This is a genomic window from Hymenobacter properus (assembly GCF_015694735.1).
Lineage (GTDB): Bacteria > Bacteroidota > Bacteroidia > Cytophagales > Hymenobacteraceae > Hymenobacter > Hymenobacter properus.
Genome location: NZ_JADQDP010000004.1, coordinates 344,409 through 459,751 on the forward strand (window position 1 = coordinate 344,409; position 115,343 = coordinate 459,751).

Here is a 115,343-nt window from a genome sequence, read left to right on the forward strand (position 1 = left end):
CAGCGTGTGCCAGGGCCCCTGCCACAGCACTCGCGAGAAACTCCAGGTGGCGGGCGCGCCTTCGGGGTCGGCCTCGGTGAGGCAGCGGCCGTGGTGGCGCAGGTGCGTCACCTGCAAGCCGTGCCCGCTCTTGAGGATGAGCAGGCCGGCCAGGGTGAGCACTCGCTCGTTGGCGGGCTTGGCCAAGCCCAGGGAGTTGTGCATGGCGTCGTGCATCATCACAAAGGCGGCCAGGCACACCACGGCGGCCAACGGCACGGCCAGCCACCACCAACCAGCCAGCGCCAACCCAATGTAGAGCGCCAGCAATACCCAAGGCCGGGCCAGCTCAACGCGCCGCTGGGTCGGAGTTAGTTCGAGTTTCATGGGAAGGGGGAATGAGAGGTAATATGCGCAGCGAGAATACGTCTGTCATCCTGAGCGCAGCGAAGGACCTTCTCACGTTCATGCCGTTTGCCACTAGTGCTGGTCGTTTGGGCGTGAGAAGGTCCTTCGCTGCGCTCAGGATGACATCTTATATCATTCCCGCGCCTCGTACCGCAGCGGCAGCGCGTACGCCGGAATCTGTTCCGGCGCTACCTCGCGCCAGCTGGATTGAAACGAACCATTGTAGCCAAACAGCTTGCCGATAAGCGGATTGCGCACCACTACTTCGATGCGGTAACAGGCGGCCGCCTCGTCGTACCATTCCTCCACATCGGCCAGCGCAGCAAACACATTTGGCAGCCGAAACGCTACCCACCCTTCCCGAAAACGCTGGGCGCCGGCGCGCAGCCGCAGCCCGCCGCGCGCCGTCACGGCCATGGCAATGTCGACGGCTACGTGCTGGTGCGTGCCCAGGTAATCGACAATGGTTTGGCGGGCGGCGCTGCGCACCATCGTCGCATCGAAGCAGCGGGTATGTTCCGGAAAGTGGAAGCGCCGAATCCAAGTCACCGTTTCGCGGCCCAGTGGGTCGAGGTAGGCGTAGTTTTCGATGCGAAAGGGCACGTTTTGCCCGGTTTCGGGAAAGGTAATTTGGCGCCCCAGCCCCGCCCGCAAAAATGGCCGCGTGAAAAAAGGCCCGTGCCATACGCACTCCATCACGCCCTCGCCCACAAAGGCCCGGTGGTCGTGGCTGCTAAACGCCAGCCGCTCCTGAATGCGCGGGTGGAGCTTCGCAAAATCAGCCCCGAGCTGCTGTTGATAAATGGAAGGCATGACTGGGAAGAATAATCAGGCAACGGCCGCAGGTGCTTCCTGCAGCATTTTATCGGCCGTGCGGGCGCCCTCGGGCGGGCGGCGCAGGCAGCGCGTGGCACTGGGCACCAATTCTACCGGAATAGCCAGAGCCACAGCGGCCAGTGCCATCAACGCCAGGTTCAGCGTGAGCGGGTTGAAGGGCGCCACAAACACCGCCGGTTGGCTAAAAAGCGCCCCAGCGCCCAGCACCAGCAACCCCAACATGTTGAGCCAGTAAACCGGCCGCAGTTTGTCCATCGGCAGCAGCCAGAATAGCAATCCAAATAGAATTTCACCCACGCCCACGGCCGCCGCTACTCCGTGTGCGGTTCCGGCCGAAAAACCCGCGCCTTGCAAGATGCGCAGCTCGCCAGTATCCGGGAAGAGCAGCTTGGGCACCACACCTTGGTATATCCACACGAAGCCCAGCGTGAAGCGGACCAGCGCCATTATCAGCCCCAGCGCCCGCGACACGGCCGGGCGCTGCCCCTGTTCCAGCCACAGCCGCAGGCTGTCGAAGCTCCAGGCCGTGGCCCAGCCGATGAGCGGCCGAAACGCCAGCCGGTCGAGCCACTCGCCTGCCACGCCAAAGCGCGTTTGGTAGTCGTAGCGCGTGAAAAACCGCAGGCCGTCGTCAGTGGGCACGTACTTCCAGAAGCCTGCCCCTTCCCGAATCAACGACACCTTTTCATCGGACCAAAACTTGAGCACCGACGTACGCTCTCCGTTTTTCTCTCGAGTGCCCAGGCTTTCGCCGCAGCCAGCCACCCCTAGCCCAAACCCGATGCGCGTGGCGTAGAGAAACTGCTGCGGCACGGCTTCGGAGGCGCGGGGCAGGTACTCAATCTCGGTGAAGCGCAAATCCCACTGCTGGTGTAGCTCGGGCCGCTGAGTGTGCGCCCACAGCTGCTCCATGCTGCTGCGGATGCGGGTTTCTACGTAAATCGAGGGCCTCTTCATTGGTCTTATGAAGGTACATACCAGCCAGTGGATTAGCACCGAAAAACCAAGAAAACCAGCTACCCGAGGCGTTTTTTTATGCTGTAGATTTCCGCTTATTCATCCGGCGAAAACGAAAGGCAAACAATTCCGCATCTGTCGGCTTTTGTAGCCTCAAATGCCTCGCTGAACTGCCGCCAAACCAACTCCTACTGCCCCATGGCATACCGGATGCCGCCCAGCAAATGCCGCACAAACAAAGGCTCGCGGAAGCTGTCGTCGGTGTGGCCGCCGGCGGTATAGAAAGCCCGCCCCCCGTCGTAGCTGTGGTACCAGGCAATGGGGTGCGTAGCCCCGTTGGTGCCGCCGGTGTAGGTGGTTTCATCCAGCGTAGCCAACACGTGCAGGCCGGGCACCATATTGCGGAAGTTGTACCACTCATCGGTGCGCACCCAATTATCAGGCAGGAAATTGGAGGCAATGTGGGTTTTGTCGGTCACGCGCACGGTGGCTTGCTGCACAGCCGGGTGCCCGTCGAAATACGCTCCCACCAGGCCGTTGTACCACGGCCAGCTGTATTCCGTATCGGTGGCCGCGTGAATGCCCACAAAGCCCCGGCCCAGCCGGATATACTGCTCAAAAGCCGTTTGCTGGGTAGCATCCAGCACATCCTGCGTGGTGCTCAGAAAAACCACAGCCTGGTATTTCCGCAGCGTATCAAGCCGGAATTTGTTGGCATTGGTGGTCGTATCCACCCGAAACTTATTCTCCCTGCCCAGCTGCCGAATAGCTTCAATGCCCGTGCCTATGGAGGCATGGCGAAAGCCATTCGTCTTTGAGAAAACCAGCACGGCCGGCGGCGCGGCCACCTCTGGCGTGGGCGCCGGCTTCTCCCGGCAGCCGAGCAGAAACCCTGCAAATAGCACGAGAACCCAGGTGGCATTCATAGCACAAGAGGCTTAAAAGTTTCGTCGCGCAACACATAGCTCCTCCACCAACCGGCATACGCACCGCACCTAGCTACGGTCAACTTACGCTTGCCAGGCCCGACCCAACTCAATCCAGCGCCTGCGCCAAATCGGCCAGCAGCTCCTCCACCGGCTCAATGCCGACACTCAGCCGCACCAGCCCCACGGTAATGCCCAGCTCCGCGCGCTGCGCATCCGTCAGGGCCCGGTGTGAAGTGTAGAGCGGGTGCGAGCACGACGAATCCACGCCCGCCAGCGACGGCGCAAACGGAAACCGCTGGCTCCGCTGCATAAACCGGTTTACTACCGCGGCATCATCGGCCAGCCGAATCGACATCATGCCACTAAACAGACCGTGGCCCTGCACCACCGCCAGCGCGTGCTGCGGGTGGGTGGGCAGCCCCGGGTAGTACACCGCTTCCACAGCCGGGTGCACCTCCAGAAACTCGGCAATCTGCTGGGCGTTGTGGCTGTGCGCGGCCACGCGCAGGCGCAGGGTTTTGAGGCCGCGCACACTCAGCCAGCTTTCCATGGGGCTCAGCGTGAGCCCAAATACGGTACCGATTTGGCGCAGGCGAGCGGCGTCTTCGGCCGTGCCGGCCACCACAGCGCCGGCCGTCACGTCGGAGTGACCGGCCAGGTACTTGGTCACGCTGTGCAGCACCATATCAGCCCCAAGCGCCAGCGGCCGGGTGAGAACGGGGGTCGCAAATGTGTTATCGACCACCAATTTGATGCCGTGGCGGTGGCATTCGGCCGCCGCCGCCCGCAGGTCGACCACACGCAGCAGCGGGTTGCTCATGGTTTCGCAGAGCAGCAGCTTGGTAGTGGGCCGTACGTAAGCTGCTAGGTCGTACAGGTCTTCAAACGGCACGTAGCTCACGCTGATGCCCAGCCGCGAGAGTTCCAGGTTCAGCAGCGCCGCCGAGCCGCCGTAGATGTCGGCCGCGCACAGCACGTGGTCGCCGGCCTGGCAGTACGTCAGCAGCGCTGCAAAAATGGCCGCCATGCCCGAGCCCGTGGCCACGGCGCCCGCGCCGCCTTCCCAGTGGCTCACGGCCTCGGCCAGCTCGTCGGAGTTGGGGTTGCCGTTGCGCGAGTACAGGTAGCGGCTACCGGGCTCGTCGAAGTACCGCTGCACGGCATCAAGGTCTTCAAACTTGAAAACGGAGGTTTGGTAGATGGGCGTGATTTTGGGCTGAATGTTGGGCTGGTTCATGAGGGTGGGAAAGCTGGGAATAGAATGCAAAGGTCGCGCCGGCTACGCTTTGCTGCTATCGGCCTGCGCGGCCTTGTGCGCCCGGTTTTCGCGCCGGAACACCTCCATCAGCACCAGGAAGTAAGACACCAGCAGCGGCCCCACCACCAGTCCGATAAGCCCAAAAATTTCCACGCCCAGCACCAGGCCCACCAGCGTAACGAGCGGGTGAATGTCGCCCATGCGCTTGGCCAGCATGATGCGCAATAGGTTATCGATGTTGATTATCAGAATGAAGCCCACCAGCAGAATGCCGATGGCCTGCCCGTTGTGCCCCTGTGAAAACTGGTACAGCGCCGCCGGCCCCCACACCAAAGGCGTGCCCAGCACCGGCAAAAACGCCATAAAAAACGCCACCACGCCCCAGAACAACGCATCGGGCACGCCAAAAATCCATAGCGTGAGCCCCGTCAGAATGCTTTGCACCAAGGCCACCAGCACCTGCCCCAGCACGTTAGCGTTCACGTTGTTTTTCAGCGATTCGCCCAGCTCCTGCAAGGTTTCGTTGCGGAACGGCAGGTAGCGGTGCAGCCCCAGCAGGAAGTAGGTTTCCTGCATAAACATGTAGTACATCGTGAACAGCATCAAGCCCACGATGACCAGAAAATTGAGCGCGCTGCTGGCCAGCGTAGGCAGCCAGCCGCTCACTTTGGCGCCGCCTTGCAGCAGCAGCTGCCGCACGTTCAGCTGCTCGGCTATTTTAAAGCCCACGGCCCGCTCCACTTTGTGCACCACCTCCAGAATTTGCTCGGGGTTCTGGGCGAAGGCAATCAGCCGGTCGAGCAGCAGCGAGCTGAGGGCATAAAACGGAATCACCAGCACCACCACCGTCACCAGCAAAATCCCTATCGTCACGAGCCGGCGGTTCCAGCGGCGGGCGTGCACTAGCGCCACCCACCACGGGCGAAATACCACAAACAGAATGCCCGCCGCCAGAAACGACGTCAGATACTGCGCCAGCCCAAACAGCATCAGCCCCGCCAGCGCCAGCAGAGAAGCCACAAGCAGCACGTAGCGTTGCCGGGGCGTGTAAATGTTCTCGACGGCAATGAAAGGGTCGTTTATCGGTTTTTTCATCAGAAAGTGGTTAAGCGCGACAGCAGTATCTGCCTATACGGCTAATCTGCCGTTCGGCCCGTAATCGGGCACAAAAAAAGCCACTCCTGTCAAACAGGAGCGGCTTTTATAGCAGTTGGCTTGCTAAATGCGGCCGGCGCTTACGCCAAAGCGCCTTCGGCCAGCACGATGACGTTGTTGCGCAGCACTTCCACCACGCCGCCTTCGATGCGGATAACCTCACGGCCACCCGCGCCACCGGTCAGCGTTACGTCGCCAGCCCGGAGGGCCGCAATGAGCGGCGCGTGGTTGTTCAGCACTTCAAACGAGCCATCGGCACCCGGAAACTGGGCCGACGACACTTCGCCTTCGAAAACCTTGCGGTCGGGGGTGATGATTTCTAAATGCATTTTTTAGTTGTCAGTTGTTCGTTGTCAGTTGTTAGGCTTCAGCGGCTGGCTGTCAGCCGTTAGAACAAACTAACAACTGACAACCAGCAACTGACAACTAAAACTACTTGGCTTCAGCCATCAGACGCTCACCTTTGGCAGCAGCATCTTCGATGGTGCCCACCAGGTTGAAGGCAGCCTCGGGCAGGTGGTCGTACTTGCCGTCGATGATTTCGTTGAAGCCCTTGATGGTGTCTTTGATGTCAACGAGCACGCCTTGCAGGCCGGTGAACTGCTCGGCCACGAAGAAGGGCTGCGACAGGAAGCGCTGCACGCGACGGGCGCGGTTTACTACCTGCTTGTCCTCTTCGGAGAGTTCGTCCATGCCAAGGATGGCGATGATGTCTTGCAGTTCCTTGTAGCGCTGGAGCAGCTCTTTCACGCGCTGAGCGGTGTTGTAGTGCTCAGCACCCAGCACGTCGGCCGACAGGATGCGCGAGGTCGAGTCCAGCGGGTCCACGGCCGGGTAGATGCCCAGCTCGGCGATTTTGCGGCTCAGTACCGTCGTAGCGTCCAAGTGAGCGAAGGTGTTGGCCGGAGCCGGGTCAGTCAAGTCATCGGCCGGCACATACACGGCCTGCACCGAGGTGATAGAGCCGCGCTTGGTCGAGGTGATGCGCTCCTGCATGGCACCCATTTCGGTGGCCAGCGTGGGCTGGTAACCTACGGCCGAAGGCATACGGCCCAGCAGAGCCGATACTTCCGAACCCGCCTGCGTGAAGCGGAAAATGTTGTCGATGAAGAACAGGATGTCGCGGCCGGCGCCGGTGCCATCGCCGTCGCGGAAGCTCTCGGCGATGGTCAGACCCGACAGGGCCACGCGGGCGCGGGCTCCGGGGGGCTCGTTCATCTGGCCGAACACGAGGGTGGCCTGCGACTTCTCCATCTCGGCGAGGTCCACTTTCGAGAGGTCCCAGCCGCCTTCTTCCATCGAGTGCTTGAAGGCTTCGCCGTAGCGGATGATGTTGGCTTCGATGAATTCGCGCAGCAAGTCGTTGCCCTCGCGGGTACGCTCGCCTACACCGGCAAACACCGACAGACCTTCGTAAGCCTTAGCTACGTTGTTGATAAGCTCCTGAATCAGTACGGTTTTGCCTACACCGGCACCACCGAACAAACCAATTTTACCACCTTTTACATAAGGAGCGAGCAAGTCGATTACCTTGATGCCGGTGAAGAATACTTCCGACGAGGTAGCCAAGTCCTCGAACGCCGGGGCGTTGCGGTGGATGGGCAGGCCGCCGTCGCTCTTGGGCTGCTGAATGCCGTCGATGGCCTGGCCAATCACGTTGAAAAGGCGGCCTTTCACGCCGTCGCCAGTGGGCATCGAGATGGGAGCACCCATGTCGCGCACTTCAGCACCGCGGGTCAGGCCCTCGGTCGAGTCCATGGCGATGGTCCGCACCCGGTCCTCGCCCAAGTGCTGCTGGCATTCCAGAATTACCACTTGGCCGTTGTCTTTCGTGACTTCGAGGGCGTCGAGGATGTTGGGCAGCTTCGTGTTCTCGCCCGCGAAGCTCACGTCAACGACGGGGCCGATGACCTGAGTGATTTTGCCGGTATTGGCCATTTGGTTGTATTTATGATGAAGTTATGCAGTTTTTCAGGCCGCAAAATTACGGCAGGAGCGCCGCTTTTCCAACCCTAACGTTTGCAGCAGCCGGCGCCAGCCAAGAATTTATTTTGGCTTGTTAGCCTATGAAAATCAGGCAAAAACCGCTACGAGGCAATTTCCCAGCCCCTCGGCTGGCCTTTTTCTTGCAAAAATTTTTCAGCGAAACCTTGCGCTGAATTATTCCCTTCCTACCTTTGCACTCCCAAACGGCACGTAGCCCGCTGGGAAATTGTCCGATGGTGTAACCGGCAACACGCTTGATTTTGATTCAAGAAAGTCCAGGTTCGAGCCCTGGTCGGACAACGACACCGCTCGCATAGCAAACGAAAGGCGCTGGCTTCTCCACTTCCCGGAGAGGTCAGCGCCTTTCGCTTTTTCGCTCTGCCCTGTTTTTGGCCCCGCTTCGGCCCGGCCGCCCCGCTCTCTCCCACTGCTTCACCCCGTTACCATCCCCTTCGTCATGGATTCACAGGTTAAAATTTTCGCTGGGAGCGCCTCCCGCGAGTTGGCTGAGAAAATTGCCCACGCCTACGGCACCGAACTCGGTGACCTTACTCTGCAGCGCTTCGCTGACTCCGAGTTGGGCCCAAGCTTCAACGAGAGCGTGCGGGGCTGCGCCGTATTCCTGGTGCAAAGCACCTTTCCGCCCGCTGAAAACCTCATGGAGCTTATGCTGATGGTAGACGCCTGCAAGCGTGCCTCGGCTTACAAGGTCAACATCGTGATGCCCTACATGGGCTACGCCCGCCAAGACCGCAAAGACAAGCCGCGCGTGAGCATCGGGGCCAAGGTGGTGGCCAACATCATTCAGAGCGTGGGCACCGACCGCGTGATGGCCTGCGACCTGCACGCCGGCCAGATTCAGGGCTTCTTCGACATCCCGGTCGACCACCTCGACGGTTCCACTGTGACGGCTCCCTACATCAAGTCGTTGGACCTGAAAAACCTGATTTTTGCCTCGCCCGACGTGGGCGGTGTGGTGCGCACCCGCGCCTTCGCCAAGAAATTCGGCGCCGAAATCGTGGTCTGCGACAAGATGCGTCTGCGGGCCAACGAAATTGCCTCCATGCAAGTCATCGGTGATGTGAAGGGCATGGATGTGGTGTTTGTAGACGACATGGTGGACACAGCCGGCACCATCTGCAAAGCTGCCGACCTGGTGATGGAGCGCGGCGCCAACTCGGTGCGCGCCGTCATCACGCACCCGCTGCTCAGTGGCCCGGCCCACGAGCGAATTCGCAACTCTGCCCTCACCGAGCTGATTACAACCGACACCATCCCGCTGCGCGAGGAAAACGAGAAAATCCGCGTGATTTCGCTGGCCCCGCTGTTCGCGGCCGCCATTCGCAACGTGGTGACGCACGAGAGCATCAGCTCGCTGTTTGTGTAAGCGTCATTCGCATAGTCGTCTGTTATTGCGAGGCGGAGCCGAAGCAATCCGTCCTGTCAGCACCAGACACCTCCTGCTCCCAGAAAGCCCCGGCACCACTACGGTACCGGGGCTTTTCATTTATCAGACTGAAGTTGGGCATCACCCCTAGCCTCTGTCCGCGGGAGAGGTGCTGAGAGTGAGGCCCAACTTCAGGCTTTGTCACAACTCAGAGTTAGTCGCATTGAGAGAACGGATTGCCGCGTTTCGCTTCGCTGCACTCGCGATGACAGACGACTTTGGCACAATTTTGTAGAACGACCTTCCTAACTGGAACCTTTTTCTGCAAACGTGATGCACAAGCTTTACACTTCCGCTCTACTCCTTATAGCCGCGCTACTATTCAGCGCCTGCGCTTCTTCGGTTCACATCAAGGCGCTGGCGCCGGCGGCAGTGCCCATGCCGGCCAACCTGCAAAGCGTGGCCACGGCCAACCGCATTATTCCAGAGTCGCGCCGCGACAAGTTTTTTGACGTGCTCGAAGGTGCCTTCACCGGCGAGGGCCTGGGCGTGGACCGCGCCGGTGCCGACGAGTGCGTGAATGTGGTAGGCAGGCCCTAGCTAACAACAGCTACCGCTTCAAGGTGACGCAGGCGCAGTTGCAACTGCTGGGCCGTAGCCGCGAGTTTTTTCTGCCGCCGCTGGCCCCGCGCTACGTGCAGGACCTATGCCGCCGCACCCAAGTGGACGGCCTCGTGGTGCTCGAAGCTTTCGATTCCGACATGGCGCTGAGCCACACCAATGGCTTCCGCACTTATAAGGACAAGGAAGGCAAGGAGCACAAGGTGCCCACCGTGCAGGTTGAAATGATAATGAAAATTGTGAGCGGCTTTCGCACCTATGGCGCAGCGCAGGGCTTCGTGCTCGACCAGGCCCGGCAGGAAGACCAATTAGTGTTCCGGGGCGAGGGCGATAACTACCAGCAAGCCCTGCGCCAGCTGCCGCCGCCCCAGGAGTGCATTCGGCGGGTGGCCCAGCGGGCCGGCGACGGCTATGCCCGCCGCATTGCTCCTTCTTACATCGACCTGCACCGCGACTATTTCACCTCGGCCAAGAAGGACGCCCGCATGAAGGAAGCCGCCCAGCGCGCCGAGGCCGGCGACTGGGCCGGCGCGGCCACGCTCTGGCAGCAGTCGGCCCGACACCTCGACCCCAAAATTGCCGGCCGGGCCTTCTACAACCTGGCCGTGGCCAGCGAAGTGCGCGGCGACCTGCCCGGTGCCATCGACTGGGCCAAGAAGTCGGCCTTTACCTGCAACAACGGGCAGGCCCGCTCCTACCTGCGCGTGCTCAACGACCGGATGCAGGCGCAACAGTTGGTGCAAGAGCAACTCAAGAGCGTGCCTGTGGCCAACTAGCCTACCGTTTTTCTTGGTAACAGCTTGGCTTTTCGGCCGATTTCGCCCTACCTTTGCGGCCCGTTTGCCCCCGACGTTGGGAGCAGGCGGGCCATTTTTTTATTTTCTCAAAAACACTTTTTTATGAAAAGCCTCGAGATTGTAGGGTTTAAAAGAGCGAATCTCGGTAAGACTGAGGCCAAAGCTTTGCGTTTGGACGCTCAGGTACCGTGCGTGTTGTATGGCGGCAAAGATGTGGTGCACTTCTCGGTGCCCGCCATCCTGTTCCGCGAATTGTTGTACACGCCGGAGGCTCACATCGTGGACCTGAACGTGGAAGGTACGCACTACCGCGCCATCGTGCAGGACGCCCAGTTCCACCCCGTGAACGAAATGCTGCTGCACGTCGACTTCCTGGAGCTGCAGGAAGGCAAGGAAGTGAAAATGGAAATCCCCGTGAAGTTCGTGGGCGTTTCGCCCGGTGTGCTGGCCGGTGGCAAGCTGGTGAGCAAGCTGCGCAAGCTGAAAGTGCGCGCCGCCGCCGAAAACCTCCCCGACTACGTGGAAGTAAACATCAGCGGCCTGGAGCTCGGCAAATCCATCAAGGTGGGTGCAGTTGAAACCAACAACTACACCATCCTGACCAACGCGGCGGCTCCCATTGCCACCATCACCATCCCGCGTGCGCTGAAAGGCGAAATGGCCGCTAACCGCTAATTTGTCTGAACCGCAGATTTAACGGATTAAACGGATTGCACAGATTCTTTTAGTCCTCAAATTTGGCGATTCAATCAGAAAGCCGCTCCAACCGTGGGGCGGCTTTTTATTTGTACCAAGTGAATGGTGCATCTCACCATTGCTAATAATTACAGATTCCAAAAACCGGCATTCGAATCTGTGCAATCCGTTTAATCCGTTAAATCTGCGGTCTAGATGAAGTTTCTCGTTCTTTGCCTCGGCAACATTGGCCCCGAATACGCCGACACGCGCCACAACATCGGCTTTATGGTGGCCGATTATCTGGCTGCAAAATTCGACGCGCCGCGCTTTGAAATAGGCCGCCACGCCTTCACCACCGAGTTCAAGCACAAAGGCCATACCTACGTGCTGGTGAAGCCAACCACTTACATGAATTTGAGCGGCAAAGCCGCCGCACACTGGCTGGCTACGCTGAAAATTCCAGTTGAAAACATGGTGGTGGTAACCGACGACTTAGCCCTCCCCTTTGGGAAGCTGCGGCTGAAAGGCCAGGGTTCGGCGGGCGGGCACAATGGCCTAAAAGACATTCAGGCTACGCTGGGCACCGATGTATATGCCCGGCTGCGCTTCGGCGTGGATGCCAATTTCCCAAAAGGACGGCAGGTAGATTACGTGCTGAATCCTTTTTCAGCGGATGAGCAAATTGAATTGCCGACCCGAATTGAAAAAGCAGGTGACGCTGTGCTGGCATTTGGCTCAATGGGCTTGGAACGAGCAATGAACGTGGTGAACGTGAAGTAGCTGCCTGTCATTGCGAGGGGGCAGCCCGTGGCAAACGAAGTTCAGCGAAGCTAATCCTTCCTGTTGTCAGCAACTAGCCTACCAATGTGACAAAGTCAATCAAAAAGCCCCGGCGCCATTGCGGTACCGGGGCTTTCTGGTAAAAAGGCGTGTCTGGCGCTGACAGGATGGATTGCTTCGTCGCCGCTTGATTCGCGGAATGCTCGCAATGACAAGTAACGGCTACGACACGCCGATATTACGCCACGCCGCTGCCGTTGCGCACGGGTGTGCTGGGCTGCATGAGCGCCAGCATGCCATCGGCGTTTTCGGCCATGAGCAGCATGCCCTGGCTTTGAATGCCTTTGATTTCGCGCGGCGCCAAGTTTAGCAGCACTTGCACCTGCTGACCGATAAGGGCCTCGGGAATAAAATATTCCGCAATGCCGCTCACGATGGTGCGCTGCTCCAAGCCGACATCAACGGTGAGTTTGAGCAGCTTTTTGGTTTTGGCTACTTTTTCGGCTGCTACAATGGTGCCAATGCGCAAATCCATCTGGCCAAAATCATCGAAGGAAACATCGGTTTTGGCTGGCGTGACCGGTGTATTGGCCAGTTGATTTTCCTTTTTGGTATCGAGCAGCTTCTGCACTTGCGTCTCAACCACGGCATCCTCAATTTTAGCAAAAAGCAACGCTGCTTCGCGCAGTTGGTGACCAGCCGGCAGCGCATCGCGACGGCCGGCACTCGCCCAATTACCCAATTCTACGTTGAGCATATTGGCTAATTTTTGCGCCGATTCGGGCAGAAAGGGCTCCAGCAAAGGAGCCAACGCGGCCGCAATTTGCAGGGCCACGTGCAGCACCGTGCCGGTGCGTGCTGCATCGGTTTTGATGAGGTGCCAGGGCTGCGTTTCGGCCAGATATTTATTTCCCAAACGCGCCAGATTCAATACTTCGGCCAAAGCGTCGCGGAATCGGTAATTCTCAATTAACTCCCCAATTTTTGCGGGGAATTCGGCCAGTTGCGCGAAGGCATCCTCGTCAATAGGCGTTAGTTCGCCCAATTCCGGCACTTTTCCTTCGAAGAATTTGTGCGTGAGCACGGCGGCACGATTCACGAAATTGCCAAGCGTGGCTACTAATTCGTTGTTATTCCGCGCTTGAAAATCCTTCCAGGTGAAGTCGTTGTCCTTGGTTTCGGGCGCGTTGGCGCACAGCACGTAGCGCAGCACATCGGCTTGGCCGGGGAAGTCGGCAAGGTATTCATGCAGCCACACCGCCCAGTTGCGCGAGGTGCTGATTTTGTCGCCTTCCAGGTTCAGAAATTCGTTGGCGGGCACGTTATCCGGCAGCACATAATCACCATGCGCCTTCAGCATTACCGGGAAAATAATGCAGTGGAAAACAATGTTGTCTTTGCCGATGAAATGCACCAGTTTGGACTCCTTGTCCTTCCAGTAGGTTTCCCACTCGTCGGGGAAGGCCTCTTTGGTGGCCGAGATGTAGCCGATAGGCGCATCAAACCACACATACAGCACTTTACCTTCGGCTCCGGGCACCGGCACGGGCACGCCCCAGTCCAAGTCGCGCGTCACGGCGCGGGGGTGCAGGCCCTGGTCAATCCAAGACTTGCACTGGCCGTACACGTTGGTTTTCCAGTCGTTTTTGTGCCCTTCAATTATCCATTCGCGCAGCCAGGGCTCGTACTGGTCGAGGGGTAAAAACCAGTGCTTGGTATCGCGCAAAATGGGCTGCGCGCCGCTGAGCATGCTGCGCGGGTTAATTAATTCGGTGGGGCTGAGCGAGGTACCGCAACGCTCGCACTGGTCGCCGTAGGCATTTTCGTTGCCGCAGTTGGGGCAAGTACCCACGATGTAGCGGTCAGCCAGGAATTGCTGGGCCTTTTCATCGAAATACTGTTGGGTGGTTTGCTCAATGAATTTGCCGTCGTTGTTGAGTTTGGTGAAAAAACCGCTCGAAACTTCGGCGTGCGTGGCCGACGACGTGCGCGAATACACGTCGAACGACACGTTGAATTCTTTGAACGAATCACGAATCAAGGCGTGGTATTTATCCACCACTTGCTGCGGCGTCACGCCTTCTTTCTGGGCGCGAATGGTGATGGGAACGCCGTGCTCGTCGGAACCACAAATGAATTTCACGTCGCGGCCCGCTGACCGCAGATAACGCACGTAGATGTCGGCCGGCAAATAAACCCCGGCCAGGTGGCCAATATGCACCGGTCCGTTGGCATAAGGCAAAGCAGCGGTGACGGTATAACGCTTAGGAAGTGAAGCCATACAAAACAAAAAAGAAAACGGCTGACAAAACGCTATTTTTCAAAAAACGAATTAGCCGGCTGCAAGCAATAAGCAATTAGAAGAAAAATAGGCCGAATTAATTCAACCTAAAAACTGACGAAAACGTTTGACACTTAATTCATTTTATATTTGACCGTCGTCAAATAAGATGGGTTTGCAAATAAGCCTTCCGCTCTACCTATTTCACCTTCATTCAACCAATTTTTTTCACATGAAAAAACCTGCTTCTCCGCCCCAAGCGGAAAAATCCGCCAAGCGCACGCCGGAAGAAAAAGCGGCCCGTAAATCGGCAAAAAAAGCCGGGCGCGCTTCCGCCGAACTCAGCGATGACCGGGCCAGCAAAAAAGCCAGCCAGAAAAAAACGCTGAAATCGGCCGCCAAGCAATTGCAGAAAGAGTTGAACAACCGCATGAACGAAGTGGTGGCTCGCATCCGCAAAGAAACGAAAGCCAAGCTGAAGGAAGTGGTTAAGGAGGCCACGCGCCGCCTCGACAGCGACACCGAGCGCATGTTTGAAGAGGCGCTGCACACCATTGTGCGCCACTACGACTCCGTGCCCGGCCCCGCTGTTGGCACCAGTCGCTCTTCCGCCAACGGCTCTGATACCTCGGGCCGTGGCCGCAAAAAAAGCCAGACACTGAACAAAGACGGCACGCCGCGCAAGCCGCGCTCGGCCCGTTCCGATGCCGATGCCGACGATAGCGCTGCCGAAACCACGGCACCTGCTGCAGCCACTAGCCGCGGCCGTAAGCCTGCTACCGCTGCGGCTCCCGCCCGCCGCGGCCCCAAGCCCGGCACGCCCGCTACCGGCGCCAAGCGTGGCCCCAAGCCCCGCACCCAAGCTGCCCCCGAGCCCGAAGCGACCGGTCTGCTCAACTCAGCCGATAGCCCCAGCACCGGCGAGGTAAGCGAATAGAGGATTGCCCTCACCCACAAGAAAAAAGCCCGCCTCAGCAATTGAAGCGGGCTTTTTTCTTGTAAAATTTATTTACGGTCGGCGTATGGTAGTGTCCACGGGGGCGTCGTAGTTGAGGCGCTGCATGCGCGTTTCGGGCGTGGTAGTGTTGGGGTCGTTGGTGTTCACGTTTTCGATGCGCTTTTGCCGGTTGATGTCGGCGGCTTGCTCGCCTAGGCGCACGCGGTTGGGCGTGGCGTCGGGCAGTTCGCGGCCGCCCACGGCACCCGTGCCGTTGCTGTTGTAAATGGCCCGGCGGTCGGCGTCGGAATTAACGGTGGTGGGCACGGCCGTTTCGGCCGATTGCTCGGTGGCAGTGCAGGCGGTAAGCGCCAGCCACAGGCCTAAGGCCAGCCCCGGGCGGCCCGTTGTTTTCAGAATACATGTCATGGCTGCGCTTGCAAAAGACAGCCGGAACGGGCTGCCTGCTTCAAACGCGACAGGGCCGCCGGTGGTTGGCTGAATTTAAGCCAATGCCGCACGCGGGTGGCTGAGCTTCACGCCGTCCCAGAGGGCCATGCGCGCCTCCAGGCAGCGGATGGCCACTTGCTGGGCCTCCAGCCAGCGCTCGGGCACGTCGGCGCACAGCTCGCGCACCATTTGCTGGGCCAGGGGCGCGTGCACGTCTTCGTCGAGCTCGATGTGGCGGTTGAGGTAATACGTGAAAGTATCGAGCTGGCCGGGAAAGCGGGTGTGCAGGTCGCTCACCAGCTGCCGGAACATATCCGGTATCAGGTCTTCGCGGCCAAAAGTGAAGGCGGCGGCCATCACGTGCGGCTTGCCCGTGCCGATGACGTCGAAAGTAGTCAGCACAAATTCGCGCACCGAGGCGGGCGCATTGGCTATTTCCAGCGCGCGCTCCACGGAGCGGCCGTCGGCCACGGCGGCCACCAGCCGGCGAATGGGCCCGGTGTCGGCCCCGCATTCCTCCATAGCGCGCACGTAGAGCTCAAAATGGCTGATGGGCTGGCCCAGTGGGTCCAGGTCGGCTTCTTCTTCCAGCACAATTTCGTTGATGAGGCGCCGCAGCGCCGGACGGGCGCTGGGCACCCAGGGCATTCGCACACAAGTCAACTCCTGCTGCAGGGCTTTCAGTAGAGACATGAAGTCCCAGACCGCATAAACGTGGTGCTCCATGAACCGCCTCAGGTCGGCCAAGCTTTCCAGGCTGTCGTACAAACTATTATTCAAGAGCAGTTGGCGCGTAGATGCTAGCTGCTGTTGCAAGAATTCGATGGGGTCGGAGGCTGCTTCCATAGTCAAAAGAAGAGGCGTTTATAACTATTTCAATAATATTATTGCGCCAGCCTGCCGCCAATGGGTGCACGCAGTAATTGTATAACAACGAAATAGCCCCTGCGAATGGTTTTCGCAGGGGCTCATTTTTGTGAATTTTCCCAGAATAATACAGAGCACTCTACTTTTTCTTCTCAAACACCAGCGCGTTGCCGTCCATGCAGTAGCGTTGGCCGGTGGGCTTGGGGCCGTCATCGAACACGTGGCCGAGGTGGCCACCGCATTTGGCGCACACTATTTCGTCGCGGCTCATGCCGAAGGTGTTGTCGGCAGCCACTTTCACGCTATTGTCGGTGGCCGGGGCGTAGAAGCTGGGCCAGCCGGTGCCCGATTCAAACTTGGTGTCGGAGGTGAAGAGCAGGTTGTGGTCGGCGGCGCAGTAGTAGGTGCCGGCGGCGTGGTTGTCGTGGTATTTGCCGGTGAAGGCACGCTCGGTGCCTTTTTCGCGCAGGATGTAGTACTGGTCGGGCGTGAGCAGCTTTTTCCATTCGGCTTCGGTATGACGCACCGGAAATTCGTCGGGCTTGCCGGTCACGGGCTTGGGCTGGAAGTAGGTTTTGCCAGCTGCGGTGCGGGCCGGCGGCGCGGTGTTGGCGGCCACGTCGCGCTTCTGCGAGCAGGCCACGTTGAGCGTGAAGGCGGAAATAAACAGGAACAGCAGGGAGAAACGCATGGATTGGGGACGGGCTTAAGTGAGGAGTGGCCTACATACGACGTACGCCGTGCTTCGGTCGGTGGGGTAGACGAAAACCCGGCGGGAACCTTACACCCCGCCTAAGCCATTTAGGGCGACGTGCTTGGCTTCAGCGCAGCGCCGTCGGGGCCTTACCCGGGCCGGCTTCGTGTTAATAGTTGAGTACCACAAGGCTTTGCGCTAATTTATCCGTACCTTTGCACCCGCAAAACCAACCCTTATGGCCCAGAATATCCGGAACATTGCCATCATCGCTCACGTTGACCACGGCAAGACCACCCTGGTGGATAAGATTATCCACGCATCCAAAATTTTCGACGCCCACCAGCAGTTCGACGACCTCATCCTCGACAACAACGACCTGGAGCGCGAGCGTGGCATTACCATCGTTTCGAAAAACGTATCGGTACGCTACAAAGACGTTAAAATCAACATCATCGACACCCCTGGTCACGCCGACTTCGGCGGTGAGGTAGAGCGCGTGTTGAAGCTGGCCGACGGCGTGCTGCTGCTCGTGGATGCCTTCGAAGGCGCCATGCCGCAGACCCGCTTCGTGCTGGGCAAAGCCATCGACCTGGGCTTGAAGCCCATTGTGGTGGTAAACAAAGTAGACAAGGAAAACTGCCGCCCCGATGAGGTGCACGAGCAGGTATTCGACCTCATGTTCAACCTCGGCGCCACCGAGGACCAGCTGGATTTCGTGACCCTGTACGGCTCGAGCAAGCAAGGTTGGATGAGCACCGACTGGAAAGTAAAAACCGACGACATCACGCCCCTGCTGGATGCCGTGCTGGAGTCGATTCCGCCGGCACCGAGCCTGGAAGGCACCCCGCAGATGCAGATTACCTCGCTCGACTACTCGTCGTTCGTGGGCCGCATCGCCATCGGCCGCGTGCACCGCGGCACCCTGCGCGAAGGCGCTAACATGAGCCTGATGAAGGCCGACGGCAGCATCAAGAAGGTGAAAATCCGCGAGCTGCACGTATTTGAAGGCTTGGGCAAAAACAAGGTGACTGAAGTGAGCAGCGGCGAAATCTGCGCCGTGTCGGGCATCGAAGGCTTCGACATTGGCGACACGCTGGCCGACTTCGAGAACCCCGAAGCTCTGGAGCGCATCAGCATCGACGAGCCGACGATGAACATGCTGTTCACCATCAACAACTCGCCGTTCTTCGGCAAGGAAGGCAAGTTTGTGACTTCGCGCCACCTGCGCGACCGTCTGTTCAAGGAGACCGAGAAAAACCTGGCGCTGCGCGTGCAGCCGACCGACAAGGAGGACTCCTTCCTGGTGTTCGGCCGCGGCATTCTCCACTTGTCTGTACTCATCGAGACCATGCGTCGTGAAGGCTACGAGCTGCAAGTGGGTCAGCCCCAGGTTATTTTCAAGGAAGATGACAACGGCAAGCGCCTCGAGCCCATGGAATTGCTCGTGGTAGACGTGCCCGAGGAAACTGCTGGTAAGGTGATTGAGCTGGTGAGCATGCGCAAAGGCGAGATGACCATCATGGAGCCCAAGGGCGACCTGCAGCACCTCGAATTCCGTATTCCGAGCCGCGGTCTGATTGGCCTGCGTAACAACGTGTTGACGGCTACTGGTGGCGAAGCCATCATGAACCACCGCTTCATCGACTTTGAAGAGCACAAGGGCGTGATTCCGGGCCGCATCGCTGGTTCGCTGATTTCGCTGGAAACCGGCCCCGGCACCGCCTACACCATCGACAAGATGCAGGACCGTGGCTCGTTCTTCGTGGACCCGGGCGAGGAAGTGTACGCTGGCCAGGTAATTGGTGAGCACACCCGCCCCAACGACCTGACCATCAACATTCAGAAAGGTAAGAAGCTGACGAACATGCGCGCTTCGGGCTCCGACGACAACGTGAAAATTGTGCCCAAGCGCCAGTTCTCACTCGAAGAAGCCATGGAGTACATCCAGAAGGATGAGTACTTGGAAGTGACGCCGAAATCGGTGCGCATGCGCAAAATTCTGCTCGACGAGAACGAGCGTCTGCGCTACGCTAAGCAAGCCGACTAATTCTGGCTGGTTTGTAAAAGAAGGCACGGCTACTCAGTAGCCGTGCCTTCTTGCTTTATATATTGCCGTATACTCGACGTGTAGTTCCAGTCCCATGCATCAGCGACTTCTACTATTTTGCTTGATAACAGTGGCTCTGGCAATGCCTCAGGGTGTTCGTGCGCAATACATTCTGCCTGGGCAAAGAGCTGGTGCCACCTATGTAGACCTCATCCCGGATAAAACGGTGGCTGCCCAGCGGCCGGGCACAACAGAGGCGAAAGACTCCTTGGATTTAGACGCAGACGGCCGTTACGACTTGCGAATCAATGCGGTGGTGAGTACCGTAAATTTTCCCAGTTTCTCGGAGTCCCGGGTAATGCCACTCCACGACAATGTGAGCATTTACTCCTCTTCGCAAGCACCTGCTATTCTGCGCTTTGCTGGCAATGACACCATTCAGCAACGCATCCCGCAACCCAACCCACCATTGCCGCCCAATGCGTGGGGAAGTCGTAGCACCATCTATGCTTACGGGCCTTCTTGGTTGACCAGGGCAGGCAATAATCCGGCGGGCATTCAGAGCTTTGGCTACTGGCTCGATGGCCAAGATGGCTACTTGGGCATCCGGTTGCGGAGTAGCACAACCGGTAGCTGGCGCTACGGATGGGTACGAATTCAAGCCATAACCAATTCAACCAATTCGACCACGATTGTAGTGAAGGACTATGCCTTGGCCAACCTTGCCCTGGCCCAACGGACGGCCTCGGCCGCAGGCTGGCAGGTGGCGCCGATACCGGCCACTGCATGGGTTACCGTTAAGCCCCCAACTCCTACCAGTGGGCAGATTACGGTGGTCGATGCCCTCGGCAAGGTGCATCTTTCGGGTTCTTTCTCGCCCACTAATGCCCGATTCGATATATCTGGTTTGGCGGCCGGCGTCTACTTTATGCAGATAAAAACAACTCGCGAGGCCTTCTTGGAGCGCATGGTCAAGGAATAGGCTTAGCCTGCATAAGGAAACAGCCAAGGAGTGAAAGCTCAAAAGGTGCGACTTTTGTTGCACCTTTTTCATTATTACGACGTGAGTTTTCCCGATGAATACCGATAAAATCCAGCCCTTCGTGCAGCTTTTCACCCTAAATGATGCCGAAGCTACCCAGCGCGTGAGCGAACGACTGGCGCTGGTGCTGCGCGATGCGGCTGCTTACCGGGAGCAATTCGCTGATGAGCTTGACGAGCGTGGTATCACAGCGGCCATGAAGTTGCCGGAGCAGGAACTGCGCGACATTGCGCTCGTGGATGCGCTGTCGCTGGAAGATTTGGCCTGGGAAAACGACTGGAAGGAAGATGCCGCCGAAATGGCGGACGGCCTCAATGAGATACTGACGCGGCAGCAGCGCGGCTACGCGTTGCCAACCAGCGCCCTACCCGGCGGGCGCAACCGCAACGCCGAAGCCCTGGATGCCTTGCAAGATGCCTTGGAGGCAAAAGGGCTGGCGCTCGTGTTGTACACGTTGGACAGTGACTCCTACCCGCTGGGGGTAGTAGACGATGCGCAGGCCGAGGAAGCCCGCCAGCTGGCCCAGGAGCTAGGATTTAAACTAACGGTTTACTAACCCCTCCCCTACCGGCGCTGGCGCACGGCTTCGAAGGCCAGCACGGCGCCGGCCACGCTCACGTTGAGTGAGTCGATGCGGCCCATCATGGGGATGATGATGGTTTCGTCGCAGGCAGCCTGGGCGGCGGGCGTCAGGCCGTCGGCTTCGGTGCCGAGGACGAGGGCGGTGGGTTGGCGGAAATCGCACTCCAGGTAGGAATGCGCTTTTGGCGTGAGGGCGGCGGCGTAGCTGCGAATGCTTTTCTCGCGCAGGAAAGCCATGACATCGGCCATGGGGGCGGCCACCACCGGCACCGAGAACACACAGCCGATGCTGGAACGGATGGTGTTGGGGTTGAAGAGGTCGGTGCGAGGGTCGCCGATGAGGACGGCGTCGACGGGGGCGGCGTCGGCGGTGCGGAGGATGGCGCCAAGGTTGCCGGGCTTCTCCACGGCTTCGAGCACGAGGACCAGCGGGTTGGCGGGCAGGCGCAGGCTGGCCAGGGTGCGGGCGGGGGTTTTGAGCACGGCCAGCAAGCCATCGGAGCCTTCACGGTAGGCTACTTTCTCGAACACCGGGCGCGTCACTTCGAACCACTCGGGCGCGTCTTTCTTGCCGGAGAAGAGGCTTTGCAGCTCGGCCAGACCGGTTTCGCCGGCCAGCTCGGGGCAGGTGTAGATGGTGGCCACGGCCACGCCTGCTTCCACGGCGATGCTGAGCTCGCGCAGGCCCTCCACGAGCGTGTGGCCCAAGGCGCGGCGCTCGGCCGACTTCTGCTGCAGCTTGAGCAACTGCTTGATGCGGGGGTTCTGGGGGCTGCTGAGGCGGTCGGAGGGGGCAAACGGCATGGGCGCAAAGATACCCTGTGGCGGGCGCGGGCCAACCTTGGCGCCAACACAGGCGTAGGGCGGCCGAGTACCTTCGCTGCCAATGAAATCGAAAATAGACCCTAAAATCGTCGTCGGCCTGGCCCTGGCCGTGGGCGTGCTGCTGCTCACGGCGGCCGCCTCGTTCTGGAGCATCCGGGGCCTGAAAGTGCAAACCGAGCGCGTGGAGCACACCTACCAGGTGCTACAGGAAGCCGAAGCCATCACGGCCGTGCTCAAAGATGCACAGGCCGGCACCCGCGGCTACCTCCTCACCGGCGACACGCTGTATTTGCGGCCTTACAGCATGGCCACCGACCAGCTGCCCGAGTCGCTGGCCCGCATGCACGCCCTGACGGTAGACAACCCCGCCCAGCGCGCCCGCCTCGACTCGCTGCAGGCCCTGGTGGAGCAGGAATTTCGCATTCTGCGGCCGCTCACCGAAATTCGGACATCTATGAGCCAGTCGGCCATGCAGACGCTGCTCGACACCGACCGCCAGACCCTGAAACAGGTGCGGATGCTGTATGCCCGCATTAAGCGCAACGAGCTGAACTTGCTGGCCCAGCGCACCGAGCTGCAAGACATTTTCGAGAAAGCCACGCCCATTGTGGTGCTGGTGTCGGCGGTGCTGGCGGTCCTGATTGTGGTGTGGCTGGTAATGAAAATTGTGAGCGAGCTGGCCGACAACCGCCGCCTGCAAGGCGAGCTAGCGAGCGTGAACGCGGAGGTGAGCCGGCGCATTGCCCAGATTCGTACCTTGGCCGAGCAGGTGGTGCAGGGCGACTACACCGTGAAAATCACCGACTCGGCCGAGGACAACCTCGGCGGCCTGGCGGCTTCGCTCAACCGCATGACCCAGACCCTGGACGAAAGCTTCAGCGCCCTCGAAAAGCGCAACCAGGAGCTCGACCAGTTCGCCTACGTGGCCTCGCACGACCTGAAGGCGCCGCTGCGGGGCGTGACCACCATTGTGAAGTGGATTGAGGACGAACTGTCGGCCGAGATTTCGCCCCAGCTGCGCACCTACCTCGACCAGATGAAAGGCCGCCTCAGCCGCCTCGAAGACCTGATAAACGGCCTGCTGGCCTACGCCCGGGTGGGCCGCACGGCCCAGCCCCCCACGCCGGTAGACGTGGCTCAGCTGCTGGGTGAAGTGGCCGAACTGGTAGTGCCGCCCGACTTTACGCTGCGCATCGGCCCCGACATGCCCACTTTCGTTACCGACCGACTGGGCTTGCAGCAGGTGTTCACCAACCTGCTCTCCAACGCCGTGAAGTACCACCACCGTGGCGCCGGCCACCTGGAAGTGACCTGCCGCGACATTGGCCGCTGCTACGAGTTCCGGGTGCAGGACGACGGGCCGGGCATCGCGCCGGAGTACCACCAGAAAATTTTCCTGCTCTTTCAAACCCTGCGCGACCGGCACACGGCCGAAAGCACGGGCATTGGCCTGAGCATTGTGCAGAAAATCATTGATGAGCACAAGGGCTCGATTCGGGTAGAATCGGCGCCGGGCCAGGGCGCCGGATTTATCTTTACGTGGCCGAAGTAAACCCCGGCGCACGGGAACCAGTCTGCCCTGTTTTACACTTATTCAGAGACGGCTTTTATGCATTGGGCCGGTTTTATTGCTTGTCATTATGCGTTCTGTTTTACTCGTCGAAGACGACCTTTTTGATACCATGACAGCGGAGAAATCCTTCGCCAAATTCAACGTACCGCACCAGCTCCACACCGCCTTCAATGGCGAAGAAGCCCTCGACCTGCTGCTGGGCCGCAACGGCGCCGAGCCCCTGCGCCCGCTGCCCGAAGTCATTCTGCTCGACCTGAACATGCCCCGCATGAACGGCGTCGAATTTCTGACCGAGCTGCGCGCCAACCCCGAGTTCCAGCACATTCCGGTATTCATCACCACCACGTCGAGCATGGACGTGGACCGGCTGAACACTGAGAAGCTGGGCATCAGCGGCTACATCCTCAAGCCCCTGGACTTCGAAACCGGCACCGACCTCTCCGACAGCCTCAGCCTGCTGGAGAAGCTGCTGAACTAGGGCAGCGGCGGCGCGGCAGCATTCACTCGGCCTTCACCGGGGCAAGTTGAATTTGGCTTCGATTCCCGTGGTTTCGTTTTTTGTCAAGCTGCGGAATTGAAGACTGTTGGGGACGGGTTCGGGATATTGGCCGGCCCGTGCTACCTTGTTCGGACTCCGTGCCGTTTCTACTGCCATTGTTATGAGAATTCCCGTTGCTATTCCGGCGTTGGTTGTGGTGCTGCTTGGCGGGCAGGCGGCCCGCGCGCAAGACGATGGACCGCGCCAGCTGGGCGCGCCGCCCACCGTGCCCACCGCCCCCAAGCCTCGCCCCGTGCCGGCCCCGCGCCAGCTCGACGCCGTGCCCGTGGCCCCGCCCGACACTGCGCGCCGAGCCGCGGCCGCACCGGCTCCGCAGCCCGCCCCCGCGCCGGTGTATGCGCCTACGCCGGCCGGCCAGCTGCCGGGCAGCAACAACCGCCCTCAGCGCTTCCAGGTAGGCCTGAAAAACGGCATGGTGTACAGCGCCAACGACGTGGAAACCAAAAACCCGCTGTTTGGCCGTTCCTACCTGCTGCTCGACGGGCAGCGCAAGTTTGAGCTAGCCGAAGTGGGCTTCTACGAGGACGAAACGGGCCACTACGTGCGAACCAACCTGCCGGGCTCGTCGCGCGAAACCACTCTGCGCCGCGAGAAAACCGGCCGCATCAGCCTCTATTCCATCACCACCACGCAGTACGCTTCGGGGCCGGGCGGCTTCGGCTACCCGGGCTATGGCTATGGGGGCTACGGCTACGGCGGCTTTGGAGGCTACCCCTACGGGGGCTACCGCACCGTCAAAACCGAGTATTTCTCGAAGGATAACGGCCCCATCCAGAACCTGACGGCGCGCAACCTGATGCTGGCTACCACCGACAACGCCGGTGCCCAGCAGCTGCTGAACGACGCCCAACGCTACCAACAAGCCAGCGTGGTGAGCTACGTGGTGGGCGGCGGCTTGCTGCTAGCGGGCCTCTACCAAAGCATACGGCCTACGGATGCCGGCCGCAGCGTCTCGCCGCTGGTGTACGCGGCCCTGCCGGTGCTCATCGTGCCCATTGTGCTGCAAAGCAAGCAAGCCAACAACCAGCGCCAGGCCATTTCCCTGTATAACGCCGGGCAGTGAGGGCATAGGCACGGCTCTGGCATTACGAGCATAGCGGTGGCAACCCCTACCCCGCCCGGCCGCGTAGGGCAAGGATGAAACTGCCCGCTCCTGCTACCGATGCTTCGGCCACCGATTTTGCTGCCCGCCAGGCCAAGGCCCTGCTGGTACACCAGCGGCTGTGCGCCGAGTATGGCGCGCCCTTCCGCTTTTTCAGCACCAAAGACCCGCTGAGCGAGCTGGTAAGCGCCCTGCTCTCGCACCGCACCAAAAACGCCGACTCGCACCGCGCCTACCAGGAGCTGACGGCTACCTTTCTGGACTGGGCGGCCGTGCGCGACGCGCCCACCGAGGCGGTGCAGCACGCCATCCGGGCTTGCACCTGGCCCGAGCAGAAGGCGCCCCGCATTCAGGCAGTGCTGCGCGAAATCAGCCAGCGCTGCGGGTCGGACGCGCCGTGCTCGCTTGATTTTCTGGCTGACATGCCCGTGCCCGAAGCGCGCGCCTGGCTGGAAAGCATCAGCGGCGTGGGGCCCAAGACCAGCGCGGCCACCCTGCTGTTTAGCAACCTGCGCATCCCGGCCATGCCCGTCGACAGCCACCACCACCGCGTGGCCCAGCGCCTGGGTCTCATTGGGCCGAAAGTGGGCGAGGCTGCGGCACACAAGCTGCTGGAGGCGCTGCTGCCACCGGGCTGGGATGCCCAGCAGGTGTACGACCACCACGAGGCACTCATGTTCCATGGGCAGAAGTGCTGCTACTTCAGCGGGCCCGCCTGTGGCCGTTGCGTGGTGCTGGACCAGTGCCCGTTTGGGCAGGCGAGGCTGGACGGAGTGACGGATTAGTGGATTAGTAAAAAGAACGTCATGCCGAGCGCAGCCGAGGCATCTCGCGTGCATTAGTAATTCAATCGAAAGAATTGCGTTGCGCACGCGAGATGCCTCAGCTGCGCTCGGCATGACGTTCTTTTGGTATTCAAACTAATTGCCACCTATGATTCTCCACCTGCGCGCCAAGCCCAATGCCCGCCACAACCAGCTGCTGCGCGCGGCCGATGGCAGCCTGACCGTACGGCTGAAAGCCCCGCCGCAGGAAGGCCAGGCCAACGCCGTGCTGTTGGCATTTTTGGCCGAGACTTTTGGCGTTTCCAAGAGCAGCGTAACGCTGCTGAGTGGCCACACCGCGCCATTTAAGAAGGTGGAAATTGAAGGGGTGAGTGAGGCGGAAGGCGGGCAGGTACTGGCGCATCTGCCTTTGCAGAAATGAAACCAGGGCAACCGGGCCGCCGCTGGGTGCTAACTTCCCGCTCGGATTTCCCAGCCCTCCCCCACCGCCATGTCTGCCGACCTCCAACCGCTGCTCGACGCCCTGCAATTTTCGCCCGATAACCTGCCCCTGCGCCAGCACCTGGCCCGCCAGCTCAACGCTGCCGGCCGCCACCAGGAGGCCGAAACCCTATGCCGCGAAGGCCTGCGCCAGCACCCCACCGACGATGCCCTGCGCCTGAGCCTGGCCGATGCTTACTTCGCCAGCAACAAGCACTCGGCAGCCTTTGTGGTGGTAGAAGAGTTGCTGGACCAGCACCCCGACAACGCCGCCGCTCACTTGCTGCACGCCCGTCTGCTGCTGGCCGCCGGCCAGGCGGCCGAGGCCCGCGAGGCTTACGCCCACGCCCTGGAAATCAACCCCGGCCTGGCCGACCGCGACCTGGGCCAGGCCCTGGAAGCCGCCGCGCCGGCCAAGCGCGTGCCCACGCCCGCCGGCGGGGGCTACCGTCCCGCCCCCGCGCCCGACGAAGACGAGCCCAGCGCCCAAGCCAAGCTCCTGGGCTTGGAACGCCCGAAAATCAACTTTTCCGACGTGGGCGGCATGGAGGCGGTGAAGGATGAAATCCGGCTGAAAATCATTCACCCGCTGCAATTTCCGGACCTTTATAAAGCCTATGGCAAGGCCAGCGGCGGCGGGCTGCTGCTCTATGGCCCGCCCGGCTGCGGCAAAACCCACCTGGCCCGCGCCACGGCCGGCGAGGTGCAGGCCAGCTTCATCAGCGTAGGCATTGCCGAAATACTGGATATGTGGCTGGGCAACTCCGAAAAAAACCTGCACCAACTGTTCGAGTTGGCCCGCAGTCAGGCACCGTGCGTGCTGTTTTTTGATGAGGTTGACGCTCTGGCCGCCAACCGCCACGACCTGCGCCAGAGCGCCGGGCGCACCGTCATCAACCAGTTTCTGGAGGAATTGGACGGGGCCACGCGCTCCAACGAGGGCGTGCTCATCATGGCCGCCACCAATGCGCCGTGGCACCTCGACCCCGCCTTCCGCCGCCCCGGCCGCTTCGACCGCATCACGCTGGTGACGCCACCCGACGAGCCGGCCCGTGCCGCCATCCTCGAGATTTTGCTGCGCGGCAAACCGCTGGCTCCCGGCGTGAGCACGGCCGCCGTGGCTGCCCGCACCGCCGGCCTCAGCGGCGCCGACCTAATGGCGCTGGTGGACGGGGCCGTGGACGTGTGCCTGCGCGCCTCCATGCGCAGCGGCCGCCCCCTGCCCATCGAGCAAAGCCACCTGCTGGATGCTGCCAAGCTGGTGAAACCCAGTACCAAGGAATGGTTTGCCACGGCCCGTAACTACGCGCTGTATTCAAACGAGGGCGGGCTCTACGACGACATTCTGGTGTACTTGGGGGTGAAGAAACCGGGCGGGGCGTGATGTTGCCTGACGCGCTGGCCCCCGAAACGAGGCGCATAGAGCTGCTGCTGAACTTACAACACTATGCCGAAGCTGAGCAGCTGATTCGGATAGCATTGGCGCAGCAGCCCACCCATGCCGTGATGTTGGGCTGGCTGGGCGTGTGCCTGCTCAACCAGCATCGCCCGGCCGAAGCCATTCCTATTCTGCAGCGCGCCATTGGCCACGCCCCACTCAACCCGCAGCTGCATGGGTGGCTGGCCGAATCATACTCAGCTGCCAAAGACTTCTTTGCAGCAGAGGCCGCCAGCCGCGAAGCGTTGCGGCTAGCGCCCGAGCAGGCTGACTTTCACGGCTTGGCAGGCATGGTTTTGCTGCGCAAGCACCGGCCGAAACAAGCTTTACGCGCCGCGCGCACGGGCCTTTGCCTCGACCCGGCGCACAAGCAATGCCTCACCGTTCAGGCCCGGGCTTTGGCAGACCTTGGCCAGACAAACGTCAGCGCGCCCCTGTTTGCCCCCGTGTTGGTCGATGACCCGCTGGATGCCTTCGCTCACGCAAATCAGGGATTTAACTATCTTGATGCCGGCAATTTTCGCGCGGCGCAGCTACACTTGCACACGGCCCTGCAACAACAGCCCGACAATGCGCAAATCCGGGCCGGCCTGGTGGAGGCACTGAAGAACTCCTTCTGGTACTACCGTCTTCTCTGGCAAGGAGGGCGTTGGGTAACCCGACTGGTGCGGCGCACAGGCTTTTTCGCCCTTGAGGCTGACACCCGTAAAATCATCGCCTATGTCCTGCAAATTCCCTTGCTATTTTTCGTCTGGGGGTGGGCCTTTGCGCACGGCTTCTTCAGCAACATTGGCTACCTCAGCATTGGCTTTCGGCTCCTACTGCTTACGCCGCTGGGTGTAATTATCATTCTGACACTGGCGGGGGCGCTGCTACAGAGCATCACCCTCACGCTGTTGCGCTGCAACCCGCAGGCGCGGCCCTATTTGTCCAGCAAGGAAATCCTGGCCAGCAACTGTTTTCTTGCCGGCCTGGGAGTGTTAGCAGTCAGCGCAAGCGCGCGTTTTGCAGGGCTTCTATTCTAACGACAACTAATCCTGCACTTGCCACTTCAAGCCATTACAGTTCTTGTCTGCTAATATCATACAAGTAATTATTACTTCGTGGTATAGCCTTTGGGTGCGGTCATTCAACATAACCGAGGGGCCCCGGCATCAGCCTCGTACCTTTTAGCTTTTCTTTTCCCGCCGCTCCGCAGTGCAACCTCCCATTTCGCCAAGCCTTCCTTCGCTGGCCCGCATCTGGCAATTGCTGGAACTGCGCAGGCCAGCGCTGGCCGAAGCCGCGGCGAAGCAGCGCCTGGCCGCCGACCCCGCCGACTGGCAAACCCTGCTGGCCCTTACCGAGGCCCTGCGCCAACAACAGCGCCTGGAAGAAGCCCACGGCGCGGCTTTGGCCGCCATTCAAGCCGAGGCCAATGCCCACCAGGCGCACTTTGCGCTGGCGCAGGTGCTCGGCAGCCAGGGCCAGCTGCGTCAGGCCGAGGCCACGGTGCGGCAGGCCCTGCAACTCAACCCGCGTGTGGCCCGCTACCACGGTTTCCGGGCCCAGCTTTTCTATTTGCTGCACAACTACCGCGCGGCCATTGGCAGTGCCGAAGAAGGCCTGAAACTGGCCCCCGCGCACGCCGACTGCCTGCTATGGCGCGCCATGGCCCAGGAAAGCCTCGACCAGCCCACGGCCGCCAATGAAGACTTCCAGCGCCTGCTGCGCGTGGCACCCGAAAGCGAGCTGGTGCACGCCCACTTAGGCCGGGTACTGCTGCGCCGCTACCAGCCCGCCGGGGCCGACCGCCACCTCACCAAGGCCCTGCGCCAAAACCCCAACCGAGAGGCCGAGCTGGTGCCCCTGCTCCGCCTGGCCCGCCGCCGGCAGCGGTGGCCCGAATGGTTTTTGCGCAGCGAGCGCCAGCACGCCGAACGCCGCGCCCTGGGCCTCGACCCCGGCCTGGGCTCACTCCTGCGCCGGGTGTGGGCCACGGGCGCCGTGGCCCGGGCGTGGTGGCACACCCGGCACGACCCGTTGTTTGCCCTGACGCCCGCCCAGCGCTGGCGCCGCTGGCAGTTCCTGTGGGTTTCGCTTATTATCGTGGTGCCCGTTCTAATATTTGTTGGCGATTATTTCAAGTTCTTCGATGCCAGCAAGCCGCTGACCATCCCGCAAATGCTGGTACTGCTGGCGGCGGGCGGCTTCTTTCAACTTGTTATTCACTTGCTGGGCAAAAAGGCGAATTCCACATTGTGAATTCAGCGCCCGCACTACTTCCCCCCGTGACTCCTTCCGCTTCCGACTACCTCCCCCGCGTGCAGCTGCTGCTGAGCCAGCAGCGCCACGCCCTGGCCGCCCAGGAGCTGCGCCGCCAGCTCACGCACGACCCGCACGATTTCATGGCACACGCCCTGCTGGCCGTGTGCCTGCTGGAGCAGGAGCAGCTGGCCGAGGCCAAGGCCGAAGCCGAGCTAGCCATACACCTCGCGCCCGAATACGACTTCGCGTTCTACGCGCTGGCCCTGATTGAGCACCGGCAGCATCGGCCCAAGGAAGCCCTGGCCGCCATCAACGAAGCCCTGGCCCTCGACCCCAACGACGCCGACTACTACCACCTGCTGGGCCAGCTGCGCCTGCAAGGCGGGCAGTGGCAGGCCGCCTTGCAAGCCGCCCAAAACGGCCTCAGCCTCGATGCCGAGCACGCGGGCCTGCACGGCCTGCAGGCCCGCGCCCTGGCCCGCCAGGGTCGGTCCGACGAGGCCGACTTGGCGGCCCGCTCGGCCCTGAGCTACGATGCCAGCAGCAGCCACACCCAGGCCCAGGCCGGCTGGGTAGCCCTCGAAACCAACCGCCACGCCGAAGCCCTCGGGCACTTCCGCGAGGCCCTGCGCCTCGACCCGACTTCCGATTTTGCCCGCGAGGGCCTAGTGGAAGCCCTGAAGGCCCACTATTGGGTGTACCGCGTGTTTATGCGCTTCGTGTACTGGTCGGGCACGCTGGGCGAGGGCGTGCGTCGGGGCATGTTCCTGGGGGCGTGGGTAGTGGTGCGCTTCGTGCCGGTGCTGCTGCCGGTATACCTCGTCTTTGTGTTTCTCAGCTGGTTTTCGGATGTGATTTTTGAGAGCTTGCTGCGGTTCAATGCCTACGGTCGCATTGCCCTCAACGAGCGACAAACGCAGCAATCCAACCAATTTCTGGCGCTGCTTGGAGTGGCACTGCTGGGCCTGCTGGGCCGGCTGGCGTGGCCCGAGCTGCCGGGCTTTGGCACCCTGAGCCTGGTGGCGCTGGGGCTCACGTTTCCGCTGGTGGGCACCTGGCGACTGCGTCCGGGCTCTCCCGCCTGGCAACGCTCGCGCTGGGCCGGCTTCGGTCTGGCCGCCCTCGGCCTGCTCAGCGTGGCCCTGACCGCGCTGGGCCTCACGAGCGGAACCCTGGTTTTCAGCGCCTTTATCATTGGCGCCGTGGTCTACAACTGGGTTTTCGCCCTGCGGTAAATAAATATTTCGGCAGTGCAGAAGGCGGTCACATCGAGGGCAGGCATGGCTTCTTGCGTGCCGAAATAATCCTGACGAGTGGATTCACTACTGCATGCGAGATGCCTCGGCTGCGCTCGGCATGACGTTTTGCTTCACTGGTCAGCTTGCTGCTTAACTCTACTTTTTCCGCTTCCAGCGGTAGTATTTCCGATACCAGGGCGAGGTTTTCTTGAACAGGCTGCTGGTTGATTCGTTGGGGAACATGTTCACCCGAAACACCTGCATGCGGTCGTCTTCAATCGTGAGGCCGCCGGTATCGGTGGCCACGCCCAGGGCAAAACCGGCGGCCCGCACGGCCGCTTTCACGTCCTCGTTTAGGTCGCCGAAGGGGTAGGCGAAGCTGACAATTTCGGTTTGCAGCACAGCTTCCAGGGCGGCCTTGCTTTGGCTGATTTCGGCAGCGGCTTTGGGCGGCGGCAGAGCGCTCAGGCGCGGGTGACTCATGGTGTGGGCGCCAATTTCCCAGCCAGCTTCTACGAAAGCGCGCTTCTGCTCCAGGCTCATAATGTCGGAGCGCGGTTCGGTGGGGTCGGCGGCCACGTCCCATTGGTTGTAGCGCACGTCGAAATCGCCGAGCAGGTAGAGCACGCCGCGGTAGCCGTACTGCTGCATGAGGGGCAGCAGGTTGGTGTAGTTGTCGGTGTAGCCGTCGTCGAAAGTCAGGATGATGGGGCGGGCCGGAAAATCACGCAGAGGCCGCTCGCCCCGGGCAAACTGCAGGTAGTCGGCGAAGGTGAGGGACGTCAGCTTGCGCTGTTTGAAGTAAGCCAGGTGCTTTTCAAAATTCTCCTTCGTGACGTAAATCTGGTGCTTGGTGGCCAGCGGCGCGTCGGGGATTTTGTGGTACATCAGCACCGGAATGTAACCGATGCCGGCCTTTTGCATACGGGCGCCTTGATACACTTCTAGCACGCGGGCGGCCACGCGGGCCAGGTCATAGTGGGCCCGCACCTGTTGTTGCACCGGTTCTGAGACGCGCAAAGGTGTTTGCAGAACAGCCCGCGCATCGGCTAGTAAGGCAGCAAAATCTACTGCCGTGCTTGCCTGCCGCGCCGAAATATCGCCGAAATTGGATGCCGCCGCCGTGGCAAATGTCGCTTCCGTCACCAGCCCGGCGTAGTTGGCCTCGCCCAGCGCCAGTACCGGCCGGCCCGCGCCCAGCGCCTCAATGGCCACGCGCCCGGCCCCGATTACGAGGGTGGTGCGGGCCATCCAGCCCGCCACGTCGTCGGTGAAACCCACGACCTCGACCCGCGCGCCAAATTCGGCTTGCAGCTGCGCCAACGCCGCTTTGCCCGCCGCCGGCAAGTGTTCCAGCTCGCCGCCGATGAGGGCCACCCGCAGCGTCGGAAACTCGCGCAGCAGCGCCGGAAATACCTGCTGTAGCAAGGCGGCGGCCCGCTCGCCCTTGCCCCCGTTGAAGCGCCCGATGAAGGAAACACGCAGGGCAGCCTCATCAACTGGCTGCGGCGGGCCGAAGGCGACGCCATTGGGAATGGCCACGATTTTGGCGGGCGCCATCTTCACCTCCACCGCGAGGTGTTCGCGCAGGTTTTCGCAAATGGCAATGACTTTGTCGCCGTAGATATCGAACAGCGACGTGGACGTGTGCAGGTGCTGGCGGCCGTGCACGGTGCTCACCAGCGGCACACTCAATCCGCGCAAAGCGAAATAGCTTACCCAACTGGCAGCGCGCGAATGGCAGTGCACCACGTCGATATTTTCTCTGCGAACAACCTGCCGGATGATGCGCGCATTGCGCAGCCGCTGGCCGTAGCGGCGGTTGCTGATGCCAGCCCACACCAGCGTAGCCCCGGTGGGCAGCGCGTCGGCATCGGCCACTATCCACACCTGATGGCCCTGGGCGCGGTGCGCTTCGGCCAGCTGCACGGCGTAGGCCACCGAACCCGCAAAAAACTCAGCCGATAGAACGTGAAGGATGCGCATGCAGCAAAGGTATTGCTGGGCGCGGGGCTGGGGGTAGCAGGGCATTAAGGGCTTCTCTCATCCTGAGCGTGGCGGAGGACCTTATCAACGCTGGAACGAATGGTTCTGGCGTGAGAAGGTCCTTCGCTGCGCTCAGGATGACAGAGGCTCCCATAGCTTCCCTCCCACCCTTTCAACTTATCCCCAAGCCCGGCCGGCCACGTTTTCCAGGTACTTCTGGCCGCTGCCGGTGTTGAGCAGCAGGATGTTTTCGTGGGGCTGGATTTCGCCATTGGCCAGCAGCTGGCGGGTGGCGGCCCACACGGCCCCGCCTTCGGGGGCCACAAACAAGCCCTCGTGCTGGCCCAGGGCGCGCATGCCGGCCAGCATATCCTCCTCGCTCACGCTCACTACGGTGCCGCCCGATTCGTGGAGCACGCGCAGCATCAGGCTTTCGCCCAGCGGGTGGGGCACGGCCAGGCCATTGGCCAGCGTGGCGCGGCCCTGGTAGGCGTGGCAGTTGGGCTGGCGGCCCTCGTAAGTTTCGAGCAGTGGGCAGCAGTTTTCGGCCTGCACGGCCACCATGCGGGGCAGGCGTACTTCGGGCGCCAGCCAGCCAAGCTGCTTCATTTCCTGAAACGCCTTCCAGATGCCGATGAGGCCGGTGCCGCCGCCGGCGGGGTAGAGCAGCACGTCGGGCAACGTCCAGTTGAGCTGTTCGGCAATTTCGTAGCCCATGGTTTTCTTGCCTTCGAGGCGATAGGGCTCCTTCAGGGTTGAAATATCCAGCAGGGCGCCGTCGGCGTTGCGCTGGCGCACGCGGGCGCCACAGTCGCTGATGAGGCCGTCGACCAGCTCTACCTCAGCCCCGTACCAATAGCACTCTTCTTTAAAGGCGGCGGGCGTGTGGCGGGGCATCACCACCACTGCTTTTAACCCGGCACGGGCGCAGTAGGCGGCCATGGCCACGCCTGCGTTGCCGGCCGTGGGGATGATGCAGCCTGCCACGCCCAGTTCTTTGGCCTTCGACACGGCCATGCTCAGGCCGCGGGCCTTGAAGGAACCGGTGGGGTTTTGGCCCTCGTCTTTAAGCAGCAAATTGGCGAGGCCTTGGTGCGCGGCCAGGCGCGGCAGGCGCAGCAGCGGCGTGAAGCCTTCGCCGAGGGTGACTTTGTTTTCTTCGTGCAGCAGGGGCAGCAGGGCACCGTAGCGCCACATGGAGGCATCGGCTCGGTCGATGACGGCGCGGCTCAGCGGTTCGTGCAGGTCGTAGTCGGCCACCAGGGGCACCTGGCAGCAGGCCGAAACGCGCTGCAAGTAGAAGGCCGAATATTCGGAGCCGCAGGCCGAGCAGTGCAGCGTGGCGAGGCGGGAAAGGGAATCGGAGGCGACTATTTTCATGAGGCGAAGTACGGAATGGCTCCGCCCGGGGTATGCCTTGCAGGGATGGGCATTTGGAATAGCCTATGCCTTCCCGGAATAGTAGCGCCGCGTGAACTGCAGGAAATCTTTGTAGGGCACGTTGTTCTCGGTGCCCTTGCGCTGAATGAAATTGAACTCGCGCTTGAGCGGGAAATTTCGAATTTTCACTTCCGAAAATTCGCCCGAAGCCAACTCTTTGAGCACCGCCTGCCGGGGCAGGAAGGCCAGGCAGGTATCGACGCGCACGAAGTTTTTGAGGGCCTCGGTGCCGCCCAGGCGCACGCGTACCGGCAGCGCGGCCAGCTTGATGCGGTGCCGGGCCAGGGCCTCCTCCAGCACGGCCAGCGTGCCCGAGCCGGCTTCGCGCAGGGCCAGTGGCGTGGTGAGCAGGTCGGGCACGTCGAGCGTGCGGCTGGCCAAGGGATTGGCGGCAGCGCACACGGCCACCACGTCGTCGGTGAGCAGGGGCGTGTAGGTCACGTGGCTCACTTTGTGAATGCCTTCGATGATGCCTAGCTCGATTTCGTGGTCGAGCAAGGCGCGCAGGATGTTGTCGGAGTTGCGGTTTTTGAGGCTGAGCTGGTGGTTGGGGTGTTTTTGCAGGTAGGCCGACACCACAGGCGGCAGCACATAGAGCGAGATGGTAGTGCTGGCCCCGATGAGCAGGTGCTGGCTAGGGGCAAAATCGGGGCTGAGCGCGCTCATCTCCTGGTGCAGCTCCTGCTGCAGCTGCTTGGCTTGCAAGAGCTTTTCGTAGAGCTTGCGGCCGGCGGGCGTGAGCTGAATGCTGCTGCCTAGGCGCTCAAACAAGCCGGTTTTGTAGTGCTCCTCCAGGGCTTTTACCTGCTTGCTCACGGCCGACTGGCTGGTGAACAGTGCTTGGCTAGCCTTGGTGAAGCTTAACCGCTGGGCTACTTCCAGAAAGACTTCGTGCGGGTGCGAAAGCAAGGCAGTAATTAAGTTTTGGGGTGAAAAAGTCCGTCATCCTGAGCGCTGCGAAGGACCTTATTACGTCCGCGCAAATAACTCAAGCGTAATAAGGTCCTTCGCTGCGCTCAGGATGACGGAAAATAAAAACGTAATTAATTGTCCCCAACCCAGTTCAACCCTCATTCCCACCTTACAGTCCTAGAATTGCGCCGTACACACCATCCACTACCTGGGCCATGCGGGCGAAATCCAGTGTGTCGATGGTGTCGGTTTTTTGGTGGTAATGCGGGTTGCGCAGGAAGGAGGTGTCATTTATCATCACGGCGTCGTAGCCGTGGCGCCAGTAGTTGCGGTGGTCGGAAAGGCCGGCCAGGCCCATGCTTTCGGGCAGGTTGATGTGCTGCACGTCGAGGGTGCCGGCGTGGGGCTGCATGAGGGCCTGCACCTGCCGGGTGAAAGCCTCCTGGCCGGTTTTGCCCACCACCACGATGAAGTTGCCGGTGTTGGGGTAGCGCTGGGCCAGGGCTTCATTGGGGAAGCTTTGCGAGTGGGGCGCGTCGCTGAAATAGCCAATCATTTCGTAGCAGAGCATGGCGCGCACGGGCACCTGGGCCGCGTGCAGGCTTTTGGCATGCACGGCGCTGCCCATGTAGTCGGTGGCGAAATAGGGCGGCTCTTCGTTGGGGTAGGCCACGAAATCGAGGCGGTGACGCAGCGGGGGCTGACTTTGGTGCAGCAGGCGGGCCGTTTCGAGCAGGCCGGCCACGGCGCTGGCGTTGTCGTCGGCGCCGGGCTGGTCGCCGCACACGTCGTAGTGCGCCCCGATGACGATGCGCGCCGCTTCGGGCGGGCCGAAGGAGGCGATGATGTTGCGGTAGCGCCGCCCGTCGGCCGTGAATTCCTGCTCGGCCACGGTGCCATTTAGCTGCTCAAAACCTGCCTTAATGTAATCGGCGGCTTTATTGAGAGACTGTAGGTTGTGGCAGTTGCGGGCGGGCTGCAGGGCGGTCAAGAACTGCACATCGGCCCGCAGGCGGGTTTGGTCGGCTGGCATGACGAAAGGCGAAAGTAGACGGTGGGCTATACGGCCCTGAGGGGCTGCGGTGGCTTGGCTGAGCTTATAAAAAATCGCCCTTTTGCGCCCTAAGCTTGCGCGCTGCTCAGCTTCTGGCCGGCCCAGCCAGCCGCCGCTGAAACGCGGCCAGAAACAACCCCGCATGGTAGCCGTCGCCCAGGCCGTGGTGCAGGTGCACCGACACGGGCATTTGCCGCGTCTCGCCCTCCTGAAAAACCTGGCCGAAGGAGATTTTAGGGCAGCTGTCGGGGTGCGAGTAGCTGCGAGCGTGCGAGAGGCTGGTGAAGCGCACCCACGGCAGGGCCGAGCAATGCACTACGTCCGGGCGGCCAGTGGTGTCGTTCAGGCGCAGGCCGGTGCTGGCTTGCACAGCCGCAATTTCGGCCTCCGCAGCAGCCACGAAGCCCGGCAGCGAATCGTTTTGCTCAATGAAGGAGAAGGCAAACGTGTGGTCGGGCCGGCCGAGGGTGGCGGAGGCGTGAATGCGGTCGTACAGGTACACCTGGCCGTTTTCGATGCGGTAGCGGAAGGCCTCAACTTCGTTGGCGGCCTCAAGGGCGTGGTAGAGGTAGTACAGGAAAAACGACACGCCCAGCCGCTTGGCTTCTGATTGGGCGGCGGTGCAGTCCACGTTGGCCGTGAGCCCGAAGAAGGGCTCTTCAAAGGCGGAGAAGAAGGCGAAATGCTCGCGGCGCGGCCAGGTTTCGAGGTCGATGAGGTGCTTCATGGCAGGCAAAGGTCGGTAGCTTTGTAGGGTTGTTGAACGGTTTCATCCGGTCATGCCAAGCGCAGCCGAGGCATCTCGCTCGCTTCGTTCACGCGGTGTTAATTACTTCGGCATGCGAGATGCCTCGGCTGCGCTCGGCATGACGTTCTACTTATTGCCTCACCCGCCCCATGCCTATCCAAACATTCATCGCCTTCGACGCCGACGACACGCTCTGGCCCTGCCAGCCGCACTACGACCACGTAGAGGCCCAGCTGCTGCCCATCCTGGCTCGCTATGCCGACGCGCCCACCGGCAACGCCCGGCTCTACGACGTGCAGCGAGCCAACATGCAGCTGTTCGGCTACGGGGCCAAGTCGTTCATGCTCTCAATGATAGAAACGGCCATTCAGCTTTCGAACGGCGAAGTGAGAGGCCATGAAATCCAGCAGATTCTGGACCTGGGCAAGGACCTGCTGCGCTTTGCCATCGAGCCGCTGCCCGACGTGGTGGAAGTACTGACGGAGCTGAAGGAGCGCGGCCATCAACTCATTCTGCTCACCAAGGGCGACTTGTTCGACCAGGAAAGCAAAATTGCCCGCTCCGGCCTGGGCGATTTCTTCGCCTACGTCGAAATCGTGAGCGAGAAAGACGAGCCTACCTACCGCCGCCTGTTTGCCCGCCTCGGCGCCACGCCGGAGAACTTCGTGATGATTGGCAACTCCCTGAAATCAGACATTCTGCCGGTGGCCAAGCTGGGCTTCCCGGCCATCCACGTGCCCTACCACGCCAACTGGATACATGAGCACGTGCCGGCCGAGCTGCTAGCGGGCGTGGAGTTTCGGGCGGTGGAGCGGCTGCGGGAGGTGCTGGAGCTGGTGGGGTAGTTACTATTTGGTTTGCCCCATGTATGACTTCACTAACCTACGCTACCTCCAACACGGCAACCACCGACAGCAACGGGCCTATTCCATCTTAGCGGCGTTGGATTTGTGGAAGGTACTGGCCGATTTCAAGCCGGTGCTGGCCGGCACCATCCCACTGAACATCGACATTATCGGGAGCGACTTGGACGTGCTGTGCGAAGTTCAAGTAACCGAAACGCAACGCTTCATTGAGCTACTGCAGAAGCATTACGGCCGCCGCAACGGCTTCTGTCTGACGCAGCCCATTGTCAACGGACAGTCTTCTATCATCTGCAATTTCCGCTACTGGAATCGGGAAATCGAGCTATTTGGGCAGCCTGTGCCCACCGCGCGACAGAACGGCTTTCGTCACCTGCTGGTGGAAGCGGCTGTGCTGGCGGCCGGCGGCGAGCGGTGGCGCCGAGCCGTGCGGCGTTTGAAGAAACAAGGGATGAAAACGGAGCCGGCGTTTGCCAAGCTGCTTCGGCTGCCAGGCGACGCTTATGCGGCGCTGTTAGAACTGGAGCAGCTAACATCTGCCGAAATAGCTGCTTACGTATCGCGCTGCCCACTGCCGGCACGGTAAGCCGCGAAAAATATAAAATACTACCTACCGACTTGAAATCGGGCGCTGACTTCGGCTCCGTATCAACCAGCCCAGCAGCAAGCCGGCGCCAAGCCCACCCAACGGCACGGCCAGATTCAGGTGCTCGCTGGCCACGCCGACCAGCACGCTAACCACCCCAAAAGTGGCAGCCAGCGTAGCAAACACTTCCAGCCGAACCGCCGCGCCGCCGGCCCGCGCCGGTATGGCGAGCGCCAACCCCAGGCCGAACAGCCCCATCACGGTGCCGTCGGCCCCTACGGCTGGGCTGCCAGGCTGGAACAAGGCACTGGCCAGGCCACCGGCCAGCGCTGCCGTGCTGTAGGTAGCCAGCAAACAACGTCGGCCCACCAAGGGCTCCAGCGTGCGCCCGGCGAAGACCAAGGCCCAAGCCGCATTAAGCCAAGGCAACACGCCCGCAGTCAGCAGCGGGCTGACCAGCAGGCGCCACCACTGCCCGGCGCGCAACGCCGGACCGGTGGAGGCGCCCCACCGCAGCAGGTCGGCAGGTTCGACCTCAAACGGGCCCAGGCCACCCACCGTCAGCACCAGAAAACAGGCGCCGTGCAGGCCCAGCAACAGGGGCGTGACGAAAAAGCCCGACCGGGGCCGCAGCCAGGCCAGCCCTTTGTTTACGTATTCGTCGTCGGGCGCAGATTGGCCGGTTTCGTGGTAGTGCTGCACGCGCCGCTCGTTCAGCTTCGGCAGCAGCAGAAACCCCAGAAACAACCCGCCGCCCCACAACAAGTCCAGACGCAAGACTTCCAGAGATTTATCGAGCCGCTGCTCATAGGGCTGGTAGCGCGCTTCGAGCAGAACGGGCCGTGCAGGCGGCACGACTGCTCACTGGCTGCGATGCACGGCTGTCAGCAGGCCGGTCGAGGGCGCGGCCGCCACCAGATAGGTGAAGTTTTCGGGCCCTGATATGCGGGTGAGGGCGCCAATTTCTTCCTTAAAGTGGGCGAATTTTGCGTCGGTATCGTCGCGGGAGTTGCTGGTGGTGCTGAAAGTGCTGCTTACCCAGGCCAGCACGGGGCCGCGGGCCGTATCGGCGGCGCTTCGGAACACAGGCGTGGCAGCGTAGATGGTGAGCCGCGAGCCGCCTTTGATGGTGCTGTATTCGTCTGCGAACGTGGTTTGGGGGCGGGCCAGGTAGGCGTGGCGCAGCACGTAGGCCGTGTTGGCGGGATAGCGCGGCACCTCGGATGCGTCGCGCAGCACCACCTGCTGCAACAGGCCTTCCTGCAGCGCCGAAGCGGCAGCCCCGGCTGCGATACCAATAGTAATGGTGCCGATGTAATAGAACAATGACCGCCAGCCGCCCCGGGGCCCACTTTTCAGCAGGTGAAGCCGTGGCCGCAGGCCCACCAGGGTAGCTACGCCGCCCAGCACGGCCAGCAGCAGAAATTGCCGTTCGCCACTTATTTCCAACTGCACGCCCAGCGTGGCCCCCAACGCCCACACCAGCGCCGCCCACAGCAGTGCGTAGCAGCCCGCCACCAGCAGCACCAAGCGCACAAATGGCCAGAATATCAGGCGCAGCTTAAGCAGTAATTTTTCCATTAAAGGCCTGAAATTACCGTTCTGTTTCCGCGTTGCAATAGAAACCAAGCTGCTCGCTACCTTCCGCCCGGCTTTCCCCACACCCCCTCTCCCATGCTGGCCCGTTACCGCTTTTTGCCCCTGCTGCTTGTGCTGCTGGCGGCTGCCTCGTGCTCAAAAAAAACAGCCCAGGAGCAAGCCGCCGAAACGGCCCAGACCGACGGCGACGAAATCGACCCGTATTCCAACCTCGTGTTCACCTTCGATGAGAAGGTGGTGGACGAGGACAAGCAGAACCGCTGGGACACCACGCGCTACGTCACGTTCTCACCCAACATTCGCGGCAAGTTCAAGTGGACCGGCGACCGGGAGCTGACCTTCTCGCCGCTGGAGCCCTTCCGGCCCAGCACGGTTTTCTCGGCCTCGCTGCGGCCCGAAGCCCTGCCCAGCGACAAGCAGAAGCTGGCTCTGAACCGCCCCAAATTCCACACGCCCTACCTGCGCATGGCCGCGCCGCAGGTGTTCTACGGCAGCTCGAAGCGGGCGGCGGGCACGGCGGAATTGCGCGCCAACCTAGTTTTTAACTACCCGGTGCGGCCTGCCGATGTGAAGGCGCGGCTGAAGGTGACGCAGGGCGGCAAGCCGGTGGCGGTGGAAGTCAACTCGGCCGAGCCGGATGATTTAGTGGCTGTCACGTTCATGCAGGACGTGCAGCCGGGCACGCCCGTGCAGATTGACATCGCGCCCGGTCTGCGCCCGGCGGCCGGCACCAAACCCACCGATAAAACCCTATCGGCCCAGGCCGAGATTCCCGACCAAAGCACGCTGGAAGTGCGCGAGCTGACGGGCTCGCTGCTGAACGGGCAGCCGGTGGTAACGGTGCTGCTCAACCAGCCCGTGCGGGTGGCCGACGTGCAGCCCTACCTCACGGTGAAGCCGGCGGTGGCCTTTTCGGTGGAGGCGCTGGAAAGCGGGCTGGCCCTGCGCGGCGGCTTCGAGGTGGGCAAAACCTACCAGATTTCGCTGGCGGCCGGCACGCGGGGCGTGCTAGGCGGCAGTTTGGGCGAAGCATTCAGCCAGGCCGTGTCGTTTGGGGATGAGCGGCCGAGCCTCACCTTCACCAGCTCCGATAAGGCTATGTACCTCGACGCGCTGGGCGCCCGCAACCTGGGCTTGCGCATCAACCAGGTGGCCAAGGTGAAGGTGACCATTGCCAAGGTGTACGCCAACAACATTCAGCAATTGCTGCGCGGCGAGAAGCAGTACGGCTACCCCGAATACGACGAGGACGAGCCTCGCGAATCGAACACCGACGAGAACGGCGACTACATCGACCGCAGCTTTCAATATTATGACACCGAAAACATCGGCAACGTGCTGTCGGAGCGCACCATCTCGGTGGACGGGCTGCCCAAGGCCGACGGTATGCGCCTGCTCAACCTCGACCTGAAGGCGCTGGAGTTCCAGGGGCCGATGAAGGGGCTGTACGTGGTGCGCGTGCAGGACACCGAGCGCCAGTGGTTGCAAGTGAGCAAGCTGGTGGCCGTCACGGACATCGGCCTGATTGTGAAGCAGGGCGCCACGGGCGGCACGGTGGTTTTCGCCAACTCCATTCGCTCGGCCGAGCCGATGGCGGGCGTGACGGTGAACCTCGTGAGCTCGAATAATCAGGTGATTGGCAGTACGACGACCGACAAATCGGGCGTGGCGCAGTTCGACTCGGCGGCCAGCATGAAGCGGTTTACGCTGGGCATGGCCACGGCCACGAAGGAAGCCGACTTTTCCTTCCTGGATTTGACCAAAAGCCGAGTAGAAACCTCGCGCTACGAGGTGGGCGGGCTGACCTCGAACGCAGCGCACTACCAGGCGTTTCTGTACGGCGACCGCAACCTGTACCGGCCCGGTGACACGGTGCGGACCAACGCCGTCATCCGCACCGAGGACTGGAAGACGCCGCCCACCGGCCTGCCCGTGAAAATCCGCCTGCTGCTGCCCAGCGGCAAAGAGTACAGCAGCCTGCGCCAGAAGCTGAGCGCAGCGGGCAGCTTCGAGAGCAGTTTCATTCTGCCACCTACTGTGATGACCGGCCTCTACACGCTGGAGGTGCTGACCGGCAACGACGTGCTGCTGACCTCGCGCCCCGTGAGCGTGGAAGAATTCATCCCCGACCGCCTGAAGGTGACCGTGACGGCTGCCCCCGCCATGCTCCGGCCCGGGCAGGACGTGACGGCCACCATCGCGGCCGTAAACCTGTTTGGCCCACCGGCGGCCGACCGCAAGTTTGAGGTCGAATTCTCACTGAAGCAGAAGACCTTCGCGCCCAAGAACTACCCCAACTACAGCTTCACCATCAACAGCGGCGAGAAACGCCGCACCTACGAAGACGGCGAGGAAAGCAGCGAAAGCGCCCTCACCGCGCGCTTCGAGAAAACCGTGCGCGAGGGCGCCACCGACGCTGCCGGCCGCGGCACCGCCACCTACACCGTGCCCGACTACCGCGACCTGGGCACGCTCGAAGGCGTGGCCTTCGCCACGGTGTTCGACGAAACCGGCCGGCCCGTGAACCGCCTCGCCACCTTCGATGTGCAGACGCAGGCCGCCATGTTCGGCATCGGCAACCTGCCCGACCTCATCAGCACCCGGCAGGCCCTCACGGTGAAGCTGCTGGCCCTCACGCCGACCGGCCGCCCCACCACGGCGCCGGCCGAAATCAAGGTGGTGCGCAAGCTCTGGGAAACGGTGCTGGAGCGCCAGGGCGGCCGCTACGTGTACCAGTCGCAGCGCCGCGAGCAAACCATTCTGAGCCAAACCCGCCCGGTGGGGGCCGAAACCAGCTTCTCGTTCACGCCCGTGTACTCGGGCGAATACGAGGTGCGGGTGAGCCGGCCGGGCGCCGCCACCTACGTCACGCAGCAATTTTACGCCTACGGCTACGGCGACACGCAGGCCAACTCCTTCGAGGTGAACAACGAGGGCGCCGTCACCATTGAGGCCGACAAGCCCAAGTACAACCCCGGCGAAACCGCCCGCCTGCTGCTGAAAGCGCCCTTCGCCGGCCGCATCCTCGTCACGGTGGAGCGGGCCAACGTGCTCGACCACTTCTACGTGAGCACCGACGGCAAGGCGGCCGAGGTGAAGGTGCCCATCAAGGGCGAGCACGTGCCCAACGTGTACGTGACGGCCACGGCCGTGCGCGCCCTCGACGGCCGCGACCACCTGCCCCTCACCGTGGCCCGCGGCTTCCTGCCCCTCACGGTGGAAAAGGCCGATTCGCGCCTGCCGCTGGCCCTGGCCGCGCCGGCCGCCAGCCGCTCCCAAACCTGGCAAACCGTGGAAATCAGCACCGCCCCGCGCGCCCAGGTCACGCTGGCCGTGGTGGACGAGGGCATTTTGCAGCGCAACAACTACCAGACGCCCGACCCGCACGCCTACTTCTACCAGAAGCGCGCCCTCGAAGTGGCGGCCTTCGACGTGTACCCGTTCATCTTGCCGGAGCTGGGCACGAGCAGCAGCGGCGGCGACGCCGCCGACCTGCGCCGCCGCACCAACCCCGTGCCCAACCGCCGCGTGAAGCTGGTGTCGAAATGGAGCGGGGTGCTCACCGCCGACGGCGACGGCAAGGTGCGCTACCGGGTGCGCGTGCCGCAGTTCAGCGGGGCGCTACGCATCATGGCCGTGGCCTACAAGGACGATGCCTTCAGCTCGGCCGAAGCCACGATGAAGGTGGCCGACCCGGTGGTGATTTCGACGGCGCTGCCGCGGTTCATGAGCCCGGGCGACACGATTGACGTGCCGGTGACGCTGACGAATACGACGAAGGACTTATTTAGTGGAAGCGTCAGAATCTCTACTTCTATTCGTCCCTCGAAAGACCCTTTGATTAGGATTCAAACAGAAGCAGATATTGACCCTAAAAACAGCGTTGGCAATTATGAGAACGAGCTAAACGCGCGTCGGGTGACTATTGCGCCAAATACGGAACAGCGAATAGTTTTCAGAGTAGCGGCGGGTCATATCGGCGAAGCACGGTTATCCACGGAAGTCAATGGCTCTTTCAAATCCCGCAATGCTGCTCCGCCTAGCAAGTTTATTGAAACCGTTGAAATGCCCGTGCGCCCCGCCGCCTCGCTCGAAAAGCGCACCGGCAGCGGCGTGCTGGCCGGCGGCACCACGCTTCCGCTCAACCTGAAAACCGATTTCCTACCCGCCTCGCTCACCAGCCGGCTGGTGGTGAGCCGTTCGCCGCTCACCGAGTTCAGCAAGGACCTGCGCTACCTGCTGCAATACCCCTACGGCTGCCTGGAGCAAACCGTGTCGGCCGCCTTCCCGCAGCTCTACTACGCCGATTTGGCCGCCACCCTGCAGCAGAAAACCGGGGCCGCCGCCAAGGCCCAGCGCTACAACCCCAACTTCCACGTGCAGGAAGCCATCCGCAAGCTGGAGAGCATGCAGCTCTACAACGGCAGCCTGAGCTACTGGCCGGGCGGCGACTACGACAACTGGTGGGCCACCGCCTACGCCGCCCACTTCCTGCAGGAAGCCCAGCAGGCCGGCTTCGCGGTGAATAAATCTGTGCTCGACAAGGTGCTGAAATACCTGGCCTTCCGCCTCAAAAAGCGCGAAACCGAGCCCTACCAGTACTTCGACGCCAGCAACATCGCCCGCCAGCGCACCATCGCCAGCCGCGAAATCGCATACTCGCTCTACGTGCTGGCCCTGGCCGGCCGCCAAGACCCCGTGGCCCTGAACTACTACCGCGCCAACCGCCCCCTGCTCACCGAAGACTCCAAGGTGCTGCTGGCCTGCACCCAAAGCCTGCTCGGCAACCAACGCGCCTACCGCGAGCTGCTGCCCACCCGCTTCGGCAGCGAGCGGCCCACCCGCCGCGCCCTCGACGGCTCGTTCTACTCGCCCATCCGCGACGAGGGGCTGATTCTCAACGCCCTCGTCAGCACCGACCCCAACCACCCGCAGGTGCCAGCCCTGGCCCGCCAGCTCAGCCGCCAGCTAAAGGAGGCGTATTGGCTCAACACCCAGGAGCGCGCATTCGCCCTGCTGGCCCTGGGCAAAATCGCCCGCCAGAACGCCCGCAGCACCGCCACCGCCAGCCTCTTCCTCGACGGCAAGCCGGCCGGCACCTTCACCGGCAAAGACCTGACCCTGCGCAACGTGGCCAACCGCAACCTGAGCATCCGCAGCGCCGGCAAGGGCAGCCTCTACTACTTCTGGGAAACCGAGGGCATCTCGGCCAGCGGCCAGGTACGCGAGGAAGATTCCTACCTGAAAGTGCGCCGCCAGTTCCTCACCCGCGACGGCGCCCCGCTGGGCACGCCCACTTTCCGCCAGAACGACCTGGTGGTAGTCAAGCTAACCCTAGAAGCCGGCGAAGCCGCCGGGGTCATCAAGAACGTGGCCGTGACCGACCTGTTGCCAGCTGGGTTGGAGATTGAAAACCCGCGCATCGGCCCCCTGCGCGAGCTGAGCTGGGCCAAGGACGCCAGCATGCCGGATTATCTGGACGTGCGCGACGACCGGATTAACCTCTTCGCCACCGCTACGGGCACGCCACAGCACTTCTACTACCTCTGCCGCGCCGTGTCAAAAGGCACGTTCAAGCTGGGGCCGGTGAATGCTGATGCCATGTACAATGCCGAGTATCACAGCTACAATGGGGCTGGGGTGGTGCGGGTGCGGTAGGTCTAATTCCTGATTTTTGATGCTATTTCTTCCTCACCTACTGCTGCTTGCGGCGCTGTTTCAAACCGGTCCAGCTCAAGCTCAACCAAGCGCAAGAACTGTGTTGGCTTCGCAATTTGCCAAGCTGGCTGTGCCTGCCGTCGGCCGGGTAGGCGTGGCAGCTACTTTGGTCGAAACCGGCGAAACCGTGTCCTTAGCTGGCGCCGAGCGTTTTCCAATGCAAAGCGTGTTTAAGCTGCCCATTGCGCTGGCTGTCATTCACGAAGTGGAGCAAGGGCGTTTTCGGTGGTCTCAGCCGGTGCGCCTGATGCCGGCTGACATGCGCGGCGGCCACAGCCCGCTGCACGACCAGCACCCCCAGGGAATAGAATTGACGCTGCAAGAACTCATCCGTTACATGGTGACCGAGAGCGATAACTCGGCCTGCGACAAGCTACTGAGCCTCTTGGGTGGCCCCGCAGCCGTGACGCGCTACCTGCGCACCCTCGGCCTGACGCAAGTGGTAGTGGCCACCACCGAAGGCGGCATGGCCCAGGATGAGCTAGCTCAATACCGGAACTGGGCTACTCCCGTCGGCATGAATCAGTTATTGGTGGTGCTGCATAAAGGCCGCACCCTGCAGCCCGCCAACCGCGCCTTGCTGCTGGGCTACCTCACCAGCACCCCGCGCGGGCAGAAACGGCTGAAAGGCCGGTTGCCCGCTGGCACGGTGGTGGCCCACAAAACCGGCGCCTCGGGCACGCACGATGGCCTCACCCGCGCTACCAACGACGTTGGGCTTATCACGCTGCCCAACGGCCGCCACTTGGCCATGTCCGTTTTCATAGCCGATTCCAAAGCATCGGAAGCAGTGCGCGAAGACGTCATTGCGCAAGCCGCACAGGTCGCCTACCGGTACTGGAGCAACTCAACAAAACCCTAAGACACCCATGCGGAGGCGTACCTTACACCGGCTGTTTGCTTTGCCTCTTTTCGTACTAGCGGCCGCTACAGCCCAGGCCCACCCCGGCTGGGGCATCGTGCTCGACCGGCAGGGCAATGTGTACTACACCGATTTAGAGAACGTGTGGCGCCTCGATGCCGCCGGCCACAAAACCATTGCCGTGGCCCACGTGCACACCCACGAGCTGGCCTTCGACCAGGCTGGCAACCTGTATGGCGAAGACAGCCGCTACGAAAACGGCAAGTGGAGGCACCGCCTCTGGAAGCGCAGCCCAGCCGGCCGCATCAGCGACGTGAGGCCCTGGACAGATGGCTTCCGCGAGGACTATGGCATTCCGCGCGACGCCAATGGCGCTACTTATTTTTTGCACCATGTGGAGGGCCAAAACAACCAGGTGTACCAGCGCACACCCGGCGGGCAGTTGCGCCGTTTGGCTCCCGACTACGCATTTCCCTATATCGTAAACCAATTGGCGGTAGCCCCCGACAACAGCGTCTACGTCGCCTCTGGCGGGCAGCTGCTGCGCATAGCGTCGCAGGGCAGGGTGCGCGTGGTGGCCCGCAACCTGGCACCCAGCAATGGCCGGCATGCGCTGATGGGCATATGGCCCGATGCGCGCGGCAACGTATACGTAGCTGACCTGGAAGGCCACCGCTACCTGCGCGTGGCTGCCGATGGCAAGGTGAGCACGCTCTTCCGCTCGCCTGAGCCCTGGCAGCCCACCGGCATTACCCAAGCCCCAGACGGCTCGTTCTGGGTGCTGGAATATACCGGCACCCAAGCTCGCGCCCGGCACCTCACAGCCACCCTGACAAAATAGCCCGATGAAGCACCGCAGCTTTTCAGCTTCACCACAAAAAAGGCCTGCCCCAAACGGAGCAGGCCTTTTTGTTGCAGGCAGTTGCGCCAGTGCTTACTGCACCACGAGGCGCTTGGTCGATACCGTCTCGCCGGTTTTCACTTTGAAGAGGTAAGTGCCGCGGGCCAGCTTGCCGGCGTCGAATTTCACCTGGTGCAGGCCAGCGGCCTCGTTACCCACCACCAGGGTCTGCACTTTGGCGCCCAGGGTGTTGAACACCTCCACGCTCACGGGGCCTTCCTGGGTTAGCGAGTAGCTGATGGTGGTGCTGCCCGAGAATGGGTTCGGGAAGGCCGACACCTCTTGCAGCGCCAGTTCCGGGGCTGTGGAGGTAGCCACACCGCTGTTGCGGGCCGCGGCGGGCTGCGTTTGGGCGTTAAACTGCGGGAAGGTGCGCGTCACGATGACGGCAAACTCGCCGCGGCTCACGTTCTGGTTCGGCTTGAAGGTGGCGTGCACCGTGGGCTGCAGGTCGTAGGGGCCCTGCGTGATGGAGTAGTAGGCGTTGATGAGGTTCAGTTCAACGGCAATGCTCACGTAGCCTTCCAGGCCGGCCGGAATCTGGGCGGCGTCATCCAGCGGCACCGCCGTGCCGTTCACGTTCACCGTCACGGGCTTGCCGTTGCGGGCCTGGGCCTGCTGCTGGAAGCCGAGACCCTGCACCAGTGAGTAAGCCAGCGAGGCGCGGCTCACGTTGGCGTTGGGCGAGAAGGTACCGGCCGCGGTGGGCAGCATCACGCCATTGAACTGGTAGAACCGGTCGCGCAGGCCGGCGCCGCGGGCGGCCACCGACTCGGTGAGTAGGATGTCATTCACCGAAGACACGTCGGTGAAGGTGCGCGAACCATCGGTGGGCAGGTACTGGCGGATGCCCTGGCCCATGAGCAGGTAGTTGGCCAGCTGCAGGCGTGTGAGGGGCTGGCTGGGCTTGAATCCGTTGGGAAGGCCATCGACGAGGCGGTTGGTCACGGCCATTTTGATGGCGGCCTCGGCGGGGTCGCCGGCGATGTCGTTCAGGTTGGTGGTGCCGGCCGGCGTTTGCTGCGTGATTTTGCCGCTGATGGTTTCGGGCAGGGCCACGCCTTGCAGGCCTTCCACTTTCAGCGTCCAAGTGCCGGGGATGGGCGAGGCCACGGCAATGCTGCGGTCAGGCGTCAGGGCAAACTCCACCGGAATGCCCGAGCGGTACTGCACGCCATTGGGGTCGAGCACAATCAGGTTGGTCAGGTTGCCGGTCTGGCCCATCACGCCGGGCGAGTTGAACTTGGCTTCGAGGCTGTTCACGCCGGGCGCCACCTGGAACGTAATCTGGTTGGTGGCCGTGGTGGCGGGGTTGAAGTTTATGGTGAAGGGCGTTTCGGTGGCCTGCGAGTTCACGCTGCTGTTGAAGGTACGCTGCGAGTTCACGGTGCTGCCGAAGGCCGACCCGCGGAAGGCGGCGTCGACGGCGGCGTAGGCGTTTACGTAGCCGGCGCCCACTTCCCACGACTCATGGCCGGGCATGTTGGAAGCCGTTTTCGTCAGCAGGTCTTTCACCTGAGCCGGCGACAGCGAAGGCTTGGCTTCGAGCAGCAGAGCCACGATGCCCGCCACGTGCGGCGTGGCCATCGACGTGCCGCTCATCACCGTGTAGAAAGGCAGCTCGCCGGGTTGCAGCACGGCCGCGTCGGTTTGGGCGCCCAGGGTCGATACCGGTCCAACGGCGCGGGTCGACACCACGTCTACGCCGGGGGCCGTAATCACGGGTTCGTTCTTGTAAGTCCAGGTTTGGCCGTCCACCACGAAGGTGCCCTGCTGGCCTTTCACGCCGCGCGAGGAGAAGTCGGCCAGCAGGCCGAACCGGTCGCCGGCGGCCACCGAAATCGTCCAGGGAGCCACGGCGTAGGGGTTGTGCGTGTCGGCACCGGGGCCGGAGTTGCCGGCGGCAAACACCACCACCATGCCCCGGTCGTAGGCGCGCTTCGAGGCCACGTTCAGCGGGTCGTTGGGGTCGAAAGCGCCGCTGGAGCCAAACGAGTTGCTGATAACGCGGATGTTGTATTGGAACTGGTGCGTGAGGGCGTAGTCGAAGCCACCCAGCGCGTCGAGCACCAGCAGGGCGCCGCCCGAGCCGTAGCCCAGCAGCGAGGCGCCCGGGGCCACGCCCTCGTACTTGCCGCCTGAGTGGGCGCCGTTGCCGCCGATGATGCCAGCGCAGTGCGTGCCGTGGCCCGAGTTGTTGTCGGTGTTCGGCACGCCTTCCACATAGGTCACGGGCAGCAACGAGCTCAGCGAGTTGAGGTTGGTGGAGCCCAGGGTGTTTTGCACCAGGTGCGAGCCGAATTGAATGTCGGTGTTGGTGCCGTCAACGCCGCTGTCGTTCACCAGCACCCCCACGCCGCGGCCCGATACCGGCGTGCCGCCGTTGCGGGCCGTGACTTGGGCGTCGGTGCGCAGGCGGCGCACCCCGGTCAGGTTGGTGTCGTCGTAGTTGTAATAGTCCAGCCGCTTGTTGACGTAGATGGAGCGCACCTGCGGGTTGCGGGCCAGGGCGTCTACCTGCGCCTGGGTGGCCAGCACCCCGGCAATGGGCAGGGCCTGCAGGGTAACGCCGTTGAGGATGCCCAGCTGCCGCAGCAGGCCGGTTTGCAACAAGCTGGGGGCGCCGCTGCCGTTGAAAGTTACGATAACCTGGGCGGTGGGGCTGGTGGCAAAAGCCGTCCGCAGAGCGGGGTCTACCGTGGCTTGTCCGAACGAGGCGCCCGAAGCGAGGCCCACCACCAGGAGGGTAGCAAAAAATTTGTTTTTCATGTAGATGTTTAGAATAATAGATGGAAATGGGGTGAGAGGCACGGCGGGCCACAAAATCCGGCGGCTGCAATTCGCCGACCAGTGACAAGCGTTAACTCCAAAGGCCTTTGGTAATCAACGCCGCTTTTACGCCGTGCCCAACCTACGTCCATCAACTTTCATCGGATTCACATGAAAAAATTAATTTTCTATTAAAAAAGCCTTTTTACTTAATTATCATTCGCTTTCAACAGTATAAAATATGATAACCATAGTAAAAAAGGCCAAGCACTGAAATTATCATTTTACATTTTAACTGTTTTCAATTGGATAATTGGTGCGCTTTCTGAACACTTAAAGCAAATAGCTCCGTGGCGGTGAAGCTCGCTGCACTACCATTCTTGAATACACCAGCGGCAGGCGAACCGGACGGCGCCGTTTTCCCGGCAGGAGACGAAGCTGCCCTCGCAACCAAGGCATGGCAAAACCAACCGGCCCCTAGCAGGCCAAATCCGGCAGCCTTTCCCGAACCGGGCGCTCATTGCCAGTTACGCCCTGAAGCCGCAGCCTGAGCATCCGCAGCGTAGGCAAAGGCAGCCTCTACTATTTCTGGGAAACCGAGGACATCTTGGCCAGCGGCCAGGGGCGTGAGGAAGACGCCTACCTGAAAGTGCGCCGCCAGTTCCTGACCCGCGACGGCGCCCCGCTCGGCACCCCCACCTTCCGCCAGAACGACTTGGTGGTGGTGAAGCTAACCCTGGAAGCCAGCGAAGCCGCTGGCGTCATCAAGAACGCAGCCGTGACCGACCTGCTGCCCGCCGGCCTCGAAATCGAGCACCCAAGCATCGGCGCATTGCGCGAGCAGATTGGGCGAAGGATGCGCCCCAGCCCGATTACTCGGATGTGCGCGACGACCGGATTAATCTGTTCGCCACCGCTACTAGCACGCCGCAGCATTTCTACTATTTGTGCCGGGCGGTTTCGAAAGGAACGTTTAAGTTGGGGCCGGTGAATGCGGATGCGATGTACAACGCGGAGTACCACAGCTACAATGGGGCCGGCGTGGTGCGTGTGCGATAACTGGCAGGGACAAATTACTCTCGCAAGAGGCGGTTAAGCTTCCCTATTCCTTCATGCATCCGCAGCTGATTTAGCAACGAAACGCGCATTCGTTGACACCGGCTGAATATGCGCAGGGAAGTAATATACCCGTCAGTTTGGCGTGCAAATTCACAACTCAGTCTAGCGTAAAAAGGCCCATACACATTGATATGTGCATGGGCCTTTTTTACTGAAGATATTTTAACTCTACTGACTCCTAAAAACGGCCAGCATAATCAGCTACATTGTCAAGCAGCGTTCCCAGACCCACCAAATCCGTATGGTCGGTAGCATCATACCAATTTGCAACTGCGGCCAAAGTGCCGTTTGCAATCATTTGGTTGTAGCCACGCACGTTGCTGTCAATCACAACCGAAACCGGGTCTATGTAAACCATTTTACCAGCTCCGATATACGCGCTGCCGCCAACAATAATGGTCAGCCCGGTCGCGGTACGATTATTCGGGTCCGTACGAACAATGTTAAAAGTAGACTTGCCTTGATACTGCGCTTCAGTGGCCAATACATTCCCAGCCTCTAGAATGTCTGAATCAGCCTTTTTTAAGCCCCCAGCAACCTGCTGGAGGCTGCAGATAGCCCGAACCAGCTGGGAGGTGTTGTCGCCTTCGAAGTGCTCAACGCGCAGCGTTGCAACGAATGGCTTTTCTACTCCGTTGTCATTGAATGTGCCGGTGACACGGGTCTCGATGGCACGGTCCTTCACAACACCATTCTGCGAAGTAGAAGGTGCAGCTAGTTCGGGGGCTACGGAAGCCTTTTCGCAACCGGTAGCGAAGAGCAGGGAGCCAGCAAGGATGGCAGCAGTAGAGAAGTAGTTGAAAGCTTTCATGAGAATGGGATTTTGATTTGTTTAAGTTTGCTTTTGTTGAGTGATACAAAGATTATATGCTTTGTTCAATTAAAAAAGATTTCATCAAAATATTTTTTCTATTCGTATAAATTATATAACTAATCCAATTAAGAAGCGCTCTAGCTGCGCAGAATTGGCTTTTAGCATTGACAAAATATTTTCATTTTTTTTCTGTTCTTTTGACAAGTTGTTTTTGGAGACGTTTGCTACGCACTCAAAGGCAGTCCTCTTTGCTCAGCTTAGCTGGGCCGTTTGGCGTCATGGTACCTGCCTATCCATTGGCTACTATAACAGGGGCAGGATTGGTATCGCTAAATTTCCTGCTGAGCGGCGCCCCATATCCAGTGAGCTGCTTAAGCCGGTTAGCCAAATGACGCTCGATATCTTTAGCCTATGAACAGATGGAGGCTTTTGCGATTGGGAATGGGCGTGCTCATGGTTACCCTGTTGCTCCTGGCCCTCGACCGCCTTTTCCCCCTCCCATCCACGCCGCGCTACTCCCCCATCGTACTGGCCGCCGACGGCAGCGTGCTCCACGCCTTTCTGAACCCCACGCAGAAATGGCGCATGAAAACCGAGCTGACCGAAATCACGCCCGCCTTGCAGCAGGCCATCATCAACAAAGAGGACCGGTATTTCCGCTACCATTTTGGGGTGAATCCGGTGGCCATCGTGCAGGCCGCCGGCCGTAACCTGTTCAGAACCGGGCGTACCACCGGGGCCAGCACCATCACCATGCAGGTGGCCCGCCTGCTGGAGCCCAAGGAGCGGACCTTTGGCAACAAGCTCAAGGAAATGCTGCGCGCCGTGCAGCTGGAAGTTCACTACAGCAAGGCCGAAATCCTGCAGCTCTACCTCAACCTGGTGCCCTACGGCGGCAACATCGAGGGGGTGAAGTCGGCCGCGCTGTTGTATTTCCAGCAGCCGCCCGACTACCTCTCCCTCGCCCAGACGGTGACGCTGGCCATTATACCGAACCAGCCGCGTGTGCTGGTGCTGGGCAAGAACAACGCCCTCATTCTGGCCGAGCGCAACCGCTGGCTGCGGCAGTTTCAGAGCCAACGCCTGTTTCCGGACCAGGACATTGAGGATGCCATCAACGAGCCGTTGGAGGTGCAGCGCCACGCGGCGCCCACGCTGGCCCCGCACCTGGCGCGGCGCTTGGTTACCCAGTATCCGGGCCAGCCTATTATCCGTTCCACCCTGCGCCGCAGCCCCCAGGCCAAGGCCGAGGACCTGACCCGCAACTACGTGCGCCGCCTGCGCGAGCTAGGCATTTCGCAGGCCGCCGTGCTGGTGCTCAACAACCGCACCCGTGCCGTAGAGGCCTACGTGGGCTCGGCTGATTTCGGGGACGCGGCCAGCGCCGGGCAGGTAGATGGGGTGCGGGCCGTGCGCTCGCCGGGAAGCACGCTCAAGCCCTTTCTCTACGCCCTGGCCGTTGATAAGGGCATCGTCACGCCCAAGCTGAAGCTGCCCGACGTGCCCACCAACTTCAGCGGCTTCCGGCCCGAGAATTTCGACAAAAGCTGCGCCGGCGAAGTGACGGTGGAGCGCGCCCTTACTTACTCGCTCAATATCCCGGCGGTGCGCGTGCTGGCCGAGGTGGGCGTGCCCGCGTTCACGGATAAGCTGCGTGCGGCTGGCTTCAGGAGCGTGGCAAAAGTGGCACCGCGCCTGGGGCTAAGTACCATCCTGGGCGGCTGCGGCGCCACTTTGGAGGAGCTAACGGGCCTCTACGCGGCGCTGGCGGATGGCGGGCGGTACGCCCCACCGAGCCTAGTGCTTAACCAAGGGCCCAAGCCAACCAAGGATAAGTCGCCGGCCACGAACACCTCGTTGACCTCCCCCGCTGCCGCTTTCCTTATCACCGACATCCTGGCCCAGCGCACCCGGCCCGACCTGCCGATGGGCTACCAAAACAGCCGCCACCTGCCCAAAATTGCCTGGAAAACCGGCACCAGCTACGGCCGGCGCGACGCCTGGAGCATCGGCTATAACCAGGATTACACCATTGGGGTGTGGGTGGGCAACTTCAATGGCCAGGGCAGCCCGGCCCTGACTGGGGCCGACGTGGCCTCGCCCCTGCTTTTTGACTTGTTCAACGCCCTGGCTTACAACTCGCCCAACCGCTGGGCCGTGCCGCCGGCCACGCTCGACTTCCGGCTGGTGTGTGCCGAAACCGGCCTGGTTCCCGGCGAGCACTGCCCCAATCAGCTCATCGATTACTACCTGCCGGGCACGTCCTCGGCCCGCCGCTGCGAGCATCAGAAAGAAGCGCTGGTTTCGGCCGATGGCGCGGTGGCCTACTGCCGGGCCTGCGTGCCCGCGACCGGGTTTCGGCGGCAGCTTTTCCCGAACCTACTGCCCGAGGTGCTGGCCTTCCGCGAAGCGCAGGGCCTGCCTTCTTCGCGCCTGCCTCCGCACAACCCCACCTGCCGCCTGGTGCGCGCCGACGACGGCGCGGGCACCGCCCTAGCCATCACCTCGCCCCTCGACCACGCCGAGTACGTGCTCGACCGCCACGACAAGCAGCAGATGCTGCTCAGCTGCGCGGCGGGCAGCGAGGTGCGCCAGGTGTATTGGTACGTGAACGACCGGTTCCTGCGGGCAGCGGCGGCTACGGAACGGGTGTTTTTCCGCCCGCCCAGCGGCACGGTGAAGATTTCCTGCGCCGACGACCACGGCCGTAACGTGGACATCCAATTGCAGGTGGCCGAGTTATAAGGTCCACACCATTATTAATAGATAACATCCGGCTGTTGATAGGCAACATCTCGGTGTTGATAGATAAATAGTGCGCAGCTGCTAACCGTCCAAAACCTTTCACTTTAAAAGGGGTTAACGAATCTTGGTTTAAGCAGCTTCTGATGGGGCCAAGCGCGCGGGTGCTAATGCGCAAAGGATGAGCTGCCTCTGCATATCTATCTATGAAACAAACACAACTGGCGTTAAAACCGCTGTTTCGATTACTATTATTTGTTCCTTATTTCGCTTTTGCCCAACCTGTTGCCCCTCCTCCACCCACTAGCACCCTGACGCTTGCCCAGTGCCTGAACTACGCGCTGGTGAACCAGCCCGTGGTGCGGCAGGCCCGCATTGACGAGGAAACCACCGAGGCCGACATTCGCATTGCGCGCGCGGCCTGGCTGCCGCAGTTGGGCCTCACGGCGTCGGGCCAGCACTATTTTGAGCTGCCGACCACCTTTTTTCCCAATCCGGCTACGGGCCTGAATGAGCCGCGCCAGATTGGTGTCCGCAACACTTCCACCATTGGGCTGGCAGGCACGCAGGTCATCTACAACAATGAGGTAAATCTGGCCTCACGCGGCGCCCGCTTCTCGCGGCAGGCTGCCCGGCAGAACACGGCCAACACCCGCATCAATGTGGTGTCGGACGTGAGCAAGGCGTTTTACGACGTGCTGCTCTCGCAGCGCCAGCTCGATGTTTTCAATGAGGACATCACCCGGCTGCGCCGCAACTACCAGGATGCCAAGGCGCGCTACGACGCCGGCATCGTGGACAAAACCGATTACCTGCAGGCCGAGATTTCGCTGAACAATTCGCTGGCCGGCCGCAAGCAGGCCCAGGAAAGCATCAAGGCCAAAACGGCCTACCTGCAGCAGCTCATGGGCCTGCCGGCCGAGCGCCCGCTGGCCTTGCAGTATGACACGCTGAAGCTGGAAACCGAAGCGGTGTTCGACACCACCACCGGCCTGAACGTGTCCAGCCGCTTGGAGTACCAGCAGCTCCTGACCCAGAAGTCGCTGCAGCGGCTCACCATCGACTACTACCGGCTGGGCTTCCTGCCGTCCATCGGCGCGTTTGGCAACTACAACGCGGTGTACCAGAACAACGAGTTTGGCAACCTCTACGCCCAGCGCTTCCCCAACTCCTACGCCGGCTTACAGGCAGCGCTGCCCATTTTCACGGGCTTCCGGCGCACCCAGAATTTGCGGCGCGCCCGCCTGCAGGACAACCGCATTGACGAGGACATCAACAGCACCCGCAATCAGATTACCACTGAATACGCGTCGGCCCTGGCTTCCTACAAGAGCAATTTCAACGACTACCTCGTGGGCAAGCGCAACCTCGACCTGGCCCGGCAGGTGTACACGGTGGTCGATTTGCAGTACCGCGAGGGCATCAAGGCCTATATCGACCTGCTAGTGGCCCAAACCACGCTGCGTACGGCCCAGCTCAACTACTACACGTCGCTGTTTCAGGTACTGGGCAGCAAGGTGGAGCTGCAACGCGCGCTGGGCTCGTTGCCGACCGATTATTAAAGAATTCCAAAGTTCCGAGAACGTCATGCAGAGCGCAGCGAAGCATCTCGCGTGCGCAACGCAATCAGTTAATGAGTTACTGCTTCGAGCGAGATGCTTCGCTGCGCTCTGCATGACAGCCTAAGGAAGCCTAAGCTATGATGATGAACAAGAAATACCTGGCCTATTCCCTGAGCCTGCTGGCCCTGGCTTCGTGCGGTAAGAAAGAAGACGAGCAGAAGAAAAACGCGGCCCCACCGCCCACGCCGGTCACGCTGGTGGCCGCGCATACCACCGAGGCGGTTTACTACGACGAATACCCGGCTACCGTGGTGGCGCTGAATACCGTGGAGCTGCGCTCGCAGGCCACCGGCTTCGTGACCGGGGTGTATTTTAAGGAAGGCGACGTGGTGCCCAAGGGCAAGCTGCTCTATGAAATCGACCAGCGCCAGTACCAGGCCGCCTATCAGCAAGCCCTGGCTGACCTGCGCAGCGTGCAGGCCAACGCCGCCAACGCCGAAGTAAATGCTGGCCGCTACCAGCGCCTGGCCCAGCAAGACGCCGTGGCCCGGCAGCTCGTAGACAACGCCAACACCGCCGCGGCCACCGCTCGCGCGCAGGTGGCCGCCGCGCAAGCCAGCGTCAACATTGCCCGCAACAACCTGGGCTTTTCGCGGGTGACGGCGCCTTTCACCGGCCGCATCGGCATCTCGGAGGTGCGCCTGGGTTCGCAGGTGGGCGCGGGCACCACACTGCTCAACACCATTTCGAGCGAGGACCCGATGGGCGTGGACATTGTGGTGACGCAGACGGACATTGAGCGTTTCATTGCGCTGCAAAACGCCAAGACCTCGCGCGCCGACTCGACCCTGCGCCTGGTGCTGCCCGGCGGCGTGACCTACCCGCAGCCCGGCCGCATCCGCACCATCGACCGGGGCGTGAACAGCCAGACCGGTACTATCACGGTGCGCGTGGAGTTTGCCAACCCCAAGCGGGAGCTGAAGGACGGCATGAGCGCCGTGGTGAAAGTGCTGAACACCCAATCGGGCCAGCGCTTGGTGGTGCCCTTCAAAGCCATTGTGGAGCAGATGGGCGAAAACTTCGTGTACGTGGCCACCGACAGCAGCACGGCCCAGCAGCGCAAAGTGACGCTCGGCCCGCGCCTGAAAGACCAGATTGTGCTGATGAACGGCGTGAAAGACGGCGACAAAGTGGTGACCGAAGGCGTGCAGAAGCTGCGCGACGGCGGCAAGATTACCACCGAAGTGCCCAAGGCTCCGCCGGCCGCGCCGGGGAAGTAAGCGGGAACGGTGAATCTCGCAAATACCAGAACGTCATGCTGAGCGCAGCTGAAGCATCTCGCGTGCGGCAGTAATCAAAACCGCAGAACGATTGAGTTAGTGGAAGCATGCGAGATGCTTCGCTACATTCTGCATGACGGACTTTATACCCATTGAATCCTAAAAGCCAACGGCTACCCGCCTGCCGCTAACAGCTATAGCAAATGATAGCAGAAACCTTTATACGCCGGCCCGTCACGGCCATTGTCAGCTCGCTGGTCATCGTGATGGTGGGTTTGCTGGCCCTGCTGAAGCTGCCCATTGGGCAGTACCCCGAAATCACGCCGCCCACGGTGTCGGTGAGCGGCACCTACACCGGCGCCGATGCCCAGACCGTGGAACAGACCGTGGCCACGCCCGTGGAGGTGCAGGTGAACGGCACGCCCGGCATGACCTACCTGCAAAGCAACAGCACCAGCAACGGCCAGATGAGCATGACGGTGAACTTTGAAGTCGGCACCGACATCAACATCGCCGCCCTCGACGTGCAGAACCGGGTGGGCATTGCCCTGCCCACCCTGCCGCAGGAAGTGCAGCGCCTCGGCCTCACGGTGCGCAAGCGCAACCCCAGTATCCTGATGCTGGTGGCCATGTTTGCCCCCAAGGGCACGCACAACGCTACCTTCCTCGACAACTACGCCAACGTCTACATCAAGGACGCCCTGCTGCGCACCAAGGGCGTGGGCGACATCGTGAGCCGAGCCGACGACTTCTCCATGCGCCTCTGGCTGAAGCCCGACAAGCTCTCGCAGCTCGGCATCACGGCCAACGATGTGCTGGCAGCCATTCAGGAGCAGAACGCCCAGATTGCGGCCGGCTCCATTGGCGCCCCGCCCCAGCAGATGGGCCAGACGTTTGAGTACATCGTGCAGGTACAGGGCCGCCTGGCCACTACCGAGCAGTTCGGCGACATCATCGTGAAAACGCGGCCCGACCAGGACGGCGGCATCGTGTACCTCAAGGACGTGGCCCGCATGGAGCTGGGCAAGTTCAACTACGGCAACAACTCCTACGTGGACGGCAAGCGCGCCGCCTACCTGCTGGTGTATCAGGCCCCCGGCGCCAACGCCCTCGAAACCTTCGAGAACGTGAAAAACACTATGGAGCAACTCAAAAAGCAGTTCCCCTCCGACCTGAGCTACGTCATTCCCTTCGAGGCCGCCAGCGTGGTGAAGGTGTCCATCAACGAGGTAGTGCATACGCTGCTCGAAGCCCTGGCGCTGGTAGTGGTGGTGGTGTTTTTGTTTCTGCAAAGCTGGCGCTCCACGCTCATTCCGGTGCTGGCCATTCCGGTGTCTATTGTGGGCACGTTCATGTTCTTTATCCCGCTGGGATTTACTATTAACACCCTCACGCTCTTTGGCTTCGTGCTGGCCATTGGCATTGTGGTCGATGACGCCATTGTGGTGGTGGAGGCCGTGGAGCACAACATGAACGAGCGTAACCTGAACGTGCTGGATGCCACGCTCGAAGCCATGCGCGAGATTTCGGCCCCGGTTATTGCCATTGCGCTTATTCTGGCGGCGGTGTTTGTGCCGGTGGGCTTCATTCCGGGCATCACGGGGCGGCTCTACCAGCAGTTTGCCGTCACCATTGCCATTTCGGTGCTGATTTCGGCCTTCGTGGCCTTGTCGCTCACGCCGGCGCTGTGTGTGCTGCTGCTCAAGCCTACTAAGCGCGACGAAAACTCGAAGGGCCTGGACAAGTTCTTCTTCAAGTTCAACAATTGGTTTGGCCGCGTCACGGATAAGTACGGCAACGGTGTGGCCAGCAGCATCAAGCATTCGCGGCTGGTGGTGGTAGTGCTGGTGTGCATCGTAGCCGGCGCCGCTTTGCTGTTCAAAAACAAGCCCAGCGGCTTCCTTCCCACCGAAGACGAAGGCCGCATCATCATCACCTTCAACCTGCCCGAGGCCTCCAGCACGGCCAGCACCGTGGCCACCTTGCAGGAGATGATGAAAGAGCTTTCGCAGGTAAAAGGCATAGCGCACTACGCCGCTCTCGGTGGTTTGAACGCCGTGAACTTCTCCTCGAAATCGAACTCCGGCACCATCTTCTGCCAGTTGCAGCCCTGGGAAGACCGCAAGGAAACGGAGCTGCGCCTGCAGGGCCTCATCGCCACTGTGCAGCAGCGCATGGCCAAGTTCAAAGAGGCCACCACGGTGGTGATTTCGCCGCCCGCCATCCCCGGCCTGGGCAATACCGGCGGTTTCTCCTTCGTGCTGCAGGAGCGCGAAAGCCAGGGTGGCGACGTGAAAACCTTCGATGCCAACCTGCAGGGCTTCCTCGGCGCCATTCGCAAGCGGCCCGAAATAGCCAGCGGCTTCTCGTTCTTCACGGCTAACACGCCGGGCTACCAGCTCACGATTGACCGCGAAAAGGCCAAGAAGCTGGGCGTGAGCATTTCGGACATCGCCACCGCCCTGCGCACCTACCTCGGCTCGGCCTACGTGAATGACTTCACGCTCTACGGCCGCAACTTCCGCGTGCTGGCCCAGGCCGACAGCAGCTACCGCGGCGACATCTCGAACATTGGCCAGTACTACGTGCGCAACTCGGCCGGCACCATGGTGCCCCTGAGTAGCGTGACGAGCTACAAGCGCACCGAAAGCGCGCCCCTCATCTCGCACTACAACCTGTTCCGTTCGGCCGAAATCAACGGCAACCCCGCCCCCGGCTACAGCTCGGGCGATGCCATCAAGGCCCTGCAGGACGAGGCCGCGAAATCATTGCCGCAGGGCTACGGCTACGAATTTTCAGGCCTGAGCCGCGAGGAACTGCTAGCCAGCGGCCAGACCATTTACATTTTCGCGCTTTCCATCGCCTTCGTGTTCCTGTTCCTGGCCGCGCTGTATGAAAGCTGGTCGGTGCCGTTCTCGGTGCTGCTGGCGGTGCCGGTGGGCATCTTCGGGGCCATTCTGGCGCTGTTTTTCCTGCCCAAGCTCACCAACAACGTGTACGCCCAAATTGGCATGATTACGCTGATTGGCTTGTCAGCCAAAAACGCCATTCTGATTATCGAATTCGCCAAGGAGCGGGTTGATAAAGGTATGCCACTGGTGGAGGCCACGCTCGAAGCCGTGCGCCTGCGCCTGCGCCCCATCATCATGACCTCGCTGGCCTTCATCCTGGGCATTGCGCCGCTCACGTTCGCGTCCGGCGCCGGCTCCCTGGCCCGCCAAACCCTGGGCTGGACGGTGCTCGGCGGCATGCTGGCGGCCACGTCGCTGGCCATTTTCATCGTGCCGGTACTCTACGTCATCATCACCCGCTTCGCCTATGGCAAAGAGAAGCTGGCCGAGCTGGAGAAGAACTACAAGCCCGACGAGGAGCACGGCGGCCACAAGGAAGAGAAAGGCCCCGCGCCCGCGCCAAGTCCTGCATAAAGGCAACACCTTAATGAAACGAAGGGGCGACCAAGTCAAATCACTTGGTCGCCCCTTCGTTTTTAGAGCCTGCAGAGTTAGGCGAACAATTATGGCTAGGCTCTTGCTTACCCTTGGCCAAAAAAGTACGCTGGCACGCCCGCCATCCCCGGCTCCACGGCAAACAAGTTGCCACTAAGCGGAAACTCTCGCTGCTGCTGCGCCGTGAGGCCGCCCCGCCCCGTGGTGATGAACAGTGTCTTAAGCTCCGGCCCGCCGAAGGCGCAGGAGGACGTGTTCGGCGCTGGCACGTGAATAGTTTGGAGCAGAGCGCCGGTTTCGGGGTCGTAACGGCGCACCTGCCCGGCACCGAACAGGGCTATCCAGAGCTTGCCTTCAACATCGATGGTCATGCCATCGGGTTCGCCGTCGGTTTTTTCGCCGATGCGGATAATGACGCGCGGGTTGTCGATGCTGCCCGTGGCATCGTCGTAGTCAAAAGCCTGCACGGCTTGTGTGGCCGTGTCGATATAGTACATCGTGCGGCGGTCGGGCGACCAAACCAAACCGTTGGAGTTAGTGACGTGGCGAAGCATGACGTGCGTGCTGCCGTCGGGGTCAAATCGGTAGAGAGTGGCGGTGCGGTCGCGCTGCTTTAGGTCGAGGGTGCCCACCCAGAAGCGTCCCGCTGGGTCGCATTTGCCGTCGTTGAAGCGCTGGTCGGCGTCAGCTACAGGGTTGGCCAGAAGCGTGAGCTGGCCGGTGTTCAGGTCGATTTTGTGGATGCCGGATTGCAAGGCTACCAAGGCGTGGCCGCCGTGCATGGGCACCGCCGTGCCGATGCAACTTCCCACCGGGTAGCACCGGTCGTGGCCAGTAGCGGGGTCGAAGACGTGGAATTCCTTGCCTTCGATATCGACCCAGTACAGCCGTTCCATCTCCGGGTTCCAAAGGGCGCCTTCGCCGAGGGTGGCTTGGGCGTGCAAAATGGAAGTGGCGTGCATGGCGGGATGGGGTTATGGTTGCCTCAATTCGCCGAGGTGGTGTAGCAATACGGCCGCTTGGCCGGTCAGGGTCACTTCCTCGGCCATTTTGGTTTGCACAGCGCTTTGGCGGTCGAGGCCCAGCGTGCGCAGTGCGGCTTGGTAGAGCGCCACTAGCGTGGGCTCGCCAGCCAGGGTGATGCGGGCGGGTGGGTTGGCTTGCAAGTCGCCGCACTCGCTGCCGATGAGCAGCCCGCTTAGGTAGAAATAATTTTCTGCTTTGCTGGCTTTTTGGAACAAGTCGTTGGTACGCACCAAAAAGGCGTTGTGCAGCAGGTTGGTTTCCTGGCTGGCGTGCACGCCTTTCTCAAACCACTCTCGATTGGCACCCTCGTCCAGCTTGCCGCCTTCTTCCACCGATGCCGCTAATATGCCTTTGGTGGAAAGCAGCGAGAAAAACTCACCAGTCATGTAGGTTTTCAGGGTGGTGGCCTGGCCGTTTTGCACCAGCACGTGCTTAGCGTGCGTGCCAGGGTGCAGGAATAGCTGCGCTTCAGCTGTGTTTTCAAAGCCGCAGCCCACCAGCTGCACTTCCTCGCCGCGCATCACGTCATCGTCGCTTTTCACGCCCGAAATCAGCAGCACGACGTGCATAAACTCCGGCGTGGCCGGCAGGATTTTAACGGCCAAATCGGAACCGTCCGTTGCAAACGGCAGCGGTTTATAGGGCACTTCCAGCATGCCAATGGTTGACGAGGCCATGCCCGAAATCACCACCGGCACCTCATCTAGCGAGGTTTTCGCGGCTTCTTCGAGCTTCCTCACATGCGCCTGCACAATGGCCAGGTAGAACGCCACGCGCTGCTCTGCCGGCTGGCCGGCCTGCTTCCAAAGCTCGGCAGTGGCGGCATTTCCTTCTTTGGAGCTTTCCTCTGCTAGTACCTTGAGCGACTCCCGTTCCACAAGGCGCAAGCGAAAAGCAGAGGTGCCCCAGTCACAGCTGAGGAAAAGGTTGGAGAGGTCCATAAGCCGAGTGAGGTTCTAAATAGAAAACGTCATGCAGAGCGCAGCGAAGCATCTCGCTTGTGGCAGTAGTTAGTTGGCGAAGGCGAGATGCTTCGCTGCGCTCTGCATGACGGCTTTTTATCTCGTTCAGTTGTACTTCCCTTCTGCTACCACTCTGCCACACTCCCGTCGGTATTGCGCCACACGGGGTTGTGCCAGTTGTGGCCGATGGCGGCGCGCTGCCGCAGGTACTCTTCATTGATTTCGATGCCCAGGCCCGGCCCCTCCGGAATTTTGCAGTAGCCGTTTTCGTAGAAAAACACCGACTTATCAACCAGGTAATCGAGCAGGTCGTTTTCCTTGTTGTAGTGAATGCCCAGGCTTTGCTCTTGAATGAAGGCGTTGTGGCAGGTGGCGTCTACCTGCAGGCAGGCGGCCAGCGCGATGGGACCCAGCGGGCAGTGCGGCGCGGCGGCCACGTCGAAGGCCTCAGCCATGCTGATTATCTTCTTGCACTCGGTGATGCCGCCGGCGTGCGAAAGGTCGGGCTGGATGATGTCGACGTAGCCGTCGATGAGCAGCTGCTTGAAATCCCAGCGCGAAAACATGCGCTCGCCGGTGGCAATGGGAATGGCGCAGTGGTTGGCGATGTCGCGCAGGGCCTCGTTGTGTTGGGGCAGCACGGGCTCCTCGATAAACATGGGGCGGTAGGCTTCGAGCTCCTTGGCCAGCACCTTGGCCATGGGCTTGTGCACGCGCCCGTGAAAGTCGATGCCGATGCCCAGGCCCGGCCCACCGGCCTCGCGCACGGCGGCCACGCGGGCCAGCACGGCGTCAATCTTCACGTAGGAATCGACGTAGCCCATCTCGTCGGTGCCGTTCATTTTCACGGCCGTGAAGCCGCGGGCCACCATGTCGGCCGCCGCCGCGCCCACGTCGTGGGGCCGGTCGCCGCCAATCCAAGAGTACACGCGCATGGTGTCGCGGGCCCGGCCACCCAGCAGCTGGTGAATGGGGGCATTGTGGTACTTGCCTTTGATGTCCCACAGCGCCTGGTCGATGCCCGCAATGGCCGACATCAGGATAGGGCCGCCGCGGTAGAAGCCGCCGCGGTACATCACCTGCCAATGGTCCTCGATGTTGAGCGGGTCTTTGCCGATGAGGTTTTCCATCAATTCCTGCACGGCGGTGGCCACGGTGGCGGCCTTGCCCTCAATCACCGGCTCGCCCCAGCCCACGAGGCCGGTATCGGTTTCAATTTTGAGAAACAGCCAGCGCGGCGGCACCTGGAAAAGCGTGAAGCGGGTGATTTTCATGAGTTGGTTATGGTGGAAATTAACTATCCAGCACGTCATGCTGAGCGCAGCCGAAGCATCTCTCCCGCGCAACGCAATTAGTTACTCCAGCGGTAGAGATGCTTCGGCTGCGCTCAGCATGACCGTTCTCTCGTCCCACCGTTCAAAAACTACCCCGCCACGGCCGCCACAAATGCCCGTGCTTTCTCCGTGAGCTTAGCCAGGTACTCATCCGTCACGGCCTGCTTGGTATCGACCAGCGAGCTGCCGAGGCCGAAAGCCTTGGCCCCGGCTTCGGCAAAGCCCTTGATGTTGTCGAGCGACACGCCGCCGGTGGGCATGAGCGGGATGTGCGGCAGCGGCCCGGCAATGTCCTTGAAATAGCTGGCGCCGCTGCTGCCCGCGGGAAAGACCTTGATAATGTCGCCGCCGTACTCGTAAGCATTCAGAATCTCGGTGGTGGTGTAGGCGCCGGGGATGCTGACGGCGCCGTAGCGCTTGGTCATCCGAATGGTTTTCTTGTTGAGCGTAGGCGAAATGATGTATTGCGCCCCGGCCAGCAGGGCGGCGCGGGCCGTTTCGGGGTCGAGCACGGTGCCGGCGCCCACCAGCAGCTTGCCCTCCATCTCGCGCGCCACTTCCTCGATGGAGGCCAGCGCGCCGGGCGAGTTGAGCGTGATTTCCATCATGCGGACGCCACCTGCGTGCACGGCCTGGGCAATTTTGACCAGGTCGGGCGAGTTGGCCCCGCGCACGATGGCGACGATTTTGTGTTCGAGGATGTGAGCCAGCGGATTCATAGCGGGAGGAAAAGGCAAGGGCAATGCTGCCTTCTGCCAACGTAGAAGCACGAATTCAGGTTAAGTTCATCTGGTGCGGCCGAGTATTAGGCCGCCTCTCCGGTCCTCTCTGCGCACAGGGGCTACGCAACACCGACGGGGCTAATGGAGTAACGCACCTACTGGCGGACTGCTTCCTCCTGCCCTTATTCCCTCCTCCCCTCTTCCCCTAAAACATGGGCCCTCAATTCCTTTTCGCCACCGGCATCGAAAACAGCAACCCCACCATCCAGAACGGCAAGCTGCGCGTGGACGAGCTGGAGAAATGCAACCACTACAAGCTGTGGCAGAAGGATTTTGACCTGGTGGAAGAATTGGGCATCAGCTTCCTGCGCTATGGGCCGCCCATCCACACCACCTTTCTGGGCCCCGGCAAGTACGACTGGAGCTTCGCCGACGTGACATTTCAGGACCTGCTGCGGCGCAACATCGCGCCCATCGTAGACCTGTGCCATTTTGGGGTACCCGACTGGATTGGCAACTTCCAGAACCCCGAGTTTCCAGCGCTGTTTGCGCAGTACGCCAAGGCGTTTGCGCAGCGGTTTCCGTGGGTGCAGCTCTACACGCCGGTGAACGAGATGTACATCTGCGCGCAGTTTTCGGCCCGCTACGGCTGGTGGAACGAGCAGCTCAGCTCCGACCAGGCCTTCGTGACGGCCCTGAAATACATCGTGAAGGCCAACGTGCTGGCCATGCAGAGCATTCTGGAGGTGCGGCCCGACGCCATTTTCATTCAGAGCGAGTCGTCGGAATACTTCCACGCCGAAAACCCGGCCGCCATCAAACCCGCCGAAACCATGAACGCCGAGCGGTTTCTGTCGCTCGACCTCAATTACGGCAAGCGGGTGAACAGCAGCATGTACGAGTTCTTGCTGGACAACGGCATGACGCGCGAGGAGTACCACTTCTTCCTGGAAAACAAGATGAAGCGGCACTGCATCATGGGCAACGACTACTACTACACCAACGAGCACCGCGTGTCGGCCGACGGCAGCACCCGCGCGTCGGGCGAAATATTCGGCTACCACGTCATCACCTCGCAGTACCACGACCGGTACCGCCTGCCCGTGATGCACACCGAAACCAACATCTGGCAGGGCCCGCACGGCGACGAGGCCGTGAACTGGCTCTGGAAAGAATGGGCCAACGTGCTGCGCGTGCGCAACGACGGCGTGCCCATGGTGGGCTTTACTTGGTACTCCCTCACCGACCAGGTGGACTGGGACACCGCCCTGCGCGAAAACAACAACCGCATGAACCCCGTGGGCCTCTACGACCTAGACCGCAACATCCGCCCTGTGGGCACGGCCTACAAGCAAATCATAGAGGACTGGCGACAGGTGCTGCCTTCCCAAAGCGTGTGCCTGCAAGTGCCCATTGTGATGCCCCAGGAAAGCAACGAGCAGTGGGCCCGCGAGCAAAAACAAGAAGTAAAAGAAGCCACTGCCGACAAATCGACTACCGCCGCAAATGCGGCGCCGGAGTCGTAGGCTGTAGCCATAAAATTCCGTCATGCAGAGCGCAGCATCTCGCGTGCTTTAAGTAAATCAAACCGGCAGAGTTACTTAAGCATGCGAGATGCTTCGTCTCTGCTTGATGCGCAGAATGCTCTGCATGACCTTTCTTCTCTTCCATTCGCATTAACCCTCCCCAACCCTATGGAAACCCGTTTTACCGATAAAGTCGCCATCGTGACCGGTGGCGCAAGCGGCATTGGCCTGGCCGTGTGCAAGCGCCTGGCCGCCGAAGGCGCCCGCGTGGTCATTGCCGATTACAACCAGGCCAACCTCGACGCCGCCGTGCCCGAGGTGAAAGCCGCCGGCGCCCCCGATGCCTGGGGCAGCCTCTGCAACGTGTCGGTAGAAGACCAGGTGGCCGCCACCGTGGCCGGCACGCTGGAGAAGTTCGGCCGCCTCGATGTGGTAGTGAATAACGCCGGCTTGATGCAGTTCAAACCGCTTGAGCAACTGACCGGCGACGACTGGACGCGTATTCTGAACGTGGATTTACTGGGCGCTTTCTTCTTCACCAAGCAGGCCTTTCTGCACATGAAGCCGGGCGGCAGCATTGTGAACGTGGCCAGCATTCACGCCATCGAAACCAGCCCGCTGGTGGCGCCCTACGCGGCAGCGAAAGCAGCCATGTTATCCCTCACCCGCTCGTCGAGCCTAGAAGGCAAGCCTAAGGGAATCCGTACCAACGTCATTCTGCCCGGTGCCATTGACACGCCCATGCTTTGGGACAACCCCAACGTGAAATCCGGCGTCGAAGTCATCGACAAAGCCGACGTGGGCCGCCCCGAGGACGTGGCCGCCACCATCGCCTACCTGGCCTCCGATGACGCCGCCTTCGTGCAGGGCGCGGAGGTGCGTGTGGACGGCGGCCGGCTCGACCGGCTGTAGTTGAGTTGTGGTGCAGAATAGAAAACGCCTGTCATCCTGAGCGCAGCGAAGGACCTTACCACGACTGCAAGAATTACTGCGAACCGTTCACAGGTGATAAGGTCCTTCGCTGCGCTCAGGATGACAGGCGTTTTTACTTGATAACCGACCTCGGCACGCTGCTTGCATAACGCTGGGTGCCGGCCTATTCCGCCGGGCTTCCCCGCGTTATGAAAACCTACTCCCTCGCCGCCCTGCTACTGTTGTCGCTGACTTCCTTCAGCGCCTCCGCTCAGTTCCGCCTGTCCGACCTGAAAGACATTCTCACCAAGCAGGCCGGCACCCGCACTACCAACTCCAGCAGCGGCAGCGTAGGCGGCCTGAGCAGCACCGAAGCGGCCAGCGGCCTCAAGGAAGCCTTGCTGCAAGGCATCGGCAAAGGCGCCGACCAGGCTTCAAAAACCGACGGCTTCTATCTCAACCGCCTCATCCGCATCCCCTTCCCGCCCGATGCCCAGCGCGTGGCCACCACCCTGCGCAGCATAGGCCTGGGTAGCCAGGTCGATAAGTTTGAGCTAAGCCTGAACCGCGGCGCCGAGGATGCCGCCAAAAGTGCCAAGCCTATTTTCATTTCAGCCATCAAAAGCCTCACGTTTTCGGACGTGTGGAATATCCTGACCGGCCAGAAAGACGCCGCCACGCAATTCCTGAAGCGTACCACCTCTACGCAATTGGTGGCTGCCTTCTCCCCCATCATGCAGAAGAGTCTCGACCAGGTGGGCGCTACCCGCTACTACACCCAGCTGGCCACCACCTACAACCAGTTGCCGCTGGTGCAGAAGGTACAACCTGACCTGAACCAGTACGCCACCGGCAAAGCCGTGGACGGATTGTTCACGCTCATCGCCCAGGAGGAAGCCAACATCCGTGAAAACCCGGTGGCCCGCACCACCGAGCTGCTGCGCCGCGTGTTTGGTCGCGGCAACAGCTAACAAAATGAATAATACACCAATACGAAAAAGCCCCTCCGAACGCATTCGGAGGGGCTTTTTCGTAGATTCACTAATTAGCTCCTAGCCTCGTCCAGCCTTGCCTTTTCGCGGGCCCGGCGAGGCGGTGGCCGGGGCAGGGTTGGTCAGGCTGTTGAGGTATTCTTCGAGGTGGGTGTAGCCGCTGCTACCGGTGCTGTTGCGGTCGCGCGCATCGGCGGGGTTCAGGCCGTGGGCGGTTTCCCAGGCGTCGGGCATGCCGTCGTGGTCGGCATCGGGCGGGGCGGGGGCGCCGCGGTACTCGGGCCACCCGCCAACGTCTGCCTGCGAGTCGATGATGCCCTGGTGCAGGCCATAGGTGGCGCTGCCCCCGGGGCTGCTGCCGGTGGCGGTACCGGTGCGGGTTTCCTGCACAATGCGGGCATCCACCGCGTCGCGTACGGGCACGTTGGCCCCGGCCCCGGCCAATACGCTTTGGTAAGCCGCTTCGGCCGTTTCGGTGATGATGGGGGCCAGGTTGGGCGTAACGGCCGCCTGCCGGAAGCGGGCCAGGTTGGCGGCCGTGTTCGGGTAGTAGTGCAGGCGGATGCCGCGCCAGTTGTCGGCGGTCACGGCCCGATGGCCGGCGTCGTAGTTGCCGGCCGCATACACGGTGGCCACGGGCTTGTCGGGCGCGGCGGGGTCGTAGGCCTGGGTGATGTCGAAAATGATGGCGGCTTTGTCGGGCGGAGTGGCCGGGCCGCCTTTGTAGTAATTATTCACCATGTTCAGCTCGCCGCGCCCGCCGCGGATGTTCAACTCGTTGCCGTAGGCCGCGTGCATGTTGCCCCAGTTGTAGATTACGTTGTTGCGGTAGTCGACCACGGCGGTGGTGTCGTGGGCGCGGGCACCATTGAAGCGAATGGCGCGGCTGTGGTGGTGGGCCACCAGGTTGTGGTGGTAGGAGGCGTATTGGCCGCCCCACACGCCGGCGTAGCCGTGGTCGCCCTTTCCGTTGAAAGACGAGTTGAGGCTTTCGCTCACCAGGCACCACTGCACGGTGGAGTACTTGTTGTCGTAGAAGGTGGCCGCTTCTTCTATCGACCAGCTCATGGAGCAATGGTCCACGATAAAGTTGCGGCTGTTTTCCAGGTTCAGGCCGTACACCCCCGCCACGTTGGCCCCCGACAGGTTGCCGGGCCGCGAGCGCAGGTAGCGCACAATGATGTTCTGGCCGTGCAGTTTCACGCTGTAGTTTTTCACGCAGATGCCGTCGCCGGGCGCGGTTTGGGCCGCAATGGTGACATTGGAGCGCGTGGGCTTCAAAGCCGATTTCAGCTCGATGAGGCCGCCCACCCGAAACACAATGGTGATGGGCTCGCCGGGGTATTGATTGAAGGCATCGCGGAAGCTGCCCGGGCCCGCGTCGGCCAGGGTAGTCACTTCCACCACCTGGCCGCCGCGCCCACCGGTGGCAAAGCGGCCGTAGCCCTCAGCCCCGGGAAAGGCCACCAGCTGCGCGCGGGCAGGCAACACCGCCGCCAGGCCTAAGCCAAGCGCCAAGGCGCGGAAGTGAAAAGCGAGAGAATAAGTCATAGACGGAGTGAGAAGAAGCAGCGCACAAAGCGCCTCTAATAAAGCAGTCGCAATTTCTATCCATAGGCACTGCCGCGGGCTATAGCATCTTAGCTGCTTCCTGACCTGAGCTAACCACTTCGGTAGCGACCATCCATTTTGCGGGCGCAAGTTGCAGGCGGCAGTGCTGCGAGGGCACACTCTGCATACTAAGCGTATGTTTGCGGCCCCCACCCGCAACCATACGACCCTATTCACTATGTCAAAAATTACCATTCGCAGCCTGGCCGAACTCGAAGCCCTCGCCGGCCAGGAGTTGGGCGTGTCCGAGCCGCACACCATCACGCAGGAGCAGATAAACCAATTTGCCGCTGCTACGCTCGACTTCCAGTGGATTCACACCGACCCGGCGCGGGCGGCGGCCGAGTCGCCGTTCAAGGCCACCATTGCCCACGGCTACCTCACGGTGTCGCTCCTGCCCTACCTCTGGGAGCAGATTGTGGCCATCGAGAACCTGAAAATGCAGGTGAACTACGAAATCGAAAGCCTGCGTTTCAACCAGGCCGTGACGGTGGACAGCCAGGTGCGGCTGCGCGCCAGCCTGCTCACAGTGGCCAACCTGCGCGGCATTGCCAAAGCCCGCGTGGGCGTGACACTGGAAATTGACGGCCAGAAAAAGCCGGCCTACACGGGGGTAGTGACATTCTTGTATCACTTCCTGGAAGCGTAGCAACATTCTAATTCGCAATAATATTAATACATGCCCGGACCGCGCTTGCGGCCCGGGCATTTTTGTTTACATTGGCGGCATCCATTCACTCTTTTTTCTGCATACTGATGAGACAATTACTTTCTGGCCTGGGTCTGATGCTCGCCCTGGCTGTCCCCCAAGCTAGTATAGCGCAAAACGCAAAAGGCGGGGCCCAGCCGCCCATCATCGACCGCGAACTGCTGTTTGGCGACCCTGAGATTTCGGGCGCCCAGCTTTCGCCCGATGGCAAGTTCCTGTCCTTTATCCGGCCTTACAACGGCACCCGCAACATCTGGGTGAAGGGTCTGAACGAGGCCTTCGACCAGGCCCGGCCCATAACCAACGACCAGGCCCGCCCGGTGCGCAGCTACTTCTGGAGCCGCGACGGCAAGTACCTGCTCTACAGCCAGGACAAGGGCGGCGACGAAAACTTCAACATTTACGCCGTGAACCCGGCCGAGGCCCCCGCCGCCGGCCAGCCCGTGCCCACCGCCCGCGACCTCACCGGCCTGAAGGGCGTGCGCGTGCAGCTGCTCAACGCGCCCCTCTCTGACCCGAACACGCTCTATATCGGCCTCAATGACCGCGACAAGGCCTGGCACGACCTCTACAAGCTGAACCTGAGTACCGGCGAGAAAACCCTGGTGCGCCAGAACAACGACCGCATCGGCGCTTGGGAATTCGACTGGAACGACCAGCTGCGGCTGGCCTCGCGCTCGAACCCCGACGGCAGCACCGAGTGGCTGCGCGTGGAGGGAGACAAGCTGGTGCCCTTCTACAAAACGAGCATTGACGAGCAGAGCGGCGTCATTGCCTTTGCAAAAGACAACCAGCATGTGTACATGGCCACCAACCGGGGCGCCGGCCGCAACCTGGCCGAAATTGTACTGCTGGACCCCGCCACCGGCCAGGAGCAGCCCTATCAGGCCGACCCGCTGAAGCGCGTGGACGTGGGCAGCCTGCAGGTATCGGAGAAAACGCACGAGCCGGTGTTTGTAAGCTTCGAGGACGACCGCATGCGCCGCGTGTGGAAAGACAAGGCCATGGAGCAGGATTTCGCTGTGGTGACCAAGCAGTTGCCGGGCCTCGACGTGTACCCCGCCTCGCACACCACCGACGAGCGGCTGTGGCTGCTGTCGGCCACCTCGGCCACCCAGCCTAGCGTAGCTTACCTCTTCGACCGCCAGACCAAGAAGCTCACCAAGCAGTACGAAACGCGGCCCAAGCTGCGCGCCGCCGACCTGGCCGACATGAAAGTGGTGCGCTACAAGTCGTCGGACGGCCTTGAAATCCCGGCTTACCTGACCTTGCCCAAGGGGCTGGCCGCGAAAAACCTGCCGGTTATCATCCTGCCGCACGGCGGGCCCTGGGCGCGCGACAGCTACGGCTTCAACGCCATGCACCAGTTTCTGGCTAACCGGGGCTACGCGGTGCTCTCGCCCAACTTCCGGGCTAGCACCGGCTACGGCAAGCAGTTCCTGAACGCCGGCAATGGCGAATGGGGCCGCAAAATGCAGGACGACCTGACCTGGGGCGTGAAGTACCTCGTGGGCCAGGGCATTGCCGACCCCAAGCGCGTGGGCATCATGGGCGGCTCCTACGGCGGCTACGCCACACTGGCTGGCGTGGCCTTCACGCCCGACGTGTACAACGCGGCCGTGGCCATCGTGGCGCCTTCTAACCTGACCACGCTGCTCAATGCCATTCCGCCCTACTGGGAGGCCGGCCGCAAGCAGATGTATGCCCGCATGGCCGACCCTGGCACGGAGGAAGGCCGGGCGGCGCTGGCCCGCATGTCGCCCCTCACGGCGGCCGATAAAATCAAAACCCCGCTCATGGTGGTGCAGGGCGCCAACGACCCTCGCGTGAACAAGGCCGAGGCCGACCAGATAGTGGTGGCTCTGCGCGACCGCAACTACCCCGTGCAGTACCTCTGCGCGCCCGACGAAGGCCACGGTTTTGCTCGACCCGTCAACAACATGGCCATGTTTGCCGCCTCCGAGAAGTTCCTGGCCAGCCAGCTGAAAGGCCGCTACCAGGAAAGCATGAGCCCCGCGGTAGCCAAGCGCCTGCAGGAAATCACCGTCGACCCGAAAACGGTGCAGCTGGCAACCCAGACGAACGTGAAGTAACTCTTATTCAACATTCAACAGAAAGCCCGGCCCTTCGGAGCCGGGCTTTTTGTTGGCTTCTCGCACCGTTCCGTCCTTCCAAAACTCCTTTGGAAGTTGTCGGCGCTGCATACTTCCCTCCTTTTTCTTTCTGCAAAAACCTAAGTTTTTATGCCCACCTTTTTTAGAAAACCTGGCGCCTTCAGGCGCATTATTAGCGCGCTTTTTATTCTGCTTTTGTTTGTCGCGGGCGCATTTGCCTACGTGCGGTGGGGCCACCGGGTAGCACAGCGGCCCCTAGGCCTGGCACGCTTACACACCGAATTCCGGGGCCATAAGGCCCATGTGTGGGAAGTTAAATTCAGCCCGGACGGTAGGCTCTTGGCCAGCGCCAGCATCGACAGCACGGTGCTGCTCTGGGATAAGCAGGGCCGGGTGCGGCAGGTGCTGAAACATCCGATTGGCGTGACAACCATTGAATTCAGCCCCGACGGCCGCATCCTGGCCAGTGCCGGCTACGACCAGTTCATCCGGCTGTGGCGCGTGGCCGATGGGCAGCTGGTGAAGACCCTGCCGGGGCACGATGGCACCGTTTGGGCCGTCACGTTCAGTCCGGATGGGAAAACCCTGGCCAGCGCCGGCGAAGACAAGCTCGTGAAACTGTGGAACCTGGATTCCGGCGCGTTGATGCGCAGCTTCCCCGGCCACCGGCTCAACGTGTGGGCGGTCAAATTCAGCCCCGATGGCCGCCAGCTGGCCAGCGGCAGCTTCGATAACGACATTCGCCTGTGGGACATGGCCACGGGCCGGCTGCTGCGCACCCTGACAGGCCACACCGAGGCCGTGCTGAACATTGATTTCAGCGCCGACGGCCAGAAACTGGCCAGTGCCAGCGACGACAAAACCATCCGACTCTGGGACCTGCGCACCGGGCAGCCCCTGCGCACCTTTCGCGGCGATGGAGAGTGCGTTTATTCGCTTGAGTTTAGCCCCGACAATCAACAGCTGGTCGCCGCCTACCGCGACCAAACTGCCGTGGGCGAGATTTTCCAGCACTTTTTGGGCATCAGTGCCACCGGCAAACGTGTGACGGTGCGCATTTGGGACGTGGCCACAGGCAGCCTGCTGCACACCTTCGCCCAGCACGCCGACGACGCTTACGATGTAGCCTACAGCCCCGACGGCCGGTGGCTGGCCAGCGCCAGCTCCGATGCTACCGTGGACCTGTGGCAGTTGCGGCCTTAGGCCGGCTGCATGTCGGGGTATTCATCGCCAGCGTACACCGGCGCCATGTCCTTTTCCTCGTCCTCCGTGAACAGCCGCGAGCGAATTAAGAACCGCACGCCCAGCGGGATTTCCAGCGAGAAGCTGGCGCCGCGGCCTTTCACCACATCCACGGTCAGCTGGGTGTGCTGCCAGTAGGCAAACTGGCTGGCGCTCATGAAAAAGTCGCAGCCGTGGATGCGGCCCAGCCACACATCGTTCGCACCCACCCGAAACTCGCCCTTGGCGAAGCACATGGGCGAGGAGCCGTCGCAGCACCCGCCGCTCTGATGGAACATGAGCGGGCCGTGCTCGTCGCGGAGCAGGTCGATGGTGGCTTCGGCGGCTTGGGTGACGAGGACGCGGGGCGTGGACATGGGTTAGTAAAGGAATAGTGCCGGCTAGCGTCGACGAATAAAAGTATAGGTGAGGCCGGTGCGGTCTTCGCGTACCACCACCTTCTTATCGGGGGCCACGGTGCCCGAGCCGGGGCGGCTCCGCCATTCGTAGGTCAGTTGACGTTCGGCGTCCCAATAGTGGTGCAGGTTGCCTTTGCTCGCAATGCTCTTTTGCACGGCATTGGGCATGCGGTCGGTTTTCGGGGCTTCGCCAAAAGGAACGGCTTCCGGCACTACTTCGGGCGTTTCCACTTTCCAGTCCGGGTTTTTAGCGCCGGGTACTGGCAGCAGTTGGGCATGCACGGCCGAGATGCCGCAATACAGTGCAAGAGGCAGAAGCAAAGCTTTCATAAGGTTGGCGCATTGGGTTTTAAATAAGACGCGCCAACCTTTGAAAGGATGCTTTGTCGAGGCTTTGAATCAGACCGTCATGCTGAGCGCAGTCGAAGCACCTCTACCGCGCAACTAATCCCCTTCGATTGGATTTACTCTTGCGGTAGAGATGCTTCGGCTGCCCTCAGCATGACGGCCTTTTCAATTTTCTACGGCCTAAAAGAAGCCCAGCGGCTTCTGGCTGTAGCTGATGAGCATGTTCTTGTTCTGGCGGTAGTGGGCCAGCATCATCTTGTGGTTTTCGCGGCCGAAACCAGAGGCTTTGTAGCCGCCGAAGGGCGCGCCGGCGGGGTAGTCGTGGTAGCAGTTCACCCACACGCGGCCGGCCTCAATGGCGCGGGGCACCTGGTACAGCTCGTGCGCATCGCGCGTCCACACGCCGGCGCCGAGGCCGTAGAGGGTGTCGTTGGCAATTTCGATGGCTTCATCCACCGTTTTGAAAGTGGTGACGGATACCACCGGCCCGAAAATTTCCTCCTGGAAGATGCGCATCTTGTTGTGGCCCCGGAACATGGTGGGCTGGATGTAGTAGCCCTCGGCCAGCGCGCCGTCTTCCTGCGCGTAGGCGTCGCCGCCCACCAGCACCTCGGCGCCTTCGGCCTTGCCGATTTCGAGGTAGCTCAGGATTTTCTCGAATTGGTCGTTGCTGGCCTGGGCGCCCATCATCGTGTCCATATCCAGCGGGTTGCCCAGCTTGATGGCTTTCACGCGCTCGATGACGCGGGCAATGAATTCGTCGTAAATGTCTTCGTGCACCAACATGCGCGAGGGGCAGGTGCAGATTTCGCCCTGGTTCAGGGCAAACATCACGGCGCCTTCAATGGCCTTGTCGAGGAAGTCATCATCAGCATCCATCACCGATTTGAAGAAGATGTTCGGCGACTTGCCGCCCAGCTCCATCGTCACGGGAATCAGGTTTTCGGCGGCGTACTGCATGATGAGGCGGCCGGTGGTGGTTTCGCCCGTGAAGCTGGCCTTGGCAATGCGCGGCGACGAGGCCAGCGGCTTGCCCGCTTCCAGCCCGAAACCGTTCACGATGTTGATGACGCCGGCCGGTACCAGGTCCTGAATCAGCTCCATGAGCACCATGATGCTGGCGGGGGTTTGCTCGGCGGGCTTCATCACCACGGTGCAGCCGGCGGCCAGGGCGGGAGCCAGCTTCCAAGTGGCCATCAGCAGCGGGAAGTTCCAAGGAATAATCTGGCCGATGACGCCCAGCGGCTCGTTGATATTCATCGACACAGTGGTGCTGTTCAGCTCGGTCACGTTGCCTTCCTCGGCCCGAATGACGCTGGCGAAGTAACGGAAGTGGTCGATGACCAGCGGCATGTCGGCGTAGGTAGTTTCGCGCAGGGCTTTGCCGTTTTCAACGGTTTCGACGGCGGCCAGCAGGGGCAGGTTTTCCTCGATGCGGTTGGCGATTTTGTTGAGGATGTTGCTGCGCTCGGTGGCCGAAGTTTTGCTCCAGGTGGCGAAGGCTTCGTGGGCGGCGTCAAGCGCCAACTCGATGTCCTCCTTGGTGCTGCGGGCCACTTTGGTGAAGACTTTGCCGTCGATGGGCGACGGGTTGTCGAAGTACTGGCCCTTCACGGGCGCCACCCATTTGCCGCCGATGAAGTTGTCGTAGTGGTTTTTGAACTGGGGGCGGGCCACCACGGTGGTGGTTGCTTCTAAGGTTTCAGCCATGGCTTTTGAGATGGGAATTAGGTGAACTGAGAATGGTGTAAAGGTCCCTTTTCCCGAAGCTGGCAGGTTGTGGTATTGTATCAAGGTGTGTAAGAATCGTCGCAACTTGTCGAGCTTCGTCGCTGTTGAAAGTGGGTACTCCCTCACCTATCTTGCGCCATGCTATCACGCGTTCACTTGCCCGCCGCCGTAGCTCCGCTCGCCGTGGAGCGCCTCCATTCCTTAGTTGAAAACCGCACGGTGTACGCGCTGGAGGGCTTTGAGCTGAACGTATTCGAGACACATCGCGCCGCTGCCCGCGTGCCCCTGCGCCTCGAAGGCCTGGCCCTGACCACCATGATGCGGGGTCGCAAGGTGATGCACCTGCCCGGCCGCGCCGCCTTCGACTACCTGCCCGGCGAAAGCGTGGTGGTGGACAAGGACGAGCTGATGGAAATCGACTTTCCCGACGCCAGCCTGGGGCAGCCCACGCAGTGCTTGGCCGTGGCCATCGCGCCCGATACCATCCGCCACACCGTGGACTTGCTCAACGAGCGGTACCCCAAAGCTGAAGCCCAGCAACCCTGGGCCATTACGGCCCCCGACTACGCCCACCTCACCAACACGCCCGAGCTGACCGACACGCTGGGCCGCCTCGTGGCCGTGTCGCGCGCTTCCGACGTGAACAAGGACGTGCTGGCCGGCTTCACCCTGCAGGAGCTGCTGGTGCGCCTGATGCAGACGCAGGCCCGCCAGCTCATTTTCCACGACTACGCCCGCTACCTCACCTCCCACCGCTTCGCGGCCGTGGTGGGCTACATCAAAGAGCACCTGGCCGAAAACCTGAGCATCGACAAGCTGAGCGCGCTGGCCTGCATGAGCAAGGCCACGTTCTTCCGGGTGTTCAAGCGCGAGTTCGGGCTCACGCCGGTCGAATTCATCATCCGGGAGCGGCTGAGCGAGGCCAAGCGCCTGCTGCGCCACCCGCTGGCCAGCGTGGCCGAGGTGGGCCTGCGGGTGGGGTTTAATAATCTGTCCTACTTCCAGGCGCTGTTTAAAAAGCACGAGGGCCTGACGCCGGGCGCCTATAAGAAACAGCTGGCGGCGTAGGCCACGGGCGTTTGGCAGTTGAAAAGCAGGCGCAAAGAACTGATTTACCGCGCGGCCGAAATCGTCATTTTAAGGGCGTTTACCTTTGCAGGGCGGTTCGGGCTCACCTTTCCGGCTGCTTCTCCTGTCCATGAAACGCTCCTTCACCTATTTTCTGTCCGGTTTTCTGCTGCTGGCCGGTGCTTTTTCGTCGGGCTGTGCTCGGCACACCTTTCAGGGGCAGGCGCTAGCCCCGGCCGCGCTGGCCACGCACCGCACGGTGGCCATTTTGCCCTTTGCCGTGGAGCTGGAGCGGCTGAGCGACGTGGTGAAGCACCCCGAAGTGTGGAAAGCCAATCCTGACACGCCCGGCGCCAACCCGCTCCAGGGCGCGCTGGCCGCCGAACGCCAGCAGATGGGCTACCAGCTGCAAGCCGCCCTGCAGGCCGAGCTGGCGCGCCAGCAGGCCGAGCATCCCACCAGCAGCACCTTCCAGAACCCCGCCGAAACCAACCAGCGTCTGGCAAAAGCTGGCATCACCTACGAAAGCCTGCCCACCCGCTCGATGGCTGAGCTGCGCACCGCCCTCGGCGTCGACGCCGTGCTCACGGGGCAAACCTACATGCACCAGCTGCTGCCCGGCGGCGTGAGCATTGCCGTGTTCGTGCTCAGCAACAGCACCAACCCCATGGCCGATAACACCGTGCACACCTACCTCGACATCTACGACACGCAGAGCGCCCAGCTCGTGTGGCGCTTCGACCACGAGCTGCGCGGCAAGCCCAGCACCAGCCCGGTGGCGCTGGCCAAAGCCCTGGCGCGCGACATGCGGGGCGGGTTCCCGTACCTGAAAAAGTAGGGCAGCACCACTCCGGCACTTGGGCCAAAGGGTGTTGGTGGCACAAAGAAGAACGTCATGCTGAGCGCAGCCGAAGCATCTCTACTGCGAGAGTAAATTCTATCGATTGGATTACTTATATAGTAGAGATGCTTCGGCTGCGCTCAGCATGACGGGCTAACCGTCTGCCGTTCTTAAAACACCACGCTGTACGGTGCATCGGCCAGGCCGCGCACGTCTTCGTGCAGCTCCACGCCCAGGATTTCGTGCACGTTGGCCCGAATGCGGTTGGAAATCTGGGTGAGCGGCAGGTCGTTGCTGTCTTTGCCGAAGGGGTCTTCAATCTCGTCGCCAATCATCTCCACGCCCAGCAGCGCGTAGGCCCCAAGCATGGTGATGGGCACCGTAAGCCACTCGTAGGAATCGAGCAGGTTGAAGGGCATGACGAGGATGAACACCGTGATGAAGCCTTTGATGAAGTAGCTGTAGGAGAACGGAATGGGCGTGCCTTTGATGCGCTCACAGGCGCCGGCCACGTCGAGCAAGGCCTCGTGATGACGCTGAATGGTGAGCAGGTGCGTGGGCAGAATCCGCTCTTCACGCAGCAGCTGCTCGTAGAACTCCTGGAGCAGGGCGGCCAGGCGCGAGGGCACGTGCCGCACAGTCTGCAGCTGCTCGATGAAGCCCGGCTCCACGGCTTCGAGCTTCTCGAAACGCACGCCTTTGCGCAGGTGGCCGTCGAGGGCGATGGGGAAGTTGGACAGCAGCCGGGCGAGGTAAGTACGGGTGGCGTGGTCGTCGGGCGCGAGGCGCGGGTGCAGCAGCACGGCCAGGTTGCGGCAGTTGTTCACGAGCTGGCCCCAGAGGCGGCGCCCTTCGTAAAAACGGTCGTAGGCGGTGTTGGTGCGGAAGGCCAGCAGCAGGCTGAGCAGAATGCCCAGGAAAGAGAAAAACTCTTTGTCAACGACCACATTAATGGTGTCGAAGCGGATGACGAAGGCCGTGACGATACTAGCGTAGAGGCCCACCCATAGCACCCGTTTCAGCAGCTGGCGAATGACGCCGGAGGAACGTAGGTGGCGCAGGGCCTCCCACCAGTCGGTCGATTTGTAGACTATCATAAGCGAAGGCAGGGCAAAAGGAATGGGCGCAAGATAGGGTTAACCCCATAAGCCCCCTCCAGGGAGGCCTCTTACGCCGGGGCGAAGGGGCCGCCCCAAAAGGCTACCCTAGGGCTATAGCATCAAAGCACTGCTATATTTAAGCGACTTACTCCGCTTTCCTGCTCACCTTATGCAAACAACCCATGCTCCGTCTGCACTTGCCTGGCCCTGGTGGCGCAAGTGGCTTTTCTGCTTTTCGTGCCTCTACCTGCTGCTGTTCATGTCGCCCTGGACGTGGCTAAGCAGCATGCCAGGCTTTGCCACGCTGGCCGGGCTGTATGACGACGCCGAAAGCTGGCTGGTGCATCAGGGCAACGCGCACCTGTTCCATGTGAAGGACGTGCTGGTGCCGCTCAACGGCAGCGGCGACACCTCCTACGGCTACGCGCAGCTCTGCTTTTATGCGCTGGCGGCCATGGTGGGCGCCACGCTGTGGGTGCTGCTCGACCGCCGCCGCCGCAACTACGCGCTGGCCTACTACTGGCTGCTGGTGCTGGTGCGCTACTTCGTGGCCCTGAGCGCCCTGAGCTACGGCATCCTCAAGCTGTTTGCCCTGCAAATGATTTTTCCGCCGCTGAGCGCGCTGGCCACCCCGCTGGGCGACTTGCTGCCCATGCGTTTGTCGTGGTATTTTATTGGCTACTCCCAGCCCTATCAGATGTTTTCCGGGGCGGTGGAGGTGCTGGCGGGCGTGTTGCTGCTGTGGCGGCGCACCAGCACGCTGGGGGCCGTGGTGGCGGCCAGTGTGTTTCTGAACGTGATGATGATGAACCTGTGCTACGACATTCCGGTGAAGCTATTTTCGATGCACCTGTTTGCGTTCAGCCTGTTCTTGCTGGTAGGCGACGCCGAGCGGCTGCTCAATTTCTTCGTCTTCGACCGGCCCACGCAGCCCAACTGGACGCCGCCCCCGCTGCCCCGGCGCTGGCGCATAGCCCAGCTCACGCTGAAAACCATTTTTATTATTCTGTTTGCCCTGCTGCCGTTCTACCAGTTCTACCAGCAGAAGGCCACAATGGCCGGTGGCCCATCCGAAGGCCGGCTTACCACGGGCGTGTTCGAGGTAGAAAAGTTTGACGCCAACCTGCCCGACAGCCTACGCTGGAAAGACGTCATTTTTGAAACCAGCCCAACGGGCAGCATCCTCACCACCGACACGCTGCTGCGCCAGCGCTACCGGCGCGGCTACTTCGCCTACACCCTCGACTCGGCCCAGCACACCATTGCTTTCAAGAAAATGGCTTCCGATTCGCTGCCCGCTTTCACCCTGCGCTACGCCCAGCCCGATACCAACCACGTGGTGCTGCGCGGCAAAATCCGCAACGACTCCGTCTTTGTGGCCCTGCGGCGGCAGAAGCGTCATTTCCAACTGGCCGAGCGGCAGTTTCACTGGCTGTCGGAGGCGAATCGGTAGAACATATCCGTCATCCGTCATGCAGAGCGCAGCAAAGCATCTCGCGTGCAATAGTGACTCAATCGATTAGATTACTTAAGCACGCGAGATGCTTCGCTGCGCTCTGCATGACGTTTAGCACCGCCGCAGCCTACTCATACCCAACCCCAACCACTTCCACCGTTTCTTCCTGCGCCCCCAGCTTCAGCGGCACTTGCTGCCCGAGTTTCGCGCCCTGCACGGCCCGGGCAATAGGCGCCACAAAGGCCACTTTGCCGAGCGCAATATCGGCCTCATCCACGCCCACGATGGTGAATTTGCGTTCGAAGCCCACCTTACCGCCGCGCACGGTGCGCAGCCGCACGGTGGCGCCGAAGCGCACCTCCTGCGGCGGCTGGCCGGCGGGGTCCACCACTTTGGCGCTGCCCAGACGCTCGAGCAGCAGCGCAATGCGGCCGTTGTAAAACGAGAGGCGGTGGGTGCGGTCGGTGTCGTTGTCGCGGTTGGCTTCGGCCTGGGCGCGCTCGGCTTCGAGGGCAGCCAGCTCGGCGCGCAGCTGCTCCAGGCCGGCGGGCGTCACGTAATTGGGCGTGCCTGGCGGCAGGGCCGCGCGGGGCGGAATAATGGGCGGGGTCTGCGCGTCGTCTTCCTTGGTAAATCCACGGCTCATGCGGGGTTGAACGCAGGGCGCGAGGGCAGGTTGTGCAAGGCCGCGTGCAACCATGCGGGGCATTTGCTGGTTAGGCAAGACCTACCGTTTTGCGCGGCCCCGCCCTTCCGGCGCGTGGCAGCTGCGCGCTATCTGCATGAAAACAGCTACTTCCAACTCCTTACCCTCCCCCCTACCGGCCGCCTCCGCCAATCATACGCCGCAGCTTAGCAACGCCCTCGTCTGGCTTATGGCCGTGACCTGCGGCCTGGTGGTGGCCAATATTTACTACAACCAACCGCTGCTGGCCGCCATCGGCCGCACCTTCCACAAAACCGACAGCGGCGCCAGCCTGGCCGCCACCGCCACCCAGATTGGCTACACGCTGGGCATGCTCTTTGTGGTGCCGCTGGGCGACATGCTGGAGCGCAAGCGCCTGATGCTGCTCATGCTGCTGGGCGCGGCCGGCGCCATGGCCCTGGCCGCCTGGGCGCCCACGTTTGGGCTGCTGGCGGTGGCCAGCGTGCTCATCGGGGTGCTGTCGGCGGTGCCGCAACTGCTGGTGCCCATGGCCGCCCACCTGGCGCCCGAGGCGGCGCGCGGCCGCATCGTGGGCCGGGTGATGAGCGGCCTGCTCATCGGCATTCTGCTCTCGCGCACCGTCAGCGGCTACGTGGGGCTGCACCTGGGCTGGCGGGCCATGTTTGAAATCGGGGCCGGGCTGATGGTGGCGCTGGTGGCGCTGCTGGCCTGGCAGTTGCCCCAGGACCAGCCCACCTTCACGGGCTCATATGCCTCGCTCATGAAGTCGCTGGGCACGCTCATCCGGGAGCAGCCGGCGCTGCGGCGTGCGGCGCTGGTGGGCGCCTTCCTGTTTGCCGCTTTCAGCGTGTTCTGGACCACGCTGGCGTTTTACCTCGAAGGCCCGCCCTTCCGCTACGGCTCCGACGTGGCCGGGTTCTTCGGGCTGATTGGGGCCTTTGGGGCGCTGGCCGCGCCGCTGGCCGGCAAAACCGCCGATGCCAAAGGCCCCGACTACACCGTGGGCCTGGGCGTGCTGCTGGCCCTGGCCGCGTATGCGGTGCTGGGCTTCGGCGGCCTCTACGTAGCCGGGTTGGTGGTAGGCGTCATCGTGCTCGACGTGGGGGTGCAATCGGCCCACATTTCCAACCAGTCGCTCATTTTCTCGCTGGTACCCGAGGCCCGTAGCCGCCTCAACACGGTGTACATGACGGGCTATTTCACCGGCGGCTCGCTGGGCTCGGTGCTCGGGGGCCTGGCCTGGACGAACTTTGGCTGGCCGGGCGTGTGCCTGCTGGGCGCCGGCCTCACGGGCGCGGCTTTTCTGGTGAGCCGATTCTACGGGCGCGGCCGCTAGCTCCGGCCCGGGCGCTATTCAGCGGCGGCCAGCCGTTCCAGACACACCTTCAGGCTTTCGCGCCAGTGCGGAATGGCCAGGCCCAGCTGGGTTTTGGCCTTGGTCTTGTCCATCACCGAAAAGGCGGGGCGGGTGGCTTTGGTGGGGTACTCGGCCGTGCGGATGGGCACGGTGCGTACCGGCGTGCCGCTCAGCTCAAAAATAGCCGTGGCAAAGTCGTACCAAGACGTCAGGCCTTCGTTGCTGTAGTGGTAGAGGCCATAGGCTTGGCTCCTACTCTCGATGATGCTGAGGATGGCGCCGGCCAAGTCGATGGCGTAGGTGGGCGTGCCCACCTGGTCCCAGATGATGCGCAGCTCGTCGCGCTCACGGCCCAGCTTGAGCATGGTTTTCACAAAGTTGCCCGCAAATTCTGAGTAGAGCCAGCTGGTGCGTAGCGTAAAATATTTGTCCGTGTGGGGCGCAATTGCCTGCTCGCCTTCCAGCTTGGTGAGGCCGTAGGTGCTGATGGGCGTGGCCTCGTCGGTTTCGGTGAGAGGCTGGTTGCCGGTGCCGGCAAACACGAAATCGGTCGAAATCTGGATGAGCACCGTGCCGTGCTCGCCGCACAGCCGGGCCAGGTTTTCCACCCCGTCGCGGTTGATGCGGCGGGCCAGCTCCAGTTCGTCTTCGGCTTTATCCACAGCCGTGTAGGCGGCGCAGTTGATGGCGTAGGCCGGCTGGTGCTGCGCAAACAGCTTGGCCAGCCCTTCAGGATTGAGAATATTGGCTTGCTCCTCGGGCAGAAATACCAGGCCACTCATGTTCCGCTCCTGCGCCACGCGCGCCAGGCACTGCCCCAATTGCCCGGAGGCGCCAAAAACCAATACACTGCTCATAAAAACGCGGCTTTGCTTATTCTTTTTCGAGCCGCAAGTTAGCCTCTCCGGGCGGGCGTTTATTATCGATGGGCACGAAGCGCTGCTCCCGGGGCTGCTTTTCGCTGAGGTATTTCCAGTAGCGCAGCGGCATGTGGCGGCGGTGCAGCTTCAGGTTTTTGCGCTCCGGAATGTTTACGTGGTCGAAATACGACTGCCACAGTAGCCGGAACAGGGGTTCCCGCTCATCGAGCACAGTGGCCGAAATATCAGTGGTTTTCCGGTTCGCGCCGGCTTCAAACTGCACCACGTCGGTGCGCGTCAGGTCGTAGTAGAGGCCGTAGTGGCGGCGCCGGTCATATATCAGCCAGCGTTGGTCGGCGTAGCGCTTGGTGAAGTGCGCGGCAATGAGCGGGAGCACGTCCATGTCGGGCTCGATGGTGGCATGATACAGCTCGTCCTGTGTTTTTTCGAAGCGCACGAAGGCCTCCATGCGGTGCTTTTCCCGAAACATCATCTGAGCCAGGCGCTGCACGCGACGTACGTCGGCGTTGGCGTAGTTTTCGGCAATGTCCTGATTGGAGCGCAGGGCCAAGTCCACGTAGCGAAAAATCAGCATTTCCCGGTCGGCGTCCTCGCTGAGAAACACGTGGTAGAGGCGGGTGCGGGCTTCCGGGTCCATCGTGTTCAGCAGGCCCTCCCACACGCGGGCGGCCAGGGCTTCGTTGGTCTCGGTGGGCGCGGGCGCGGCAAACAGCCCACCCTGAACTGCCGCTTCCGGCTGAATGCTGTTGGGCGCGGCTTTGCTGTCGTAAATGGTGAATAGCACCGTCAGCAAGCCTTCAAACGTGCCGTCGTAGGTGTAGTCGCGGGCGGGCGCGTTGAGCACCGGCGCCGGCCGACGCGGCGCACCGCCGCGGGCGGCAGGCGCCGCCGCAGGCCGGCGCAGGGGACGAATGTTGGCCATGAGCTATTTCAGGAATTGGAGAAGTAGTTTGTTTACTTCGGCGGGCATCTCATGTTGCACCCAGTGGCTGGCGGGCAGGTAGGTAAGCTCCGCATCATCGCAAAAAGCCAGGCTTTCCCGGGCCAGCTCGCGCTTTAGAAAAGCGTCCCGCTCGCCCCAGATAATGCGGACGGGTATTGACACCCGGCCCGTTTTGCCCAACCGGCTGCCAAATCGCACGGCGGCCCGATACCAGTTCAGCATGCTGCGCACGGCCCCGGGCTGGCCCCAGGCCGCTTCGTACCGAGCCAAATCTTCGTTGCTAAAGGTGCCCGGGCGGCTGGTTCCGCGCAGAGCCCACCGGGCAAACCGCCACCGGCGCCGCTGCACCAGCATCTCGGGCAGCCACGGCAGCTGAAAGAAGAAAATATACCAGCTTTTCAGCAGCTGGCCCGGTTTGCGGAGCAGGGCCCGGCCCAGTACCCGGGGGTGCGGCACGTTTAATATTGCCGCCCGGCTGATGCGGCTGGGGTGGTGGGCGGCCAGGTGCCAGGCCACGGCCGCGCCCCAATCGTGGCCCATGACTACGGCCCTTTCGCGCCCGGCGGCGTCAATAAGTCCTATGATGTCCGCCGCCAGTTCGTCGATGACGTAGTCGCGCACCCGGCGCGGCTTGTCGCTCAGGTTATAGCCGCGCTGGTCGGGCACCCATACGCGGTAGCCGGCCTCGGCCAGTGCCTCAATCTGGTGGCGCCACGCGTACCAGAACTCCGGGAAGCCGTGCAGCAACACCACCAGCGGCCCCGCCGCCGGCCCGCATTGCACCACGTGCAGGCGCAGGCCGTTGGTGGGCACGTGATGGTACTCGAGGGCGTAAGGCATGCCAGGCTGTACCGCTACGGCCGGACGGGGGTTGCATGTAGCGCGGACTCTGCCAGTCCGCGCCGGCCCGAACGAAACCCAGCGGGCGGCGGACTCGCAGAGTCCGCGCTACAGCGGGTGTTACGCTGCTTGCTGACGCTGCTCGCTCAATTCGGCCTGGTAGCGGGCGCGGGCCTCTTCGTGCATCTGGCGCACCAGCGGCATCAGCTCGCTGATGCGGCACACGCAGGCCACGCGCGCCACTTTATTGTCGGATTGCGGAACGGGGGCGGGCTGGGATTGGCGGTGAATGACTTTCATGACAGAAAAGAAGATATCGTTTTGGATGCCGCCCAGGCTGCTTTTCGACAGCGAAGAAGGGCCGTTAGAAAAAAGAGCGTCGTAATTCATGCTGATTAAGAAGCCTGCGCGAACAGGTCGAGTTGCTGAGTGACGAGGGCCGAGCGCACCGAGCCGGCCCCGAACAAAATCTGGCGGCGCACCTGCTGCTCGGTCAGCTCGCCGATGAGGGGCTGGTGCTCGCCGTCGCAGGTGAGGAAGTATTTGGCCCGCTTGAGTACCACGCCCAGTTGGCGCAGCGTTTCCATGTTGAGACGAGCAAAGCGGCGGGCCGACACCATTTTCTTGGCCGAGCGCGCGCCCACGCCGGGAATGCGCAGTATCATCTCGAAGTCGGCCGTGTTCACATCCACCGGAAACACGTGGCGGTTGCGCAGGGCCCAGGCCAGCTTGGGGTCGATTTCGAGGTCGAGGTGCGGGTGCGCGGGGTCCAGGATTTCGTCGGCCTGGAAGCCGTAGAAGCGCATCAGCCAATCAGTCTGGTACAGGCGGTGCTCCCGGATAACGGGCGGCTGCGTCACCTGGGGCAAGCGGGCGTCGTCGGTCACGGGAATGTAGCCCGAGTAGTACACGCGTTTCAGCCCGTAGCCCTGGTAGAGCGAGTCGGTGAGCTTAATGATTTGCAAGTCCGTCTCGGCGCTGGCGCCCACGATGAGCTGTGTCGTCTGGCCGGCGGTAGCGAAGTTGGGCACTTTCTTGAACAGCGCCTTCTCCTCCTTATTCTGAATAATGTTGTCCCGAATCTGGCTCATCGGGGTCAGAATCTCCTGATAGTTCTTTTCGGGCGCCAGCTGCGTGAGGGCAAGCTCCGAGGGCAGCTCGATGTTCACGCTGAGGCGGTCGGCGTAGAGGCCGGCTTCCTGAATCAGCTCCTCCGAGGCACCCGGAATGGTCTTGACGTGGATGTAGCCATTGAACTTATGCTCGGTGCGCAGCTTCTTCACGATGCGCACGAGGCGCTCCATGGTATAGTCGGGGCTGGAGAAAATACCGGAGCTCAAAAACAGCCCTTCGATGTAGTTACGGCGGTAGAAGTTGATGGTCAGGTCCACCACTTCCTCCACGGTAAAGGCGGCGCGCTTCACGTCGTTGGAGCGACGCGACACGCAATAGGCGCAGTCGAAGATGCAGTGGTTGGTGAGCAGAATCTTGAGCAGGCTCACGCAGCGGCCGTCCTCAGTGTAGCTGTGGCAAATGCCCATGCCCTCGGCATTGCCCAGGCCTTTGTTCTCGTTTTTGCGCTTGGCACCGCTGCTGCTGCACGAAGCATCGTACTTCGCGGCATCAGCTAAAATGCTTAGTTTCTCTTGAATGCGCTCGTTCATGAGGAAGGGCTGGCTTTCGGGCTTAAAAATAATATACAGCGGCCAAATAGGCACAAGCTTTTAAGCTAATTTTATTGGAAATAGTTTCCTTTTTCAAGAAAAGCTGCGCTGTGATTTGCACCCGTTTTTTAGCAGAAATGCTCCTGCGTTGAGCCTGCGCTGATTTCGCCGGACGGTGCTGGGTTCGGAATAGGACTAGAGCCGTTTGGGAACCCTGCACCCTCGAAACGAGCCAGGGCCGGGGCCTGCTGGCGCACGTCGGAGACGCGTGCCGACTGGGCTCGAGCCTCTGGCTCGAAGCCGGACGATGAGCGGCTGGGCATACCATTGCAACCATACCCGAGCCAGAGGCTCGAACCCAGGGGGCATGCGTCGGAGGCGCGCACCAGCAACATTGTGTCGACCACGTCTGGGGCACCTGCCAACAGCCCGGGCTCCTTTTCGTATTTTGCAGCGTTGCGCCCCATTATGAGCTTTCGCGGTTGGTTTTTGCTGTTGTTTGTGCTGCTGAGTTCGGCTACCCGGCCGGCGGGGGCGCAGACGTTCGACCCCCGCTCGGCCATTCCGCCCGATTCGCTGAAGGCGGCCGACGAAATCCTACCCTACCGGCCCGACTCCCTGCGCCGCCGCTTCGACGAGGAACGCATTCTCAACCGCCTCAAGGCCTACTCGCGCCGCAAAACCATCATGGGCAAGGCTCTCTCCAGCCTGCTCAACTTCACGCAGCGCCAGGAAGAGCAGGCCGGCCTGGACGCGGTGCTGCTCAACCGGCAGTTCGACCAGCACAACTTCAAGATTGTGCGGCGCATCAACATCCGCACGCTCGATGCCTTCGGCTACAGCCTCTCCGACTCGACCCGGATTCCGCGCTCGTTCTGGGAGAAATCGGGCAACGCCCTGCACCTCAAAACGGCCCGCTCGCGGGTGCGGCAGGTGCTGCTGTTTCGGCCGGGGCAGCCCCTGGAGCCCCAGGCCCTGGCCGAGTCGGAACGCCTGCTGCGCCAAACGCCCGAAATCCTGGACGCCCGGGTGCTGGTGAACGAGCGCAGCAGCACCCGCGACAGCGTCGACATCACGGTGCTCACCACCGACGTGTTCAGCATCACGGCGGGCGCCGAGCTGGGTTCGGCCACGGCCGGCCTCATCACCCTCGGCGACGAAAACTTCCTGGGCCTGGGCCACCAGCTTTCCAACGAATACCGCTACGGCCGGGGCCTGAGCACCGACAACGGCGAAAACCCGCAGCAATGGTCCTACGTGGGCAGCTACACGGCCCCGTTTCGCAACTTCGTGTATGGCCAGGCGCGCTACCGCAACGAGTACAACTACCGCTCGGGCGGCGCCAGCCTGCGGCGCGACTTCTACTCGCCCAGCGCCCGCTACGCCGGCGCCATCAGCTTCGACAGCTACGACCAGAACATTGCCTTGGTGGTGCCGCCCCCCGGCCAGCCCTACGTGTACTACCCGCTGCGCTCGCTGGTGCAGGATGTGTGGGTGGGCCGCTCACTGCGCCTGCGCTCTTACGACCTGGGCTACGAAAACCCCGGCCGCGTGATTGTGGCGGCCCGCGCGCTGCGCACCGAGTTCAGCGCCGTGCCCCGGCCCGACCCCGGCACCGGCATCGAAACGCCCGACTACCACAACGGCACCTTGCTGCTGGGCACCGTCGGCTATTCGGTGCGCCGCTATTATAAGGACCGGTACCTGTTTGGCTTTGGCCGCACCGAGGACGTGCCGGCGGGCACCCTGCTCAGCTTCACCGCCGGCGTCGACGTAAACCGCGTGGTGCCGCGCCGCTACCTGGCCGGGCGCATTGCCGCCGCTGGCTTTGGGCCCCGCAGCGGCTACCTCTATGGGGCCTTGGACCTGGGCATTTTCCAGCGCCTCGACCAAGGCCGCAGCTGGGAGCAGGGCGTGCTCAGCACCGAGTTCACGTCCTTCACCCGCCTCTACCACGTGGGCAACTGGCAATACCGGCACTTCCTGAGCAGCCGCGGCACCATCGGCATCGACCGGCGGCCCGGCGACTTGCTGCAAGGCATCACCAACGACCGGGGCCTGCGCGGCTTCTCGCCGGCTTCGCCGGTGCTGGCCACCAGCCGCTTCGTGCTGAACTACGAAACCACGCTGTTTACGCCGCTCTCGCTGCTGGGCTTCCGGCTGGCCGGCGTGGCCTTTGCCGATGCCGCCTGGGTGAGCGACCGGCCCGGCGGGGGCTCCCCCTTCGGCGGCGCACCTTACACGGGCTTTGGTCTAGGGCTGCGCTTCCGCAACGAATTCACGGCCCTGCGCACGTTCCAGCTGCTTATCGGCTACTACCCGCGGGGCATTGCCGCGCCCAACGGCATCCGCATGTTTGAGTCGACCCGCGAAACGGTGACGTTCACCGACTTTGGCTTGGGGGCACCCGGCACTGCACCGTATCAGTAGGCGGCGAGGCGCCCTGCTAGTACAAAAACACCCCTCTATTAAGCACCAAGCCCCGCCTCTAATTGAGGCGGGGCCTGGCATTCACATAAAATAAAGCACTTTACAACAACACGCTTAATAAGGATAAAGACGAATAGGCGGACAAGGAATCTTAGTAGCAACCTATAGTAGCCAGTTGGGCCGCGAGGGCTGACCGGCAGGAATGACGGATATTAACGTTCGGTGGTGAAGGAGATGGGCACGGTGCAGGCCACGCGCACGGGCTGGCCGTTTACGCGGGCGGGCTCCCAGGGCGGCATCAGCCACACCAGGCGCAGGGCTTCGTCGTTGAGGCCGCTGCCGGGGCCGCTGATGACGTGGGCATCGGTGACCTTGCCCTGGGCGTTGAGCACGAAGTTGACCAGCACCCGGCCCGACACGTGCCGTTGCAGGGCTTGCTGCGGGTAGCGGATGGACTTGGCCAAGTAGGCTTTAAAAGCCTTGTCGCCACCCACAAACTGGGGCCGTACTTCGGGGTTGATGAACACCGAGTCGGGGCTGATGGCGGGCGCGGCGGGCACCATGGGCGGCACGGGTGCAGCAGCCGGCGTAGTCACCAGAGCCGCGGTGCGGGCCTGCGTCGAGGCGTAGGGACCCGATTGGGCCCGGCTTTGGCCGGTGGCCAGTAGCCCGAGCAGGCTCAGCAAAGAAAGGAATCGTAGAGAATGGGTCACGTGCAGATGAGTTATGGTGAGATTATAATCGATTGACTCAGCTAAGCGCCTTACTAACTTCTAACGAAATAAAGGTACAAGAAGTTTTTTAAAAATTGTCTTTTCGTCAGAAAAAAAAATTTTTCGGAGCATTCGTGAAACAGCATGGATAGTGCACTTATACCAGCATGCCCCCTTGCAATAGGCCTTTTAAAGCCTTTAATCCGCTTCTATCGGATGCAAAATTAATTCGTTTTATGATTTTACAAATGTTCTTAAGATTAAGAATGCGTCGGCATTCATGTAATTATTTCAAGAACAATCATACTTACTGGTTTCATGACTGTTGTTCTTACGTTTCTTTCATCGTTAATTTGCGATAAGCAATAAAGAACATGGCTATTCACAAACACCAAGAATTCGACGCGGAAGCCCAGGAGCTGGCGGCACTGGCTAAGGCGCTGGCGCATCCGGCGCGGGTGGCTATTGTGCGGCTGCTGGCCCGGCGGCAGGCCTGGGTGTGCGGCGACCTGGTGCTGGCGCTGCCGCTGTCGCAAAGCACCGTGTCGCAGCACCTCAAGGAGCTGAAAGCCGCCGGGCTGGTGCAAGGCGAAGTAGATGGTCCTCGCGTGTGCTACTGCCTTTCGCCCACGGGCTGGGCCCGCGCCCGGCAGCTGCTGGGCGGGCTGCTGGCCGAGCTGCTGGCAACTGCCGCCAGCTGCGGCTGCTAGTCCCTCCCCAGTCCGGCCGCTTCATTTAGTATCGGTAACATCCTCACCCCAACATTCCCAAACCCATGGACACTGCTGTTTTCCCCCGCATGCACGTTTCGCTGTACGTGTCTGATTTGGCCGCTACGGTCAACTTCTACACCGCCTTTTTTGGCCAGCCAACCACTAAAATCAAGCGCGGCTACGCCAAGTATGTGCTCGACCGGCCTTCGCTCATCATCTCCTTCGTGGAGAATGCGGCGCGGGTGCAAAGCCACTTCGGGCACTTGGGCTTTCAGGTAGAAACCGTGGCCGAACTGGACGAGCGCCTGGCTGCTGCCCGCCGGGCCGGCCTGGTGAGCCGCGAGGAAATGGGCACCAACTGCTGCTACGCCAAACAGGACAAGTTCTGGGTGCTCGACCCCGACGGGGTGGAATGGGAGGTGTACTACTTCCACGCCGATGCCGAGTTCAACGACCCGCGCTACCAGGACGACTACGACGCGGCCAGCGACAGCAGCCAGTGCTGCATGGCGCCGGCCGCCGCCGAAGTGCTGACCACTGCGCCCATGGCCTTCACGCTGGCCGATACCACGACGGCCGCCTGCGCCCCGGGCGGCGGGTGCTGCTGATGTTGTTGGGAGCCGAGGCCTGCGCGCCCCACCTTGCACAGGATGTTGGTCCGCGGGCAATCCGCTTTTGCTGGCTTGCCGTTATTTAACCGCATGAAAATTGTTCCGCTCACCGCGGCGCACTGGCCCGCGGCCAGCGCCATCTACGCCGAGGGCATTGCCACCGGCACCGCCACTTTTGCCACCGATGTTCCCGGTTGGGCCGACTGGGACTCCGGCCACCTGCCCACGTGCCGCCTCGTGGCCGTGGACGATGACGGCCAAACGGTGCGGGGCTGGGCGGCCCTCTCGCCGGTATCGGGGCGCTGCGTGTATGCGGGCGTAGCCGAGGTGAGCGTGTATGTGGCCGCGGCCGCCCGGGGGCGCGGCGTGGGCCGGGCACTGCTGGCGGCGCTGGTGCGTGAGTCGGAAGACAACGGCCTCTGGACCTTGCAGGCCGGCATCTTCCCCGAAAACGTGGCCAGTGTGCGCCTGCACGAGACGGCTGGCTTTCGGCTGGTGGGCCGGCGCGAGCGCATCGGCCAGCTGCGCGGGCAGTGGCGCGACACGCTGCTGCTGGAGCGCCGCAGTGCCGTGGTGGGGGTCGAACCGGAACCTTGTGAACAGACCGCCGCATGCCGCTAACCTTACGCCAATGCCTGCTGGCCGAGGTGCTGGGCACGGCCATTCTGCTGATTTTTGGCACCGGCGCGGCCGTAGTAGACGAGCAGACCCACGCGCTTGGCCACAGCGCCGTGGCGGCAGCCTTCGGTCTGGTGGTATTCCTGCTGATTCAGAGCTTGGGAGAGAGCAGCGGCTGCCACCTCAACCCGGCCGTGACGCTGGGCTTCTGGGCGGCGGGACGGTTTGAGGGGCGGCGGGTGCTGCCTTACGCAGCGGCGCAGCTGCTGGGCGCGGCTTTGGGCAGCGGCTTGGTGAAGCTGGTGGCCACGCCGGGCTCGAACCTGGGCGCTACGCTGCCGGCCCACGGCGCTATGCAGGCGCTGGGCATTGAAACCTTCCTCACCTTCGGGCTGATGCTGGTGATTTTGCGCGTCACGGCGGGCTCGAAGGAAGTGGGCATGCTGGCGGGACTGGCCATTAGTGCCACAGTGGGACTGGAGGCGCTGGTGGGCGGCCCGCTCACGGGCGCGAGCATGAACCCGGCCCGCTCCCTCTCCCCCGCCCTGCTCAGCGGCGTCTGGACCGATTGGTGGCTGTACGTGGTGGGGCCGGTGGCCGGCGCGCTGCTGGCCGTGGCAGTGGACCGGGTGTTGCAGCCGAAGGCGCTAGCTGCAACAAATGCTACTTGATTTTCAACCCGTCATGCAGAGCGCAGCGAAGCATCTCGCGTGCGCAACGCAATTTTCCCGATTGAATTAGTGGCGGCCCGCGAGATGCTTCGCTGCGCTCTGCATGACGTTCTTTTTTCTCTTTTTACATGAAAACCTTCCTTTTTGTCTGCATCGAAAACGCTAACCGCAGCCAAATGGCGCAGGCCTTTGCTACAATGCTCGGCGGCGACCAAGTGCAGGCTTACAGCGCCGGCTCGCGTCCCTCGGGCGTCATCAATCCCAAAGCCGTGGCAGCCATGGCCGAACTGGGCTACGACCTGACCGCCCACGCCAGCAAAAGCCTGGACGAGGTGCGCGACCAGCAATTCGACTATGTGGTGACCATGGGCTGCGGCGATGCCTGCCCCTTCGTGGCCGCCCGGCACCGCCGCGACTGGCAAATTCCCGACCCCAAACACCTGGAGCCGGCCGAGTTCCGCGCGGTGCGCGACCTAGTGAAGCGGCAGGTGCAGGCGCTGCTAGCGGAGGCGGGGGTGGCGCTAGCGGAGCAACCGAAACAAGCCGGATAAGTAGACAAGGAAATGCAGCGGGCTATTGGGAATGAACTCGTGAAGCTCGGTTTGCCAGTGCCCTACCTTTGCAGCCTTTTCCTACTAAATCAGTTTTCAGATGGCCAGCCTCAACCTCGGCGATTACAACGACCTCGAAGTAGCCCGCGAAACCAGCGTCGGCCTCTACCTGACCTCCGACGACGGCGACCTGCTGCTGCCTAATAAATACGTAGAGCCCGGCACCCGCGTGGGCGACGTGCTGCGCGTGTTCGTGTACCGCGACTCAGAGGACCGCCTCATTGCAACCAACCTGCGGCCCTTGGCTCTCGTCGACAGCTTCGCGGCCCTTACTGTGAAGGACCACGGCCCGGCCGGCTCTTTCCTAGACTGGGGCCTGGAGAAAGACCTGCTCCTGCCCTACCGCAACCAGCGCCGCGACCTGCGCGTGGGCGAGCGGGTGTTGGTGTATGTATATCTCGACGAGGAAAGCGACCGGCTGGTGGCTTCGGCCAAGTGGAAGCAATTTCTGAGCAATAAGCCCTTCGACGGCGAGCCCGGCGACGCCGTGCGCCTGCTGGTGGCCGACGAAACCGAGCTGGGCTACCCCGTTATCGTGAACGGCACGCACCAGGGGCTGCTGTTCCACAACGAGGTGTTCCGGCCCCTGCGCCTGGGCGAAACGCTGCCCGGCTTCCTCAAGCAAATCCGTCCTGACGGCAAGCTCGACGTGCGGCTGCATAAGGAAGGGTACGGCGAAGTGGAATCGGCTACCGACACGCTGCTGGCCGCCCTGCGCGCCGCCCCCGGCGGGCGCCTGCCGCTGGGCGACAAGAGCCTGGCCGAGGACGTGTACCGCCGCGTGGGCATGAGCAAAAAGGTGTTTAAGAAAGCCGTGGGGGCCTTGTTTCGGCAGGGATTGGTGACGCTGGAGCCGGAAGCAACGGTGTTGAAATAACGTCTGTCATTGCGAGGCCGCTGGCCGTGGCAATCCGTCCTCTTTAAGCGCGACACATTCTGAAGAACCAGACCCTTTTTCTGGCGTAAGGTATATGGCCTTGCATTGCGTCATTCATATTAAGTACCGGCGCAGTAATGGGCTTAGTCTCTTTACTGGGCTGGTCGCTGAGAACAGGACGAATTGCCACGGCCTGCGGCCTCGCAATGACAGACGGCTCAGTTGAACACTTTTCCCACCTTATGAAAACCGCTTTACTCGCCGGGGCCACGGGCCTGATAGGGGCGCAACTGCTGCCGCTGCTGCTGCAGTCGGAGCGGTATGCCAAGGTGATTGTGGTGGGGCGCCGGGCCGTGCCCGTCATTCATCCCAAGCTGGTGCAGGTGACCACGGAGCTGGACAAGCTGGAAGACGTGCGCCTCAAGCTCATTGCCGATGACGTGTACTGCTGCCTGGGCACCACCATGAAGCAGGCCGGCTCGAAAGAGGCGTTTTTCAAGGTTGATTTTCTGTATGTGGTGCAGCTGGCGGCGGTGGCGGCCAGCAACTTTGCCTCGCAGCTGCTGGTGGTGAGCAGCATGGGCGCCGACGCGGAAAGCCGCATTTACTACAGCCGCGTGAAGGGCGAGATGGAAGCCGCCGTGCGCCAGACACCGTTTCGGGCCATTCATATTTTTCGGCCTTCGCTGCTGCTGGGCGAACGGGAGCACCCCCGCCTGGGCGAGCGAATTGGCGCCGTGGTATTGAAGGCCCTGGCCCCATTGTTGCGCGGCCCGCTGCTGAAGTACCGGCCCGTGACCGGCGCGGCGGTGGCCGCCGCCATGCTCAAGGCCGCCCAGGACGATGGCGGCGGCGTGCGCGTGCACGAGTCGGCGGAGCTGACGCAGGCGCAACTCAGCAGCTAACGCCGCGCTAGCACCTATCAATTAAGCAGGGAACCCAAACCGCCTCGCGGCGGCCTGAAGCTCTGTGTCCGGCCGGTGGCCGGCCCGGCGTTCTCCGTGCTGGCACGGATAGAAAGGGGCAGCCGCATCCGTGCTGGTACGGAGGAGGTAATCGGGGAAAAACCGGGGCTGGCACGGATTGTCCGCCTCTTATTCACAATCAAATTTTACCCTTGCAAAATCCTGTGTTTGCAAGGACGGCAGCGGGGTTTTGCAGGTTCTGAGTCGCAGGGCCTGGTCGTGTTTTTTCCAACCTCACCCTTTTTTCTTTTTATGAAAAACCTCTCCGCTTCCGTCTTTTTTCTGCTGTTGGCGCTGGCTGCCCAGCTGGCTTCGGCCCAAACCATTCGCCGGGTAAACAACTCGGGCATCACGGGCACCAATATCTACGCCGACCTGACGGCAGCCCAGACGGCGGCCAGCAACGGCGACATCATTCAGGTAGAGCCTTCCACGACCCAGTATCCGGCTTTCTCCTGCTCCAAGCAGCTCACCATTGTGGGCCCGGGCTATTTCCTGGGTGAAAACCAGCCGCCCGCGCTGCAGGCCAACACCATCACGGCCAACGTGTCGACCATCACCTTCGCGCCGGGCAGCGCCGGCTCGACCATCTCGGGCATCGAGTCGAACACAACCTGGTACATCAACGCCAACAACATCACGGTGCAGCGCTGCAAGCTGACGGGCTACATCTACCTGGCCTACGGCTCGAACACGAGCGGCGCAGTCATTCGCCAGAACTACTTCTACGGCGTGCAGGAATCAAGCATCAGCACCAACTCACTCATCACCAACAACATCATTTACAACAGCACCAGCATCAACGCCGTGGGCGCATCGGGTGAATTCTCGAACAACTCGGTGATTGGCGGTGGCACCAGCCTCAACAACTTCACGGTGCGCAACAACTACTTCGCCAGCACCTTCACGCCCACAGCCAACACCAACTGGGACTATAACTTCTTTGCCCAGACCACCTTGCCCACGCTGGGCACCATTGGCACGCACAACACGGCCAACGTGCCGCAGGCGTCGATTTTCGTGCTGGCGCCCACCGCGCCCGGTCAGTTTGACGCCTGGTACAAGCTGAAAGCCGGCACCAACCCGGCCGTGGGCGCCGGCCAGGGCGGCGTAGATATCGGGGCCACGGGCAGTGCCACCGGCTACGGCTACCACTTTGGCGGGCTGCCGGCCATCCCGTCCATCTACCAGCTCAACCAGGCCGTGACGGGTAACACGCTGAACGTGACCCTGGGCACCCGCTCCAACAACTAAACGGACCGGGTTTTATGCACCGCTTTTACGACTTTCGCCCCACGCGGGGCGGCAGGCGGTGGCACGGCGGCTGGCTGTTGCCGCTGGCGCTGCTGCTCCTGCTGCTGCTCGGCGGCATTGCGCGCAGCTACGGCCAGGCCAGCATTGCCCGCGCCGAGTACTTCGTGGACACCGACCCCGGCTTTGGGTCGGCCACGGCGTTTACGCTGCCGGCCACGCCGGCCAGCGACGTGCCAAGCCTTACGGCCAACGTTTCGCTCAGCAGCCTGACGGCCGGCTTCCACACGCTGGGCGTGCGCAGCCAGGATGCCAACGGCGCCTGGAGCCTGACCAACCGGCGCACCTTTTACTACGAGCCGGCGGCCCTCAGCGCGCTGCCCAACGTAAGCAAGGTGGAGTATTTCATTGATACCGACCCGGGGTTTGCCGCCGCTACCGATGTGCCCGTGACGCCCGGCGCTGACTTGGGCGGGGTAACCTTCAACGTGAACCTGAACAGCCTGAGTGCGGGCTTCCACCAGCTGGGCGTGCGCTCGCGCGATGCCAACGGGCAGTGGAGCCTGACCAACCGGCGGACGTTCTACTATGAACCCACGGCGTTGAATGCGCTGCCCAACATCACGAAAGTGGAGTACTTCATCGACACGGACCCCGGCTTTGGGGTGGCGGTAGATGTGCCCGTGTCGGCAGCTACCGACGTCAGTGGGGTGGCGTTTAACGTGAACATCAGCAGCCTGGCGGCTGGGTTTCACCAGTTGGGCGTGCGCAGCCTGGATGCCAATGGCAAGTGGAGCCTGACCAACCGACGTACCTTCTACTACGAGCCGGCGGCCCTCAATGCGCTGCCCAACGTGACCAAAGTGGAGTATTTCCTTGACACAGAGCCGGGCGTGGGCAACGGTGTTGACGTGCCGGTGACGGCCGCTACCGACATCAGCGGGCTGGCGTTCAATGTGAACCTGAGCAGCCTGAGTGCGGGCTTCCACAGCCTGAGCGTGCGCTCGCGCGACGCCAAAGGCAAGTGGAGCCTGACCAACGTGCGCAGCTTCTACTACGAGCCCGTGCTGGCCGCAGCGCCCAACATCAACAAAATTGAGTACTACTTTGACAACGACCCCGGCTTTGGCGCGGCCACCGATGTGCCGGTGCCCACGCCGGCCCAGGATTTGGCCAACTTCAGCTTTCTGGCCGATGCCAGTGCCCTGGCCGATGGCGCCCACCGCATCTTCTTCCGCTCGCGCGATGCGAATGGAAAGTGGAGCCTGGTGAGCAACAAAAGCTTCGTGAAAAACGGCTGTGCTTCGTCGGCCAACGTGGCGGCGGCACTGCCTGCGGCCAGCTACACAGCTTACAACACGGGCAACCCGGCCGATTTGGCTTTCAACTCGGACCCCGCCACGCCCACCACGGGCAACGCGCCCTACGTGTACAACACCGGCTACCTACAGGCCGACCTGGGTTCGGCCCAGACCATCAGCGAGGTGCGGGCCAAGTTTACGGCGCCTGCGCTGCTGAGCTTCACCCTGCAGGTGCAGACGGCCGCAGCGGTGGCCGGCCCCTACACCACCATCGATACTTACACGGCCAACTTCAACGCGAACACCACTTATTCGGTGGTGCGCACCCTGGCTACGCCGGCCACCAACGTGCGGGCCTTGCGGCTGGTGCTGCAAAACTCGGCCGGCACCTACGTGCTGGTGAGCGGCGCGGGCGCTTACTACTTCAACTGCGCCAGCCCGAGCATCACGAGCTTCACGCCCGCAGGTGGCGGCGCGGGCACGGTGGTGACGCTGACCGGCACCAACCTGAGCGGCGCCACGGCCGTGACGTTTAACGGCGTGCCGGCGGTGGTGGGCACCATTACCAACAACACCAGCACCGGCCTGACGGTGACGGCCCCGGCGGGCGGCACCACGGGCCCGATTTGCGTGACTACGCCGGCCGGTACGGCCTGCTCGGCGGGCAGCTTCGCGTATCCGCCCACCATTGCCACGGGCACGGTGTCGGCTACGGCATTTTGCAGCAGCACGCTCATTCAGGTGCCGTTCACGACCAACATGGCCAGCTACGGCACGGGCAACGTGTTCAGCTTCCAGCTCTCGGATGCCAACGGCGTGTTTACGGCGGGCTCGCGGCTGTACGGCTCGCTGATTAGCTCGAACGCCAGCGGCGGCATCCTGCGCGACTCGGTGGCGTTCCGTACCCCGGCCGGCACCGGCTACCGCGTGCGTGTGGTGGCCTCGAACCCGGCCATTTCGGGCACCGACAACGGGACGAACCTGACCGTTTACCCCACGCCCGTGGCCACGGCCGCAGCCACCCAAACCACGGTGCCCTACAACGGGACCATTCAGCTCTCGGCCCAGCCCACGGGCCAGAGCAGCTATCAGTGGTATGTGAACTACACCAGCGGCGGCACGGCCTACGTGGGCAGCGGCCAGACGCTAAACCTGCCCAACGCCCAGCCCACGCAGAGCGGCAAGTACTACGTGTACGTGCAGAATGCCAACGGCTGCCAGGACTCGGCCAGTGTGCGGGTGCTGGTGCAGCCGAATGTGGTACCGGTGCTCACCATGGGCCAGTTTAGCTTCAATGGCTGCGCGGGCGCTACGCTCAACATCGGCTTCGCGGTGACGGGCAACAACTTCGGCAGCGGCAACGTGATTACGGCGCAACTGTCGGATGCCAGCGGCTCGTTTGCGGCGCCCACCACTATTGGCTCGGCGGCCTTCACGGGCCAGGGCGGCGGCTCGGTGGCGGCCTTGATTCCGACTAACACACCCACGGGCAGCGGCTACCGCATTCGCTTGGTGGGCTCCAGCCCGGCCGTGACCAGCACGACGGACAACGGCTCGAACATTACCATCACGACCCAGCCCACGGCCACGCCGAGCAGCAACTCGCCGGTGGCTTACAACGGTACCATTCAGCTCACGGCTGCCACGGTGGCCGGCGCCACGTATCTGTGGACCGGCCCGGGCTTCTCGTCGAACCAGCAGAACCCAACCATTGCCAACGCCACGCCCGGTAACAGCGGCACCTACACGCTCTACGTGACGGTGAACGGCTGCCAGAGCCCCGGCACGGCCACGCAGGTAACGGTAAACCCCTCGGCGCAGCCCATTCTGGCCATTGCGCAGTTTGGCGGCAACCTGTGCCCCGGCACGGGCTTGAACATCGGTTTCTCGGTGACGGGCAACGTGTTCGGCGCGGGCAATGTGATTACGGCGCAGCTCTCGGATGCCAGCGGCTCATTTGCCGCACCGGTAGCCATTGGCTCGGCGGCCTTCACGGGACAAGGTTCGGGCTCGATTGCGGCCACGGTGCCGCAGGGCACGGCGGCTGGCACGGGCTACCGCATCCGGCTGGTGGGCTCGAACCCCATCGTGACGAGCACCACCGACAACGGCGCCAACCTGACGGTGCCCACCACGCTGGTGGCCTCAGCCAGCAGCAACTCGCCGGTAGCGGCGGGCGGCACGCTGCAGCTGTTTGCCGGGCCCACCGGCGCTGCCAGCTACCAATGGTACGTGAACTACACCAGCGGCGGCACCAGCTTCATCAGCAACCAGCAGAACCCCACGTTCAACAACGTAACCACGGCCTCGTCGGGCTTCTACTACGTGTTTGTGACGCAGGGCGGCTGCACCGATTCGGCCTCCGTGCGCGTGCTGATAAACTCGGCGCAGCAGCCGGTAGTTGCCATTAGCCAGTTTGGTGGCTTCACTACTTGCGCCGGCAACGGAATCAGCGTCAGCTTCTCGGTGACGGGTTCAGCCCTGCCCGCCGGCAACGTCATCACGGCCCAGCTGTCGGATGCGAGCGGTTCGTTTGCCAGCCCGGTCACCCTTGGTTCCATGACCTTCAGCGGCACGGGCAATGGCGCCCTGGCGGGCACTTACCCGCTGAGCACGCCGCCCGGCACCGGCTACCGCGTGCGGCTGGTTTCGAGCAGCGCCGCCACCATCAACCCGGCCGACAACGGCAGCAACATCGCCATTACGGACCCGCTGGTGGCGGCCATCACGGCCAACAACTCGCCGGTGAACGTGGGCGGCACCATCCAGCTGAACGCGCAAGTGGTGACGGGTGCCAGCTACGTGTGGTTTTTGGGCAAAACGCAGGTGGGCACGGGGGCCAGCCTGACCATTCCGAACGCCACGCTGGCCAATGCCGGTACCTACGACCTGTTTGTGAGCAAGGGCAGCTGCCAGTCGCAGACTTCGGCCGTGGTGGTCGTGAATGCGGGAACGACCTCGCTGGCCACCACCGGCTTCAGCGGCTCGTTCTGCCCCGGCTCCACGCTGAGCGTGGCCTTCACGGCCTCGGGCTTCACGAGCGGCAACGTGTTCACGGCCCAGCTGTCGGACGCGGCAGGTTCTTTTGCAGCGCCAGTGAATATTGGCAGCTTGAGCGGCACCAGCGGCGGCAACATCGCGGCCACTATTCCGCTGAATACGACGGCTGGCACGGGCTACCGCATTCGGGTAGTGGGCAGTGCGCCGGCCACCATTGGCTCTGATAATGGCAGCAACCTGACCGTGGGCGCCCTCACCTACGCCTGGACCGGTGCGGTGAGCACCGATTGGTTCGACGGACGCAACTGGAGCTGCGGGCAAGCGCCAACGGCCAGCAGCATCGTGACCATTCCGCAGCTTTCGGGCGGCACGGTGAACTACCCCGTCATTAGCGGCAGCACGGCAGCTTTGGCCCTGAACCTGACCATTGCCAACGGCGCTACCTTCACTAACAACGGCATCTTCAACCTGTACGGCAACGTGACAGTGAACGGCACGGTACTGGCCAGCAGCACTTCCAGCTGGTACTTCACGGGCGGCATTACGCAGTTCATTTACGGCACCAACCCGCTACAGGTGGGCAACCTGTACATCAGCAGCGGCTCGACCCTGACCATGAACAACGTGCTGAACGTGTACGCCAACTGGTACAACTTCGGCACCTTCCTCGGCGGAGCGGCCTACAACGTGTACTTCAACGGCACGGGCACCACGCAGGTGATTGGCGGCACGTCCGTTACCACTTTCTACAACGCTTATGTGAACAGCGGCGCAGTGGTGAACCTTGGTTTGAACGCGGTGTTCCTGAACAACTTCGTGGTGAACGGTACCTTCTCGGCCGTCACTTACGGGGTGGTGTTCGGCGGCTCGGTGGCCCAGACCATCGGCGGCACGGGCAACAGCAGCTACTACACCGTTACCATCAACAACCCGGTGGGCGTGACGCTGGTGAGCAACATCACGGTGCTCGGCGACTGGATAAACAACGGCCTGTTCTCGGGCGGCACCAACTCGGTGATTTTCGCCGGTACTGTCGCTCAGATTATCGGTGGCACTGCTGTTACGAATTTCTACAACGTCACCTTTCAAAACACTGCCGCCAGCGTGACGCTGCACCAGAACATTTACGTGCTGGGCGGCTTCGTGAATACGGGCGTGTTTTATGGCTGGTACCTGAATGGCGGCAGCACCCTGGGCTACTTCGTACGCTTCGGCGGCACGGCGGCGCAGGTGATTACGGCCAATGCCACGACCTACTTCTACCATTTCTACGCCGACAACGTGGCGGGCGTGAGTCTGGCCACCAACATCTACATCGCCGGCAACTACTACCTCTACTCGGGCACCTTCAGCCCCGGCACCTACACGGTGTATTTCAACGGCAACGAAGGCCCCGGCGTGGTGCAGACGGTGGGCGGCTACACGGCCCTCAACTTCTATAATTGGAACGTGGTGAGCGGCGCCTACGTGCGACTGATTCAGAACGTGACCTTGCTGGGTGGCTTCGCCAACCTGGGCACGTTCTACGGCTACAACCTGGTGGGCGGCGTGTACACGGGCTACACGTTCACCTTCGGCGGCAGCGGGGCGCAGAGCCTCACGGGCGGCGGGGTGTACGAGTTCTGGCACGTGACCTGGAACAATCTGGCGGGCATCACGCTGGGCCAGAACATCAGCGTGTGGGGCAACTGGCTGAACAACGGCGGCTACATCGCCAACGGCTACCTCGTCACTTTCATTGGCAACGTGGCCCAGACCATAGCCGGCTCGGTGAACACCGTGTTCCACCACGTCACTATTAGCAATGCGGTTTCGGTGAGCCTGCTGCAGGCCGTGACGGTGCTCGGCAACTGGGCTGGCTCGGGCGTGTTCCTCGGCAACGGCTACTTGGTGTACTTCAACGGTACGGCGGCCCAAACCATCACGGCCGGGCTGAGCACGCGGTTTTTCGACCTGCGCTTCAACAACCCGACGACCGTCACGCTGCTCTCGAACATCTACCTGAACGGCAACTGGACCCACGACGGTGGCTTTGTCGCCAACGGCTTCCGGGTGTTCTTCTCGGGTTCGGCGCTGCAGCTCATTGGCGGCTCGGTGGCCACGGTGTTCCACCACTTCACCATTGCCAGCGGCGCCAGCGTGCGGCAGGACCTCGGCATCACGCTGCTGGGCGACTGGACCAACAACGGCAGCTTCCTGGCCAATAGCCTGCTGGTGTACTTCAACGGCACCGCGCTCCAAACCATCGCCGGCACGGCCCTGACCACCTTCTACGACGTGACCTTCAACAACGCGGTGAACGTGAGCCTGGGCCAGAATATCGACGTGACGCGCCACTTCGTGAACCAGGGCGGCTACTGCGGCTGCGGCTTCCGCACCCGCTTCAACGGCACGGTGGCCCAGAGCATCACCTGCACCTCGGGCCGCACGCACTTCCACGATATCACCTTTGCCAACGCGGCCGGCGTGACGCTGCTCGACGGCATCTACGTGAGCGGGCTGTGGGTGAACAACGGCGGCTACCTGGCCAACAGCCAGACGGTGATTTTCGACGGCACGGCCCTGCAAACCATCGGCGGCACGGTGGCTTCGGCCTTCTACAACGTGGGCATCACCAACGCGGTGGACGTGCAATTGCTGCGCGACATCACCGTGGCCGGCTCCTGGAACAACACCGGCATCTTCCACGGTCAGGGCTTCGGTGTCACCTTCAACGGCACGGCGCTGCAAACCATCACGACCACCGGCGCCACGGCCCGCAGCTACTTCCACCACCTTACCTGGGCCAACGCGGTGGGCTGCGTGCTGGCCGGCGACATCTACGTGGCCGGCAACTGGCTCTGCAACGGGCCCTTCAACCCGGCCACCTACACGGTGTACTTCAACGGCACGGTGGCCCAGACCTGCGGCGGCAGCCAGCAGCTCCGCTTCTTCGGGTTGAACTGCTCGAACCCCGCCGGCGTGACATACAGCGGCCCGGTGTACTTGCTAGGCAACTTCGTGAACACCGGCCTGGTGAACTGCGGCGCCTACGGCTGGTACTGCATCGGCACGGCCGCCCAAACCATCGGCGGCGTGAGCACCACACCCACGCGCTTCTACGACCTCTACATCCAGAACGCCGCGGGCGTGACGGCCACCGACAACTGGTTTGTGACCCACCTGCTGCGCCTCGACACCGGCAACCTGGCTTCCAACGGCCACCTCACCCTCACGAGCAACGCCACCGGCACGGCCATGGTGGTGAACCCCGTGGGCGGCGGCGTGGTGACGGGCGTTTCGACCATGGAGCGCTTCATCACGGGCCTGAGTGGGGCGCCCGGCTACCGCCACTACTCCTCGCCCATGAAGCTGAGCGCCGCTGGCATCAGCACCACCGTGCAGGAGTTTGCCGACGACCTGCCGGTGTTCGAACTGAACCCGGCCTACAACACGGCCGGCAACACGGTCACGCCCTTCCCCACCTTCTTCCAGTACGACGAAACCCGCCTCACGGCCTCCAAACCCGGTTTCGACGACGGCTGGATGGTGCCCACCGCCACCCAGGACCTGCTGCCCCTGCGCGGCTACACCGCCCAAACCCTGCCCACCACCACGGTGGACATCGCGGGCCTGCTCCAAACCGGGCCGGTGAGCTACTCCCTGGGCCGCGGCAGCCTGGCCAACGCCGGCTGGCACCTGCTCGGCAACCCCTACCCCGCGCCCATCGACTGGGACGTGGTGCGCGCCACCAGCGGTATGCTCAGCGGCGTGGCCGATGCCCTCTACGTGTTCCAGCCCAGCGGCCAGTACACGGGCACCTACCGCAGCTACGTGAACGGCATTGGCCAGAACGGCGGCACCAAGGACCTGGCCGCCATGCAGGGCTTCTTCGTGCGGGCCACCGCCCCCACGGCCAGCGTGAGCCTCACCAACGCCGTGCGTGCCACCAGCTACCTCTCCCCCACCTTTAACCGCCAAAACCCCGACCCAAGAAACCAACAACCAATAACCAACACCCAAAAACCAGTCCTCCGCCTCGAAGCCCGCAACCTGGCCACCGCCACCGCCGATGAAACGGTGGTGTACTTCGAGCCCGGCGCGGCGCTCGGCTTCTCGGCCCAGCACGATGCCTACAAGGTGCAGCTCAACGGCGACGGCCGCCCCAGCCTCTGGAGCCAGGCCGGCGCCGAGAGCTTCGCCATCAACGGCCTGCCCGACCTGGCCACGGCCCCCGTCATCCCCCTCGGGGTGCGCGTGAGCCAGGACGGCGCCCACGAGCTGACCCTCACCGGACTGGCCGATGCGCCCGCCGGCACCCAGGTGTGGCTCGAAGACCGGGTGCTGAACCGCCGCCAGAACCTGGCCGCCAACCCCACCTACGCCTTCAGCATGCTGGCCAGCTACTCCGGCCCGCGCTTCTACCTCAACTTCGTGGCCGGCACCGTAACCGCAGTGACCACCGGCCAGCTGGCCGCCCGCACGGCCCTCTACCCCAACCCCACCACCGACCGCGCCACCCTGGAGCTGGCCGGCCTGCGCGAGCAGGGCCCCGTGGCGGTGGACGTGGTGAACGTGCTGGGCCAGACCGTGCAGCACCTTACCGCCCGCCCCAAGCAAGGCTTCCTCACCGAAACCCTGAACCTGAGCGGCCTGCCCACGGGCGTCTACACCGTCCGCATCCACACTCAGGAAGGCACGGTGGTGAAACGCCTGGTGAAGGAGTAAGCGCCGAAACCCGAGCAACAAAAAGCCCCGCCAGTGTCTGGCGGGGCTTTTTTGATGGTTGAGAAACAAATCTTGACTAAAGCTCCCCCTTAAAAGTAGATACTACTTCCTCCGTTATTTGCTCGTACTCTTCCTTGTCTATACCCAATCTAGCCATAAAAGGCGCATCTACTTTCATACTTTTCCTAAACTCAGTTTCATCTTTAAAGAGTTTTAAAGACCTTACGTAGTATTCAATAGCCTTGTCTCGACGATTACTCAATAGCTCCAAATGGCCTAAATTTCCATAAGACACATCGTGACCCTTCTTATTTATTGATTTTTCAAGATGTTTTCTAGCTTGTTGCATATCGAAACCACCTAACAGGTACACACGACCTAAAGCTGTATTAGTCAACCATTTTGTCTTATCGATATCATAATTCATTTTTGCATATTTTAATGCTTCATCAAATTGATACAGCTTAAAATATGCGTCCGACAACACAGAATAAATATGTGTCTTATTTTCTTCATCGGAAACAGCCAAAGCTTCATTAGCAGCATTTAAGGCAAGGTCATTTTGGTTATCATTTGAATATAATTGCCCTAATCTTAAAAGCAGCAGGCAATCATTTTTCTTCATCGAAATCCCCTTTAACACAAATTCAATAGCTTCAGGAATTCTACCCATATCAGCCAATAATTTACTAATTTGTAAAAGTGCTGTTTTATTGGCAGGCGCCTCAGACAATGCCTTAAGATTATAAATCAACGACTCCTCTTGCTTATCAAGAAGTTCATAGCATTGCGCAATCTTACATAATACTTTTACATCCTTATCGTCTACTCTTTCAAGAACAAGAAGGTGTTTGAGGCTATTCTCAGGCTCTGGCCGCTCTAGGCTCAGGTAACAAATAGCTAATTTCCAACTAAAACGGTGGTTATCTGGAGAGATTTTTATTGCATCAATAAAATTATTAATTGCAGCCCTGAAGTTTTTCTCTTCTGTTTGCATGTCACCCACCATTTCTAGCTGATGAATTTTATCAAGAATAATATCTTTTAATTTAGTTTTTGATATACTCAATTGAGCATCAAAAATATTTTGAATATACGCCCTAGTAAAGTATTTAAAATAATTAAAATACTCAGCCAACATATTTTGGTATGGATAGAGGTGCGCTGCTAAATTTAATTTCCGCTTAAACTCCTCCAATTCTCTTCCAGAAACTTTCTTAACTTGAACGCCCCCTCCCTCCATAGCCAAGCATAAAGCGTATTTATACCCGTCCAATAGAGGTAACCCCATTACGTATTTCTCAAAAAATTCAGGTTCTACATCGTCACTGCAATTATCCAAAGCACTATCCAGAATGGGATTATCTGAAAAAAATGGAAGAAAATAGTTTATAGGAGATTTGAAGAACTCTAATGCATAAAGGCCTTCATTAATATCTTCGGTATCGTAAAGCTTTAGACGCAATACAAAATCAATATTGGTCAGTCCATCTTGCACTGCAGGCACTCCTTTAAGTGTACCTAGGCGTTTTTTGAGGTCACTGAATCTATCCCACTTATTTTTATGGTGCAACAGAGACAACACTAGGCCAATAAGAGCACTCTCCCACACCCCGTCCTCAAAGTCAGTTAAAAAATCTATCAAAACGTTCGCCTTCTTAGGGTCGAACTTTTTATTAGATATTAGGGATAGCGCTATTGCATTAGTTATTACCTTACGCTCATACCAGTTATACAAATTTTTATCATCTCTTACCTTTTGGATATCCAGAATAGTAGCCATATCTAAAGTCTCTAAGGCATATACTCTCTCAAAAATAATTTGAGCCATCTTATCCCTTAGTGATGGAATATTTTTAATTTTTTCGTCAAATGGCAGAAGTATTTCATTTATTAATTTTCGCTTCAATTCTTCAAAACCACCAAACTCTTCAGAAGAGCTCTTGTAATCAATTTTATCGAATTCCTGATTAAAAACTTCAATTGCGCCATCTATATCAATTGATTTCGCCGCAGCAGACTGCTCAATAGCGTCAGAAGGCAATACATCATCAGTCGTTAACACATCAATTTGAGAATCTAATTTGTGGTTACGCTCTTTGATGCTGTCAACGAGTCTACCAATATTAGCCGCGGTTCTAGAAAGAGCCTCGTCCATAGTCCAATACTTTGCGTTGTTAATTGGTTTTGCGTCTTCATTTGCCATTACTATTTTAGCAAATGGAGCCCTGTCCCAAACGCAATCAGCCAGTAATATGGGTACAACAAATGCTTCATTTCGCTCATGCCTTTCGATTGCACTTTTCAACTCTATATCATAACAGTAATCTGAATTTATAAAACTAGCACTGATTAGCAGCAGAATAATATCTGCGCTATTTATTTCACTGTCTATTACTTTATCAAACTCTTGACCTGGCAGAAGTTTTCTATCATGCCAGGTAACAACACCTTCGCGTCTTAAAAACCCGAGATGCTCATCTAATTTCTTTCGCAGACCCTCATCAGCGTGACTGTAGGAACAGAAGATTTTTACTGCGGTCATAAGTAAAGTTTCAAGACTGTGTAGTTTACAAACATAACCACTAAACTCACAAAAAAGCCCCGCCAGCTACTTGACGGGGCTTTTTGTTTCTCTCGCGGCTTAGAGGCCGGCGGGTGGGGTGGCCTCGCCGGTGCGCCGCACCCGCCGCGCACGATGAGCCGGGTGTAGCCCTGGAAGCGCAGCCACACCTCGTGCTTGGTGGGCGAGTTCTCGTAGGCCCGGAGCTGGGTGCGCATCTCCTTGATGAGGTTGGCGTTTATCTTCACTGCATCAAACGCTGCTAAACATCCCCTCCGCCGTTTCCCAGGCGCCCCGCCATCGCGCGGGGCCCGGCGCATTTGTGCGCCCAAACGGCAGCGGGCACCTGCTCGCATCGGGCCACCTCTTTCTTTTTTGGGTACTGGGAAACCGACACCGCGGGCCACAAGCCTGGCGTGTCGGCCCAGGTCCGTTTTCATTGGTCCGTGCCGGCACTGCCAGGTGCGGGCCCCAACCGTTTAGTAGCATGAATCTGTTTAATTCTTCTTCCCTTGCCTTATTGGGCGGGGCCGGCAAGGCCGGTTTCCCGGTAGTGCAGGCCGCTTTGCAGGCGGGCCACCGTGTGCGCGTGCTGCTCCGGCACCCGGCGCAGTTCGCGGTGCGGCACGAGCGGCTAACCATCCTCGAAGGCGACGCCCGCGACCCGGTCGCCCTGCGCCAGCTGCTGGCGGGGAGCTCAGCCCTCATCAGCACGCTTGGCAATCCGCGGGGCGAAAGCGTGCCCATCCTGAGCAGCGTCACCGCGCACCTGCTGGCGCTGCTGCCGGAGCTGGGCATCCGCCGCTACATCACCGTGACCAGCCTCTACGACACCGACCAGCCCCAGCCCGACGCGGCCACCCGGCAAGCCGCCGCTTACATGGAGCAGCATTTCCCCGCCTTCATGGCCGACCGGCACCGGGAGCTGGCCCTGTTGGCCAGCAGCCCGCTGGACTGGACCTGCGTGCGGCTGCCGCTCGTTGTGGAAGCGCCCGCCACCGGCATCGTGCAAACCAGCCTCACGCACCGGCCGGGCCCACAAATCGCCGCCGCCGATTTGGCGCAATTTCTTCTCGGGCAGCTTTCCAGCGACAAGTTCCTGCGTCAGTGTCCTTTCGTAGCGAATTAGGAGCAGGGGCTAATACCAGCCAACAGAAAGCCCCGCCAGCTACTGGCGGGGCTTTCTGTTTATGCGGCTCAGGCAGGCGGCTGCCCCGCGTTAGGCGGGTTCCCCTATCCGTCGAACCGCTGAATGGCTTCGGGCGTGACGGGCGCGAAGAAGTTGACCAGGTTGCCGTCAGGGTCGCGGAACAGGAAGGAGCGGTTGCCCCAGGGCATGGTGGTGGGGCCTTGCACAATGGCGTCGCGGAGCTGCTCGGCCAGCTTCTGGTATTCGGCATCCACGTCCGCCACGCGGAATTCAAGAATAGCCGATTGGTTGCTGGCAGGCCGGGCCCCCTGGCCGCCCTCAAACTGCAGCGTGCGCGTGCTGCCAATGGCCAGCGTGGCCGTGGGCGTGCGCAGCTCGGCAAAATCGGGGGTGTAGCGGGTGGCGGGCAGGCCGGTCACCTGCTCGTAAAACGGCAGAAGGCGGTCGATGTCGGCGGTGATGACGCGAACAGAAGCGAAATTCATCGGAAAAGGGTTAAAAAATGGGGGTTGGAATTGATGCCCCAAAGCACACGCCCCCCACTGACAGCCCTATGGCAGTCCGTTTTTCGCCCCGAAAAAAAAATTATACCGCCGCCGGCCGGGGCAGGCGGGCCACGTACTCGGTGAGGGTGAGGTGCTGCGGCCGCGTGAACGGGCTGGTAGTGGCCGTGAGCTGCTCAATGCGCGTCAGGCGGAAGTCGCGGTAGTCCTGCCGCAGGTGGCACCACCCCACCAGGTGCCAGGAAAAATTGTAGAAGGCCAGCCCAATGGGCTCGACCCGGCGCTGGCTGGCGCTGCCGCTTTTGTCGCGGTACTCCAGCTCCACGATGTGCCGGCTGGCAATGGCCGCCTGCAGGGGGGCCAGGTAGTCGGCCGGCCCCGGCGCGTACTCGGGCACGTGCAGCTCGATGCGGCTGGCAAACTGCTCCAGTCGGTCTTTTTCCGGCGTGCGGAGCACCGCTTTCACTTTACGCAGCGCCGAGGCGTAATGGGCCTGCACGGTGGTATCGGCCAGGGTGGCGGCAATGGCTTCCAGCAGCACCAGGGCATTGGCCTCTTCCGGCGTGAAGGACACCGGCGGCAGGAAATAGCCCTGCACTAGGCAGTAGCCCCGGTTCGGCTCGAAGCTGATGGGGATGCCCTGCTCGCCCAGCGCCCGAATGTCGCGGTAAACCGTGCGCACGCTGATGCCAAAGTTCTCGGCCAGCTGCTCAGCCGAAACGTGCCTTTTCGTTTGCAGCAGGGTGGTGATGCCAAACAGGCGGTCGATGCGATTCATGAAACAGGCGTAATCATTGAGGGCGGGTGCGCTGTGCAAATTAAGCCGCTTCCGAGGCGCTAAAAAGCGTCTGAAGCGGCTTATGATTTGGCCACATCCCGTCCCTACAAAAAAGCCCCGCCAGCTATTGGCGGGGCTTTTTCTCCGGCGGCATAAAACAGTTTGAGAGTTTAAAAAAATGTCATTGGGGTGTTTAAAAGAACGTCATGCTGAGCGCAGCCGAAGCATCTCTATCACGCAACGCAATCAATTACTTGCGCGGTAGAGATGCTTCGACTGCACTCAGCATGACGTTTCGGGGGAGTGTTTCAGCAAAACCCAAAGGCCTCTTCGTGGCCACAAGTGGTCAGGCCCCCGGGAAATAAGCCGCCTTCAGGTACTCCCGCAGCGACGTGGGCTTGCGGCCCAGCAGGCGCGCCACGGTATCGTCGGTGCCGGCCAGCATGCCGTGCTTGGCGGCGTCGCCCCACTGGGCAAAGAAGGTAGCCACGAAATCGGGGAAGCCGGCGGCTACCGTCTGCGCGATATAGGGCGCCGGCTCGCTGCTGCGGTACACGATGGGCCGGCCCGCCAGCGCGGAGAGCTCCCGGGCCACGTCGTGAAATGAATAGGCTTCGCTCCCGGTCAGGGTATATTCCTGGTTGTCGTGCCCCTCGCTGGTGAGCAGGGCGGCCGTGGCGGCGGCCAGCTCGGTGCGCTGGATGAAGGCTATTTTGCCTTCGCCCGCCGGGAAACGGATTTCCGCGGCCGGCGCCCCACTCCCAATCAGGTAGCCCAGGCCTTCGAAGTAGTAGCCGTTGCGGAGAATGGTGTACACCAGCCCCGACGCTTTGAGGTAGGCTTCGGTGGCCAGGTCGCTTTCCGTCACCTGCGGCAGCACAAAATCGGAGCTGCGCTGGATGCTGGTGTAGAACAGGTGCTTCACCCCGGCTTCCTTGGCGGCGTCGATGACGTTGCGGTGCTGCTGCACCCGGTCGGTAAACGCCACGGCCGATACCAGCAGCACCTTCTCGATGCCCTGGAAGGCCCGCACCAGCGTGGGGTAATCGAAGTAGTCACCTTGCCGCACGTCGACGCCCCGCTGCACGAGGTCGGCGGCTTTGCTCACATCGCGCACTAAGGCGGCAATTTCCGTGGCCGGGGTGGTCTTAAGCAAGCATTCGATGGTTTCGTGGCCCAGGCCACCGGTGGCTCCAGTTACTAATATCATGATGGGGTTAGGAGTAAAAGCGTGTATATTTGCTTGCAAATTGCAAGTGCAAATGTATAATACATTACTTGCAAAAAGCAAGTGGAATAATTTTCTTGTTATGAAAGAGCTAAAACAGCGCTCTACCTGCCCGGTCAGCACCTCGCTCGACTTGCTGGGCGACAAATGGACCCTGCTCATTCTCCGCGACATCGTATTTGCAGGGAAGTCAACCTATGGGCAATTCCTGCAGTCGGCCGAGAAAATAGCCACCAACGTGCTGGCCGACCGCCTGGCCGTGCTGGAGGCGCAAGGCATCTTGACCAAGGCCGTGGCCGCCGATAAGAAATCGAAATTCACCTACCGCCTCACGGAAAAAGGGCTGGACACCGTTCCCATCATTGTGGAGCTATTACTGTGGGGAGCCAAGCACGGCCCGACCGTGGTGGCCCCTGGCTTATTGGAAGAGTTGCGGGCGGGGAAAGACGCGGCCGTGGCGAAGTACCAGCAGCTCGCCCGCGAGCAGGCCCTCACGTAACAAGCGGCGCGCCTCCTCACGCCGCCAACAAAAAGCCCCGCCAGTAGCTGGCGGGGCTTTTTGTTTCTTGATTAGCGGCTTAGGCGGGTTGCTTAGCTTCAGTATTGCCTAAGGAGCGGCTTCTGCCGAAGGCAATGCGCTTGTTCTGGGGCTGGATGCGCAGGCACCTCTCCATGCCGGCACAGGTGTTCACTGCGTAGCGGAGTATGAGCAAGCTCACGCGGTGTTATTCAACAAACAGCCGCGCCCTGGCTGCCTCACACTGCACCGAGTAGACGCCAGCCGACAGGCCCGCCAGGGGCAGCACCACGGCGGTGGCGCGCGGCTGCACCAGCATTTGCCCCACGGTTCGGCCTACGGCGTCGACTATTAAAAGCTGCCGTTCGTGGGAAGCGGCAGGCATGGTCAGCGTGACGGCCTCCCGGGCCGGGTTGGGATATAGGCCCAGCGCCATCAGCCGGGGCGTGGCCGAAGCCAACGGCGCCGACACCGTAAACGACCCCGCCGAAGTGGCCGCGCCGCTGGGCGTGGTCACCGTTATAGCCCCCGAAACGGCGCCGGGCGGTACCACCACCGTGAGCCGGGACGCCGAAACGGACGTGACCTGGGCCGCGGCGCTGCCATTAAACTGCACCGCCGTGGCACCCGCCAGATAGCTGCCTGTAAGCGTGACGACGGCGCCCACCGGGCCGCTGGCCGGGCTTACGCTGCGGAGGACGGGGGGCGGCACCGGACTCCGGTTGAGCAACACCCCCACCGCTTCGCCGTTGTCGTTGGCCGTCACCACATCGGGCTGGCCGTCGCCGTTCACATCGGCCACGGCAACGCCCACGGGGAAATTTCCGGCGATGTACTGCGTGGGGTAAGAAAAAGTATTGGGCGCCTGCCAAAGCAGCACATGGACTTGATAGCCGTGGTGCACCGCTACAATGTCGAGGTGGCCGTCGCCGTTGAAATCGGCCGCTCCCACGTCGAAACTACTCCCATCGTTATAGTACTGCTGCAGCAAGTAGCCGCCACCGGCCTGCGCGTACAACACGCTGACGCTGTAGTTGCCGGTTGCGTCGTGAGACAGCAGCAAGTCGGTTCGCCCGTCGCCGTTCAGGTCGCCCAGCGCCACGGAGGTAGGGCTCGTGCCGACCGGGTATTTCGTCACCGGGCCCAGGGTGCCATTGGCCTGCCCCAGCAGCACTGCGGCCGAATTGCCGGCAAAATCGGACGTGACCACATCCAGGCGGCCGTCGCCGTTCAGGTCGCTCAGCACCAGGCCCAGCGGACTGCTGCCCACACCCGTAGAATAGTGTATTGCCGACGCAAACGCGCCCCCGGCCAGCCCGGGCAGCACCACGACGTCGCTGATGGTGGCCACAACCAAGTCGAGCCACCCGTCGCCGTTGACGTCGCCCAGCGCCAGGTTCCGCGGACCACTGACCACACCCTGCGAATACAGTGCCACCGGGGCAAACCCTCCCCCGGCCTGGCTTAACAGCACTCCAACGGCATTCGCGTAATCGGCAGCGGTGAAAATATCGAGCCGCCCGTCGCCGTTCACGTCGGCCAGCGCCACGTCGCAGGTGCCGTTGCCGCTGGGCAGCGGCATGCTCGAGGTAAAGCCCCCTCCGCCCTGCCCCAGCAGCACTGTCACCGTACCGGAGTACTTGTTCGCTGTCACGATGTCCATTTGGCCGTCGTTGTCAACATCGCCCACCGCCACCGCCTTCACAAATCCCGCACCCGAGGAATAGTTTGCTACGCGGGAAAAGAGCGGCCCCTGAGCTGCCACCGTTCGGGGTGCCAGTAGTCCGGCCAGCGCCAGCAGAAAGCAGTTGGTAACAGTAAAAAATGTCTTCATGCGGAAAGGGATGAGGAAGCGAAGTATTTCCAGCGGGGCAACTGTCGGCCAATGTAAGACTCTTCAGCTGCGCTGACAAACAAATGCTTATCAACTCGCTTCGCTTACTTAACTGGCGTGAAGCCAATCTACAACCAGGCTTCATTCGAGAGGTATATCCGGCGCTTTACCCGCACTACTCTGCCCAAAATGGTTTCGTAAAAAAGCCCAGTTATTACCTGGGTAGCCTTGCCAGAGCAGAGCAGCAGCTATTGCCTGCAGCCCCACAATAAAAAACCGTTATGGCCGTAAGGACAAGAGCTAGCGGGCGTCTGGCCTGGCAAGTACCCCGGATGCTCTTATCATTTTGCGCCATGCCTCGTTCGCTCCATCCCTTGTTGCTTGTCGTTGGGCTGGCCGCCTGCTCCAAAGCCCCAGACACCGGCGAAATTTTGCCTGTGCCTATGCCGGAACCAGCCCTCTATCGCGTCACATTTGAGGCCACCTGGAGCGCGGGTACCCACGCCAACTTCCCGGCTGGCGCGCACTTTTCAAA

Annotated in this window: 95 protein-coding genes, 1 tRNA gene and 1 pseudogene (2 of these 97 cut by a window edge); 53 read left to right on the top strand and 44 right to left on the bottom strand. The window is 61.5% G+C overall.

Annotated features, from left to right (window positions below):
• The 8 genes from I2I01_RS18000 to atpD form a co-directional block, all read right to left on the bottom strand.
• Positions 1-366, bottom strand: partial view of a fatty acid desaturase gene (locus tag I2I01_RS18000; RefSeq protein ID WP_196287890.1) — the 5' portion only. It extends 381 nt beyond the left edge of the window; 366 of the gene's 747 nt are visible here — the first part of the coding sequence; its start codon is at positions 364-366; the stop codon falls past the left edge of the window.
• A 153-nt stretch (positions 367-519) separates the two neighbouring features.
• Positions 520-1,200: a DUF4166 domain-containing protein gene (locus I2I01_RS18005; protein WP_196287891.1), complete on the bottom strand. Its 681-nt coding sequence runs from the start codon at positions 1,198-1,200 to the stop codon at positions 520-522.
• 15 nt (positions 1,201-1,215) lie between these two features.
• Complete coding sequence (locus I2I01_RS18010) at positions 1,216-2,181, bottom strand: DoxX-like family protein (RefSeq protein ID WP_196287892.1); 966 nt, start codon at positions 2,179-2,181, stop codon at positions 1,216-1,218.
• Positions 2,182-2,369: 188 nt separating this feature from the next.
• The gene (locus I2I01_RS18015) at positions 2,370-3,107 is read right to left on the bottom strand and encodes a ThuA domain-containing protein (protein WP_196287893.1); all 738 of its coding nucleotides are present in this window, start codon (positions 3,105-3,107) and stop codon (positions 2,370-2,372) included.
• A 109-nt stretch (positions 3,108-3,216) separates the two neighbouring features.
• On the bottom strand, positions 3,217-4,347 hold the full coding sequence (locus I2I01_RS18020; RefSeq protein WP_196287894.1) for a trans-sulfuration enzyme family protein: 1,131 nt from the start codon (positions 4,345-4,347) through the stop codon (positions 3,217-3,219).
• 42 nt (positions 4,348-4,389) lie between these two features.
• Positions 4,390-5,463 (bottom strand): AI-2E family transporter, encoded by a 1,074-nt coding sequence (locus tag I2I01_RS18025; RefSeq protein WP_196287895.1) that lies wholly within the window; start codon positions 5,461-5,463, stop codon positions 4,390-4,392.
• A 140-nt stretch (positions 5,464-5,603) separates the two neighbouring features.
• Positions 5,604-5,852: an ATP synthase F1 subunit epsilon gene (gene atpC, locus I2I01_RS18030; protein WP_196287896.1), complete on the bottom strand. Its 249-nt coding sequence runs from the start codon at positions 5,850-5,852 to the stop codon at positions 5,604-5,606.
• A 103-nt stretch (positions 5,853-5,955) separates the two neighbouring features.
• On the bottom strand, positions 5,956-7,461 hold the full coding sequence (gene atpD, locus I2I01_RS18035) for a F0F1 ATP synthase subunit beta (protein ID WP_196287897.1): 1,506 nt from the start codon (positions 7,459-7,461) through the stop codon (positions 5,956-5,958).
• A 275-nt stretch (positions 7,462-7,736) separates the two neighbouring features.
• On the opposite strand from atpD, the gene I2I01_RS18040 reads away from it, so the two are divergent.
• From I2I01_RS18040 to pth, 6 genes are all read left to right on the top strand, one after another.
• Positions 7,737-7,809: transfer RNA gene (locus I2I01_RS18040), tRNA-Gln, on the top strand.
• A gap of 157 nt (positions 7,810-7,966) precedes the next feature.
• Complete coding sequence (locus I2I01_RS18045; protein ID WP_196287898.1) at positions 7,967-8,896, top strand: ribose-phosphate pyrophosphokinase; 930 nt, start codon at positions 7,967-7,969, stop codon at positions 8,894-8,896.
• Between the two features lie 333 nt (positions 8,897-9,229).
• Entirely contained in the window at positions 9,230-9,496 is a 267-nt protein-coding gene (locus tag I2I01_RS18050) for a hypothetical protein (protein ID WP_196287899.1), read from the top strand.
• Positions 9,469-10,293 (top strand): DUF6340 family protein, encoded by an 825-nt coding sequence (locus I2I01_RS18055; protein ID WP_196287900.1) that lies wholly within the window; start codon positions 9,469-9,471, stop codon positions 10,291-10,293. Before I2I01_RS18050 ends, I2I01_RS18055 begins: the two co-directional genes overlap by 28 nt.
• 123 nt (positions 10,294-10,416) lie before the next feature.
• Positions 10,417-10,989 (top strand): 50S ribosomal protein L25/general stress protein Ctc, encoded by a 573-nt coding sequence (locus I2I01_RS18060; protein WP_196287901.1) that lies wholly within the window; start codon positions 10,417-10,419, stop codon positions 10,987-10,989.
• Positions 10,990-11,205: 216 nt separating this feature from the next.
• Positions 11,206-11,772 carry an aminoacyl-tRNA hydrolase gene (pth, locus tag I2I01_RS18065; protein ID WP_196287902.1) on the top strand — a complete coding sequence of 189 codons (567 nt, stop codon included), beginning with the start codon at positions 11,206-11,208 and terminating at the stop codon, positions 11,770-11,772.
• A 238-nt stretch (positions 11,773-12,010) separates the two neighbouring features.
• Here the strand turns inward: pth and metG are convergent, their stop codons facing one another.
• Positions 12,011-14,053 (bottom strand): methionine--tRNA ligase, encoded by a 2,043-nt coding sequence (gene metG / locus I2I01_RS18070; protein ID WP_196287903.1) that lies wholly within the window; start codon positions 14,051-14,053, stop codon positions 12,011-12,013.
• Positions 14,054-14,285: 232 nt separating this feature from the next.
• On the opposite strand from metG, the gene I2I01_RS18075 reads away from it, so the two are divergent.
• Positions 14,286-14,990: a hypothetical protein gene (locus I2I01_RS18075; RefSeq protein ID WP_196287904.1), complete on the top strand. Its 705-nt coding sequence runs from the start codon at positions 14,286-14,288 to the stop codon at positions 14,988-14,990.
• A 72-nt stretch (positions 14,991-15,062) separates the two neighbouring features.
• Here I2I01_RS18075 and I2I01_RS18080 read toward each other — a convergent pair whose 3' ends face one another.
• The 3 genes from I2I01_RS18080 to msrB form a co-directional block, all read right to left on the bottom strand.
• The gene (locus tag I2I01_RS18080; RefSeq protein ID WP_196287905.1) at positions 15,063-15,419 is read right to left on the bottom strand and encodes a hypothetical protein; all 357 of its coding nucleotides are present in this window, start codon (positions 15,417-15,419) and stop codon (positions 15,063-15,065) included.
• A gap of 75 nt (positions 15,420-15,494) precedes the next feature.
• Positions 15,495-16,286: a DUF3050 domain-containing protein gene (locus I2I01_RS18085; protein WP_196287906.1), complete on the bottom strand. Its 792-nt coding sequence runs from the start codon at positions 16,284-16,286 to the stop codon at positions 15,495-15,497.
• A 160-nt stretch (positions 16,287-16,446) separates the two neighbouring features.
• Positions 16,447-16,998, bottom strand: a complete 552-nt coding sequence (gene msrB, locus I2I01_RS18090) for a peptide-methionine (R)-S-oxide reductase MsrB (protein WP_196287907.1) — start codon at positions 16,996-16,998, stop codon at positions 16,447-16,449.
• Positions 16,999-17,239: 241 nt separating this feature from the next.
• On the opposite strand from msrB, the gene typA reads away from it, so the two are divergent.
• The 3 genes from typA to I2I01_RS18105 all read left to right on the top strand — a co-directional run bounded on the left by typA (position 17,240) and on the right by I2I01_RS18105 (position 20,649).
• On the top strand, positions 17,240-19,051 hold the full coding sequence (gene typA, locus I2I01_RS18095) for a translational GTPase TypA (RefSeq protein WP_196287908.1): 1,812 nt from the start codon (positions 17,240-17,242) through the stop codon (positions 19,049-19,051).
• Positions 19,052-19,145: 94 nt separating this feature from the next.
• Entirely contained in the window at positions 19,146-20,033 is an 888-nt protein-coding gene (locus tag I2I01_RS18100) for a T9SS type A sorting domain-containing protein (RefSeq protein ID WP_196287909.1), read from the top strand.
• A 94-nt stretch (positions 20,034-20,127) separates the two neighbouring features.
• A complete protein-coding gene (locus I2I01_RS18105; protein WP_196287910.1) occupies positions 20,128-20,649 on the top strand; it encodes a DUF6630 family protein in 522 nt (173 codons plus the stop codon).
• A gap of 8 nt (positions 20,650-20,657) precedes the next feature.
• Here I2I01_RS18105 and I2I01_RS18110 read toward each other — a convergent pair whose 3' ends face one another.
• On the bottom strand, positions 20,658-21,479 hold the full coding sequence (locus I2I01_RS18110) for a TrmH family RNA methyltransferase (RefSeq protein WP_196287911.1): 822 nt from the start codon (positions 21,477-21,479) through the stop codon (positions 20,658-20,660).
• Positions 21,480-21,561: 82 nt separating this feature from the next.
• Here I2I01_RS18110 and I2I01_RS18115 point away from each other — a divergent pair, with 82 nt between their 5' ends.
• The 9 genes from I2I01_RS18115 (at position 21,562) to I2I01_RS18155 (ending at position 30,919) form a co-directional block, all read left to right on the top strand.
• A complete protein-coding gene (locus I2I01_RS18115; RefSeq protein ID WP_196287912.1) occupies positions 21,562-23,052 on the top strand; it encodes a sensor histidine kinase in 1,491 nt (496 codons plus the stop codon).
• Between the two features lie 88 nt (positions 23,053-23,140).
• A complete protein-coding gene (locus tag I2I01_RS18120; protein WP_196287913.1) occupies positions 23,141-23,551 on the top strand; it encodes a response regulator in 411 nt (136 codons plus the stop codon).
• A 181-nt stretch (positions 23,552-23,732) separates the two neighbouring features.
• Positions 23,733-24,695: a hypothetical protein gene (locus I2I01_RS18125; protein ID WP_196287914.1), complete on the top strand. Its 963-nt coding sequence runs from the start codon at positions 23,733-23,735 to the stop codon at positions 24,693-24,695.
• Between the two features lie 74 nt (positions 24,696-24,769).
• Positions 24,770-25,519, top strand: coding sequence for an endonuclease III domain-containing protein (locus I2I01_RS18130; RefSeq protein ID WP_196287915.1), 750 nt, complete (start codon positions 24,770-24,772; stop codon positions 25,517-25,519).
• Between the two features lie 148 nt (positions 25,520-25,667).
• Positions 25,668-25,940, top strand: a complete 273-nt coding sequence (locus I2I01_RS18135; protein ID WP_196287916.1) for a DUF167 domain-containing protein — start codon at positions 25,668-25,670, stop codon at positions 25,938-25,940.
• A gap of 69 nt (positions 25,941-26,009) precedes the next feature.
• Positions 26,010-27,383: an ATP-binding protein gene (locus I2I01_RS18140; protein ID WP_196287917.1), complete on the top strand. Its 1,374-nt coding sequence runs from the start codon at positions 26,010-26,012 to the stop codon at positions 27,381-27,383.
• Complete coding sequence (locus I2I01_RS18145) at positions 27,383-28,462, top strand: tetratricopeptide repeat protein (protein WP_262895461.1); 1,080 nt, start codon at positions 27,383-27,385, stop codon at positions 28,460-28,462. The genes I2I01_RS18140 and I2I01_RS18145 overlap by 1 nt, the downstream gene beginning before the upstream one ends.
• A gap of 172 nt (positions 28,463-28,634) precedes the next feature.
• On the top strand, positions 28,635-29,681 hold the full coding sequence (locus tag I2I01_RS18150; protein WP_196287919.1) for a tetratricopeptide repeat protein: 1,047 nt from the start codon (positions 28,635-28,637) through the stop codon (positions 29,679-29,681).
• Positions 29,682-29,707: 26 nt separating this feature from the next.
• Positions 29,708-30,919, top strand: a complete 1,212-nt coding sequence (locus tag I2I01_RS18155; RefSeq protein ID WP_196287920.1) for a tetratricopeptide repeat protein — start codon at positions 29,708-29,710, stop codon at positions 30,917-30,919.
• A gap of 159 nt (positions 30,920-31,078) precedes the next feature.
• On the opposite strand, the gene I2I01_RS18160 is transcribed toward I2I01_RS18155, so the two are convergent.
• The 5 genes from I2I01_RS18160 to I2I01_RS18180 all read right to left on the bottom strand — a co-directional run bounded on the left by I2I01_RS18160 (position 31,079) and on the right by I2I01_RS18180 (position 37,041).
• Positions 31,079-32,908, bottom strand: coding sequence for a polysaccharide deacetylase family protein (locus I2I01_RS18160; protein WP_196287921.1), 1,830 nt, complete (start codon positions 32,906-32,908; stop codon positions 31,079-31,081).
• Between the two features lie 177 nt (positions 32,909-33,085).
• Positions 33,086-34,288, bottom strand: a complete 1,203-nt coding sequence (locus tag I2I01_RS18165; RefSeq protein WP_196287922.1) for a threonine synthase — start codon at positions 34,286-34,288, stop codon at positions 33,086-33,088.
• A 63-nt stretch (positions 34,289-34,351) separates the two neighbouring features.
• On the bottom strand, positions 34,352-35,257 hold the full coding sequence (locus I2I01_RS18170; RefSeq protein WP_196287923.1) for a LysR substrate-binding domain-containing protein: 906 nt from the start codon (positions 35,255-35,257) through the stop codon (positions 34,352-34,354).
• Between the two features lie 172 nt (positions 35,258-35,429).
• The gene (locus I2I01_RS18175) at positions 35,430-36,293 is read right to left on the bottom strand and encodes a M28 family peptidase (RefSeq protein WP_196287924.1); all 864 of its coding nucleotides are present in this window, start codon (positions 36,291-36,293) and stop codon (positions 35,430-35,432) included.
• A gap of 106 nt (positions 36,294-36,399) precedes the next feature.
• Positions 36,400-37,041 (bottom strand): chloramphenicol acetyltransferase, encoded by a 642-nt coding sequence (locus tag I2I01_RS18180; protein ID WP_196287925.1) that lies wholly within the window; start codon positions 37,039-37,041, stop codon positions 36,400-36,402.
• A gap of 170 nt (positions 37,042-37,211) precedes the next feature.
• On the opposite strand from I2I01_RS18180, the gene I2I01_RS18185 reads away from it, so the two are divergent.
• Positions 37,212-37,907 carry an HAD family hydrolase gene (locus tag I2I01_RS18185; protein WP_196287926.1) on the top strand — a complete coding sequence of 232 codons (696 nt, stop codon included), beginning with the start codon at positions 37,212-37,214 and terminating at the stop codon, positions 37,905-37,907.
• Positions 37,908-37,926: 19 nt separating this feature from the next.
• Positions 37,927-38,511 carry a DUF4269 domain-containing protein gene (locus I2I01_RS18190; protein WP_196287927.1) on the top strand — a complete coding sequence of 195 codons (585 nt, stop codon included), beginning with the start codon at positions 37,927-37,929 and terminating at the stop codon, positions 38,509-38,511.
• A 24-nt stretch (positions 38,512-38,535) separates the two neighbouring features.
• Here I2I01_RS18190 and I2I01_RS23590 read toward each other — a convergent pair whose 3' ends face one another.
• Together I2I01_RS23590 and I2I01_RS18200 are read right to left on the bottom strand one after the other, a co-directional pair.
• Entirely contained in the window at positions 38,536-39,366 is an 831-nt protein-coding gene (locus I2I01_RS23590; protein ID WP_196287928.1) for a rhomboid family intramembrane serine protease, read from the bottom strand.
• 6 nt (positions 39,367-39,372) lie between these two features.
• A complete protein-coding gene (locus I2I01_RS18200) occupies positions 39,373-40,092 on the bottom strand; it encodes a hypothetical protein (protein WP_196287929.1) in 720 nt (239 codons plus the stop codon).
• 93 nt (positions 40,093-40,185) lie between these two features.
• On the opposite strand from I2I01_RS18200, the gene I2I01_RS18205 reads away from it, so the two are divergent.
• The 3 genes from I2I01_RS18205 to I2I01_RS18215 all read left to right on the top strand — a co-directional run bounded on the left by I2I01_RS18205 (position 40,186) and on the right by I2I01_RS18215 (position 47,531).
• On the top strand, positions 40,186-45,768 hold the full coding sequence (locus I2I01_RS18205; RefSeq protein WP_196287930.1) for an alpha-2-macroglobulin family protein: 5,583 nt from the start codon (positions 40,186-40,188) through the stop codon (positions 45,766-45,768).
• A gap of 100 nt (positions 45,769-45,868) precedes the next feature.
• On the top strand, positions 45,869-46,690 hold the full coding sequence (bla, locus tag I2I01_RS18210) for a class A beta-lactamase (RefSeq protein ID WP_211538026.1): 822 nt from the start codon (positions 45,869-45,871) through the stop codon (positions 46,688-46,690).
• A gap of 40 nt (positions 46,691-46,730) precedes the next feature.
• Positions 46,731-47,531 (top strand): Vgb family protein, encoded by an 801-nt coding sequence (locus tag I2I01_RS18215; RefSeq protein WP_196287932.1) that lies wholly within the window; start codon positions 46,731-46,733, stop codon positions 47,529-47,531.
• 93 nt (positions 47,532-47,624) lie between these two features.
• On the opposite strand, the gene I2I01_RS18220 is transcribed toward I2I01_RS18215, so the two are convergent.
• On the bottom strand, positions 47,625-50,360 hold the full coding sequence (locus I2I01_RS18220; protein ID WP_196287933.1) for a S8/S53 family peptidase: 2,736 nt from the start codon (positions 50,358-50,360) through the stop codon (positions 47,625-47,627).
• A gap of 649 nt (positions 50,361-51,009) precedes the next feature.
• On the opposite strand from I2I01_RS18220, the pseudogene I2I01_RS23685 reads away from it, so the two are divergent.
• Together I2I01_RS23685 and I2I01_RS23690 are read left to right on the top strand one after the other, a co-directional pair.
• Positions 51,010-51,177, top strand: a pseudogene (locus tag I2I01_RS23685) (hypothetical protein); the annotation flags it as partial.
• Between the two features lie 65 nt (positions 51,178-51,242).
• Complete coding sequence (locus I2I01_RS23690; RefSeq protein ID WP_394369284.1) at positions 51,243-51,419, top strand: alpha-2-macroglobulin family protein; 177 nt, start codon at positions 51,243-51,245, stop codon at positions 51,417-51,419.
• Between the two features lie 238 nt (positions 51,420-51,657).
• Here the strand turns inward: I2I01_RS23690 and I2I01_RS18230 are convergent, their stop codons facing one another.
• Positions 51,658-52,290, bottom strand: coding sequence for a hypothetical protein (locus I2I01_RS18230; RefSeq protein ID WP_196287935.1), 633 nt, complete (start codon positions 52,288-52,290; stop codon positions 51,658-51,660).
• A 456-nt stretch (positions 52,291-52,746) separates the two neighbouring features.
• Between I2I01_RS18230 and pbpC the strand changes: the two genes are divergently transcribed.
• From pbpC to I2I01_RS18250, 4 genes are all read left to right on the top strand, one after another.
• The gene (gene pbpC / locus I2I01_RS18235) at positions 52,747-55,038 is read left to right on the top strand and encodes a penicillin-binding protein 1C (protein ID WP_211538027.1); all 2,292 of its coding nucleotides are present in this window, start codon (positions 52,747-52,749) and stop codon (positions 55,036-55,038) included.
• A gap of 203 nt (positions 55,039-55,241) precedes the next feature.
• Entirely contained in the window at positions 55,242-56,597 is a 1,356-nt protein-coding gene (locus I2I01_RS18240; RefSeq protein WP_196287937.1) for a TolC family protein, read from the top strand.
• A gap of 143 nt (positions 56,598-56,740) precedes the next feature.
• Positions 56,741-57,877 (top strand): efflux RND transporter periplasmic adaptor subunit, encoded by a 1,137-nt coding sequence (locus I2I01_RS18245; RefSeq protein ID WP_196287938.1) that lies wholly within the window; start codon positions 56,741-56,743, stop codon positions 57,875-57,877.
• A 203-nt stretch (positions 57,878-58,080) separates the two neighbouring features.
• Complete coding sequence (locus I2I01_RS18250) at positions 58,081-61,302, top strand: efflux RND transporter permease subunit (protein WP_196287939.1); 3,222 nt, start codon at positions 58,081-58,083, stop codon at positions 61,300-61,302.
• A 107-nt stretch (positions 61,303-61,409) separates the two neighbouring features.
• Here the strand turns inward: I2I01_RS18250 and I2I01_RS18255 are convergent, their stop codons facing one another.
• The 4 genes from I2I01_RS18255 to I2I01_RS18270 form a co-directional block, all read right to left on the bottom strand.
• Positions 61,410-62,285 carry an SMP-30/gluconolactonase/LRE family protein gene (locus tag I2I01_RS18255; RefSeq protein WP_196287940.1) on the bottom strand — a complete coding sequence of 292 codons (876 nt, stop codon included), beginning with the start codon at positions 62,283-62,285 and terminating at the stop codon, positions 61,410-61,412.
• Between the two features lie 12 nt (positions 62,286-62,297).
• A complete protein-coding gene (locus I2I01_RS18260) occupies positions 62,298-63,290 on the bottom strand; it encodes a 2-dehydro-3-deoxygalactonokinase (protein ID WP_196287941.1) in 993 nt (330 codons plus the stop codon).
• A 146-nt stretch (positions 63,291-63,436) separates the two neighbouring features.
• Positions 63,437-64,585 (bottom strand): galactonate dehydratase, encoded by a 1,149-nt coding sequence (dgoD, locus tag I2I01_RS18265; protein ID WP_196287942.1) that lies wholly within the window; start codon positions 64,583-64,585, stop codon positions 63,437-63,439.
• A gap of 149 nt (positions 64,586-64,734) precedes the next feature.
• Positions 64,735-65,364: a bifunctional 4-hydroxy-2-oxoglutarate aldolase/2-dehydro-3-deoxy-phosphogluconate aldolase gene (locus tag I2I01_RS18270; RefSeq protein ID WP_196287943.1), complete on the bottom strand. Its 630-nt coding sequence runs from the start codon at positions 65,362-65,364 to the stop codon at positions 64,735-64,737.
• Between the two features lie 215 nt (positions 65,365-65,579).
• Here I2I01_RS18270 and I2I01_RS18275 point away from each other — a divergent pair, with 215 nt between their 5' ends.
• The 3 genes from I2I01_RS18275 to I2I01_RS18285 all read left to right on the top strand — a co-directional run bounded on the left by I2I01_RS18275 (position 65,580) and on the right by I2I01_RS18285 (position 68,776).
• Positions 65,580-66,893 carry a family 1 glycosylhydrolase gene (locus I2I01_RS18275; protein WP_196287944.1) on the top strand — a complete coding sequence of 438 codons (1,314 nt, stop codon included), beginning with the start codon at positions 65,580-65,582 and terminating at the stop codon, positions 66,891-66,893.
• Positions 66,894-67,061: 168 nt separating this feature from the next.
• Entirely contained in the window at positions 67,062-67,805 is a 744-nt protein-coding gene (locus tag I2I01_RS18280) for an SDR family NAD(P)-dependent oxidoreductase (RefSeq protein ID WP_196287945.1), read from the top strand.
• 209 nt (positions 67,806-68,014) lie between these two features.
• Positions 68,015-68,776, top strand: coding sequence for a DUF4197 domain-containing protein (locus I2I01_RS18285; protein WP_196287946.1), 762 nt, complete (start codon positions 68,015-68,017; stop codon positions 68,774-68,776).
• Between the two features lie 81 nt (positions 68,777-68,857).
• On the opposite strand, the gene I2I01_RS18290 is transcribed toward I2I01_RS18285, so the two are convergent.
• On the bottom strand, positions 68,858-70,348 hold the full coding sequence (locus tag I2I01_RS18290) for a pectate lyase family protein (protein ID WP_211538028.1): 1,491 nt from the start codon (positions 70,346-70,348) through the stop codon (positions 68,858-68,860).
• 238 nt (positions 70,349-70,586) lie between these two features.
• On the opposite strand from I2I01_RS18290, the gene I2I01_RS18295 reads away from it, so the two are divergent.
• Both I2I01_RS18295 and I2I01_RS18300 read left to right on the top strand, forming a co-directional pair.
• Positions 70,587-71,057, top strand: coding sequence for a MaoC family dehydratase (locus I2I01_RS18295; RefSeq protein WP_196287947.1), 471 nt, complete (start codon positions 70,587-70,589; stop codon positions 71,055-71,057).
• A 107-nt stretch (positions 71,058-71,164) separates the two neighbouring features.
• Positions 71,165-73,210, top strand: coding sequence for a S9 family peptidase (locus I2I01_RS18300; RefSeq protein ID WP_196287948.1), 2,046 nt, complete (start codon positions 71,165-71,167; stop codon positions 73,208-73,210).
• Between the two features lie 3 nt (positions 73,211-73,213).
• On the opposite strand, the gene I2I01_RS18305 is transcribed toward I2I01_RS18300, so the two are convergent.
• On the bottom strand, positions 73,214-73,468 hold the full coding sequence (locus I2I01_RS18305; protein ID WP_196287949.1) for a hypothetical protein: 255 nt from the start codon (positions 73,466-73,468) through the stop codon (positions 73,214-73,216).
• On the opposite strand from I2I01_RS18305, the gene I2I01_RS18310 reads away from it, so the two are divergent.
• The gene (locus I2I01_RS18310; protein ID WP_262895459.1) at positions 73,361-74,434 is read left to right on the top strand and encodes a WD40 repeat domain-containing protein; all 1,074 of its coding nucleotides are present in this window, start codon (positions 73,361-73,363) and stop codon (positions 74,432-74,434) included. The two genes, I2I01_RS18305 and I2I01_RS18310, sit on opposite strands and share 108 nt — an antisense overlap.
• Here the strand turns inward: I2I01_RS18310 and I2I01_RS18315 are convergent.
• The 3 genes from I2I01_RS18315 to I2I01_RS18325 form a co-directional block, all read right to left on the bottom strand.
• Positions 74,431-74,829, bottom strand: coding sequence for a DUF779 domain-containing protein (locus tag I2I01_RS18315; RefSeq protein ID WP_196287951.1), 399 nt, complete (start codon positions 74,827-74,829; stop codon positions 74,431-74,433). The genes I2I01_RS18310 and I2I01_RS18315 overlap by 4 nt on opposite strands.
• A gap of 24 nt (positions 74,830-74,853) precedes the next feature.
• Positions 74,854-75,201: a hypothetical protein gene (locus tag I2I01_RS18320; protein WP_196287952.1), complete on the bottom strand. Its 348-nt coding sequence runs from the start codon at positions 75,199-75,201 to the stop codon at positions 74,854-74,856.
• A 198-nt stretch (positions 75,202-75,399) separates the two neighbouring features.
• The gene (locus I2I01_RS18325; RefSeq protein ID WP_196287953.1) at positions 75,400-76,929 is read right to left on the bottom strand and encodes an aldehyde dehydrogenase family protein; all 1,530 of its coding nucleotides are present in this window, start codon (positions 76,927-76,929) and stop codon (positions 75,400-75,402) included.
• A gap of 159 nt (positions 76,930-77,088) precedes the next feature.
• Here I2I01_RS18325 and I2I01_RS18330 point away from each other — a divergent pair, with 159 nt between their 5' ends.
• The gene (locus tag I2I01_RS18330; protein ID WP_196287954.1) at positions 77,089-78,018 is read left to right on the top strand and encodes an AraC family transcriptional regulator; all 930 of its coding nucleotides are present in this window, start codon (positions 77,089-77,091) and stop codon (positions 78,016-78,018) included.
• Between the two features lie 130 nt (positions 78,019-78,148).
• Positions 78,149-78,856, top strand: a complete 708-nt coding sequence (locus I2I01_RS18335; protein WP_196287955.1) for a hypothetical protein — start codon at positions 78,149-78,151, stop codon at positions 78,854-78,856.
• Positions 78,857-79,029: 173 nt separating this feature from the next.
• Here I2I01_RS18335 and I2I01_RS18340 read toward each other — a convergent pair whose 3' ends face one another.
• On the bottom strand, positions 79,030-79,956 hold the full coding sequence (locus tag I2I01_RS18340) for a bestrophin family protein (protein ID WP_196287956.1): 927 nt from the start codon (positions 79,954-79,956) through the stop codon (positions 79,030-79,032).
• Between the two features lie 172 nt (positions 79,957-80,128).
• On the opposite strand from I2I01_RS18340, the gene I2I01_RS18345 reads away from it, so the two are divergent.
• The gene (locus tag I2I01_RS18345) at positions 80,129-81,412 is read left to right on the top strand and encodes a hypothetical protein (protein ID WP_196287957.1); all 1,284 of its coding nucleotides are present in this window, start codon (positions 80,129-80,131) and stop codon (positions 81,410-81,412) included.
• 130 nt (positions 81,413-81,542) lie between these two features.
• Here I2I01_RS18345 and I2I01_RS18350 read toward each other — a convergent pair whose 3' ends face one another.
• Positions 81,543-82,061, bottom strand: a complete 519-nt coding sequence (locus tag I2I01_RS18350) for a GreA/GreB family elongation factor (protein ID WP_196287958.1) — start codon at positions 82,059-82,061, stop codon at positions 81,543-81,545.
• Between the two features lie 136 nt (positions 82,062-82,197).
• Here I2I01_RS18350 and I2I01_RS18355 point away from each other — a divergent pair, with 136 nt between their 5' ends.
• Positions 82,198-83,418 (top strand): MFS transporter, encoded by a 1,221-nt coding sequence (locus I2I01_RS18355; RefSeq protein ID WP_196287959.1) that lies wholly within the window; start codon positions 82,198-82,200, stop codon positions 83,416-83,418.
• Positions 83,419-83,432: 14 nt separating this feature from the next.
• On the opposite strand, the gene rfbD is transcribed toward I2I01_RS18355, so the two are convergent.
• From rfbD to I2I01_RS18380, 5 genes are all read right to left on the bottom strand, one after another.
• A complete protein-coding gene (gene rfbD, locus I2I01_RS18360) occupies positions 83,433-84,296 on the bottom strand; it encodes a dTDP-4-dehydrorhamnose reductase (RefSeq protein WP_196287960.1) in 864 nt (287 codons plus the stop codon).
• A 16-nt stretch (positions 84,297-84,312) separates the two neighbouring features.
• Positions 84,313-85,242 (bottom strand): TIGR03915 family putative DNA repair protein, encoded by a 930-nt coding sequence (locus I2I01_RS18365; protein WP_196287961.1) that lies wholly within the window; start codon positions 85,240-85,242, stop codon positions 84,313-84,315.
• A gap of 3 nt (positions 85,243-85,245) precedes the next feature.
• The gene (locus I2I01_RS18370; RefSeq protein ID WP_196287962.1) at positions 85,246-86,103 is read right to left on the bottom strand and encodes an alpha/beta fold hydrolase; all 858 of its coding nucleotides are present in this window, start codon (positions 86,101-86,103) and stop codon (positions 85,246-85,248) included.
• A 120-nt stretch (positions 86,104-86,223) separates the two neighbouring features.
• Positions 86,224-86,403, bottom strand: coding sequence for a hypothetical protein (locus I2I01_RS18375; protein WP_196287963.1), 180 nt, complete (start codon positions 86,401-86,403; stop codon positions 86,224-86,226).
• A gap of 95 nt (positions 86,404-86,498) precedes the next feature.
• Positions 86,499-87,767 carry a putative DNA modification/repair radical SAM protein gene (locus tag I2I01_RS18380; protein ID WP_196287964.1) on the bottom strand — a complete coding sequence of 423 codons (1,269 nt, stop codon included), beginning with the start codon at positions 87,765-87,767 and terminating at the stop codon, positions 86,499-86,501.
• Between the two features lie 468 nt (positions 87,768-88,235).
• Here I2I01_RS18380 and I2I01_RS18385 point away from each other — a divergent pair, with 468 nt between their 5' ends.
• A complete protein-coding gene (locus tag I2I01_RS18385; RefSeq protein ID WP_196287965.1) occupies positions 88,236-90,197 on the top strand; it encodes a BamA/TamA family outer membrane protein in 1,962 nt (653 codons plus the stop codon).
• A 212-nt stretch (positions 90,198-90,409) separates the two neighbouring features.
• Here the strand turns inward: I2I01_RS18385 and I2I01_RS18390 are convergent, their stop codons facing one another.
• A complete protein-coding gene (locus I2I01_RS18390; protein ID WP_196287966.1) occupies positions 90,410-90,910 on the bottom strand; it encodes an energy transducer TonB in 501 nt (166 codons plus the stop codon).
• Positions 90,911-91,284: 374 nt separating this feature from the next.
• Here I2I01_RS18390 and I2I01_RS18395 point away from each other — a divergent pair, with 374 nt between their 5' ends.
• From I2I01_RS18395 to I2I01_RS18435, 9 genes are all read left to right on the top strand, one after another.
• Positions 91,285-91,620 carry an ArsR/SmtB family transcription factor gene (locus I2I01_RS18395; protein WP_196287967.1) on the top strand — a complete coding sequence of 112 codons (336 nt, stop codon included), beginning with the start codon at positions 91,285-91,287 and terminating at the stop codon, positions 91,618-91,620.
• A 65-nt stretch (positions 91,621-91,685) separates the two neighbouring features.
• The gene (locus I2I01_RS18400; protein ID WP_196287968.1) at positions 91,686-92,231 is read left to right on the top strand and encodes an ArsI/CadI family heavy metal resistance metalloenzyme; all 546 of its coding nucleotides are present in this window, start codon (positions 91,686-91,688) and stop codon (positions 92,229-92,231) included.
• Between the two features lie 93 nt (positions 92,232-92,324).
• A complete protein-coding gene (locus I2I01_RS18405; RefSeq protein ID WP_196287969.1) occupies positions 92,325-92,855 on the top strand; it encodes a GNAT family N-acetyltransferase in 531 nt (176 codons plus the stop codon).
• Complete coding sequence (locus I2I01_RS18410; RefSeq protein ID WP_196287970.1) at positions 92,846-93,523, top strand: MIP/aquaporin family protein; 678 nt, start codon at positions 92,846-92,848, stop codon at positions 93,521-93,523. The genes I2I01_RS18405 and I2I01_RS18410 overlap by 10 nt, the downstream gene beginning before the upstream one ends.
• Positions 93,524-93,651: 128 nt before the next feature.
• Positions 93,652-94,074: an arsenate reductase ArsC gene (locus tag I2I01_RS18415; protein ID WP_196287971.1), complete on the top strand. Its 423-nt coding sequence runs from the start codon at positions 93,652-93,654 to the stop codon at positions 94,072-94,074.
• Positions 94,075-94,174: 100 nt separating this feature from the next.
• The gene (locus I2I01_RS18420) at positions 94,175-95,011 is read left to right on the top strand and encodes a CvfB family protein (protein ID WP_196287972.1); all 837 of its coding nucleotides are present in this window, start codon (positions 94,175-94,177) and stop codon (positions 95,009-95,011) included.
• A 242-nt stretch (positions 95,012-95,253) separates the two neighbouring features.
• Positions 95,254-95,916, top strand: a complete 663-nt coding sequence (locus I2I01_RS18425) for an NAD-dependent epimerase/dehydratase family protein (RefSeq protein ID WP_211538029.1) — start codon at positions 95,254-95,256, stop codon at positions 95,914-95,916.
• Positions 95,917-96,228: 312 nt separating this feature from the next.
• Complete coding sequence (locus I2I01_RS18430; RefSeq protein ID WP_196287974.1) at positions 96,229-97,230, top strand: hypothetical protein; 1,002 nt, start codon at positions 96,229-96,231, stop codon at positions 97,228-97,230.
• Between the two features lie 14 nt (positions 97,231-97,244).
• Positions 97,245-106,235, top strand: a complete 8,991-nt coding sequence (locus tag I2I01_RS18435) for a T9SS type A sorting domain-containing protein (RefSeq protein ID WP_196287975.1) — start codon at positions 97,245-97,247, stop codon at positions 106,233-106,235.
• Between the two features lie 76 nt (positions 106,236-106,311).
• Here I2I01_RS18435 and I2I01_RS18440 read toward each other — a convergent pair whose 3' ends face one another.
• A complete protein-coding gene (locus I2I01_RS18440; protein ID WP_196287976.1) occupies positions 106,312-108,780 on the bottom strand; it encodes a TIR domain-containing protein in 2,469 nt (822 codons plus the stop codon).
• Between the two features lie 505 nt (positions 108,781-109,285).
• Here I2I01_RS18440 and I2I01_RS18445 point away from each other — a divergent pair.
• Positions 109,286-109,927 carry an NAD(P)-dependent oxidoreductase gene (locus I2I01_RS18445; protein ID WP_196287977.1) on the top strand — a complete coding sequence of 214 codons (642 nt, stop codon included), beginning with the start codon at positions 109,286-109,288 and terminating at the stop codon, positions 109,925-109,927.
• A gap of 104 nt (positions 109,928-110,031) precedes the next feature.
• On the opposite strand, the gene I2I01_RS18450 is transcribed toward I2I01_RS18445, so the two are convergent.
• The 3 genes from I2I01_RS18450 to I2I01_RS18460 form a co-directional block, all read right to left on the bottom strand.
• Entirely contained in the window at positions 110,032-110,433 is a 402-nt protein-coding gene (locus tag I2I01_RS18450) for a VOC family protein (RefSeq protein WP_196287978.1), read from the bottom strand.
• Between the two features lie 100 nt (positions 110,434-110,533).
• Positions 110,534-111,229, bottom strand: coding sequence for a helix-turn-helix transcriptional regulator (locus tag I2I01_RS18455; protein WP_196287979.1), 696 nt, complete (start codon positions 111,227-111,229; stop codon positions 110,534-110,536).
• 346 nt (positions 111,230-111,575) lie between these two features.
• Complete coding sequence (locus I2I01_RS18460; RefSeq protein ID WP_196287980.1) at positions 111,576-112,439, bottom strand: SDR family oxidoreductase; 864 nt, start codon at positions 112,437-112,439, stop codon at positions 111,576-111,578.
• Positions 112,440-112,539: 100 nt separating this feature from the next.
• Between I2I01_RS18460 and I2I01_RS18465 the strand changes: the two genes are divergently transcribed.
• The gene (locus I2I01_RS18465; RefSeq protein WP_196287981.1) at positions 112,540-112,956 is read left to right on the top strand and encodes a winged helix-turn-helix transcriptional regulator; all 417 of its coding nucleotides are present in this window, start codon (positions 112,540-112,542) and stop codon (positions 112,954-112,956) included.
• 226 nt (positions 112,957-113,182) lie between these two features.
• Here the strand turns inward: I2I01_RS18465 and I2I01_RS18470 are convergent, their stop codons facing one another.
• Entirely contained in the window at positions 113,183-114,808 is a 1,626-nt protein-coding gene (locus tag I2I01_RS18470) for an FG-GAP-like repeat-containing protein (RefSeq protein ID WP_196287982.1), read from the bottom strand.
• Positions 114,809-115,161: 353 nt separating this feature from the next.
• On the opposite strand from I2I01_RS18470, the gene I2I01_RS18475 reads away from it, so the two are divergent.
• A protein-coding gene (locus I2I01_RS18475) for a spondin domain-containing protein (protein ID WP_196287983.1) crosses the window boundary here: on the top strand, positions 115,162-115,343 show its 5' end (the start). It continues 499 nt past the right edge of the window; only the first 182 of its 681 coding nucleotides appear in the window; the start codon lies at positions 115,162-115,164; its stop codon lies off the right edge, out of view.

What these genes read in the sequence shown, in the direction of transcription:
- I2I01_RS18005 (WP_196287891.1), bottom strand. Translation starts at nt 1,200, where the DNA reads ATGCCTTCCATTTATCAACAGCAGCTCGGGGCTGATTTTGCGAAGCTC.
- I2I01_RS18010 (WP_196287892.1), bottom strand. Translation starts at nt 2,181, where the DNA reads ATGAAGAGGCCCTCGATTTACGTAGAAACCCGCATCCGCAGCAGCATG.
- I2I01_RS18015 (WP_196287893.1), bottom strand. Translation starts at nt 3,107, where the DNA reads ATGAATGCCACCTGGGTTCTCGTGCTATTTGCAGGGTTTCTGCTCGGC.
- I2I01_RS18020 (WP_196287894.1), bottom strand. Translation starts at nt 4,347, where the DNA reads ATGAACCAGCCCAACATTCAGCCCAAAATCACGCCCATCTACCAAACC.
- I2I01_RS18025 (WP_196287895.1), bottom strand. Translation starts at nt 5,463, where the DNA reads ATGAAAAAACCGATAAACGACCCTTTCATTGCCGTCGAGAACATTTAC.
- atpC (WP_196287896.1), bottom strand. Translation starts at nt 5,852, where the DNA reads ATGCATTTAGAAATCATCACCCCCGACCGCAAGGTTTTCGAAGGCGAA.
- atpD (WP_196287897.1), bottom strand. Translation starts at nt 7,461, where the DNA reads ATGGCCAATACCGGCAAAATCACTCAGGTCATCGGCCCCGTCGTTGAC.
- I2I01_RS18045 (WP_196287898.1), top strand. Translation starts at nt 7,967, where the DNA reads ATGGATTCACAGGTTAAAATTTTCGCTGGGAGCGCCTCCCGCGAGTTG.
- I2I01_RS18050 (WP_196287899.1), top strand. Translation starts at nt 9,230, where the DNA reads ATGCACAAGCTTTACACTTCCGCTCTACTCCTTATAGCCGCGCTACTA.
- I2I01_RS18060 (WP_196287901.1), top strand. Translation starts at nt 10,417, where the DNA reads ATGAAAAGCCTCGAGATTGTAGGGTTTAAAAGAGCGAATCTCGGTAAG.
- pth (WP_196287902.1), top strand. Translation starts at nt 11,206, where the DNA reads ATGAAGTTTCTCGTTCTTTGCCTCGGCAACATTGGCCCCGAATACGCC.
- metG (WP_196287903.1), bottom strand. Translation starts at nt 14,053, where the DNA reads ATGGCTTCACTTCCTAAGCGTTATACCGTCACCGCTGCTTTGCCTTAT.
- I2I01_RS18075 (WP_196287904.1), top strand. Translation starts at nt 14,286, where the DNA reads ATGAAAAAACCTGCTTCTCCGCCCCAAGCGGAAAAATCCGCCAAGCGC.
- I2I01_RS18080 (WP_196287905.1), bottom strand. Translation starts at nt 15,419, where the DNA reads ATGACATGTATTCTGAAAACAACGGGCCGCCCGGGGCTGGCCTTAGGC.
- I2I01_RS18085 (WP_196287906.1), bottom strand. Translation starts at nt 16,286, where the DNA reads ATGGAAGCAGCCTCCGACCCCATCGAATTCTTGCAACAGCAGCTAGCA.
- msrB (WP_196287907.1), bottom strand. Translation starts at nt 16,998, where the DNA reads ATGCGTTTCTCCCTGCTGTTCCTGTTTATTTCCGCCTTCACGCTCAAC.
- typA (WP_196287908.1), top strand. Translation starts at nt 17,240, where the DNA reads ATGGCCCAGAATATCCGGAACATTGCCATCATCGCTCACGTTGACCAC.
- I2I01_RS18100 (WP_196287909.1), top strand. Translation starts at nt 19,146, where the DNA reads ATGCATCAGCGACTTCTACTATTTTGCTTGATAACAGTGGCTCTGGCA.
- I2I01_RS18105 (WP_196287910.1), top strand. Translation starts at nt 20,128, where the DNA reads ATGAATACCGATAAAATCCAGCCCTTCGTGCAGCTTTTCACCCTAAAT.
- I2I01_RS18110 (WP_196287911.1), bottom strand. Translation starts at nt 21,479, where the DNA reads ATGCCGTTTGCCCCCTCCGACCGCCTCAGCAGCCCCCAGAACCCCCGC.
- I2I01_RS18115 (WP_196287912.1), top strand. Translation starts at nt 21,562, where the DNA reads ATGAAATCGAAAATAGACCCTAAAATCGTCGTCGGCCTGGCCCTGGCC.
- I2I01_RS18120 (WP_196287913.1), top strand. Translation starts at nt 23,141, where the DNA reads ATGCGTTCTGTTTTACTCGTCGAAGACGACCTTTTTGATACCATGACA.
- I2I01_RS18125 (WP_196287914.1), top strand. Translation starts at nt 23,733, where the DNA reads ATGAGAATTCCCGTTGCTATTCCGGCGTTGGTTGTGGTGCTGCTTGGC.
- I2I01_RS18130 (WP_196287915.1), top strand. Translation starts at nt 24,770, where the DNA reads ATGAAACTGCCCGCTCCTGCTACCGATGCTTCGGCCACCGATTTTGCT.
- I2I01_RS18135 (WP_196287916.1), top strand. Translation starts at nt 25,668, where the DNA reads ATGATTCTCCACCTGCGCGCCAAGCCCAATGCCCGCCACAACCAGCTG.
- I2I01_RS18140 (WP_196287917.1), top strand. Translation starts at nt 26,010, where the DNA reads ATGTCTGCCGACCTCCAACCGCTGCTCGACGCCCTGCAATTTTCGCCC.
- I2I01_RS18145 (WP_262895461.1), top strand. Translation starts at nt 27,383, where the DNA reads ATGTTGCCTGACGCGCTGGCCCCCGAAACGAGGCGCATAGAGCTGCTG.
- I2I01_RS18160 (WP_196287921.1), bottom strand. Translation starts at nt 32,908, where the DNA reads ATGCGCATCCTTCACGTTCTATCGGCTGAGTTTTTTGCGGGTTCGGTG.
- I2I01_RS18165 (WP_196287922.1), bottom strand. Translation starts at nt 34,288, where the DNA reads ATGAAAATAGTCGCCTCCGATTCCCTTTCCCGCCTCGCCACGCTGCAC.
- I2I01_RS18175 (WP_196287924.1), bottom strand. Translation starts at nt 36,293, where the DNA reads ATGCCAGCCGACCAAACCCGCCTGCGGGCCGATGTGCAGTTCTTGACC.
- I2I01_RS18180 (WP_196287925.1), bottom strand. Translation starts at nt 37,041, where the DNA reads ATGAAGCACCTCATCGACCTCGAAACCTGGCCGCGCCGCGAGCATTTC.
- I2I01_RS18185 (WP_196287926.1), top strand. Translation starts at nt 37,212, where the DNA reads ATGCCTATCCAAACATTCATCGCCTTCGACGCCGACGACACGCTCTGG.
- I2I01_RS18190 (WP_196287927.1), top strand. Translation starts at nt 37,927, where the DNA reads ATGTATGACTTCACTAACCTACGCTACCTCCAACACGGCAACCACCGA.
- I2I01_RS18200 (WP_196287929.1), bottom strand. Translation starts at nt 40,092, where the DNA reads ATGGAAAAATTACTGCTTAAGCTGCGCCTGATATTCTGGCCATTTGTG.
- I2I01_RS18205 (WP_196287930.1), top strand. Translation starts at nt 40,186, where the DNA reads ATGCTGGCCCGTTACCGCTTTTTGCCCCTGCTGCTTGTGCTGCTGGCG.
- I2I01_RS18220 (WP_196287933.1), bottom strand. Translation starts at nt 50,360, where the DNA reads ATGAAAAACAAATTTTTTGCTACCCTCCTGGTGGTGGGCCTCGCTTCG.
- I2I01_RS18230 (WP_196287935.1), bottom strand. Translation starts at nt 52,290, where the DNA reads ATGAAAGCTTTCAACTACTTCTCTACTGCTGCCATCCTTGCTGGCTCC.
- pbpC (WP_211538027.1), top strand. Translation starts at nt 52,747, where the DNA reads ATGGTTACCCTGTTGCTCCTGGCCCTCGACCGCCTTTTCCCCCTCCCA.
- I2I01_RS18240 (WP_196287937.1), top strand. Translation starts at nt 55,242, where the DNA reads ATGAAACAAACACAACTGGCGTTAAAACCGCTGTTTCGATTACTATTA.
- I2I01_RS18245 (WP_196287938.1), top strand. Translation starts at nt 56,741, where the DNA reads ATGAACAAGAAATACCTGGCCTATTCCCTGAGCCTGCTGGCCCTGGCT.
- I2I01_RS18250 (WP_196287939.1), top strand. Translation starts at nt 58,081, where the DNA reads ATGATAGCAGAAACCTTTATACGCCGGCCCGTCACGGCCATTGTCAGC.
- I2I01_RS18255 (WP_196287940.1), bottom strand. Translation starts at nt 62,285, where the DNA reads ATGCACGCCACTTCCATTTTGCACGCCCAAGCCACCCTCGGCGAAGGC.
- I2I01_RS18260 (WP_196287941.1), bottom strand. Translation starts at nt 63,290, where the DNA reads ATGGACCTCTCCAACCTTTTCCTCAGCTGTGACTGGGGCACCTCTGCT.
- dgoD (WP_196287942.1), bottom strand. Translation starts at nt 64,585, where the DNA reads ATGAAAATCACCCGCTTCACGCTTTTCCAGGTGCCGCCGCGCTGGCTG.
- I2I01_RS18270 (WP_196287943.1), bottom strand. Translation starts at nt 65,364, where the DNA reads ATGAATCCGCTGGCTCACATCCTCGAACACAAAATCGTCGCCATCGTG.
- I2I01_RS18275 (WP_196287944.1), top strand. Translation starts at nt 65,580, where the DNA reads ATGGGCCCTCAATTCCTTTTCGCCACCGGCATCGAAAACAGCAACCCC.
- I2I01_RS18280 (WP_196287945.1), top strand. Translation starts at nt 67,062, where the DNA reads ATGGAAACCCGTTTTACCGATAAAGTCGCCATCGTGACCGGTGGCGCA.
- I2I01_RS18285 (WP_196287946.1), top strand. Translation starts at nt 68,015, where the DNA reads ATGAAAACCTACTCCCTCGCCGCCCTGCTACTGTTGTCGCTGACTTCC.
- I2I01_RS18290 (WP_211538028.1), bottom strand. Translation starts at nt 70,348, where the DNA reads ATGACTTATTCTCTCGCTTTTCACTTCCGCGCCTTGGCGCTTGGCTTA.
- I2I01_RS18295 (WP_196287947.1), top strand. Translation starts at nt 70,587, where the DNA reads ATGTCAAAAATTACCATTCGCAGCCTGGCCGAACTCGAAGCCCTCGCC.
- I2I01_RS18300 (WP_196287948.1), top strand. Translation starts at nt 71,165, where the DNA reads ATGAGACAATTACTTTCTGGCCTGGGTCTGATGCTCGCCCTGGCTGTC.
- I2I01_RS18310 (WP_262895459.1), top strand. Translation starts at nt 73,361, where the DNA reads ATGCCCACCTTTTTTAGAAAACCTGGCGCCTTCAGGCGCATTATTAGC.
- I2I01_RS18315 (WP_196287951.1), bottom strand. Translation starts at nt 74,829, where the DNA reads ATGTCCACGCCCCGCGTCCTCGTCACCCAAGCCGCCGAAGCCACCATC.
- I2I01_RS18320 (WP_196287952.1), bottom strand. Translation starts at nt 75,201, where the DNA reads ATGAAAGCTTTGCTTCTGCCTCTTGCACTGTATTGCGGCATCTCGGCC.
- I2I01_RS18325 (WP_196287953.1), bottom strand. Translation starts at nt 76,929, where the DNA reads ATGGCTGAAACCTTAGAAGCAACCACCACCGTGGTGGCCCGCCCCCAG.
- I2I01_RS18330 (WP_196287954.1), top strand. Translation starts at nt 77,089, where the DNA reads ATGCTATCACGCGTTCACTTGCCCGCCGCCGTAGCTCCGCTCGCCGTG.
- I2I01_RS18335 (WP_196287955.1), top strand. Translation starts at nt 78,149, where the DNA reads ATGAAACGCTCCTTCACCTATTTTCTGTCCGGTTTTCTGCTGCTGGCC.
- I2I01_RS18340 (WP_196287956.1), bottom strand. Translation starts at nt 79,956, where the DNA reads ATGATAGTCTACAAATCGACCGACTGGTGGGAGGCCCTGCGCCACCTA.
- I2I01_RS18345 (WP_196287957.1), top strand. Translation starts at nt 80,129, where the DNA reads ATGCAAACAACCCATGCTCCGTCTGCACTTGCCTGGCCCTGGTGGCGC.
- I2I01_RS18350 (WP_196287958.1), bottom strand. Translation starts at nt 82,061, where the DNA reads ATGAGCCGTGGATTTACCAAGGAAGACGACGCGCAGACCCCGCCCATT.
- I2I01_RS18355 (WP_196287959.1), top strand. Translation starts at nt 82,198, where the DNA reads ATGAAAACAGCTACTTCCAACTCCTTACCCTCCCCCCTACCGGCCGCC.
- rfbD (WP_196287960.1), bottom strand. Translation starts at nt 84,296, where the DNA reads ATGAGCAGTGTATTGGTTTTTGGCGCCTCCGGGCAATTGGGGCAGTGC.
- I2I01_RS18365 (WP_196287961.1), bottom strand. Translation starts at nt 85,242, where the DNA reads ATGGCCAACATTCGTCCCCTGCGCCGGCCTGCGGCGGCGCCTGCCGCC.
- I2I01_RS18370 (WP_196287962.1), bottom strand. Translation starts at nt 86,103, where the DNA reads ATGCCTTACGCCCTCGAGTACCATCACGTGCCCACCAACGGCCTGCGC.
- I2I01_RS18375 (WP_196287963.1), bottom strand. Translation starts at nt 86,403, where the DNA reads ATGAAAGTCATTCACCGCCAATCCCAGCCCGCCCCCGTTCCGCAATCC.
- I2I01_RS18380 (WP_196287964.1), bottom strand. Translation starts at nt 87,767, where the DNA reads ATGAACGAGCGCATTCAAGAGAAACTAAGCATTTTAGCTGATGCCGCG.
- I2I01_RS18385 (WP_196287965.1), top strand. Translation starts at nt 88,236, where the DNA reads ATGAGCTTTCGCGGTTGGTTTTTGCTGTTGTTTGTGCTGCTGAGTTCG.
- I2I01_RS18395 (WP_196287967.1), top strand. Translation starts at nt 91,285, where the DNA reads ATGGCTATTCACAAACACCAAGAATTCGACGCGGAAGCCCAGGAGCTG.
- I2I01_RS18400 (WP_196287968.1), top strand. Translation starts at nt 91,686, where the DNA reads ATGGACACTGCTGTTTTCCCCCGCATGCACGTTTCGCTGTACGTGTCT.
- I2I01_RS18405 (WP_196287969.1), top strand. Translation starts at nt 92,325, where the DNA reads ATGAAAATTGTTCCGCTCACCGCGGCGCACTGGCCCGCGGCCAGCGCC.
- I2I01_RS18410 (WP_196287970.1), top strand. Translation starts at nt 92,846, where the DNA reads ATGCCGCTAACCTTACGCCAATGCCTGCTGGCCGAGGTGCTGGGCACG.
- I2I01_RS18415 (WP_196287971.1), top strand. Translation starts at nt 93,652, where the DNA reads ATGAAAACCTTCCTTTTTGTCTGCATCGAAAACGCTAACCGCAGCCAA.
- I2I01_RS18420 (WP_196287972.1), top strand. Translation starts at nt 94,175, where the DNA reads ATGGCCAGCCTCAACCTCGGCGATTACAACGACCTCGAAGTAGCCCGC.
- I2I01_RS18425 (WP_211538029.1), top strand. Translation starts at nt 95,254, where the DNA reads ATGAAAACCGCTTTACTCGCCGGGGCCACGGGCCTGATAGGGGCGCAA.
- I2I01_RS18430 (WP_196287974.1), top strand. Translation starts at nt 96,229, where the DNA reads ATGAAAAACCTCTCCGCTTCCGTCTTTTTTCTGCTGTTGGCGCTGGCT.
- I2I01_RS18435 (WP_196287975.1), top strand. Translation starts at nt 97,245, where the DNA reads ATGCACCGCTTTTACGACTTTCGCCCCACGCGGGGCGGCAGGCGGTGG.
- I2I01_RS18440 (WP_196287976.1), bottom strand. Translation starts at nt 108,780, where the DNA reads ATGACCGCAGTAAAAATCTTCTGTTCCTACAGTCACGCTGATGAGGGT.
- I2I01_RS18445 (WP_196287977.1), top strand. Translation starts at nt 109,286, where the DNA reads ATGAATCTGTTTAATTCTTCTTCCCTTGCCTTATTGGGCGGGGCCGGC.
- I2I01_RS18450 (WP_196287978.1), bottom strand. Translation starts at nt 110,433, where the DNA reads ATGAATTTCGCTTCTGTTCGCGTCATCACCGCCGACATCGACCGCCTT.
- I2I01_RS18455 (WP_196287979.1), bottom strand. Translation starts at nt 111,229, where the DNA reads ATGAATCGCATCGACCGCCTGTTTGGCATCACCACCCTGCTGCAAACG.
- I2I01_RS18460 (WP_196287980.1), bottom strand. Translation starts at nt 112,439, where the DNA reads ATGATATTAGTAACTGGAGCCACCGGTGGCCTGGGCCACGAAACCATC.
- I2I01_RS18465 (WP_196287981.1), top strand. Translation starts at nt 112,540, where the DNA reads ATGAAAGAGCTAAAACAGCGCTCTACCTGCCCGGTCAGCACCTCGCTC.
- I2I01_RS18470 (WP_196287982.1), bottom strand. Translation starts at nt 114,808, where the DNA reads ATGAAGACATTTTTTACTGTTACCAACTGCTTTCTGCTGGCGCTGGCC.